This is a genomic window from Agrobacterium pusense (genome assembly GCF_900102105.1).
Lineage (GTDB): Bacteria > Pseudomonadota > Alphaproteobacteria > Rhizobiales > Rhizobiaceae > Agrobacterium > Agrobacterium pusense.
Genome location: NZ_FNBB01000002.1, coordinates 168,788 through 284,130 on the forward strand (window position 1 = coordinate 168,788; position 115,343 = coordinate 284,130).

The 115,343-nt window shown below is 59.4% G+C and carries 99 protein-coding genes, 1 tRNA gene and 1 other RNA gene (1 of these 101 cut by a window edge); 57 read left to right on the top strand and 44 right to left on the bottom strand.

Features of this window, described 5'->3' with window-relative positions:
• Nucleotides 1-261: the 5' end (the start) of an EAL domain-containing protein gene (locus tag BLU28_RS05430; RefSeq protein ID WP_022556666.1), read on the bottom strand. 663 nt of this gene lie to the left of the window's left edge; only the first 261 of its 924 coding nucleotides appear in the window; its start codon is at nt 259-261; its stop codon lies beyond the left edge, outside the window.
• Nucleotides 262-473: 212 nt separating this feature from the next.
• On the opposite strand from BLU28_RS05430, the gene BLU28_RS05435 reads away from it, so the two are divergent.
• Entirely contained in the window at nt 474-1,676 is a 1,203-nt protein-coding gene (locus BLU28_RS05435; RefSeq protein WP_004442922.1) for a pyridoxal phosphate-dependent aminotransferase, read from the top strand.
• Between the two features lie 59 nt (nt 1,677-1,735).
• Here the strand turns inward: BLU28_RS05435 and BLU28_RS05440 are convergent, their stop codons facing one another.
• On the bottom strand, nt 1,736-2,842 hold the full coding sequence (locus tag BLU28_RS05440; RefSeq protein WP_077987404.1) for a calcium:cation antiporter: 1,107 nt from the start codon (nt 2,840-2,842) through the stop codon (nt 1,736-1,738).
• Nucleotides 2,843-3,037: 195 nt separating this feature from the next.
• On the opposite strand from BLU28_RS05440, the gene BLU28_RS05450 reads away from it, so the two are divergent.
• Nucleotides 3,038-3,304 carry a DUF2188 domain-containing protein gene (locus BLU28_RS05450; RefSeq protein ID WP_004442919.1) on the top strand — a complete coding sequence of 89 codons (267 nt, stop codon included), beginning with the start codon at nt 3,038-3,040 and terminating at the stop codon, nt 3,302-3,304.
• 102 nt (nt 3,305-3,406) lie between these two features.
• Here BLU28_RS05450 and BLU28_RS05455 read toward each other — a convergent pair whose 3' ends face one another.
• The gene (locus BLU28_RS05455) at nt 3,407-4,351 is read right to left on the bottom strand and encodes a LysR family transcriptional regulator (protein WP_006699631.1); all 945 of its coding nucleotides are present in this window, start codon (nt 4,349-4,351) and stop codon (nt 3,407-3,409) included.
• An 89-nt stretch (nt 4,352-4,440) separates the two neighbouring features.
• Here BLU28_RS05455 and BLU28_RS05460 point away from each other — a divergent pair, with 89 nt between their 5' ends.
• Complete coding sequence (locus BLU28_RS05460; protein ID WP_077987406.1) at nt 4,441-5,478, top strand: NAD-dependent epimerase/dehydratase family protein; 1,038 nt, start codon at nt 4,441-4,443, stop codon at nt 5,476-5,478.
• Nucleotides 5,478-5,867, top strand: a complete 390-nt coding sequence (locus tag BLU28_RS05465; protein WP_045531999.1) for a DUF6220 domain-containing protein — start codon at nt 5,478-5,480, stop codon at nt 5,865-5,867. Before BLU28_RS05460 ends, BLU28_RS05465 begins: the two co-directional genes overlap by 1 nt.
• Nucleotides 5,868-5,914: 47 nt before the next feature.
• Here the strand turns inward: BLU28_RS05465 and BLU28_RS05470 are convergent, their stop codons facing one another.
• From BLU28_RS05470 to trxB, 4 genes are all read right to left on the bottom strand, one after another.
• On the bottom strand, nt 5,915-7,030 hold the full coding sequence (locus BLU28_RS05470) for an alkene reductase (protein ID WP_022556662.1): 1,116 nt from the start codon (nt 7,028-7,030) through the stop codon (nt 5,915-5,917).
• A gap of 123 nt (nt 7,031-7,153) precedes the next feature.
• Complete coding sequence (locus BLU28_RS05475; RefSeq protein WP_004442911.1) at nt 7,154-7,444, bottom strand: ArsR/SmtB family transcription factor; 291 nt, start codon at nt 7,442-7,444, stop codon at nt 7,154-7,156.
• 597 nt (nt 7,445-8,041) lie between these two features.
• Nucleotides 8,042-8,938, bottom strand: a complete 897-nt coding sequence (locus BLU28_RS05480) for a LysR family transcriptional regulator VtlR (RefSeq protein WP_034498849.1) — start codon at nt 8,936-8,938, stop codon at nt 8,042-8,044.
• Between the two features lie 24 nt (nt 8,939-8,962).
• Nucleotides 8,963-9,937: a thioredoxin-disulfide reductase gene (gene trxB, locus BLU28_RS05485; protein WP_035209282.1), complete on the bottom strand. Its 975-nt coding sequence runs from the start codon at nt 9,935-9,937 to the stop codon at nt 8,963-8,965.
• A gap of 248 nt (nt 9,938-10,185) precedes the next feature.
• Here trxB and BLU28_RS05490 point away from each other — a divergent pair, with 248 nt between their 5' ends.
• Nucleotides 10,186-10,653, top strand: coding sequence for an Lrp/AsnC family transcriptional regulator (locus BLU28_RS05490; protein ID WP_004442906.1), 468 nt, complete (start codon nt 10,186-10,188; stop codon nt 10,651-10,653).
• A 19-nt stretch (nt 10,654-10,672) separates the two neighbouring features.
• On the opposite strand, the gene BLU28_RS05495 is transcribed toward BLU28_RS05490, so the two are convergent.
• Nucleotides 10,673-11,728, bottom strand: a complete 1,056-nt coding sequence (locus tag BLU28_RS05495) for a glycosyltransferase family 4 protein (protein ID WP_077987408.1) — start codon at nt 11,726-11,728, stop codon at nt 10,673-10,675.
• Nucleotides 11,729-11,813: 85 nt separating this feature from the next.
• A complete protein-coding gene (gene greA, locus BLU28_RS05500; RefSeq protein WP_003522847.1) occupies nt 11,814-12,290 on the bottom strand; it encodes a transcription elongation factor GreA in 477 nt (158 codons plus the stop codon).
• 221 nt (nt 12,291-12,511) lie between these two features.
• On the opposite strand from greA, the gene BLU28_RS05505 reads away from it, so the two are divergent.
• The 3 genes from BLU28_RS05505 (at nt 12,512) to BLU28_RS05515 (ending at nt 16,462) form a co-directional block, all read left to right on the top strand.
• A complete protein-coding gene (locus BLU28_RS05505) occupies nt 12,512-13,744 on the top strand; it encodes a putative DNA modification/repair radical SAM protein (protein ID WP_077987409.1) in 1,233 nt (410 codons plus the stop codon).
• The gene (locus BLU28_RS05510) at nt 13,744-15,186 is read left to right on the top strand and encodes a UdgX family uracil-DNA binding protein (protein ID WP_077987410.1); all 1,443 of its coding nucleotides are present in this window, start codon (nt 13,744-13,746) and stop codon (nt 15,184-15,186) included. Before BLU28_RS05505 ends, BLU28_RS05510 begins: the two co-directional genes overlap by 1 nt.
• Nucleotides 15,187-15,322: 136 nt before the next feature.
• The gene (locus BLU28_RS05515; RefSeq protein ID WP_077987411.1) at nt 15,323-16,462 is read left to right on the top strand and encodes a GGDEF domain-containing protein; all 1,140 of its coding nucleotides are present in this window, start codon (nt 15,323-15,325) and stop codon (nt 16,460-16,462) included.
• Between the two features lie 18 nt (nt 16,463-16,480).
• Here the strand turns inward: BLU28_RS05515 and BLU28_RS05520 are convergent, their stop codons facing one another.
• The 3 genes from BLU28_RS05520 to BLU28_RS05530 form a co-directional block, all read right to left on the bottom strand.
• On the bottom strand, nt 16,481-16,684 hold the full coding sequence (locus BLU28_RS05520; RefSeq protein ID WP_004442898.1) for a type II toxin-antitoxin system antitoxin: 204 nt from the start codon (nt 16,682-16,684) through the stop codon (nt 16,481-16,483).
• A 209-nt stretch (nt 16,685-16,893) separates the two neighbouring features.
• Nucleotides 16,894-20,382: a carbamoyl-phosphate synthase large subunit gene (gene carB, locus BLU28_RS05525; RefSeq protein ID WP_035209297.1), complete on the bottom strand. Its 3,489-nt coding sequence runs from the start codon at nt 20,380-20,382 to the stop codon at nt 16,894-16,896.
• Between the two features lie 158 nt (nt 20,383-20,540).
• Nucleotides 20,541-21,407 (bottom strand): LytTR family DNA-binding domain-containing protein, encoded by an 867-nt coding sequence (locus tag BLU28_RS05530; protein ID WP_035209299.1) that lies wholly within the window; start codon nt 21,405-21,407, stop codon nt 20,541-20,543.
• 47 nt (nt 21,408-21,454) lie between these two features.
• On the opposite strand from BLU28_RS05530, the gene BLU28_RS05535 reads away from it, so the two are divergent.
• Complete coding sequence (locus BLU28_RS05535; protein ID WP_077987412.1) at nt 21,455-21,943, top strand: DUF2306 domain-containing protein; 489 nt, start codon at nt 21,455-21,457, stop codon at nt 21,941-21,943.
• A 98-nt stretch (nt 21,944-22,041) separates the two neighbouring features.
• The gene (gene ypfJ, locus BLU28_RS05540) at nt 22,042-22,959 is read left to right on the top strand and encodes a KPN_02809 family neutral zinc metallopeptidase (protein WP_006699644.1); all 918 of its coding nucleotides are present in this window, start codon (nt 22,042-22,044) and stop codon (nt 22,957-22,959) included.
• A gap of 30 nt (nt 22,960-22,989) precedes the next feature.
• Here ypfJ and BLU28_RS05545 read toward each other — a convergent pair whose 3' ends face one another.
• Together BLU28_RS05545 and mcpU are read right to left on the bottom strand one after the other, a co-directional pair.
• Nucleotides 22,990-23,469, bottom strand: coding sequence for a DUF2938 domain-containing protein (locus BLU28_RS05545; protein WP_077987413.1), 480 nt, complete (start codon nt 23,467-23,469; stop codon nt 22,990-22,992).
• Between the two features lie 287 nt (nt 23,470-23,756).
• Nucleotides 23,757-25,847: a methyl-accepting chemotaxis protein McpU gene (mcpU, locus tag BLU28_RS05550; protein WP_077987414.1), complete on the bottom strand. Its 2,091-nt coding sequence runs from the start codon at nt 25,845-25,847 to the stop codon at nt 23,757-23,759.
• A 330-nt stretch (nt 25,848-26,177) separates the two neighbouring features.
• Between mcpU and BLU28_RS05555 the strand changes: the two genes are divergently transcribed.
• Nucleotides 26,178-27,575, top strand: a complete 1,398-nt coding sequence (locus BLU28_RS05555; protein WP_004442888.1) for an MATE family efflux transporter — start codon at nt 26,178-26,180, stop codon at nt 27,573-27,575.
• A 37-nt stretch (nt 27,576-27,612) separates the two neighbouring features.
• On the opposite strand, the gene carA is transcribed toward BLU28_RS05555, so the two are convergent.
• Nucleotides 27,613-28,818, bottom strand: coding sequence for a glutamine-hydrolyzing carbamoyl-phosphate synthase small subunit (carA, locus tag BLU28_RS05560; RefSeq protein WP_045531978.1), 1,206 nt, complete (start codon nt 28,816-28,818; stop codon nt 27,613-27,615).
• A gap of 338 nt (nt 28,819-29,156) precedes the next feature.
• On the opposite strand from carA, the gene BLU28_RS05565 reads away from it, so the two are divergent.
• Nucleotides 29,157-29,606, top strand: coding sequence for a GatB/YqeY domain-containing protein (locus BLU28_RS05565; RefSeq protein ID WP_004442886.1), 450 nt, complete (start codon nt 29,157-29,159; stop codon nt 29,604-29,606).
• Between the two features lie 281 nt (nt 29,607-29,887).
• On the opposite strand, the gene BLU28_RS05570 is transcribed toward BLU28_RS05565, so the two are convergent.
• On the bottom strand, nt 29,888-30,205 hold the full coding sequence (locus tag BLU28_RS05570) for a BrnA antitoxin family protein (RefSeq protein ID WP_223215384.1): 318 nt from the start codon (nt 30,203-30,205) through the stop codon (nt 29,888-29,890).
• On the bottom strand, nt 30,171-30,464 hold the full coding sequence (locus BLU28_RS05575) for a BrnT family toxin (protein WP_077987415.1): 294 nt from the start codon (nt 30,462-30,464) through the stop codon (nt 30,171-30,173). Before BLU28_RS05575 ends, BLU28_RS05570 begins: the two co-directional genes overlap by 35 nt.
• 197 nt (nt 30,465-30,661) lie before the next feature.
• Here BLU28_RS05575 and dnaG point away from each other — a divergent pair, with 197 nt between their 5' ends.
• From dnaG to BLU28_RS05590, 3 genes are all read left to right on the top strand, one after another.
• Complete coding sequence (gene dnaG, locus BLU28_RS05580; protein ID WP_006699649.1) at nt 30,662-32,647, top strand: DNA primase; 1,986 nt, start codon at nt 30,662-30,664, stop codon at nt 32,645-32,647.
• 393 nt (nt 32,648-33,040) lie between these two features.
• A complete protein-coding gene (gene rpoD, locus BLU28_RS05585) occupies nt 33,041-35,095 on the top strand; it encodes an RNA polymerase sigma factor RpoD (protein ID WP_004442883.1) in 2,055 nt (684 codons plus the stop codon).
• A gap of 194 nt (nt 35,096-35,289) precedes the next feature.
• Nucleotides 35,290-36,207, top strand: coding sequence for a DUF930 domain-containing protein (locus BLU28_RS05590; protein ID WP_072494666.1), 918 nt, complete (start codon nt 35,290-35,292; stop codon nt 36,205-36,207).
• A 77-nt stretch (nt 36,208-36,284) separates the two neighbouring features.
• Here the strand turns inward: BLU28_RS05590 and BLU28_RS05595 are convergent, their stop codons facing one another.
• Nucleotides 36,285-38,837 carry an HWE histidine kinase domain-containing protein gene (locus tag BLU28_RS05595; protein WP_077987416.1) on the bottom strand — a complete coding sequence of 851 codons (2,553 nt, stop codon included), beginning with the start codon at nt 38,835-38,837 and terminating at the stop codon, nt 36,285-36,287.
• Nucleotides 38,838-39,090: 253 nt separating this feature from the next.
• Here BLU28_RS05595 and BLU28_RS05600 point away from each other — a divergent pair, with 253 nt between their 5' ends.
• Nucleotides 39,091-39,513, top strand: a complete 423-nt coding sequence (locus BLU28_RS05600; RefSeq protein ID WP_077987417.1) for a secondary thiamine-phosphate synthase enzyme YjbQ — start codon at nt 39,091-39,093, stop codon at nt 39,511-39,513.
• A gap of 149 nt (nt 39,514-39,662) precedes the next feature.
• A complete protein-coding gene (locus BLU28_RS05605; protein ID WP_004442876.1) occupies nt 39,663-39,998 on the top strand; it encodes a hypothetical protein in 336 nt (111 codons plus the stop codon).
• A 156-nt stretch (nt 39,999-40,154) separates the two neighbouring features.
• On the opposite strand, the gene BLU28_RS05610 is transcribed toward BLU28_RS05605, so the two are convergent.
• A complete protein-coding gene (locus tag BLU28_RS05610) occupies nt 40,155-40,898 on the bottom strand; it encodes an SIMPL domain-containing protein (protein ID WP_035209321.1) in 744 nt (247 codons plus the stop codon).
• A gap of 177 nt (nt 40,899-41,075) precedes the next feature.
• On the opposite strand from BLU28_RS05610, the gene BLU28_RS05615 reads away from it, so the two are divergent.
• A tRNA-Ile gene (locus BLU28_RS05615) sits at nt 41,076-41,151 on the top strand.
• A gap of 177 nt (nt 41,152-41,328) precedes the next feature.
• Here BLU28_RS05615 and BLU28_RS05620 read toward each other — a convergent pair.
• Nucleotides 41,329-41,694, bottom strand: coding sequence for a hypothetical protein (locus tag BLU28_RS05620; RefSeq protein ID WP_035209323.1), 366 nt, complete (start codon nt 41,692-41,694; stop codon nt 41,329-41,331).
• Nucleotides 41,695-41,904: 210 nt separating this feature from the next.
• Complete coding sequence (locus BLU28_RS05625) at nt 41,905-42,537, bottom strand: outer membrane protein (RefSeq protein WP_022556638.1); 633 nt, start codon at nt 42,535-42,537, stop codon at nt 41,905-41,907.
• 435 nt (nt 42,538-42,972) lie between these two features.
• Here BLU28_RS05625 and BLU28_RS05630 point away from each other — a divergent pair, with 435 nt between their 5' ends.
• Nucleotides 42,973-43,425, top strand: coding sequence for a hypothetical protein (locus tag BLU28_RS05630; RefSeq protein WP_004442872.1), 453 nt, complete (start codon nt 42,973-42,975; stop codon nt 43,423-43,425).
• Between the two features lie 199 nt (nt 43,426-43,624).
• Nucleotides 43,625-44,185 (top strand): dual specificity protein phosphatase family protein, encoded by a 561-nt coding sequence (locus BLU28_RS05635; protein WP_034498853.1) that lies wholly within the window; start codon nt 43,625-43,627, stop codon nt 44,183-44,185.
• Nucleotides 44,186-44,315: 130 nt separating this feature from the next.
• Here the strand turns inward: BLU28_RS05635 and BLU28_RS05640 are convergent, their stop codons facing one another.
• A complete protein-coding gene (locus tag BLU28_RS05640; protein WP_168247040.1) occupies nt 44,316-45,575 on the bottom strand; it encodes an AGE family epimerase/isomerase in 1,260 nt (419 codons plus the stop codon).
• 179 nt (nt 45,576-45,754) lie between these two features.
• On the opposite strand from BLU28_RS05640, the gene metH reads away from it, so the two are divergent.
• Nucleotides 45,755-49,528: a methionine synthase gene (metH, locus tag BLU28_RS05645; RefSeq protein ID WP_077987419.1), complete on the top strand. Its 3,774-nt coding sequence runs from the start codon at nt 45,755-45,757 to the stop codon at nt 49,526-49,528.
• Between the two features lie 69 nt (nt 49,529-49,597).
• Here metH and BLU28_RS05650 read toward each other — a convergent pair whose 3' ends face one another.
• The 8 genes from BLU28_RS05650 to BLU28_RS05690 all read right to left on the bottom strand — a co-directional run bounded on the left by BLU28_RS05650 (nt 49,598) and on the right by BLU28_RS05690 (nt 58,090).
• Nucleotides 49,598-50,929 (bottom strand): MFS transporter, encoded by a 1,332-nt coding sequence (locus BLU28_RS05650; protein ID WP_077987420.1) that lies wholly within the window; start codon nt 50,927-50,929, stop codon nt 49,598-49,600.
• Nucleotides 50,930-51,006: 77 nt separating this feature from the next.
• Nucleotides 51,007-51,783: an AAA family ATPase gene (locus BLU28_RS05655; protein WP_077987421.1), complete on the bottom strand. Its 777-nt coding sequence runs from the start codon at nt 51,781-51,783 to the stop codon at nt 51,007-51,009.
• A 59-nt stretch (nt 51,784-51,842) separates the two neighbouring features.
• Nucleotides 51,843-52,886, bottom strand: coding sequence for a zinc-dependent alcohol dehydrogenase family protein (locus BLU28_RS05660; RefSeq protein ID WP_077987422.1), 1,044 nt, complete (start codon nt 52,884-52,886; stop codon nt 51,843-51,845).
• A gap of 95 nt (nt 52,887-52,981) precedes the next feature.
• The gene (locus BLU28_RS05665; RefSeq protein WP_077987423.1) at nt 52,982-54,040 is read right to left on the bottom strand and encodes an ABC transporter ATP-binding protein; all 1,059 of its coding nucleotides are present in this window, start codon (nt 54,038-54,040) and stop codon (nt 52,982-52,984) included.
• A gap of 12 nt (nt 54,041-54,052) precedes the next feature.
• Nucleotides 54,053-54,835, bottom strand: a complete 783-nt coding sequence (locus tag BLU28_RS05670; RefSeq protein ID WP_004442862.1) for an ABC transporter permease — start codon at nt 54,833-54,835, stop codon at nt 54,053-54,055.
• The gene (locus BLU28_RS05675; protein WP_077987424.1) at nt 54,832-55,716 is read right to left on the bottom strand and encodes an ABC transporter permease; all 885 of its coding nucleotides are present in this window, start codon (nt 55,714-55,716) and stop codon (nt 54,832-54,834) included. Before BLU28_RS05675 ends, BLU28_RS05670 begins: the two co-directional genes overlap by 4 nt.
• A gap of 100 nt (nt 55,717-55,816) precedes the next feature.
• Nucleotides 55,817-56,923 carry an ABC transporter substrate-binding protein gene (locus BLU28_RS05680; protein ID WP_006697730.1) on the bottom strand — a complete coding sequence of 369 codons (1,107 nt, stop codon included), beginning with the start codon at nt 56,921-56,923 and terminating at the stop codon, nt 55,817-55,819.
• A 288-nt stretch (nt 56,924-57,211) separates the two neighbouring features.
• On the bottom strand, nt 57,212-58,090 hold the full coding sequence (locus tag BLU28_RS05690) for a MurR/RpiR family transcriptional regulator (RefSeq protein WP_004442858.1): 879 nt from the start codon (nt 58,088-58,090) through the stop codon (nt 57,212-57,214).
• A 174-nt stretch (nt 58,091-58,264) separates the two neighbouring features.
• Here BLU28_RS05690 and BLU28_RS05695 point away from each other — a divergent pair, with 174 nt between their 5' ends.
• The 8 genes from BLU28_RS05695 (at nt 58,265) to BLU28_RS05735 (ending at nt 67,763) form a co-directional block, all read left to right on the top strand.
• On the top strand, nt 58,265-59,038 hold the full coding sequence (locus tag BLU28_RS05695) for an N-formylglutamate amidohydrolase (RefSeq protein ID WP_077987425.1): 774 nt from the start codon (nt 58,265-58,267) through the stop codon (nt 59,036-59,038).
• Between the two features lie 213 nt (nt 59,039-59,251).
• Nucleotides 59,252-60,766 (top strand): amino acid permease, encoded by a 1,515-nt coding sequence (locus tag BLU28_RS05700; RefSeq protein ID WP_022556629.1) that lies wholly within the window; start codon nt 59,252-59,254, stop codon nt 60,764-60,766.
• A 64-nt stretch (nt 60,767-60,830) separates the two neighbouring features.
• The gene (locus tag BLU28_RS05705) at nt 60,831-62,198 is read left to right on the top strand and encodes a glutamine synthetase family protein (RefSeq protein ID WP_077987426.1); all 1,368 of its coding nucleotides are present in this window, start codon (nt 60,831-60,833) and stop codon (nt 62,196-62,198) included.
• Nucleotides 62,199-62,216: 18 nt separating this feature from the next.
• The gene (locus BLU28_RS05710) at nt 62,217-63,605 is read left to right on the top strand and encodes an aldehyde dehydrogenase family protein (protein WP_077987427.1); all 1,389 of its coding nucleotides are present in this window, start codon (nt 62,217-62,219) and stop codon (nt 63,603-63,605) included.
• Complete coding sequence (locus tag BLU28_RS05715) at nt 63,602-64,747, top strand: iron-containing alcohol dehydrogenase (protein ID WP_022556626.1); 1,146 nt, start codon at nt 63,602-63,604, stop codon at nt 64,745-64,747. The genes BLU28_RS05710 and BLU28_RS05715 overlap by 4 nt, the downstream gene beginning before the upstream one ends.
• 254 nt (nt 64,748-65,001) lie before the next feature.
• The gene (locus BLU28_RS05725) at nt 65,002-65,718 is read left to right on the top strand and encodes a ParA family protein (RefSeq protein WP_004442847.1); all 717 of its coding nucleotides are present in this window, start codon (nt 65,002-65,004) and stop codon (nt 65,716-65,718) included.
• Nucleotides 65,719-65,887: 169 nt separating this feature from the next.
• Nucleotides 65,888-66,511 carry a TetR/AcrR family transcriptional regulator gene (locus BLU28_RS05730; protein WP_210184473.1) on the top strand — a complete coding sequence of 208 codons (624 nt, stop codon included), beginning with the start codon at nt 65,888-65,890 and terminating at the stop codon, nt 66,509-66,511.
• A gap of 46 nt (nt 66,512-66,557) precedes the next feature.
• Nucleotides 66,558-67,763 carry an MFS transporter gene (locus BLU28_RS05735; RefSeq protein WP_175477669.1) on the top strand — a complete coding sequence of 402 codons (1,206 nt, stop codon included), beginning with the start codon at nt 66,558-66,560 and terminating at the stop codon, nt 67,761-67,763.
• A gap of 58 nt (nt 67,764-67,821) precedes the next feature.
• Here the strand turns inward: BLU28_RS05735 and BLU28_RS05740 are convergent, their stop codons facing one another.
• The gene (locus BLU28_RS05740; protein ID WP_006697737.1) at nt 67,822-69,207 is read right to left on the bottom strand and encodes a L,D-transpeptidase family protein; all 1,386 of its coding nucleotides are present in this window, start codon (nt 69,205-69,207) and stop codon (nt 67,822-67,824) included.
• Nucleotides 69,208-69,362: 155 nt separating this feature from the next.
• Here BLU28_RS05740 and BLU28_RS05745 point away from each other — a divergent pair, with 155 nt between their 5' ends.
• From BLU28_RS05745 to BLU28_RS05755, 3 genes are all read left to right on the top strand, one after another.
• A complete protein-coding gene (locus BLU28_RS05745) occupies nt 69,363-70,196 on the top strand; it encodes an aldose 1-epimerase family protein (protein WP_077987432.1) in 834 nt (277 codons plus the stop codon).
• A 218-nt stretch (nt 70,197-70,414) separates the two neighbouring features.
• Entirely contained in the window at nt 70,415-70,753 is a 339-nt protein-coding gene (locus tag BLU28_RS05750; RefSeq protein WP_003522797.1) for a protein tyrosine phosphatase family protein, read from the top strand.
• Nucleotides 70,754-70,803: 50 nt separating this feature from the next.
• Nucleotides 70,804-71,145: a RidA family protein gene (locus BLU28_RS05755; protein WP_004442838.1), complete on the top strand. Its 342-nt coding sequence runs from the start codon at nt 70,804-70,806 to the stop codon at nt 71,143-71,145.
• Between the two features lie 269 nt (nt 71,146-71,414).
• On the opposite strand, the gene BLU28_RS05760 is transcribed toward BLU28_RS05755, so the two are convergent.
• The 4 genes from BLU28_RS05760 to BLU28_RS05775 form a co-directional block, all read right to left on the bottom strand.
• On the bottom strand, nt 71,415-72,179 hold the full coding sequence (locus BLU28_RS05760; protein WP_022556621.1) for a HugZ family pyridoxamine 5'-phosphate oxidase: 765 nt from the start codon (nt 72,177-72,179) through the stop codon (nt 71,415-71,417).
• Nucleotides 72,180-72,246: 67 nt separating this feature from the next.
• Nucleotides 72,247-73,914 (bottom strand): thiamine pyrophosphate-binding protein, encoded by a 1,668-nt coding sequence (locus tag BLU28_RS05765; protein WP_168247041.1) that lies wholly within the window; start codon nt 73,912-73,914, stop codon nt 72,247-72,249.
• Entirely contained in the window at nt 73,911-75,113 is a 1,203-nt protein-coding gene (gene caiB / locus BLU28_RS05770) for a succinate--glutarate CoA-transferase (protein ID WP_072494648.1), read from the bottom strand. Before caiB ends, BLU28_RS05765 begins: the two co-directional genes overlap by 4 nt.
• A gap of 167 nt (nt 75,114-75,280) precedes the next feature.
• Nucleotides 75,281-76,261 carry an alpha/beta fold hydrolase gene (locus BLU28_RS05775; protein WP_077987433.1) on the bottom strand — a complete coding sequence of 327 codons (981 nt, stop codon included), beginning with the start codon at nt 76,259-76,261 and terminating at the stop codon, nt 75,281-75,283.
• A gap of 147 nt (nt 76,262-76,408) precedes the next feature.
• Between BLU28_RS05775 and ettA the strand changes: the two genes are divergently transcribed.
• The 3 genes from ettA to metF all read left to right on the top strand — a co-directional run bounded on the left by ettA (nt 76,409) and on the right by metF (nt 80,127).
• Nucleotides 76,409-78,058: an energy-dependent translational throttle protein EttA gene (gene ettA / locus BLU28_RS05780; protein WP_004442830.1), complete on the top strand. Its 1,650-nt coding sequence runs from the start codon at nt 76,409-76,411 to the stop codon at nt 78,056-78,058.
• A gap of 160 nt (nt 78,059-78,218) precedes the next feature.
• Complete coding sequence (locus BLU28_RS05785) at nt 78,219-79,232, top strand: ArsR/SmtB family transcription factor (RefSeq protein WP_004442828.1); 1,014 nt, start codon at nt 78,219-78,221, stop codon at nt 79,230-79,232.
• A gap of 1 nt (nt 79,233) precedes the next feature.
• Nucleotides 79,234-80,127: a methylenetetrahydrofolate reductase [NAD(P)H] gene (gene metF, locus BLU28_RS05790; protein ID WP_037089864.1), complete on the top strand. Its 894-nt coding sequence runs from the start codon at nt 79,234-79,236 to the stop codon at nt 80,125-80,127.
• 465 nt (nt 80,128-80,592) lie between these two features.
• Here the strand turns inward: metF and BLU28_RS05795 are convergent, their stop codons facing one another.
• From BLU28_RS05795 to BLU28_RS05825, 7 genes are all read right to left on the bottom strand, one after another.
• Nucleotides 80,593-81,819: a lytic murein transglycosylase gene (locus tag BLU28_RS05795; protein ID WP_077987434.1), complete on the bottom strand. Its 1,227-nt coding sequence runs from the start codon at nt 81,817-81,819 to the stop codon at nt 80,593-80,595.
• 122 nt (nt 81,820-81,941) lie between these two features.
• Nucleotides 81,942-82,721, bottom strand: a complete 780-nt coding sequence (locus tag BLU28_RS05800) for a glycoside hydrolase family 25 protein (RefSeq protein WP_004442823.1) — start codon at nt 82,719-82,721, stop codon at nt 81,942-81,944.
• A gap of 231 nt (nt 82,722-82,952) precedes the next feature.
• Complete coding sequence (locus BLU28_RS05805) at nt 82,953-83,672, bottom strand: class I SAM-dependent methyltransferase (RefSeq protein WP_006697744.1); 720 nt, start codon at nt 83,670-83,672, stop codon at nt 82,953-82,955.
• Nucleotides 83,669-84,919, bottom strand: coding sequence for a BtaA family protein (locus tag BLU28_RS05810; RefSeq protein ID WP_077987436.1), 1,251 nt, complete (start codon nt 84,917-84,919; stop codon nt 83,669-83,671). The genes BLU28_RS05805 and BLU28_RS05810 overlap by 4 nt, the downstream gene beginning before the upstream one ends.
• A gap of 331 nt (nt 84,920-85,250) precedes the next feature.
• Nucleotides 85,251-86,330 (bottom strand): lytic transglycosylase domain-containing protein, encoded by a 1,080-nt coding sequence (locus BLU28_RS05815; protein WP_077987494.1) that lies wholly within the window; start codon nt 86,328-86,330, stop codon nt 85,251-85,253.
• A 123-nt stretch (nt 86,331-86,453) separates the two neighbouring features.
• Nucleotides 86,454-87,089, bottom strand: coding sequence for a LysE family translocator (locus BLU28_RS05820; protein ID WP_022556608.1), 636 nt, complete (start codon nt 87,087-87,089; stop codon nt 86,454-86,456).
• A gap of 52 nt (nt 87,090-87,141) precedes the next feature.
• The gene (locus BLU28_RS05825) at nt 87,142-88,353 is read right to left on the bottom strand and encodes a pyrophosphate--fructose-6-phosphate 1-phosphotransferase (protein WP_004442813.1); all 1,212 of its coding nucleotides are present in this window, start codon (nt 88,351-88,353) and stop codon (nt 87,142-87,144) included.
• 328 nt (nt 88,354-88,681) lie between these two features.
• Between BLU28_RS05825 and BLU28_RS05830 the strand changes: the two genes are divergently transcribed.
• The 18 genes from BLU28_RS05830 (at nt 88,682) to murB (ending at nt 108,325) form a co-directional block, all read left to right on the top strand.
• Entirely contained in the window at nt 88,682-89,422 is a 741-nt protein-coding gene (locus BLU28_RS05830; RefSeq protein WP_034498855.1) for a J domain-containing protein, read from the top strand.
• Entirely contained in the window at nt 89,419-90,198 is a 780-nt protein-coding gene (locus BLU28_RS05835) for an N-acetylmuramoyl-L-alanine amidase (protein ID WP_077987437.1), read from the top strand. Before BLU28_RS05830 ends, BLU28_RS05835 begins: the two co-directional genes overlap by 4 nt.
• Before the next feature lie 248 nt (nt 90,199-90,446).
• A complete protein-coding gene (locus tag BLU28_RS05840) occupies nt 90,447-90,986 on the top strand; it encodes a lytic transglycosylase domain-containing protein (RefSeq protein ID WP_004442810.1) in 540 nt (179 codons plus the stop codon).
• A gap of 88 nt (nt 90,987-91,074) precedes the next feature.
• Nucleotides 91,075-92,262, top strand: coding sequence for an FAD-dependent oxidoreductase (locus tag BLU28_RS05845; RefSeq protein ID WP_077987438.1), 1,188 nt, complete (start codon nt 91,075-91,077; stop codon nt 92,260-92,262).
• Nucleotides 92,263-92,322: 60 nt separating this feature from the next.
• Complete coding sequence (locus BLU28_RS05850; RefSeq protein WP_077987439.1) at nt 92,323-93,513, top strand: NAD(P)/FAD-dependent oxidoreductase; 1,191 nt, start codon at nt 92,323-92,325, stop codon at nt 93,511-93,513.
• A gap of 56 nt (nt 93,514-93,569) precedes the next feature.
• Nucleotides 93,570-93,971: RNase P RNA component class A (gene rnpB / locus BLU28_RS05855), an RNA gene on the top strand.
• Nucleotides 93,972-94,372: 401 nt separating this feature from the next.
• Nucleotides 94,373-94,813, top strand: a complete 441-nt coding sequence (gene mraZ, locus BLU28_RS05860) for a division/cell wall cluster transcriptional repressor MraZ (protein WP_035209666.1) — start codon at nt 94,373-94,375, stop codon at nt 94,811-94,813.
• Between the two features lie 14 nt (nt 94,814-94,827).
• On the top strand, nt 94,828-95,853 hold the full coding sequence (rsmH, locus tag BLU28_RS05865; protein WP_035209668.1) for a 16S rRNA (cytosine(1402)-N(4))-methyltransferase RsmH: 1,026 nt from the start codon (nt 94,828-94,830) through the stop codon (nt 95,851-95,853).
• 1 nt (nt 95,854) lies between these two features.
• A complete protein-coding gene (gene ftsL, locus BLU28_RS05870) occupies nt 95,855-96,412 on the top strand; it encodes a cell division protein FtsL (RefSeq protein ID WP_004442805.1) in 558 nt (185 codons plus the stop codon).
• On the top strand, nt 96,412-98,154 hold the full coding sequence (locus BLU28_RS05875; RefSeq protein ID WP_004442804.1) for a peptidoglycan D,D-transpeptidase FtsI family protein: 1,743 nt from the start codon (nt 96,412-96,414) through the stop codon (nt 98,152-98,154). The genes ftsL and BLU28_RS05875 overlap by 1 nt, the downstream gene beginning before the upstream one ends.
• A gap of 57 nt (nt 98,155-98,211) precedes the next feature.
• The gene (locus BLU28_RS05880) at nt 98,212-99,681 is read left to right on the top strand and encodes a UDP-N-acetylmuramoyl-L-alanyl-D-glutamate--2,6-diaminopimelate ligase (RefSeq protein ID WP_004442802.1); all 1,470 of its coding nucleotides are present in this window, start codon (nt 98,212-98,214) and stop codon (nt 99,679-99,681) included.
• Complete coding sequence (locus BLU28_RS05885; protein ID WP_004442800.1) at nt 99,678-101,111, top strand: UDP-N-acetylmuramoylalanyl-D-glutamyl-2,6-diaminopimelate--D-alanyl-D-alanine ligase; 1,434 nt, start codon at nt 99,678-99,680, stop codon at nt 101,109-101,111. The genes BLU28_RS05880 and BLU28_RS05885 overlap by 4 nt, the downstream gene beginning before the upstream one ends.
• Before the next feature lie 23 nt (nt 101,112-101,134).
• The gene (gene mraY, locus BLU28_RS05890) at nt 101,135-102,235 is read left to right on the top strand and encodes a phospho-N-acetylmuramoyl-pentapeptide-transferase (RefSeq protein ID WP_003522196.1); all 1,101 of its coding nucleotides are present in this window, start codon (nt 101,135-101,137) and stop codon (nt 102,233-102,235) included.
• A 3-nt stretch (nt 102,236-102,238) separates the two neighbouring features.
• Nucleotides 102,239-103,648, top strand: a complete 1,410-nt coding sequence (gene murD / locus BLU28_RS05895; protein WP_004442796.1) for a UDP-N-acetylmuramoyl-L-alanine--D-glutamate ligase — start codon at nt 102,239-102,241, stop codon at nt 103,646-103,648.
• Between the two features lie 5 nt (nt 103,649-103,653).
• Nucleotides 103,654-104,808, top strand: coding sequence for a putative lipid II flippase FtsW (gene ftsW / locus BLU28_RS05900; protein ID WP_004442795.1), 1,155 nt, complete (start codon nt 103,654-103,656; stop codon nt 104,806-104,808).
• Nucleotides 104,809-104,814: 6 nt separating this feature from the next.
• Complete coding sequence (gene murG / locus BLU28_RS05905) at nt 104,815-105,951, top strand: undecaprenyldiphospho-muramoylpentapeptide beta-N-acetylglucosaminyltransferase (protein ID WP_004442793.1); 1,137 nt, start codon at nt 104,815-104,817, stop codon at nt 105,949-105,951.
• On the top strand, nt 105,948-107,363 hold the full coding sequence (gene murC / locus BLU28_RS05910) for a UDP-N-acetylmuramate--L-alanine ligase (protein WP_004442790.1): 1,416 nt from the start codon (nt 105,948-105,950) through the stop codon (nt 107,361-107,363). Before murG ends, murC begins: the two co-directional genes overlap by 4 nt.
• Nucleotides 107,360-108,325: a UDP-N-acetylmuramate dehydrogenase gene (murB, locus tag BLU28_RS05915; RefSeq protein WP_004442789.1), complete on the top strand. Its 966-nt coding sequence runs from the start codon at nt 107,360-107,362 to the stop codon at nt 108,323-108,325. The genes murC and murB overlap by 4 nt, the downstream gene beginning before the upstream one ends.
• An 89-nt stretch (nt 108,326-108,414) precedes the next feature.
• Here murB and BLU28_RS05920 read toward each other — a convergent pair whose 3' ends face one another.
• Both BLU28_RS05920 and BLU28_RS26765 read right to left on the bottom strand, forming a co-directional pair.
• Nucleotides 108,415-109,719: an MFS transporter gene (locus tag BLU28_RS05920; protein WP_004442787.1), complete on the bottom strand. Its 1,305-nt coding sequence runs from the start codon at nt 109,717-109,719 to the stop codon at nt 108,415-108,417.
• Nucleotides 109,720-109,894: 175 nt separating this feature from the next.
• Nucleotides 109,895-110,023, bottom strand: a complete 129-nt coding sequence (locus BLU28_RS26765) for a hypothetical protein (RefSeq protein ID WP_267889667.1) — start codon at nt 110,021-110,023, stop codon at nt 109,895-109,897.
• Nucleotides 110,024-110,259: 236 nt separating this feature from the next.
• Between BLU28_RS26765 and BLU28_RS05925 the strand changes: the two genes are divergently transcribed.
• The 4 genes from BLU28_RS05925 to ftsZ all read left to right on the top strand — a co-directional run bounded on the left by BLU28_RS05925 (nt 110,260) and on the right by ftsZ (nt 115,280).
• The gene (locus BLU28_RS05925; RefSeq protein WP_004442785.1) at nt 110,260-111,186 is read left to right on the top strand and encodes a D-alanine--D-alanine ligase; all 927 of its coding nucleotides are present in this window, start codon (nt 110,260-110,262) and stop codon (nt 111,184-111,186) included.
• Entirely contained in the window at nt 111,174-112,106 is a 933-nt protein-coding gene (locus tag BLU28_RS05930; RefSeq protein ID WP_022556596.1) for a cell division protein FtsQ/DivIB, read from the top strand. The genes BLU28_RS05925 and BLU28_RS05930 overlap by 13 nt, the downstream gene beginning before the upstream one ends.
• On the top strand, nt 112,103-113,434 hold the full coding sequence (gene ftsA / locus BLU28_RS05935) for a cell division protein FtsA (protein ID WP_004442783.1): 1,332 nt from the start codon (nt 112,103-112,105) through the stop codon (nt 113,432-113,434). Before BLU28_RS05930 ends, ftsA begins: the two co-directional genes overlap by 4 nt.
• A 91-nt stretch (nt 113,435-113,525) precedes the next feature.
• Entirely contained in the window at nt 113,526-115,280 is a 1,755-nt protein-coding gene (gene ftsZ / locus BLU28_RS05940; RefSeq protein WP_004442782.1) for a cell division protein FtsZ, read from the top strand.
• The last annotated feature ends 63 nt before the right edge of the window (nt 115,281-115,343 follow it).

The window sequence follows — 115,343 nt, forward strand, 5'->3', positions numbered from 1 at the left end:
AATGTGGATGGTGCGCAGGATGCTGTCGATATTTTCGATGTCTTCGGGTGCCACCAGCGAGAAAAATTCACCTGGTGTTACCGGTTCCCCGTTGCGGTGGGGGCGCACAAGACCTTCGAAGGAATCGATGTCCAGCGGGCCGCTTGATGTGCGACGGAATATGGGCTGCAGGGCGGACTTGAGGTTGAAGCTGTTATAGGCGGTGGACCATGTGCCATCGGCCTCGCGGACAAGACTGGAAAAGATGCTTTTGGGCGCCATTTTTCAACCAGCTATAGAGAGACACGACCCCTAGGCTCGCGAATGTAGCTCAACAAGCGTTACTTCCGGGTTAAGGAAGGCTTAAATTGTACCCCACGGCGGATAGGCTGGCTTTTGGCCTTGAAACTAGGCCCGTCTTTCGACATAGAAATTGCCGCAGCAGACGAGATTTCCAAGCTCTGCGATGTCAACCCCAATAGGACCGATTAAAAATGGCCTTCCTTGCCGACATTCTCTCCCGCGTAAAGCCATCCGCCACCATCGCCGTTAGCCAGAAAGCCCGCGAGCTTAAAGCGCAGGGCCGCGATGTGATTAGCCTTGGCGCCGGCGAGCCGGATTTCGATACGCCCGACAATATCAAGGAAGCGGCCATTGATGCGATTAAACGCGGTGAAACGAAATACACGCCTGTTTCCGGCATTCCGGAACTGCGCAAGGCGATTGCCGACAAGTTCAAGCGTGAAAACGGCCTCGACTACAAGCCGGAGCAGACGATTGTCGGCACCGGCGGCAAGCAGATCCTGTTCAACGCTTTCATGGCGACGCTGAACCCCGGTGATGAAGTCGTTATCCCGGCGCCGTACTGGGTCAGCTATCCCGAAATGGTCTCGATCTGCGGCGGCACGCCGGTATTCGTCGACGCGACGCTGGAAGACAATTTCAAGCTGAAGCCGGAAGCGCTGGAAAAGGCGATCACGCCGAAGACCAAGTGGTTCGTGTTCAACTCGCCGTCGAACCCGTCGGGCGCGGCCTATTCGCACGACGAGTTGAAGGCGCTGACCGATGTGCTCGTCAAGCACCCGCATGTATGGATCCTCACGGATGACATGTATGAGCACCTGACCTATGGCGACTTTAAATTCGTCACGCCGGTGGAAGTAGAGCCTTCGCTCTATGACCGCACGCTGACGATGAACGGCGTTTCCAAGGCCTATGCCATGACCGGCTGGCGTATCGGTTACGCTGCCGGCCCGCTGCCGCTCATCAAGGCCATGGACATGATCCAGGGCCAGCAGACCTCGGGCGCGAGCTCCATCGCACAATGGGCCGCGGTCGAAGCCTTGAATGGCACGCAGGATTTCATTCCGGCGAACAAGAAAATCTTCGAAGGCCGCCGTGACCTGGTCGTCTCCATGCTCAACCAGGCCAAGGGCATCAGCTGCCCGGCTCCGGAAGGTGCGTTCTACGTTTACCCGTCCTGCGCCGGCCTGATCGGCAAGACCGCGCCGTCGGGCAAGGTCATCGAGACGGATACGGATTTCGTCTCCGAGCTTCTTGAAGCCGAAGGCGTTGCCGTTGTGCAGGGCTCGGCCTTCGGTCTCGGCCCGAACTTCCGCATTTCCTATGCCACCTCGGAAGAGTTGCTGGAAGAGGCCTGCAAGCGCATCCAGCGCTTCTGCGCCGATTGCCGCTGATCGGTTTGTAACCTCGATTGAAGAAGCCCGGCAGCGATGCCGGGCTTTTTTCGTTTCGGTCAGAGCCCCAGGAACAGCAGCATGATGAAGGTGGCGAAGAGAATGAAATGCGTCATTCCTTCAATCGCGTTGGTTTCACCGTCATTGAGGTTGATGGCGGCGGCGATGAGCGTGATGAAGACCATGACGGTCTGAACGGGCGTCATCGCCATGATGAAGGGCTGGCCGGTATAGAGCGCGATACCCTCCATCACGGGCACGGTCAGGATAACCGTCGAGAGCGATGCGCCCATGGCGATATTGACCACGGCCTGCATACGATTGCGCAGGGCGGACCTGAGCGCGGTGAGGATTTCCGGCGATGCCGAGATCGTCGCCACCACCACGGCCATCAGCGCTGGTGGTGCGCTGGTGCCTTCAAGGCTTTCGCCCAGGAAGGCGGACATGAATTCCGCCAGTACGCCGATCAGAACCACGCCGGCGATGATGAGGCCGATGGAGAGTGGTACGTTGCCTTCATCGTCCTCTTCCGCATGGCTGCCGGATGGCTGGCCGGCCGGATGTGGCTTTCGAGGGTAAGTGTAGCTGAAAAAATAGCTGTGCGGGCCCACCTGCATTTTGAGGAACAGCGCATAAAGCGCAATCATCGCCACGATTGTGAACACCGAGTAGATGTGCCAGCTCTGTTCAGGAATGAACTCAGGCACTATCATCGATATGCCCATGGCTGTCAGGATCATCACGCCATAGGTCTTGCCGGAATCATCGTTATACGGCTGTTCTCCGTGGCGAAGGCCTCCAAGAAGCGCGGCGAGACCAAGAATGCCGTTGATGTCGATCATCACGGCGGAATAGATCGTATCCCGCACCAGCGTGGGTGAACTGGATTCGCTCATGATGATGGCAAGGATCAGCACTTCCACCGCAACGGCCGACAGCGTCAGGATCATGGTGCCGTAGGGGTCGCCCACCTTGGCGGCCAGGATTTCGGCGTGATGGGCAACCCGCATCGAGACGAGAACAATGAGCCCGATCAGCACGACGGCAGCGATGATCGTCGCCGTCTTTCCCGCTTCGAAGATTGCATGTTCGGCCAGATAGGCGACGATTGCCGCCGGTATCGCCAGAAGCAGCATACGCTCCTGTTTCAGAATAGAACCCGCCATTGACTTCCCTTCCCCCGGATCGGCTTAGGCTGTGACGTATCGTCCCTCAGATCAAGCAGGATTTGCGCTTGAGTGCTTTTGGTAGGATAGTGATGTCGCAGGACATGCTGCTCATGCCGCGGTGTCCCCATCGGGTGCAATGCTTGAAGCGCGGTTGTGGTTGCCATGTCGCCTACCGAAACAGGAGGAACATGCATGACCAAAGTGGTGTATGAAATCGTCGAACATGACGGGGGCTTCGCCTACCGCATGAACGGCGCTTATTCCGAAACATTTCCTACCTATGCGGATGCCGTCGAGGCTGCGCGCATCGTCGCTGCCGAACAGCAGGTGGGTGGCGATGACGAGGAAATCAGCTATCAGGATGAGAGCGGCCACTGGCATGAAGAATACAGCCAGGGCGGCGACCGCCCGGAAGCCGAGGTGGTGGACAAGACAACGCAGCAGGCCGAACCATTCTGACGGGCGATCCGTGGATTTTAAGCAAACCAGGATCGCTTTTCCGTTCCGCCGGTCCCTTCCAGTTGGGGATCGCGGGCTGCCTCGTATCGACGCGGCACTGCCTTAGCGCCGTTTCGGTGGCGCGCCCGGATCGGTTTCCTTGAGATGACCCTTGAGGCCTTCGACCAGGGCGCTGAAGACGGCGCGGCATCGCGGTGAGGTCTTGAGGTTTTCGTGCATCGCGACCCAGGTATGGAGCGGGATGTCGATGTTCGGCAGAACCTGAACCAGTCGCGGGTCTTTGCGGGCCAAGCCAATCTGACAGACGCCGATGCCCGCGCTGGCGCGGATCATGGCAAGTTGTGCAAGGTTGCTGTCGGCGCGTATTTCGAAGGAAATTTCCTCAACATCGGGGATGTCAGGATCGAGCGAACGCATCCGCTGGATGGCCGCCCGGATGAACGGCGTCTTGCGGTCAAAACCAACCATCCGGTGGTGGTTCAGGTCTTCCATGCTCTTTGGCGTTCCGGCTTTTGCCAGATAGTCGCGCGTCGCATGAAATCCAAGACGGAAATTGCCGATGTAACGCATGACGATCGCGTCCTGCAGCGGCTCGGTCATGCGAATGGCAATATCCGCCTCGCGTCTTAGAAGGTCTTCCAGCGTATCTGATAATGACAGCTCGATTTCAAGCCGCGGGTGAACCTCCTGCATGGCCGTGATAATCGGCGGCAACATTTCGACTCCGATGATGTCAGATGCGCTGATGCGCACCGTGCCTTCGATCTTGCCGACTTCGCCGGAGGCCGCGCGCATGAGGGCGGCGGTCGTCGCCGCCAGATTTTCCGCATAGGGGCGGAGCGCAAGGGCTGCTTCCGTCGGCATCAAGCCGTGCGGCGAGCGGATGAACAGAGGAAAGCCGACGGCCTCTTCCAGCGCGCCGATATGACGTCCCGCCGTCGGCTGGGTGATGCCAAGCTCGCGGGCGGCGGCGGACAGCGAACCGTCGCTCAGCACGCTAAGGAAGGTGCGATAAAAATCCCAGCTGACGTCGCGGTTCTTGCTCATAAAATTTTGTATAGCCGATCCACTGATTTCGATAATTTCGTATATCGTGAAACGCGACGATACTCCATCCCAGAACAAGGAGTACGGCGATGATATATGAAAACAACGCAAATTCAGCAGAGAATGATCGGCCACTGGCGCTGGTTCTGGGCGTTAATGGGGGTGTCGGCGGCCAGGTCTCCCGTATGCTGCAGCAACGGGGATGGCGCGTGAGGGCGATGACGCGGCGGAAGGCGGCTTCCCACATCACTGGCGATGTCGAGTTCGTGGTGGGTGACGCCATGAGCGGACAGGACGTCTTGAAGGCGGCACAAGGTGTTCGGCTGATCGTCCATGCGGTTAATCCTCCCGGATACCGCGATTGGGAGAAGCAGGTATTGCCGATGCTGGACAACACGATCGCGGCTGCTGAAAGCTGTGGGGCGAGGATTATTTTCCCGGGGACCATCTATAATTTCGGCTCTGACGCCTTTCCGCTGCTGAGCGAGGAGAGCCCGCAAAAGCCCTTTACCCGCAAGGGCGCATTGCGTGTGGAGATGGAGCGGCGGCTTAAATTGGCTTCAATGCGCGGCGTGCCGGTGCTGATCGTCCGGGCGGGCGACTTCTTTGGGCCAGATGCGAGAAACAACTGGTTTTCGCAGATGCTGGTGCGACCCGGCAGGCCGGTTCGCAGCGTGCAGAACCCTTCTGCCCGCCATGCAGGACACCAATGGGCTTATCTGCCTGACGTGGCGGAAACCATTGGCCGACTGCTCGACCGTGCAGACGAGCTTCCGGCCTTTGCCGTCTATCACATGGAAGGTTTCTGGGATTTCGACGGGCTGCAACTGATTGAAGCGATCGAGCGGGTTGTGGGCCATCCGGTCAAGCGGCGACGTTTATCCTGGACAGGCATCAAAATGGTTGCGCCGTTCGTTCCGCTGTTCCGCGAAGTGCTGGAAATGCAATATCTCTGGCAGATGCCGATCAGGATGAGCAATCGTAAGCTGACAGATTTCCTTGGAAGCGAGCCGAAGACACCTATCGACATTGCGGTGGCGACCACGTTGGCGGGTCTCGGCTGCCTTGACGAGAGGCCGCAGCTGTCGAACCTTGCGCATCCGGCCGACGCCGAAGGCAGGGCGTGATGGGCGCGGTTGCGAACGGAATGTCGACCAGGCGTCGCGCCTTTGCCGTGATTTCGGCAAGCGTGCCCGTGCTGATCTTCGCTCAGGTGCTGCTGGCCGGGCTGTCGATCTATTACGATGGATCGCTGCTGTCGCTGCACAAGGGGCTCGGCCTTCTGATCGCCGTTCCGATCCTGTCGCTGGCGGTCCTCGCTTTGCGATACGAGGACCTGCGGCCCAATCTTGGCCGTTCGCTGGTGCTGCTTGCTATCTATTGTCTGCAGGTGGCGCTGATGAGCATCGGTCGGGAAACGGGCAATGGGCTGTTGCAGGCGCTGCATCTGCCCAATGCCTTCGTAATGGGCGCCTTTTCCGATTTTGCCGCGCGGCAGGCGAGAAGCGCGCAATGAACGAAAACGCCGCATCGCTTTTGAACGATGCGGCGTCTTGTTCATTGCTATTGGGCGAGGGCCGGATAGTCGGTGTAACCTTCGGCGCCGCCGCCATAGAAGGTCGGCTGGTTCGGTTCGTTCAGCGGCGCGTCGTTTTTCAGGCGGCGCACCAGATCAGGATTCGCGATGAAGGCCTTGCCGAAAGCAACGGCATCAACCTTGCCACTTTCCACGGCTTCGATGGCGCTCTGCCTATCGTAACCATTGTTGGCGATCCACAGGCCCTTGCCGCCGGCATTACGATAAGCCGCCTTGAAGGACGCGTAATCGAAAGGCTTGTCGCCCTGCTTGAAATCGCGTGGACCGCCCGTCGCACCTTCTACGACATGGATGAAGGCGAGATTGCGCTTGCCCAGCTGCTCAACCACGTAATTATAGAGCGGTTGCGGATCAGCCTCGAAAATATCGTTGGCAGGGGTAACTGGCGAGAGGCGGATGCCGGTGCGGCCGGCGCCGATCTCTTCCGCCACCGCGTCGACGACTTCCAGCAGGAAGCGAGCGCGGTTTTCGATGGAGCCTCCGTAATCATCCGTGCGCTGGTTGGTGCTGGATTTCAGGAACTGCTCGATTAGGTAACCGTTGGCGGCATGGATTTCGACGCCGTCGAAACCGGCCTCCAGTGCCGCGCGCGCGCCGCTGCGGTAATCCTCGAGGATGAGGCCGATATCGTCGATGGTGAGGGCACGGGGCTCGGAGGTTTCGGCAAAGGCACCGGTGCCGTCATCATTGATGATATAGGTCTTCGATTTGGCGGTGATGGCCGAGGGGGCGACGGGCTGGCCACCATGCGGCTGCAGCGAGGTGTGGGAAATTCGGCCCACGTGCCAGATTTGGGCAACGATCTTGCCGCCCGCCGAATGAACGCCGTCAGTGATCTTTTTCCAGCCTTCAATCGCTTCCCGCTTATAAAGACCGGGAACATCGGCGTAACCCTGGCCCTGCTGGGAAATGGGCGTGCCTTCAGTGACGATCAGGCCGGCTGTCGCCCGCTGCTCGTAATAGGTGGCGTTGAGATTGTTGGGAATGGCGCCCGGGGAGCGATTGCGGGTGAGAGGGGCCATGACGATGCGGTTGGCGAGTTCGATATCGCCGGCCTGTGCCGGTTCGAAAAGACTGGTCATGCGACTTCACTTTCTGGTCGGTTGGCGAAATTGCGCGGCAGGCGCGCTATCCTGATATGGGTGCCGGTGCGAAACCGTGTCGCGGTTCCCGTCCGGCACCCCGGGGCTCAAAGCTTGGGAGGCTCAGAGATTGGTTTGCAGATAATTGCGGAAAGCATCGATGGTTTCCTCGTTGCGCTCAAAAAACACCCATTGCCCCACCTTCTTCGACCTTATCAGGCCCGCCGCCTGCAGTACCGCAAGATGCGAGGAGACGGTGGATTGCGACAGGCCGCTGATCTGAAACTGGTTGGCGCAAACACCCATGCTGAGCGGATGCTCCTGACAGAAGTGACTTTCCGGAGACTTCAGCCATTCCAGAAATTTCAGCCGTGCGGGGTGCGAAAGGGCCTTGAGGACTTCCTCCGGGTTCATTGGGGTTTCTTCAATATCTGACATACCCGATATTTATATCGATCATTATCGATATACAAGTCACGTCTCTGTGAGGACTGCACGGGCGCGGTGGCATCGGCAAAAAAAAAGGCCGCTGGATATTTCCGCGGCCTGATAAGTTTGAAGGTCAAAACCTCCAGAGGGGAACAGCTGTCGCGTGCCTGAGCGAGCGTGACAGCCAACCAAGATATGGTGGGAGCGACAATGCAAAACAAGGTTGCATCATCCGATATTTCGCCAATTTGGAGAAAATTCTTGCGGGTAAAAAAAGAGGGCCGCCGGATGTATCCAGGGCCCTTTAAGTGTGAAGGTCAAAAACCTCCAGAGGGGAACAGCTGATGCGGTGGAACTGGGAGGAAAAGCCACCGTGTGCATCAGCTGAGAGCGATATGGTGCTTTTTTGTGCACGAAACAATTCTTTTTTGTGCAGGTCAGGCATGCGTCGGGTGCAGGCCTCGATATTTCAGGTATATTTTATGTGCAAAGCTGGCGAAGGGCGACTGGTCGCCCTTCCATGAATTCCCCTGTATCTCCTTGAAAAATAACGTCTATTTCAGCCGTTCGGCTATTTAAACGTCAGAAATTCCAGTTGCGCGCCTTGGCGACGATAAAATCGCGGAAGGCCTTCAGCTTTGCAGCATTTTTCATCTCGTCCGGATAGCAGAAATAGGTGTCGAATGACGGAATGTCGGCCGCGAGCGATAACTGGATGAGGCCGGGGTCCCGGCCGACAATGTAATCCGGCAAGCAGGCGATACCTATTCCCAGCAGGCAGGCGCGCTTGATCGAGGTCTGGCTGTTGATCTGCAGATGGGGGGTGCGGGTATTGTCGGAAGACCGCCCGGCATTTTCGAGCCAGTTGACATCTAGCAGGTAGTTCGGCGCGGGTTCGCCAAACGAGATGATGCGATGGTTGTCCAGATCCTCAACCGACTGGGGCTCGCCATGGCGATTGATGTAAGACGGCGCGGCATAGACGTGCATGTGCACCGTGAAGAGCTTGCGCTGGATGAGGTCCGATTGCTGGGGCTGGCGCAGGCGAATGGCGCAATCTGCGTGGCGCATATTCACATCCAGCTCCTCATTGTCGAGGATGAGCTGGATCGACATTTCCGGATAGAGCTGCAGGAATTCCTGCACCTTGTCCGTCAGCCAGCCCTGACCGAGGCCCACCGTCGTCGTGACGCGGAGCTTGCCGCTCGGCTTTTCAGTCGTTTCGGTGAGCTGCATCTTCACCGTTTCGAGCTTCAGCAGCACATCGTGAGCGGTGCGATAGAGCAGTTCGCCCTGTTCGGTAAGAATCAGGCCGCGGGCGTGGCGATGAAACAGCTTGACGCCGACATCCTGCTCCAGCGCGCTGACCTGGCGGCTGATGGCCGACTGGGACAAATGCAGCTTGTCGGCAGCATGGGTGAAAGACCCTGCTTCGGCTGCGGCATGAAATATGCGCAGTTTATCCCAGTCCAATGGCATTGCCATGCCTATCCTGCCTTTCAGTTATTCCGCTGCGACAGCAAGCGGTTGATGCGCGGTGAGATAACGTTCCGCTTCCAGCGCGGCCATGCAGCCCATGCCGGCGGCGGTGATTGCCTGACGGTAGATGTCGTCGGTGACGTCGCCGGCCGCGAAAATGCCTTCCACGTCGGTGGCGGTGGAATCGGGAGCGGTCCACATATAACCGTTGTCCTTCAGCTTCACCTTGCCCTTGAAGAGCTCCACGGCAGGCGCGTGGCCGATGGCGACGAAGACGCCGTCAATGGGCCTTTCGCTGATCGCGCCGGTTTTGGTGTCGCGCAGCTTGACGCCGGAAACGGAGGGCGGCATCGGCGGTTTTGCTGGCGCGCCGGTAATTTCGGCAACTTCCGTGTTCCAGAGGATATTGACGTTGTCCTTGGCAAAGAGCCGTTCCTGAAGGATTTTTTCCGAACGGAAGCTGTCGCGTCTGTGCACGACCGTTACCGACTTGGCGATATGGGCGAGATAAAGCGCCTCTTCCACGGCGGAATTGCCGCCGCCCACCACGATCACATCCTTATTGCGATAGAAGAAACCATCGCAGGTGGCGCAGGCGGAAACGCCGAAGCCCTGGAAATGTTGCTCGCTCTCGATGCCGAGCCACTTGGCCTTGGCGCCGGTGGCGATGATCAGCGTGTCGGCGGTCCATACCTGGCCAGAATCGGTCTTCACGACGAACGGGCGAACGCTGGTTTCAACTTCGGTCACCAGGTCACTGACGATTTCCGCGCCGACATGCGTCGCCTGCTTCAGCATCTGGTCCATCAGCCACGGGCCCTGGATAGGGTCTGCAAAGCCCGGGTAATTCTCGACATCGGTGGTGATCATCAGCTGACCGCCCTGTTCCATGCCGGCGATCAGCACCGGCTTCAGCATTGCGCGCGCCGCGTAGATCGCCGCCGTGTAGCCTGCGGGACCGGAGCCGATGATCAATACCTTGGTATGGCGGGCAGACATGGGAAATTTCCTTCTCAATAGCAGGGTCTTCAGCGAGGCCTTCCAGCCGCGGCAGGGCGGACGGGCCATAACCCCTTCGTTGGCGGGTATTTAAGGTTGTCTAGTGCCTTTATTCAAGGGCAGCCTTGCGTTACCAACAAGGCAGTTGTGGATGCACGCGCAATTTTGTGACCGGCTGGCGGCATATTGTTGCGAATCCCGCGCCGAATAGTACAAGGAAGTTCTCCAGCTTAACGAGGTACTCCTCCGTGACCAGCGTCGAACTCGATGCCATCGATCTGAAAATCCTGCGCGAATTGCAGCGCGACGGGCGCATGACCAATGTGGAACTGGCCGAAAGGGTCGGTATCTCGGCTCCTCCGTGCCTGAGGCGCGTCCGCAAGCTCGAGGAGGCGGGGGTAATCGAGGGTTATCACGCCATGTTGAACGCGCCGAAGCTCGGTTTTGATCTCGTCGCCTTCTGCATGATCGGTCTCAAGCGCCAGTCGGACAGCAATCTGAAGGCCTTTGCCGCGGCGACGGCCGGGTGGCCTCTCGTGCGCCAGGCCTGGATGGTATCCGGCGAAAGCGACTTCCTGTTACATTGCGTCGCAAGAAACCTGACGGAATTTCAGGACTTCGTGATCGAGGTTCTGACTGCGGATGAGAATGTCGATACGGTGCGCACCATGCTGACCATCCGTCAGGTCAAGCGCGTCGGTCTCGTGGAAATCTGATTTTCCGGTTTGCGACGCATTACCCCCGCCGCAACGCCTCATAGACTTCGCCAAGACTGGCCGCTTCTTTTTCCAGCGGAAAAGTGCTGCGCACATGCGCAAGTCCGGTACTCGCGTGGACTTTGGCCATGGCGGGATCGGCGAGATAGGTCTTTATCGCATCCCTCAGTGATGCATAGTCCCCCGCTTCAACAACCGCCCCGGTCTCGCCCTTGACGATCATTTCCTCGTAGGCACCGGCATTGCTGGCGACGACGGCCGTTTCCGAGGCCATTGCTTCAAGCGGAGTCAGCCCGAAGCCCTCGTTGCGCGAAGGCGCGACATAGAGCGTCAGCCGCCTGTACCACGGCTTGATGTCATCAACTTCACCCTGAAACACGATACGATCTGCGAGGCCGGCGGCCCTGACATCTGCTTCAAGGGTTTCGGCAAAAGCCTTGTGTTCCGCCGTCACGCGGCCTGAAACCACAGCTGTCCATTGCGGATAGGCGGGCAGAAGTTCGATCATGGCACGCACGAAAAGATCGGTGCCCTTCTGGTGGCGGACCCGCCCGAAGCAGCCGATCAGATATTGTCCCGGCAAGCCGGTCGCGGCTATCGTGTCCTCAGGACCGGTTGCCGGATGGAAAAGTTCGGTATCCACGCCATGCATGACAACGCGATGGGGCACTTCAAGAAATGAGCCCGAGCGGATGTTGGTGGCCACCACGGCATCCATCCTGGAGATCAGGAAACGGGTGTAGGCGGAATGCCGCCTCTGCGCGGCCGAGGTGAAGAGAAGCTTCACCCTCATGCGCAGCACATCACGCATGAAAATTCCCGGCAACATTTCGAGGTTGCGGCGGGCATGCCAGATGCGCGGACCGCCAAACGGGCCGCCTTGCCAGAGCCGCCACAGGTCGCGGAAACGCACATGCGGCAGATGCGGCGGCAGGCCGGGGCCGATGGTGGCGACCTTCTGTCCCATCCGGTTCTGCACCGGTATCAGCTGAACGATTGTGGAGGTGACGCCGGAGAGCCTGCGTTTGAAATTCGGCGCAAGCACCTGCACATCTTTCAGTCTGACGTGGGACAAGATGGGCTTCCGTCTTTGCGGCTGGTTCAGGGGAGCAACAGGTCAAAAGCAATGCGCCCGCTGGGGGGCGCATTGCATGGGGCAATCAGCCCCACTGAACCGCGAGGATCTCGTAACCCTTGGCGCCGCCAGGCGCGTTGACTTCGATGCTGTCGCCAACTTCCTTGCCGATCAGGGCGCGGGCAATCGGCGAAGAGATGGAAATACGGCCGGCCTTTACGTCGGCTTCCTGGTCGCCGACGATCTGATAGGTCTTTTCCTCATCGCTGTCTTCGTCAACCAGCTTCACGGTGGCGCCGAACTTGATCTTCGAACCCGACATCTTGGAAAGGTCGATGACTTCAGCGCGCGCCGTCAGATCTTCGAGTTCCGTGATGCGGCCCTCGTTATGGCTCTGCGCTTCCTTGGCAGCATGGTACTCGGCGTTTTCCGAAAGGTCGCCATGGGCGCGCGCTTCCGCAATCGCCTCGATGATGCGGGGGCGTTCCTCCTGCTGGCGCCAGCGAAGCTCCTCCTGAAGCTTGACGAATCCACCCTGGGTCATCGGTACTTTTTCTACCATTTTTTTATCCTTCGCATTCCGGTCGCTTTACCTGCAGACACAAAAAGAAACAGGTTCCGGAGGGGAACTCCGGAACCATGCCAAAATCATAACTGAGCGGACTATATCAGAAGACGACAGCGAAATGCCAGCAAATTTGAGGCATCAATATTTCTTCGTCTTTCCAATGACTTGAACATCCTGATTGACAATCTTCAAGAGAACATATAGTGAACATTATTATGAAGAAGTCAATCAGGCAACGGCTGGCCATTCTCTCTGACGCCGCGAAATACGACGCCTCCTGCGCATCGAGCGGGACGGCGAAACGGAACTCCGCAGCCTCTGGCGGATTGGGCTCGACAGAAGGGTCTGGCATCTGTCATGCCTATGCGCCGGATGGGCGCTGCATATCGCTCCTGAAAATCCTGCTCACCAATTTCTGTATCTATGATTGCGCCTATTGCATCAACCGTTCTTCCAGCAATGTGGAACGGGCGCGGTTTACCGCAGAAGAGGTGGTGTGGCTGACGCTCGAATTTTACCGGCGCAACTATATCGAAGGGTTGTTCTTGTCCTCGGGTATCATCCGTTCCTCTGATCACACGATGGAGGAGATGGTGCGTGTGGCGCGTGAACTGCGGGTCACCCATTGCTTTCGTGGTTACATCCACCTCAAATCCATTCCGGAAGCGTCTCCGAAATTGATCGAGGAGGCGGGGCTTTATGCGGATCGGTTGTCGATCAACATCGAGTTGCCCACCGATAGCGGCATCGGCCGTTTTGCGCCGGAAAAGCAGCCCGCCAATATTCGCCGCTCTATGGCCGATATTCGCCTGAAGATCGAGGAGGCGGGCGAGCCTACCGTCAGAACGCGAAAAACCAAGCGTTTTGCGCCCGCCGGACAGAGCACGCAGATGATCGTGGGCGCCGACGGCGCCGATGACAGCACCATTCTTTCCACCAGCGCGCGGCTCTATGGAAGCTATGGTCTGCGGCGCGTCTATTATTCGGCGTTCAGCCCAATTCCGGATTCGTCGAAGAACCTGCCACTCATCAAGCCGCCGCTGATGCGCGAACACCGCCTCTATCAGGCGGACTGGCTTTATCGTTTTTACGGTTTCGATATCGGCGAGATAACCGCTATCGGCGGAAACGGCATGCTGGATCTTGACATCGACCCGAAGCTTGCCTGGGCATTGAAGCATCGCGATCAGTTTCCGGTAAACGTCAATGCGGCGGATCGCGAAATGTTGCTGCGTGTACCCGGTTTCGGCACCAAGACGGTTGCCTCGATTCTCTCGTCGCGGAAGTTCCGAAGCCTGCGGCTGGAAGATATCGCCCGCTTCGGCGTATCTCTCAAAAAGGTGAAGGCCTTTATCGTCGCGGAGGGATGGACACCGGGCAAGCTGATCGAACGGCCGGATCTGCGCGCGATGTTTGCGCCGCAGCCTGAACAATTGTCGCTGTTGTGATGTATGGCCCGGTGCTGGAGGGGCGGGGGGATTTCACCGAGTGGCGCGATGCTGCGCGCGCGGCGCTTGCGGCCAATATACCGCCGGAGAAGATCGACTGGCGGCTGCAGGATGACGGGTTTGGGCTTCTCGACTTTTCCGGTGCGCCATTGCCAACGGAGGGCGGCGCCCCGGTTCCCGTACCTGCCGCATTTGTCGCACTGGCGCAGGCCGTCATCTGCCACAGCGATCCCGGCCGTTTCGCGCTGCTCTACAGGCTATTGTGGCGGCTGAAACGGGATCGGGCCCTGCTGCAGTTCAAGTCCGATCCGGATGTTTCCGATGTGCGGCTGCTCGAAAAGTCTGTCCGTCGCGATTATCACAAGATGACGGCCTTCGTGCGTTTCAAGGAGCTGCCATTGCCCCAAGGGCAGGGCGGGCGACGGCGGTTCGTGGCGTGGTTCGAACCGGACCACTTCATCATCGAACGTACGGCTCCGTTTTTTCAACGTCGCTTCACCGACATGGACTGGTTGATTGTCTCGCCGAAGGGCAGCGCCCGATGGGACGGAAACCTGCTGCAGACATCACGGGAGGCTGCCGCCAAGCCTGATCTCAAGGATGAAACGGACGATCTCTGGCGGACCTATTACGCCAATATTTTCAACCCGGCCCGCTTGAAGATCAAGGCCATGACAGCGGAGATGCCGAAGAAATACTGGAAGAATCTGCCGGAAGCCGAGCTCATCCCTGACCTGATTCTGGGCGCGGAGGCGCGGGTGCTGGAGATGGCGGCGAAGGAGGCGAGCCAACCGAAGCCGTTTCACCATCGCCTCCAGGCAGCGGCTTCCGCACGGGAAGAGCAGTCAACTTTGCCGGATGGCACGCTTGCTTCGCTGGCGCATGAAGCGCTCCACTGCACACGGTGTGCCCTGCATTGCAAGGCGACGCAGACCGTTTTGGGTGACGGGCCGGAAAACGCGAAGATCATGGTCGTCGGCGAGCAGCCGGGCGATCACGAGGATCTGGCCGGAAAACCTTTTGTCGGCCCCGCTGGCCAGCTGTTCGACAGGACGCTCAGAGAGATCGGTGTGGACCGCGGCGGGCTTTACGTTACCAATGCCGTGAAACACTTCAAATACGAAACGCGCGGCAAACGGCGCATCCACCAGCGGCCGAATGCGGGGGAAGTGGAGCAATGCCGCTGGTGGCTCAACCAGGAAATCGCGCTTGTTCAGCCGAAGCTGATCGTTGCGATGGGTGCAACGGCGCTATATGCGCTGACCGGCGGCAAAGAAAAGGTCTCGGAGATTCGCGGCCGTCCCCTGCCAATGCAAGAAGGGCGGACGCTTTTTGTCACCGTGCACCCATCCTACCTGCTTCGCCTCCCTGATGAGCAGGCTAAAGAGATGGAAATCAAGAAATTCAAACAGGACATGCTTTATGTAAGAAATTTTGAATAGTCTTTTCTAAGTATATATTTTATCGATTATCAACTTGGCGTTGTTATGCTTTACGCATCGTTAGTTTTTCGTTTTAATTGAAATTTATTCGAGTCATTTTATATGTCTCATCAAAATATTTATAGACGGGCGTATTATGCTTGGTGAACTTGACCTTGCAACAGTCATACTAATGCAAAAATGCTCCTACATCGTGGGGCTAATGAGTTTTATTTATTTGATGCTGACCAATCGCGGCCTGCGCGGTCCTGTCACTCTTGCCGCGGGCTTTGCGGCAATGGCCGCCGGCTCAACGCTTGCCGGATATGGCGAGTGGAAGATATTGTCGCCGGCCTTGTGGCGGTTGGGCAGTATCGTATTCGGTATTGCAGGTTATGCGCTTATCTGGCTTGGTCTGAAAACGTTGAGCGACGGCCGTTTTGTATCGCAGAAAACTCTGCTTGGGACTTGTCTTGTCGTGGTTCTCGGGATTGTCATCGCGTATGAGGTGGCGGAGAACAATGCGTTGCGCGCTGCGCTGTTCAATGGCTGTGCGGCGCTTGCCTATCTCGGCGCGGCCGCGGTGCTGTTTAGCGGCTGGCGCAAGGAGCCGCTTCTTTCCCGCATCGCGCTGGGCGCGATCACCACCGTCTCGGGGCTGATTTCACTTCTGGTGGTAAAGGGGGTGCTTTCACCCTCTCTCGCCTCCATCAACATCGTCAATGCGTTCTTCCTCATCATTATGCTCAACTTTGCGATTGCCCTGTTCGTGATGGTGCTGGTGGCCGAACGCTCGGAGCGGAAACTGTTGATCCTTGCCAATACGGATCCGCTGACAGGCGTGAAGAACAGGCGCTTCTTCTTCCAGACGATGCCCACAAGGCCTGATCCCACCGATGCGACAATGCTGCTCGATATCGATCACTTTAAATCGATCAACGACCGCTTCGGCCATTCCGTCGGTGACAGCGTCCTGCAGGAAGTGGCAAAGCGGATCGGCGGCAGTATTCGCAGTGGCGACGTGCTGGCCCGTTATGGCGGCGAGGAATTCATCATCTTCCTGCCCGGCGCAGGAAGCCAAAAGGCGTCAATGATAGGCGAGCGCATTCGCAACGCGGTTGCTTTGAAAGAGGTGGACTGCGGCGGGCTGCGTGTCGGTGTGACAATCAGCATCGGCATTGCGACAAGCGGCGAGATAGACTGTGATCTCCAGACGCTGGCCGACATGGCCGACCGCGCGCTTTACCGCGCCAAGAGCGAAGGCCGCAACTGCGTACGGGAAGCACTGGCGGCTTAAAGCCTGCCGTTTCAGATGCTATTCGCTCTCGTTCGATTTGTGGCCCAGGTCATGGCCTACCTCTCGCTCACGCTGCCTGAGGGCTTCTTTCAGAAGAATTTCGATCTGCGCGTTAATGCTGCGCAGCTCGTCGCTCGCAGTCTGGCGGACAGCGTTCAAAATCACCGGTTCGATGCGCAGTGGGAAAGCTACACGCATCGGGCCGGGCGGTCGTCCAGTCATGCTTTTACTCCAGATGCGGGTTCAGGAACTGGGTGATCGGCGATGGCGGAGAATTCTCGGGACAGGGAAAAATCGTCATCGGCCTGCGGGTGGAAATGATGTTTTTTTGATACCGGCGTTGGATTGCAGGTGTATTACGCAATGAGAAACGCCGCCAACCTGGTGGTTCGCGGCGTTCATTCAGTTCGTCAGGCTTTCTTGCTGATCTCTTAGTTGAAGTAGCTCTGCAGCGGCTTCACTTCCAGATTGCCGGCCTTCAGCGCCTTGATGGCGAGGGCGGCTGCTTCGGCACCTGCCATCGTCGTGTAATAGGGCACCTTCTGCATCAACGTTGCGCGGCGCAGCGACTTCGAGTCGGAAATCGCCTTGTTGCTGTCGGTGGTGTTGATGACGAGCTGGACCTGACGGTTGCGGATTGCGTCCTCGATATGCGGACGGCCTTCCTGCACCTTGTTGATCTTTTCGGCGTTGATGCCTTTTTCGGCAAGGAAACGCTGGGTGCCGCCGGTGGCCAGCACTCTGAAGCCGCTTTCCACGAGAATGCGGATGGCGGGCAGAACGCCTTCCTTGTCCTCATCACGGACCGAGACGAAGACCGCGCCGGAGCGCGGCAGGTCGACACCGGCGCCGAGCTGGCTCTTGGCGAAGGCGAGCGCGAAATCAGTGTCGAGGCCGATGACTTCGCCGGTCGAGCGCATTTCCGGTCCGAGCAGAATGTCGACGCCGGGGAAGCGCGCGAAGGGGAAGACGGCTTCCTTGACGGCAATGTGCGTGAGGTTACGCGGATCAGGCTTCTCGCCGTAAGCGGCAATCGCCGGATCGAGCTTCTCGCCGGCCATGACGCGGGCGGCGATCTTGGCGATCGGCGCGCCGATGGTCTTGGCGACGAAAGGCACGGTACGCGAGGCGCGCGGGTTGACTTCGAGAACGTAGATCGTGCCGTCCTTGATGGCGTATTGAACGTTCATCAGGCCGCCGACCTTGAGCGCCTTGGCAAGCGCCGTCGTCTGGCGCTCCAGTTCGTCGAGCGTTTCCTTGCTGAGCGAACGCGAAGGCAGCGAGCAGGCCGAGTCGCCCGAGTGGATGCCAGCCTCTTCTATGTGCTCCATGATGCCGGATACGAAGACGTTTTCGCCATCGCACAGCGCGTCGACGTCCACTTCAACGGCGTTGGTCAGGTAGCTGTCGAACAGAAGCGGGTTCTTGCCGAGCAGGGTGTTGATCTGGCCGGTCTTGTCGTTCGGGTAACGCTGCTTGATGTCCTCGGGTACGAGACCCGGAACCGTGTCGAGCAGGTAGGTCTGGAGCTGGCCTTCCGAATGGATGATCTGCATGGCGCGGCCACCCAGAACGTAGGACGGGCGAACCACCAGCGGGAAGCCGATTTCAGAAGCGACAAGGCGGGCCTGCTCGACCGAATAGGCGATGCCATTGTTCGGTTGGGCCAGATCGAGCTTCATCAAGAGCTTCTGGAAGCGGTCGCGGTCTTCGGCAAGGTCGATCATGTCAGGCGCGGTGCCGAGGATCGGGATACCGTTCTTTTCCAGCGCTTCTGCAAGCTTCAGCGGCGTCTGGCCACCGAACTGCACGATGACGCCAACGAGTTCACCCTTTTCCTGTTCGGCGCGCATGATCTCGATCACGTCTTCGGCCGTCAGCGGCTCGAAATAGAGGCGGTCGGAAGTGTCGTAGTCGGTGGACACCGTTTCCGGATTGCAGTTGATCATGATCGCTTCAAAGCCGGCATCCTTCAGCGCGAAGGCGGCGTGGCAGCAGCAATAATCGAACTCGATGCCCTGGCCGATACGGTTCGGGCCGCCGCCGAGGATGACGACCTTCTTGCGGTCGGAGACCTGCGCTTCAGAGCGGGCGGCGCCGACGAAGGGCATTTCATAGGTCGAATACATGTAGGCAGTCGGCGAGGCGAATTCGGCGGCGCAGGTGTCGATGCGCTTGAAGACCGGGCGGACGTTCAGGCTGTTGCGCAGTTCGGCCACTTCCTTCGGACGCTTGGAGGTCAGGCTGGCGAGGCGGGCATCGGAGAAGCCCATGGCCTTCAGCATGCGCAGGTTTTCGGCGTCCTGTGGCAGGCCGTGCTCGCGGATGCGGGCTTCCGTATCGACGATGGCCTTGAACTGGGCGATGAACCAGGGGTCGATCTTCGAGTTCTCGTGGACTTCCTCTTCGGTCATGCCCATGCGCAGCGCCTGGGCGACCATGCGCAGGCGATCCGGCGTCGGCGTGCCGATAGCGGCGCGGATCGCGTTCTTGGAGCCTTCGCCCTCTTCGTAACCGGGAATTTCGATTTCATCGAGACCGGTGAGGCCGGTTTCGAGACCGCGCAGCGCCTTCTGCAGGGATTCCGCAAAGGTACGGCCGATGGCCATGACTTCACCGACCGACTTCATCGCGGTGGTGAGGATCGGCGACGCGCCCGGGAACTTCTCGAAGGCAAAACGCGGGATCTTGGTGACGACGTAGTCAATCGAGGGTTCGAACGATGCTGGGGTGGCGCCGCCGGTGATGTCGTTTTCGAGTTCGTCCAGAGTATAGCCGATGGCGAGCTTCGCGGCGATCTTGGCGATCGGGAAGCCGGTTGCCTTGGAAGCCAGCGCAGAGGAGCGCGACACGCGCGGGTTCATTTCGATGACGACGAGGCGGCCGTCCTTCGGGTTGACGGCGAACTGCACGTTGGAGCCGCCGGTCTCGACGCCGATCTCACGCAGCACCGCAATCGAGGCGTTGCGCATGATCTGGTATTCCTTGTCGGTCAGCGTCAACGCTGGCGCGACAGTGATGGAGTCACCGGTGTGGACGCCCATCGGATCGATGTTTTCGATGGAGCAGATGATGATGCAATTGTCCGCGGTGTCGCGGACGACTTCCATCTCATACTCCTTCCAGCCCAGAACCGATTCTTCGACCAGAACTTCCGTCGTCGGCGAGGCGTCGAGGCCGCCGGAGACGATGTCGAAGAATTCCGAGCGGTTATAGGCAATGCCGCCGCCCGTGCCGCCCAGCGTAAACGACGGGCGGATGATGGCGGGCAGGCCGACATGATCGATGGCCTGGGCGGCAATGGCCATGGCGTGGGCCATGTAACGCTGCTTGCGGTCGGTTTCGCCGAGGTTCCACTGGTTTTCGAGGTCGTCCAGCGCCTTGTCGAGTTCGGGGCCGGAGAGCTTGCCCTTCAGTTCCGCCCGCGCAGCTTCATGCTTCTTGCGGTCGGCATCCTTGATTTCAGTGGCGTTGGCGAGCATCGAGCGCGGGGTTTCAAGGCCGATGCGGGCCATGGCTTCGCGGAAGAGGGCCCGGTCTTCGGCCATGTCGATGGCTTCGGGCTTCGCGCCGATCATTTCGACATTGTAGCGGTCGAGAACGCCCATGCGCTTGAGAGAAAGCGCGGTGTTGAGCGCGGTCTGGCCGCCCATGGTCGGCAGCAGCGCGTCGGGACGCTCCTTTGCAATGATCTTGGCCACGACCTCAGGGGTGATCGGCTCGACGTAGGTGGCGTCCGCGAGACCTGGATCGGTCATGATCGTCGCCGGGTTGGAGTTGACCAGAATGACCCGGTAACCTTCTTCCTTCAGCGCCTTACAGGCCTGCGTGCCGGAGTAATCGAATTCACATGCCTGACCGATAACGATCGGTCCCGCGCCGATGATGAGGATGGACTTGATATCTTGGCGCTTCGGCATGGGCTCTCTCGTTCCGCTTTTCGGTTGCGCAAAACACCGGCCAGGGTGGAAGATCACCGGCCGGGGAGCGCAATTCTAATGTTTTCAGGCTAGAAGCGGCTTATAGGCAAATGTTTTTGAGAACGGAACCCCATAAATTCCGGAATCGACAGAAACTCTTAACGGGCAGGGGCAAGCGCGGCAAAACGGGCCTGTACCGCCGCGGTGTAAGAGCGGCTGACGGGGATCTCCGTGCCATCTTTTGTAATGATGTGCAGACGGCCTGTCTGCTTGCGCAGGGAAATAAAGTCGGCATCGGCAATCCAGTGGGAACGATGCACCTGCAGACCCGCCGTATGGCCGAGTTCTTTCAGCGCATCGGCAAAACGCAGCAGAACCAGCTGCTGCCCGCGCGTGGTGACGATTTGCGTGTAATGATCCTGAACCGATAGTCGCAACAATTCTCCGCGTTTTTGGGGCGGCAATCGTTCCAGCAAGGGGATGATGCCTTTGACCTCCCGATCTGCATTTGCATCTGTGCCCGTTTCAGCCTCCGCCGCTTTTTCGAAGGACTGGCAGGTTGTGAGGTAACTCAACAGGCAAAAGATCGCGCAGAGGGGGAGGGATGAGAGGCTGCTTTTCAAAGCCGGTGTTAAGCCCATCTCCTTGCCGTAGAAAATCTGATTGGTGATGGTGAGCAGCAGCCCGATCGGGAGTGCCGCGGTAAGCGAGCCGATCATCATGCGTGCCAGCATGTTGTCGATGTGGCCTGATAGGATCGTTTTGGCGATGATGGAAAAGGATATGGCAAATATCCAGGCGCCGGCCTGAATGATTGTCCAGTAAAGCAACCGGTCGGCGAAGCTCATGGTTTCGCTCGTTCCGAAGGGCCCGGTCACGATGAAGATCGCCAGTACCGCGAGGAATGTCAGCCACAGCCTGCGCGATTGCAGAACGGCGTGCATTTCACGAAGCGTGGATTGCAGATACGGGTGATCCACGAAGTTTTCCTGCTGATGGCGCCAATCCGTTTTTCCTGTCCGCATGTTTCGCCGAAATTGCCGGTGATTTCAACCGAGCCGAAACAGCAACCATGTCATTCCAGCCTCTGTTAGACGCACCGCTTGCCGTGCAATTCCATGTCGCCACCGTCATGCCCGCAGCCATTCTCGGGGCCTTCATCTTCCTGCGTCCCAAGGGAACCGCCATCCACCGGCTGCTCGGCAAGATCTGGGTGATGCTGATGGTTTCGACTTCCGTTTCGACCTTCTTCATCCATGAATTGAGCATGTTTTACGGTTTCAGCCCGATCCATCTCCTCTCCGCTTTCACGATATATGGCTGTCTGCAATCGATCTACTTCGCCCGGCGTGGCGATATCAGACGCCATATGCGGATTATGCAGAGCGTTTATCTGGGCGGCATCGTGATTGCGGGAGGTTTCACCTTCGTTCCCGGACGCCTTATGAATAAGGTTGCTTTCGGTGGCGGCGGAGCGGGATTTGTGGCCGTTTCCTCCGGCGCTCTGGTCTTTGCCTTCCTGTTTCTGACCGTGCTGAAACAAAGACGCAGAGCCGCATGAAAGACTCCGCTGACCGCCTCTGCTTTCTTCCGGAACAAGATGTATTATAGTGCCGTTATAAGGCAGCTTGTTGAGGCGATAGTCGCCGGGAGAATAGCATGGAATGGAGAGGGCGCCGCCAGTCGGACAATATTGAGGATCGGCGCGGCATGTCGGCGGGGCCGAGTGATCCTTTTTCCCGGGGCGGGATGCGCGTGCCAATCGGGCGTCGCGGCGGCGGTATCGGGATTGGCGGTCTTCTGGTCATTCTGTTGATCAGCTGGGTGCTCGGCATCAACCCGCTAACGCTGCTGACCGGCGGCGATCTGACGATGGATGGCGGCGGTACGACGCAATCGGGGACCCAGCAGTCCGGCACGCGACCACAGGGGCAATCGTCCGACGAGACGACCGCCTTCGTCCGCACCGTTCTTGCCGAGACCGAGGATACGTGGAGCGGCATTTTCCAGTCGGCAGGCGAAACCTATCAGAAGCCGACGCTGGTTCTGTTCTCCGGGCAGGTGTCTTCCGCCTGCGGTTATGCTTCCGCTGCCAGCGGTCCGTTCTATTGCCCGGGCGACCGTAAGGTCTATCTCGATACCAGCTTCTTCAAGGAACTGGACCAGCGTTTCGGCGCGGCTGGCGATTTCGCACAGGCTTACGTGATTGCGCATGAGGTCGGCCACCACATCCAGAACCTGACCGGCGTTCTGCCTGAGTTCAACCGCCGCCGTCAGTCGATGAGCCAGACGGACGCCAACAAGATGTCGGTGCGTGTGGAGCTTCAGGCGGATTGTTATGCGGGCATCTGGGGCAAGTTTACCGAACAGAAGGGCATTCTTGAGACCGGCGACCTTGAGGAAGCCCTGAACGCCGCCCACCAGATCGGCGACGATACGCTGCAGAAGCAGACTCAAGGCTATGTGGTGCCCGATAGCTTCAACCACGGCACCTCGGCGCAGCGCATGGAATGGTTTAAGCGCGGCTTCCAGAGCGGCCGGGTCGAGGACTGCGATACTTTCTCGGCGAATATCTGAGGAGAGGGGGCTTTTCAGCCCCCTTTTCGTTTAGCGCATCAAGAGCGCCACGACATACATGCCGAGGGCGAAGATGGTATGGGCCACGAGGTTGAGGACGCGAACCTTCGTTGGGTTCGGTGTCTTCGATGCGGCCCAGCCAATGCCGAGACCCGGCTGCAGCAGGAACCAGCCTGCGCCCACCGTTATGATGCCGACGACCCACGGCGCTATGAAGGACGGGTTTGCAAACCAGGTGGCCGGGACCACCAGGGCAAGAATGACACCATAGAGAATCCCGACGGCGTAATGCGAAATCCAGCCGAGCGCCAGTTCATGCTCGTAGGGTTCAGCCGTGGCGATGCTGTCGTGAAATATCCTGCCTTTCGGCACATGCCAGAACCAGCGGCCGACCGGCGCCCAGTTCGGGGCGGACTGGCCGAAGAACCGGTGCAGTATGATTGCCCATATGTCCATAAACACGGTGCCGCCAATGCCCATGGCAATGCCGCGCCAAATCAGTTCCAGCATGAATCCCTCCGCATGATCATGATCGATCAAGCTCTAGCGGATCGTGTGAATGGCGGGAACCGACTATTAGGAGGGTGGACAAAAAAATGGCCGGATCGCTCCGGCCATGAGGTGAGAAAGGCGTAAGATTTCACCTCCGTCATGCTCGGGCGTGTCCCGAGCATCTGCGACGTATGTTTTACACGAGACGTGGTTGGATCCTCGGGACAAGCCCGAGGATGACGTCGAGCGTGGTGATGGTTGGCCATGATCCGGTGCTATAATGATCGGCCAATATCCATTCTCCCTTAAGCAGCCCGCCCATATTCCGCCTGCCGCCGCGTAGCCGTGGCGAGCTGGAACTGCGCTAGCAACTCATTCAGCGCCGCCGCTTCCGAGGCGAGGCCATGACTTGCTGCCGTCTGCTCCTCGACCATGGCGGCATTCTGCTGCGTGCCCTGATCGATGGTGTTGATGGCGGTGTTGATTTCCTGGAGGCCGGTCGACTGTTCGCGCGATGCGGTGACGATCGCGTCGATGTGGCGGTTGATCTCCTGCACTTCGCGGACGATGGTTTCCAGCGCCTTGCCGGCATTGCCGACGAGTTCGACGCCGGACTGCACCTGCGAGGTGGAGGCGTTGATCAGCGTCTTGATCTCCTTTGCCGCATTGGCGGAACGCTGGGCAAGTTCGCGCACTTCCTGGGCGACGACAGCAAAACCCTTGCCGGCCTCGCCGGCGCGGGCGGCTTCAACACCGGCATTCAGTGCGAGCAGGTTGGTCTGGAAGGCGATCTCGTCGATCACGCCGATGATGTTGCTGATCTCGGACGATGATTTTTCGATGCCTTCCATGGCGCGCACGGCATCTTCGACGATGACGCCGGACTGTTCGGCATTGCCGCGGGCGCGGTCGACCAGGCGGCCGACTTCTTCCGCACGGCGGGCGGAATCCTTGACAGTCGTGGTGATTTCCTCAAGCGCCGCCGCCGTTTCTTCGACGGAGGCAGCCTGCTGTTCGGTGCGTCGCGCCAGATCGTCGGCTGACTGGCGAATTTCGCCGGCACCGGCATCGATCGCAAGCGCGTTCTGTCCGACGGTGCTGAGCGCAGCATTCAGCTTCGCAACGGAATTGTTGAAGTCGTCGCGCAGGCGATCGATGCGGGAGACAAACGGCGTATCGATACGATAATTGAGATCGCCGTTGGAGAGATGAGCAAGACCCTTTGCCAGTGAATCGACTGCAAACTGAATATCGGCCGCGTCTTTTGCTGCCAGTCTTTCCCGCTCGTTACGCTCCTGTTCGGAAAGTGTGCGGTTCTGTTCGGCGTCCCCTTCGAGTCGCAGGCGTTCCATGGCGTTCGAGCGGAACACGGCAACGGCCGCGGCCATGGAGCCGATCTGATCGGTGCGTTCCTGGCCAGGAATGGCGACCTCGAGATTGCCGGCAGCCAGGCCTTCCATGGCGGAGGTCATCTGCGTCACCGGGCGAACGATGAAGCGGGAGAGCACGGTCGCCAGCAGGCCGATCATGATCGTAGCGGCGAGAATGGTGGCGATGGTGGCGGCCATGCGGAACTGCCCGATGGCGCCATAGGCAACATCGGAATCAACAACAAAGCCAAGATACCAGTCGACCGAAGGCAGGCCGGCAACGGGAATGAAACTGGTGATTTTGCCCTTGCCGTCGATTTCCGTCTGGGAAATTGCAGAAGAAATCACCGGCGTATCGACTTTGAAGAGATCGGTCAGCGGCTTGTCGACGAATTTTGCATCGGGATGGATGAGAATCTTGCCATCCTTGCTGACCAGGAAGGCGTAACCGTCCTTGCCGGCATCCACTGACGTGATCATCTTGACCAGGGAGTCGAGCGAGAAGTCGCTGCCGGTCACACCAGCAAGCTTGCCGTCGACGGAGACCGGAATGGCAGCCGTGATGATGAGGCCGCCGGTGGAGGCGTCGTTATAAGGCTCGGTCAGCACCGTCTTGCCGGCTTTCACCGCATCCAGGTACCACGGGCGCTTGCGCGGGTCGTAGCCTTCCGGCAGCGGTGTCTTCGGGAAGGTGGTGAAGGTGCCGGTTTCCGCATTGCCAAAATAGGTGGACATGAATTGCGCGGTCAGCACCTCATTCTCCAGAAACTGCAGCTTCGCACCGTCCTCGGGAAGCTTGGCAAGCGTCTTTGCCACGGTTTCCGTCAGCATGATGCGGCCATTCAGCCAATTCGCGATGCTCTGGGCGGCCTGCTTGCCGGAAGAATCGATATTTTCCGCCACCGCTTCGGTGGTGACCCGATGCTGAAGGCTGTCGATATAATACGAAAAGCCCGCAAAGGCGGCGACGACAAGAGATGACGCGGCAACCAGAATGCGCGTCATAAGATTGGTTTTCTTTGGCAAGCTACAGATCCTTGAAGCCCGATGCACCGATAAGGTCATCTTGAACAATGGTTGGGGAAACATGCCTCGAAGGCGGGAATATTCTGCGTCATGCAGCTTATGATTTTAGAAGAACTATTCGATGTTCTAATGGATAAAGGCGAATGGTAAAATTCGACTAAACTTGTGTTTGGCGAGGGCTCGTATTGCGAATTTGTCGAGCCTTTTCAGAACTGCGTAATTTTTAACCATGCACTGCTGCCGGTTGCATGCAGACAGCGATTATTTTATTCATCCTCGTGCTGCCGTTGCGCAAATCGCGGGCAACGGCCAATGTTCGGGTGAATTACAATGTCTTCGTCGGTTGTTGCAGGAACCGTTCCTTCCGGATCGGGGTCGTGGTTTTCTCATTTCAAGGCTACGCTTGTTCTCGGGATTCCGCTTATCGGCGCGCAGCTCGCGCAGCTTGGCATCCATACCACCGATATGGTGATCGTCGGTCAGCTGGGTGCAGAGAAGCTGGCGGCCATGGTGCTGGCCGGGCAGTTTTTCTTTGTCGTCTTCATTTTCGGCTCGGGCTTCTCCGTTGCCGTCGTACCCATGGTGGCCCAGGCTTACGGGCAGGGTGATGCAACGTCTGCGCGCCGCTCTTTGCGCATGGGCATGTGGGTGGCCATTGCCTATTGGCTGCTGGCGCTGCCGATCTTCATGAATGCAGAGCGCATTCTGGTTGCGCTTGGGCAGAATGCCAACGTAGCGGCACTGACCGGCCATTATCTCGCCATCGCCAAGTTCGGCCTTCTGCCGGCGCTGCTGTTTTATGTGCTGCGTGGCCTTGTCAGCGCCATCGGCCGCGCAGGCATCATTCTGTATGCCACCATCATCATGCTGGTGATGAATGGTATACTCGCCTATGCTCTTGTCTTCGGACATTTCGGGCTGCCGGCCATGGGCATGAATGGCGCGGCCGTGGTTGCGGTCATCGTCAACGCCTTCAGCTTCATCTTCATCGTGGCGTATGTGCAGACGCGCGAGGAAACGAAGAAATACGAGCTGTTCGTGCGCTTCTGGCGGCCGGACTGGCATGCGCTTTTTGAAGTGCTGCGTCTTGGCCTGCCGATCAGCATCACCATTCTTGCCGAGGTGACCCTGTTTGCTGCCGCCTCGATCCTGATGGGGCAGATCGGCACGGTACAGCTCGCGGCGCACGGCATTGCCCTGCAGCTCGCTTCCATCGCCTTCATGATCCCGCTCGGCCTTTCGCAGGCAGCGACCGTTCGCGTCGGCGTGGCGCGGGGCCAGGGGGACTTCAAGAACCTCATCCGCGCTTCGATCATGATTTACGCCATCGCCTGTGGCATCGCCCTGTGCGGTGGCATCCTGTTTGCGGCGGTGCCGGAATTTCTGGCGAAGTGGTTCCTTGATCCCAAACTTCCGGAAGCTGCGGAAGTGCTCGCTTATGCGAGCAGCCTGGTGGTGATTGCCGGCATCTTCCAGCTTGTCGATGGCATTCAGGCCGTCACGGCAGGCCTGCTGCGCGGGTTGAAGGATGCGCGTATACCGGCGATGCTGGCGCTGATCTCCTATTGGCCGATTGGGCTGGCGCTTGCCTGGACCATGGCTTTTCCGCTCGGTTTCGGCGGGCGCGGTGTCTGGTTCGGCTTTGTGATCGGTCTTTCGACAGCCGCCGTTCTTCTCACCATCCGCTTCGTGCTGCTTGTGAAGCGTGAAATGAAAACGGCCCGCTGAGAAGCGGGCCGCATGTAACGTCCGGATTGGAAAAGTATCAGCGCTCGGCGAGCGCTGCCTCGCCCTTCTTTTCACGCAGCAGATTGACGAAGCGGCGGAAGAGATAGTGGCTGTCCTGCGGGCCCGGCGATGCTTCCGGGTGGTGCTGGACGGAGAACACCGGCTTGCCGGTGATGCGCAGGCCGCAATTGGTACCGTCGAACAGCGAGATATGGGTCTCTTCGACGCCCTCGGGCAGCGACTTGGTATCCACCGCAAAGCCGTGGTTCATCGAGACGATTTCCACCTTGCCGGTCGTGAAGTCCTTGACCGGATGGTTGGCGCCATGGTGGCCCTGATGCATCTTTTCGGTCTTTGCGCCAACCGCAAGGCCGAGCATCTGGTGGCCGAGGCAGATGCCGAAGATCGGCAGGTCGGTCTTGATGAGGTTCTGGATAACGGGAACGGCATATTCGCCCGTCGCGGCCGGGTCTCCGGGGCCGTTTGACAGGAACACGCCATCCGGCTTCAGCGCCATGATGTCTTCAGCCGAAGTCTGGGCCGGAACGACCGTGACCTTGCAATCGAGACCGGCAAACAGACGCAGGATGTTGCGCTTGACGCCAAAATCGACGCAGACGACGTGATACTTGGCATCGGCTTCGCCGAGCGTGCCGTAACCCTTGTTCCAGACCCACGGCGTTTCCGCCCAGGTGGAAGACTGGCCGGAGGTGGCTTCTATGGCGAGGTCGAGGCCGACGAGGCCGCTCCATGCCTTGGCTTCCGCCTTCAGGGCTTCGATATCGAAGACGCCGTTCGGATCATGGGCGATAACCGCGTTCGGGGCACCGTTTTCGCGGATCCATGCCGTCAGGGCGCGGGTGTCTATGCCGCAGAGGCCGATGACGCCGCGGGCCTTCAGCCAGGCATCCAGATGCTTGACCGCGCGGAAGTTCGAGGGGTCGGTGATGTCGGCCTTGAAGATGACGCCGACGGCGCCGCGACGGGCGGCGGGCGTCAGGTCTTCGATATCTTCTTCATTGGTGCCGACATTGCCGATATGTGGGAAGGTGAAGGTAACGATCTGGCCGAGATAGGAGGGGTCGGTCAGGATTTCCTCGTAACCCGTCAGCGCCGTGTTGAAGCAGACCTCGGCCTGAACCTTACCGGTTGCGCCGATGCCCGTTCCTTCAATCACTGTGCCATCGGCAAGAACAAGCATTGCGGTCGGTTTGCGGGTAGTCCAGGGCGCTGTCTCGGTCATCTCGTTCCGTTTCTGCCGCTTCGCACCCCGCCTCTTGAAAGGCAGGGGGGAAGGGGCCATTTTTGTCGCAGGCTTCGTGACATAAAGGGGCGCGCGATAAAGCTCGCGTTCCGACCCTTCGTTAAAATCTCGTGCAGGTGCCGGAAAATAACGAAAGCAGCCCAAGCGGTCAACCGCAGGGCCAAGATTTACGTGGAATTAAACCGCCGTATTTTCAAGGTCTTATGCATTTGATTTGCTTGAGCGTGTCGGCTCGTTTATGTCGTTTCGCAAAATGAGGTGGAAAGTTTCCGTATCGAGAAGCTGCGGAAAGCGCTTTCCCAAGGAGAAGAAAAATGATGCGCGACACGTTCGCAAACGCTTTGAAGGACGCATTGAAGGCCCGTGATGCACGCCGCACCTCGACCGTGCGTCTCATCCAGACGGCCATCAAGGATCGCGATATCGCCAACCGCGGCGTGGGCAAGGACCCCGTCAGCGATGAAGATATCATGCAGATTCTGACCAAGATGGTGAAGCAGCGGGAAGAATCCGCCAGCATCTATGAAGGTGCGGGCCGTCCCGAACTTGCCGCTCAGGAGCGCGAAGAAATCGTCATCATCAAGGAATTCATGCCGGAAGAAATTCCGGCCGAGAAGGTGCGCGAACTTTGCCAGGCCGTCATCGCCGAAACCGGTGCTTCCGGCCTGCGTGACATGGGCAAATGCATGAATGCGCTGAAGGAACGTTATCCCGGTCAGATCGACTTTGCGAAGGCCTCCGGCGTCGTGAAGGATTTGCTGAAGTAAATTCGGCAATGCCAAAAAGGTAAAGGCAGGGCAGATGTGGGCTGCCCTGCCTTTTTCTGTCGACGAAACGGCATTCCGGCGGATCAGAATGCTCTCGAGCGCAGGCTTTTTCGGGGGACGTGCCTGCGGGGCGTCGGCAGATTGCTGCGATTTTGTTGCTTTGACTGTGGCTATGTTTTTACATCGCGCGGACGGACTGCTCAAATTACAAAAACATAATTTTTAGTGATGATGCAGTGCCACAAATTTGCCTGAAGCAGGCGCAAAGGGCTGTGCCGCCGTTAGCGTTGCCGCTTTTTTTGTTCGTGCACATAGTGGCGCAGGACGGCATTCATGCGGGTCTGATAACCCTTCCCCGTAGCCTTGAAGAAATCCACGACATCCTGATCGACACGAATGGAAATCGACTGCTTGGGAGTGGGGAAAACCACTTCGGCCTTCGACCAGTCGATATCTTCAAAGCCGGTCCAATCGGGATCATCGCGCGTGGCGCGGTCGATATCCGCATCGGTCAGGGCGTCGACGCGCGCCCAATCGGTCGCGCTCTTCTCGCCGCGCGCGCGTTTAGCGCGAATTTCTTCCAGGGTAGTTCGCGTCATAGAGTTGTTGCTCATTTTTTCGCGCCGCGCGCGCCGATATGATCCGGCATGTCTCGCCCCGCATCGCATAAACGACAGCTATCAGGCGCCCCGTGAACGGACAAATAGCGCTTATGCGAACCTCTCTATTTTGGTCAGAAGATACTTCGATATGAGGCTCGAACAATGCCTCGACTGCGTCCTCGAAATCGATGCCATGCTTCTGAATGTCAATTTGCCGCTTATTCTCATCCCATTCAAATGAGATGAAATCCTCCATCACGATTTCCATGGGCTACCTAGCACTGATGTCAGCTGATAGGCACTCATGCGTCGAGTATGTATATGCACTCGTATATTCTTCTGTATATACACCATGTCAATGCCGCCTGTGAATAGTGGGTATTGTTTATCTCTTCATTTTGTATTGCGGCTCTTATGCGCTTATATGAAAGACTGGCCTCGAACAGGTAACCCATGCGCTTTTCCAACTCTTTCCTTGATGAGATACGCGACCGCGTGAACATCTCCGATGTGATCGGCAGACGCGTGTCCTGGGACAAGAAGAAGACCAATGCGCCGCGGGGGGATTATTGGGCCTGCTGCCCGTTCCATGGCGAAAAAAGCCCGAGCTTTCACTGTGAGGACCGCAAAGGGCGGTATCATTGCTTTGGTTGCGGCGTTTCCGGCGATCATTTCCGCTTTCTGACCGAGCTTGAGGGCTTAAGTTTCCCGGAAGCCGTGCAGCAGATCGCCGATATGGCCGGCATTTCCATGCCGCAGCCCGATCCGCAGGCGGAGAAGCGGGAGCGTGAGCGCACCTCTCTGCAGGATGTCATGGAAATGGCGACGCTGTTCTTTCAGGATCAGCTGCAGACGGCGCTCGGCGCTCGGGCTCGGGCTTATCTGCGCGATCGCGGGTTGACCGGGCGTACCATCGAGACCTTCCGGCTGGGTTATGCGCCTGACAGTCGCAACGCGCTGAAGGAGCATCTGGCAAGCAAGGGTGTGTCGAAGGAGCAGATGGAAGCCTGCGGGCTGGTGGTCCATGAAAACGTGCCGGTCTCCTATGACCGTTTTCGCGACCGCATCATGTTTCCGATCCTGTCCTCGCGGGAAAAGGTGATTGCCTTCGGCGGCCGCGCCATGGCTTCGGATGCGGTGGCGAAATATCTCAATTCCAACGAGACCGAGCTCTTTCACAAGGGCAATGTTCTCTATAATTTCGCCCGTGCACGTCGGGCCTCACAGGCGGCGGGCGGCACGGTCATTGCAGTCGAAGGGTATATGGATGTCATCGCGCTTTATCAGGCGGGCGTCGAAAATGCCGTCGCACCGCTCGGCACTGCCTTGACCGAAAGCCAGCTCGATCTGCTCTGGAAGATGTCGCCGCAGCCGATCCTCTGCTTCGATGGCGACGGCGCCGGCATTCGCGCCGCCAACCGTGCCGCTGATCTCGCCTTGCCACATATCAAGCCGGATCGCTCCGTCAGCTTCGCGCTTCTGCCCGACGGCAAGGATCCGGATGATCTCGTGCGTCTGGAGGGTAGGGCGCCTTTCGACCGCGTTCTTTCCGAGGCAAAGCCGCTGGCCGCGATGATCTGGAGCCGCGAGACCTCAGGCGTTACTTTCGATACGCCAGAAAAGCGTGCCCAGCTTGAGAGTCGCCTGCGGCAGATCGTGGCCGTTATTGGTGACGAGACGGTGCGGCGCTTCTATCAACAGGACATGCGTGACAGGCTGAATGCCTTCTTCCAGCCGCGCTTTCAGGCAGGTGGGCAGCAAGGTGGCAATTTCCGCCGCAATGGCGCACAGGCGCCGGGGCGTGGCTTTCAGCGCAACGCACCGGGCCGGGGTGGGGCTATGGCGGCACCTGCCAGCAGTATTTCGGAACGGTTGGCGCAATCCGGCCTCGTCAGGGGTTATCAGACCAAGCCGTCGCTTCGGGAGAGCGTTCTGGCCATCACCATCGTCAACCATCCCGAACTGCTTCTCGAGGAATATGACGAGATCGCCGCGATCGACTATGAGAACCGTGACCTGCAACGCCTGTGGTCTACGGTTCTGACCTACGCGGCCGAAAATGCGGCTGCGATATCGCGGGCGGGGCTGATCGAGCGCCTGTCGCAGCAGGGCTTTGACGTGCTGCTGAAAACCATGGATCAGCAGGTGCGCAATGCTCGTCTGTGGACGGCGACCGGCGAGGCGGCGATGGAGGATGCACGGGAAGGTTACGTGCAGGCGCTTTCCCTGCACAAAAGGACAAAGTCGCTCCTCTGGCAGAAAAAGGAGCTGGAGCGCGAAATTGCCGAGGCGACGGATGATGAGCGCGGCACGCTTCTGGTGCGCGCGCTTGCCGAGGTTCAGCTGGAGATCGGCCGAATGGAAAATCAGGAGGCCATCATCGATGGTTTCGGGGTCATGTCCGGCCGGGTGAAGGGACCTGCCGTCGGTCATGGATGATGGTCGCGGCAAGAATTGAAAGGTGTGTGGGGTTGCCTTTTGCGGCAGGCGTCCTAAATAGGGGATAGTCTGGTGATAATTCGCAAAATGCGGCTCTTTTTAAGAATTTCCGTGGCTGTCTCGCCTTCAAAGGCTTGACGGGGCGGGAAATAGCGGGAATCACCAATTCAGGAAAAGTAAGGTGGAATGAGCCTTGGCGGATAGAAATTGCATGAGCAAGCATTTCCGGGTGCACTGTCCTTGCATTCTGCCTGAGGCTGCCGTGGTTAATCGGCAATTAAAGATCACTCCGTTAGGTGTCTGACAGTGATTCGCGGCAATGCGCCGGATGCTCAAGGGGCGGACGGCGATGCGGCGGAACAGGTGTTAGCGTCAGGGAAAGCGACGAGATAGATGGCAACCAAAGTCAAAGAAAACGAAGAAGCAGAAAACGAACGCGACGGTGCGACGGACGGCCCGCTTCTCGACCTTTCGGATGACGCGGTCAAGAAAATGATCAAGGCCGCCAAGAAGCGCGGCTATGTGACGATGGACGAACTGAATTCCGTCCTGCCGTCCGAAGAGGTGACCTCCGAGCAGATCGAAGACACGATGGCGATGCTGTCCGACATGGGCATCAACGTGATCGAGGACGAGGATGCCGAGGAAGCCGCCGGTGGCGATGACGACGGCGATTCCGACGGTGACGATTCCGAGGGTGGCGAACTTGCGCCTTCCAGCGGCACCGCGCTTGCGACCGCCAAGAAGAAAGAACCAACCGACCGCACCGACGACCCCGTGCGCATGTATCTGCGCGAGATGGGTTCTGTCGAGCTTCTGTCGCGCGAAGGCGAAATCGCCATCGCCAAGCGCATCGAGGCTGGCCGCGAGACGATGATTTCGGGCCTGTGCGAAAGCCCGCTGACGTTCCAGGCGCTTATCATCTGGCGCGACGAACTCAACGAAGGCACCACGCTGCTGCGCGAGATCATTGATCTCGAAACGACCTATTCCGGCCCGGAAGCCAAGGCTGCGCCGCAGTTCCAGAGCCCGGAAAAGATCGAGGCCGACCGCAAGGCCGCCGAAGAAAAGGAAAAGACCCGCAAGCTGCGTGCTCCGACCGGTGACGAGGATGTCACCGATGTTGGTGGTGACGGCCTGCCGCCGGAAGAGGAAGAAGAGGACGACGACGAGTCCAATCTTTCCCTTGCCGCGATGGAAGCCGAACTGCGTCCGCAGGTCATGGAAACGCTCGACACCATTGCCGACACCTACAAGAAGCTGCGCAAGCTTCAGGATCAGCAGGTGGAAGCGCGTCTGGCCTGCACCGGTACGCTCTCTTCCGGCCAGGAGCGCCGTTACAAGGAATTGAAGGATCAGCTGATCACGGCCGTGAAGTCGCTTTCGCTGAACCAGAACCGCATCGACAGCCTTGTCGAGCAGCTCTACGACATTTCCAAGCGTCTGATGCAGAACGAAGGCCGGCTGCTGCGCCTTGCCGAATCCTATGGCGTCAAGCGCGACAGCTTCCTCGAGCAGTATCACGGTGCGGAACTCGATCCGAACTGGATGAAGTCGATCGCCAATCTGGCCGCCCGCGGCTGGAAGGAATTCGCGCGCGAAGAAAGCAACACGATCCGGGAAATCCGCCAGGAGATCCAGAACCTCTCCACGGAAACCGGCATTTCCATCGCCGAATTCCGTCGCATCGTTTCGATGGTGCAGAAGGGTGAGCGCGAAGCGCGCATCGCCAAGAAGGAGATGGTCGAGGCCAACCTGCGTCTCGTGATCTCGATTGCGAAGAAGTATACGAACCGTGGTCTGCAGTTCCTCGATCTCATTCAGGAAGGCAATATCGGCCTGATGAAGGCGGTGGACAAGTTTGAATACCGTCGCGGTTACAAGTTCTCGACCTATGCGACATGGTGGATCAGACAGGCGATCACCCGCTCGATTGCTGATCAGGCCCGCACGATCCGTATTCCGGTGCACATGATCGAAACGATCAACAAGATCGTTCGTACCTCGCGCCAGATGCTGCACGAGATTGGCCGCGAGCCGACCCCGGAAGAACTAGCCGAAAAGCTGGCCATGCCGCTGGAAAAGGTGCGCAAGGTTCTGAAGATCGCCAAGGAGCCGATCTCGCTCGAAACCCCCGTGGGTGACGAAGAGGATTCGCATCTCGGTGACTTCATCGAGGACAAGAACGCGCTGCTGCCGATCGACGCCGCCATTCAGGCGAACCTGCGTGAAACGACCACCCGCGTATTGGCCTCGCTGACACCGCGTGAGGAACGTGTTCTGCGCATGCGCTTCGGCATCGGCATGAACACTGACCATACGCTGGAAGAGGTCGGCCAGCAGTTCTCGGTTACGCGCGAACGTATTCGCCAGATCGAGGCGAAGGCGCTGCGCAAGCTGAAGCACCCAAGCCGCTCGAGAAAGCTCCGCAGCTTCCTCGACAGCTAAGCTTTTGCTTCCTTTAAAATTGAACCCGGTCAGTCAGCTCTGGCCGGGTTTTTTGTTTTCCGCACTGGCGAACTCTGCGACAAGCCTTATGTGTGAGGCAGGCGATCCGCTTCCGCTGGATATGTCCGGGTTCGATTTGGTTCGGTAAGATGCAACAGGTTTCGGCAGGCAGGTGGCGGTGGAAGGGATGGGCTATGCCCGTCTCCGTTCTTCTGCATCTTGTCGTCGTGGCGATTTTCCTTTTCGAATTGCCGGAGCGTGTAGCCGAGCCGCAGGAACCGGAAAGCATCAGCGTCGATCTGGTGCCACCGCCTGAGGAAAAAAAGGCAGAAGAGGCCCCGCCGCCCGGTGAGGAGAAGGCGAAAGAGGAAAAACCGCAACCTCCGCCACCACCTCCCGCGCCACCGGCTGAAGAAGCGAAACCGGTGCCGCAACCGCAGGCGACGTTGCCTTCCATCGCCATGCGGCCGGAAGAGGCGCAGGCAGACCCTGAGGACAAGGCCGGCAAGACTGAAGAAGCGGAAAAGACACAGCCATCGGCAGAACCGCCGCGCGAGCCCGAGAAAGCGGCCGAGGAAAAGCCTGCGCCCGCCGCCGCCAACAGCGACCTCAAAGCTTCCGCCGAGCAGGGAGAGATCGCGGTTGCGCCGATGAAAGAAGAAACGTCACCGGAGCAGCCGCCAGTACCGCAACCAAAGCCGCCTGAGGAAAAGCCTTCTGAGGCAAGGGAAAACAAGCCCGCGAAACTTCCTGCGGCTAAGAGTTTGCTTTCATCGGCTCTACTGACACCGGCGCAGAGACGGCAGATGTTTGGCGATCTACCGCCGCGGCGTCGTATCGTGCAGCTTTGCCAAGCGGAAGCACTGGCCCAAATAAGACAGGTTTACGCTGATACCCGCGGCATGTATGGCTTTTCCGACACGGGCGGACGTATATCGGGCAATGTTCTTGACGCTACTGGCGGCGCATTCAACGTCGGCGACGTCTGGCGCGATGTCACGTTTCAATGCGAGGTGGATGTCGATAACTATGCAGTGACGGCCTTCAGAATTAAGATGGGGGACGTCATCACGCCAGCTGAAGCAAGGAAACGGGGTTTCACCGGTCGGTAGCAGATCGGTCGCCGAATTAAAAATGATCCGCCCCCAAACGCACGGAAACCTCTCGGTTGACGTTTGTCACTTGTCGCTCAAACGCGCTCCGTATCGCCCACCAAAACCCCAATCCCGGCCATCAGCGCGTCCTCATCATAGGGCTTCCTGATAACCGGAACAGCGCCGAATTCATCCGGCACCATGCTGCCATCGGCGTAGCCGGTAGCGAACATGAACGGGATGCCACGGCGGTGAAGTTCCCGGGCGACGGGAATGGAGGTGTCCGAACCGAGATTGATGTCGAGAATTGCCACGTCAGGCACATAGCTTTTCAGCTTTTCAATTGCCATCGCAGACGAAGTCGCCGTTTCGATGGTTTTGATGCCGTTATCCTCGAGCATGTTTTCGACATCCATGGCGATCAGCATCTGATCTTCGACGAGTAATATTTTCAACGGCTCCTCCCGGTTATAGCGGCTGGATTGCCGCGCGGGCTCATTTTCTGTGGGTACTTCGACACTTTCGGTGGCTGACGAGACATGACGGAAGGGCAGCATAATTTCTGCCTCCAATCCATCGGGCAAATAGCGCAACGTACTGCGTCCGCCGAGATCGTAAGGAATGCTGCGGCTGATAAGCGCCGTGCCGAAGCCGGCGCGGGATGGCGTCGGCAGTTTGGTGGTCAGCACTTCCCGCCACTCGATTTCGCAATCGCGGTTTTCGTTGACCCACCAGCGCACATGCAATTGCCCACCGTTCTGCGAAAGCGCGCCGTATTTGGCGGCGTTCGTCGCCAGTTCGTGCAGAACGAGCGCCATGACGGAGAAGGCGCGCGAATCAAGTGTGACGTGGGGACCTTCGAGTTTCACCGTCGTTTCCGGGGAACGATGCGGCGACAATTCCGCGTCGAGAAGATCGCGCAGCGCGCCGCCGCCTTCGCCTCGGATGATCTGATCATGGGCAAAGGACAAGGCTTGAATACGGCCCTTCAGGGCAGCCACATATTCCTGCAGGGTCTTGCCTTCCTGTGAGGGATTGCCGACCAGCGATTTGATGATGGCGAGAACATTCTTGACGCGGTGGTTGAGCTCCTCGTTCAACATGCGCTGCCGCACTTCGGCGCGTTCCCTTTCGCCGGCCATTAGCTCGCTGTGATGGAAGGCGACCTCGACCAGCGCAATTCTGGCGGCTTCTGCTATTTCCCGGTCATCTTCCGACCAGGGCTGCGCCCTCTGATGCACCGTCTCTTTCCAAATCGCGAAACTCTTGCGTGGTGTGAGACGGTCCCCCATCGGGCCGGTTTCATAAGATTTTTCCGGATTGCCGGCCCAGTTCAGATTTTGCACGATCTCTTTGCGGAAAAACAGGAGATAGTCCTGTTTCACCTGAGAAAGTGGGATGGCGAGCATTCCAGCTGCCGTGTCGGCGTAGATTTCCGCCTCAGGTATCGCCTGCGACAGCGCATGGGTCGCCCAGACCCTGCCTTCCGAAGCCGAGGCGACGAAACGCGCGAGCCTTGGAATGGCGTCATGCGGTGGTGTTGCGCCATGGCCGTGCCAGTTGTTGTCTACCCAGAGACCGACACCATCACACGGCATCAGATCGGCAAAATCCTGAAAACTGTCAATCAGCAGTTCTTCGATATTGGCGTGGTGCGCGGCGAGCCGCAGGAAGCGATCGAGCGCGGCATGGGCATGATTGACGGTGTCCAGCCGACGTTTCTGCTTGAGGACCTGCAAATGCATGGAGAAGAATTCTCCAAACATTTCAGCGGCAATCCTCACCGGCATGGTCAGGACACGCGGGGAATAATGGTGACAGGCGATCAGACCCCAGAGGGCGCCATCGACAATCACCGAAATCGACATGGAAGCGGCGACGCCCATATTGCGAAGATACTCGCAATGGATGGGAGAGACGCTGCGCAGGTGCGCGAAAGAGAGGTCGAGCGGTTCGCCGGAGATATCGAGGGCTGGCAGCACGGGGATTCGTGTGCCGCTGGCATCAGAGATAATGCGGAGCGTGTTCTTGAGATAAAGCGTGCGGGCCTGCTGGGGTATGTCGCTGGCGGGGAAATATTGGCCGAGGAAGCTTTCCAGTTCCGGTTGCTTTGCTTCCGAGACCACCTTGCCGGCTCCATCTTCCTCAAAGCGGTAAATCATTACCCGGTCGTAGCCAAGCGTTGCCTTTACCAGCCTGGTCGTTCTGGAGATGAGGCTTTCCACGCTGTCCGCCTCGCGAATGCGATCCACCATCTTTCGTGCGGTGCCCAGGGGCTGGGTTTCGCTGCGGGACGGTTCGAATTCGATGATCGTGGTGGATTTGTAGCGGTGGAGCGAAATGTCGAAGCTTCGGCCGTCGCCCATTTCCGTTGCGGGCAACATGGCCGGGCGCGTTGTCCTCCCGGTTACAGTCAGCGCGTTGCGGAGATTGTGTACGAGGTCCTTGCCCAGAACCTCTTCGGCGGTCCGGCCATTGATATCGCCTTCCACACCCAGAATGTCGCAGCAATTTGCCGAATGCCGCAGCACCATGCGCAAAGCGTTATCGCAGGCGATGAGACAGCCATGGGGTTGAATATAGCCGGGGATATGGATGGGCTCGCGGTCGCAATTGGTCAGATCGACACGATAGTCAGTGGGTGCCATGAGAAAGTCTTTCGCACCCTGTGTCAGTCCTGCGCTGCAAATGCCGTGTTTGTCTATGGAAGGGATAGCCTGGATAATTCATTATTATATTGCCAACCCTTCCCCGTTTTATGCAACTGCAGTGGCGGTTTTCCGTTCTGCTGTCATGGGCTGTTATCGCCCTGTCGTCTTATACTTATCGCCATCGGATAGAATTTGACATGGTGCAACGTTCGCAGCGCCGATTTTGTTCCCGACTATTTGAAAGAAAAACGTGCCGCAGAAGAAAATAATCATCTCTACCCACGGGCAGGGCCTTTACGAGTTTACCTCTGAAGCAAAAGGCTTCGTAAATCAGGCCGGCGTAACGGAAGGCTTGCTGACAGTCTTTGTCCGGCACACGTCCTGTTCCCTGCTCATCCAGGAAAATGCCGATCCCGAAGTCCGGCGCGATCTCACGGAGTTTTTCTCCCGTCTCGTCCCGCCTTCTAGCGATCCTTCCATGCGGTGGGTTGTCCACACCCTGGAGGGGCCCGACGACATGCCCGCCCACATCAAATCGGCGCTCACAATGGTTTCCATCGGCGTTCCCATCACGGATGGCAGGCTCGTGCTTGGCACCTGGCAGGGCCTTTATCTCTTCGAACATCGCGATCAGTCGCATCGGCGCGAAGTCGTGCTGCATATCTCGCCGTGATGTGCGGATCCTGATCGGGGTGTGCGCGTTAACCACCCTGAACGCCTGCTGAACATTCGGTTCTGCTGATATTCAGATGGGCGAGTCTAGGGTCTCGTCAATCGCCGGGGAAGTTCCCCCGACGTCAAAGAAACAAACGGAGTGAGTTCATGTTCAGCACCTTCGCAAAAGCCGGCCTGGCTGCCCTCATCGCCCTTGGTGGTATTTCCGTCACCGCTCCAGCTGCTTCGGCCGGCTCGGATGTACAGTTCCGAGTTCAGGTTCAGGATGGTTATGGTCATCGTCCCGGCTGGGGCCGCCCGGATCGCCCGCGCCGTGGCTGCTCGCCCTGGCTTGCGGAAGAAAAGGCAAGCCGCATGGGTCTTCGTCGCGCGCGTGTTGTTGATGTATCTCCGCGCCGCGTCGTTGTTGCAGGTTTTGACCGCCACGGTCGTGACCGCATCGTATTCGCCAATGAGCGCGGCTGCCCGGTGATCCGCCGCTAAAGGCAGCGATCCTGATCGATCTGCCGGCATCCCCGTCCCGGCAGATGGACAAAACGCCCCTCGCTTCCTGAACGGTAGCGAGGGGCGTTTCATTTTATCTGTGCTACGGCGGAGGTCGAGCCGATGCGGGGCGGCCCAAAAGCCGCCCCTTGCCGATTACTGCTCGAGCGCGAAGGTGACGTTGACCACAACGCTGTAGCTGTTTTCACCAGAGGCAATCGGGACACTGTCCGCTTCCTTCGCCATGGAGGCGCGCATCATGGCCTGCGGCACCGGCATCGGGCGCTGCGAGTTTTCGGTGATCTGGATAACACGGCCGAGCTTTACGCCAGCAGCTTCCGTCAGGGTCTTGGCCTTGGAAAGAGCGTCTGCCACGGCCTGTTTGCGAGCCTCGGTGACGGTGGCTTCAGGCTTGTCGTTGGTGAAGCTGATGTCTCCACCCTGGTTGATGCCGAGCTTGACGGATGTATCGAGGATCGCGCCGAGCTTCTTCAGGTCCCGCACCCGCACGGTCAGGCCGTTGGATACCTGGTAACCGGTGATTTCGGGAGCGACATAGACGCCGTCCTTTGGCTCATAATGCTTGTAAAGCGGCTGCACCGAGAAGTTGCTGGTCTGCAGGTCACGATCCTCGATCGCCGCCTCCTTCAGCGCCTTCAGAACATCGGCCAGCGCCTTTGAATTTTCCGAAAGAGCGGCCGCCGCGGTCTCTGCCTGCTTGACGACGCTGAACGACAGGATTGCCATATCAGGAGCGATGGCCGCCTGGCCTTCGCCGGAAACGCTGATTGTGGCTTCACGCGGGGTGGCGTCCTGCGCGAGCAACTGGCCGGAGAGCGGCATCATGGCTGCTGCTGTCATTGCGCTAAGTGCAAAAAGGCGGGCCGATTTTGTCTTCATGGTGTTTCCTCGTTGATTGAGTCCCTTGAACGGGTATTGCCTTAGATTGTGTAGCTAATACGGCGGCACTGTTTGCGAAAGCATCAATGGCTTGTCGGGCTGTAAAAATTGCGTTAGAGCGTGACCACCGGATTCGAACCATTGCGAAACCGGTGTTTCGGATAGCGTTTTCCGAAGGGGCCTGTAGCTCAATGGTTAGAGCCGGCGGCTCATAACCGCTTGGTTGGGAGTTCGAGTCTCTCCAGGCCCACCATTTTTCTTTTTTAATCAGATGGTTGTTGATTTTCTGTGCTGATCGCAGGGGTGCTGTCGCGCCTCACGCAGTGTCGGTGAGAGCGCGTGGTGGGGATGAAAATCGTGTCCCGCAATCTCATTCGCTGAAAGCAGCCCGGCTTGCCATTTGAAGCAAACCGGGCCGCAGGATCGGACATCAGTTGCAGACCCGCATGCTTTCGGTGTGCCAGCCGCCGTCATAGGAATTCGGAACCCGCCGGTCTTCAAACCAGCAGCGCGGCGGCGGCGGTGGCGGTTCGTAATAACGGGGGCCGCTATTACTGGCGATGGCGCCACCGATCAGGCCACCGATGACGCCTGCGGCGAGGCCTCCGGCAATGGCTGCGCCATCATTGTGGCGACGGTGTTCGCGATAGGGCGGTGGCGGCGGGCCGCCACGGTCGTAACCCCGATCGTAACGCGGACGGTAGGGATAGTCCTGCGCGCTGGCGCTGCCATAGGATGCGAAGATGCTGCCAGTGGCAACAAGCGCGGCAATCGTGGAAAGAATTATCTTTTTCATCGGGCTACTCCATAAGCCTGCTTCGGGAGATAGAGGCTCATTATGCCCGCATGATGGCACGGAACTGCTGAACGGCTTGTGAATGTTTCATTTTTACGGAGTTCATATTGTTCCGTTTTTTCGCAGAGCGGATCGTAGCCTGCGCTGGACTTCTGCAACGAAAAAAGCCCGGCGGATGGCCGGGCTTCAGTCAACGAAACTCGATTGTGATCAGAACTTCACGCCGAGGCCCACCTTGACGGTGTGCTGGTCAAGGTCGGTATTGATGCCAAATATGTCCTTGTCGCCGTAATCGTTGTAACGATATTCCAGCCTGCCGAAGACATTGTCGGTGAAGGCGTAATCCAGACCTGCGCCAACGGTGTAGCCGTTGAAGGTGGCGCTGTCCTTGCCGGCGCCGGGGGTGTCTATGAAGCCGCGTGTGGCGGTCCAGCCGGCGGTGCCATAAAGCAGGGCGCGATCGAAGGCATAACCAACGCGGCCACGAACGGACCCTTGCCAGTCGGTGCCAATGTTCACACCCGCATAATCATTGTCATTCCAGTTATAGTCGACGTCACCCTCGATGCCGAGAACGAAATTATTGTCGAACTGGTAATTGTAACCCGCGAAGGCGCCGAGAATGCCGCCATCGAAATTATCCGAGCCTATGGGGGCACCGGCCGAAAAATCGCCATTTGCCCAGCCCGCGCCACCTTGAATACCAAGATAAGGACCAGACCAGGTGAAGACCGGCAACGTTTCCTGTGCAACCGGAGGCGCCGGTGTTTCGTAGACGGCATCCGCGGCCATTGCGGTGCTGGCCGAAAGGGCCAGGAGCGACGTTACGATCAGCGTTTTCATCGTTTTCTCCCTGAGCTGACTGATATGTAGCATAGTTTAGTAACTTTTAATATGGGGTGGCTTTCGGCGGTGCCAAGGGGCGGCTTGTCGTCCCTGCCGGCTGGCCTACTTACCTCCATGCCGCGGCGTTTCGTTATGTCCCGCCATGCTGTTCTGATGCTGCGAACGTCTTCGGCGGCGTTTGGTTCCCTTCGCCGTTCTTTCTGGGACGGCAATGCCAGCGCTATCTGTCACGCTTGGTTGTCTTGACACCGGGGGGAGCACCCATAGAGTTGTGGCTGACGGCTGCGATGCCGGTGCTTCGCGCCATATGCTAGAGGCTTGAGCCGCCGTCGAGATAATACCCCAACGACCGCCTCGCGCGGCCGTTTGTGGCTGGAAGGGCATGGGAGGGCAGAAACGTATGGAGATTTATTTTAGCGGAGGAGGGGCGACGTGATTGTCGGAGCCGTTCTCAGCGCCATTCTTCTCCTCACCCTTATTGCATTTCCGCGGCATCTCAAACCAGTGGTCATCTGCCTGCTCCTGATATGGGCCGGCACGGCTGCCTTTGTCATTTACGACTGGCGTCGCAGCAGCCAGCGGTTGGAGCATATCGTCGCGACTGCCGGGTTCGAGGCCGCCTGTCCGGACCCTGCACTGCCCATTCGCGTCAGCTTCCGCAATGATAACAATGTCGCGGTGCAGCGTCTGACCTACACGCTGGAGGGCTTCGAACCGGCCTTTCGAGCTTCCGTATCGTTCGATCCCTATCAGGTCAGCGAAAGGCGGATCGAAGCCGGGGAAACCTTCGCCGCCTGCCGGACATTTCGCCTGCGCAACAACGAGCGGGTGGAACCGCAAAGGCTGGAGTGGCGGGTTACCGTCATTTCCGCCGAGTTTGATTGAAGAGATCACACCGGTGCCGGCAATCACGGTATTTTGAGAATTTATGCCTCGGTCCAAAGGCCCTGTATTGCAACCGCTCCATGGGCCTGCCGTGCCCCGGCTGCTTGCGAAGCGCACGGGCCGCGACGGGGCGTGACTTGTTTTCGCCGGTTTGCGGTGTCATCTGCCACACATTCGATTGATGTCGCGGGTTGATGTTTTGCGTATTTTTCTGAAGTTTTTGAAGATCACGGCCATTGGCCTCGTTGCCCTCCCGGTTTTGGCCGGCGCACATATGGGCATCGGCCAGCTGACGGGGAATTTTCACGAGGTCATTCCCGGCGAGCTTTATCGTTCGGCTCAGCCGAGTGGCAAGGACATCGCCGCTTACGCCAAGGCCTATGGCATCAAGACCATCATCAACCTGCGCGATGAAAAGCGTGAAGCCTGGTATGATACCGAAAGCAAGGCCGCGAAAAACAACGGCATCCGGCTGGTCGACTATCCGCTGAGCTCAAGCGAGAAAGTCTCGGTGGAAGATTCAGAAACGCTGGCGGCGGTGCTGCGCAACGCGGAAAAGCCTGTTCTCATCCATTGCGAACATGGGGCGAACCGCACCGGGCTTGCCTCTGCGATCTATGTTGCCGCCGTGGCAGGCAAGAGCGAGGCGGCCGCCGAGTTTCAACTTTCGCCCTATTACGGCCATGTGCCGATCCCTGGCATCGGGCGTTATGAAATGTATCAGTCCTGGGATGACTTCGAGGAAACAATCGGGTTTTGACTGTTGCTTTATCCTCGGCCCAATGCCGGGGATTTAACCGCGTTGCGTCCGGCCTATAGGCTGCAGATGCCCGGGACAAGCCCGAGCATGACAGTGGAGAAGTCTTCGAACGCCGTTGCGAACAACGCGCTTAATAAACCCCGCCGCTTTCCCCGATCACCCTTGTCAGGCTGCCCGTAGCCGGGAAAAGCGGGATGAGGCAGGCCTGGAGGGCGTGGTATATATCACCCTTGCCGGGGAACAGCGTGTGAGCGGGAACCAGATTTTCCGTCAGTTCCTCATGCCAGCCGCCATTTTCATGGTCGATGAAGCTGTTGGCGATGGTGCTCCAGATGCGGCGGTAGCTGTCTTCATAGAAAGGGTCCGCCGGCAGGTTCTCGTTGAGGAAATGGGCCGCACCCGCCGCTTCGCACATGGGCCACCAGAGCTTTGCCCGCTTGTCGGGATTGTCGTTCCAGTCGAGCGTATAAAAGAAGCCGCCCTTTTCCCGATCCCAGCCAAGCGCCATGGACTGCACGAACAGCGATTTGGCGGCCACCGGCATCCAGTCGTGGCGGCGATCACCCAACACCCAAAGCTGGAGTAGGAGGCGCGCCCATTCCAGCCAATGGCCGGGGGTGGAGCCGGAGGGACGGAACATCTCGTTGCCGCGATAGTCCTTGTCGAGTGTCCAGTTGTCGTCGAAATGCTCCGGAACCCGGAAATCCAGTTCACCGGCGCGACGGCGGATGAGAAGATCGGCGATGCGTTCGGCCTTGCCGAGGTAGTTTTTGTCGCCGGTCACCTCATAGGCGGCCATCAACGCTTCGGTCAGATGCATATTGGAATTCTGGCCGCGATAATTATCGATGGGCGACCAGTCGCGGTTGAATTCCTCGGCGATCGCGCCGTGTTTTTCTTCCCAGAAGCGGGTTTCCAGCACTTCGGTAATATCGGCCAGCATCTGGTCGGCGAGCGGGTGGCCGACGGTCTTGGCGGAGGAGGCGGCCAGAAGCACGAAGGCATGGCCGTAACCCTGCTTGGTGGCGTCCACGGGGCCGGCATCGTTAACCTGCCAGAAATAACCGCCATGCTCGCTGTCGCGATGCCTGTTCCAGAGATAGGTCATGCCGTGGTCGACAATATCGCCACAGCCCGGACGGCCGAGCAGATGGCCGATGGAGAAGCAATGCACCATGCGCGCGGAGGCATGGATGCCGCGCACGGGATCGTTTGCCTGCAACGGCGCGCCCTTGACATCGAGATCGAAGAAGCCGCCGGCAGGATTGAGCGCCCGGTACTGGAAGAAGTCGAAAAGCCCCTCGGCCTGTTTTACCAGCCACTGGCGGTGCCAGGGCAGGGTATTCCAGTTTCGGCTGTTGTGATCGTCCTCAGACATCGCGTCCTCCATGCGGTTTGCTGCTTCGGCTTATATCCTTGCCGTATAAACCTGTCATCTGTCAGCGATATTTCGTAACGTGACGCAACGACGCAAAGCCATGCCTGTCCCTTGAAGATATATTGACATAAACATATCTTTATGTGACTTGACGACTTGCGATCTTGCAAATCGAAATGAGGAGTGTGCCCGTGTTTGACGATCTGTTTGGCCCTGAGGGGGCAAAGCGCGACGGCGCGGAAATTTTCAAGGCGCTGCGCGAAGCCGCCAGCGAGCGCATCCTCATTCTCGACGGCGCCATGGGCACGCAGATTCAGGGTCTCGGTTTTGACGAAGATCATTTTCGTGGTGACCGCTTCATCGGCTGCGCCTGTCACCAGAAAGGCAATAACGACCTTCTGATTCTGACCCAGCCGGACGCTATCGAAGACATCCACTATCGCTACGCCATGGCGGGTGCGGATATTCTCGAAACCAACACGTTTTCCTCGACCCGCATCGCGCAGGCCGATTACGAGATGGAAAATGCCGTCTACGACCTCAACCGCGAGGGTGCGCAGATCGTCCGCCGCGCCGCCCAGCGCGCCGAGCGGGAAGATGGCCGCCGCCGTTTCGTGGCCGGCGCCATCGGCCCCACCAACCGTACGGCCTCGATTTCGCCAGATGTCAACAATCCCGGTTACCGCGCCGTCAGCTTTGACGATCTGCGTATCGCCTATGGCGAGCAGATCGACGGCCTGATCGATGGCGGCGCCGATATCATCCTCATCGAGACGATCTTCGATACGCTGAATGCAAAGGCGGCGATCTTCGCCTGCGAGGAGCGTTTCGAGGCCAAGGGCATCCGCCTGCCGGTCATGATCTCGGGCACGATCACAGACCTATCCGGCCGCACGCTTTCCGGCCAGACGCCGTCTGCCTTCTGGAATTCGGTGCGCCACGCCAACCCCTTTACCATCGGCCTTAACTGCGCACTCGGTGCGGATGCCATGCGTCCGCATCTGCAGGAATTGTCCGATGTCGCCGATACCTTCGTCTGTGCCTATCCGAATGCAGGCCTGCCGAACGAGTTCGGGCAATATGACGAAACGCCTGAGATGATGGCGCGTCAGGTGCAGGGTTTCGCCCGCGACGGCCTCGTGAACATCGTTGGCGGTTGCTGCGGCTCGACGCCGGAGCATATCCGGGCGATTGCCGAGGCGGTCAAGGATTACAAGCCGCGCCCGATCCCCGAGCATAAGCCCTTCATGTCGCTTTCGGGCCTTGAGCCCTTCGTGCTGACCAAGGATATTCCTTTCGTCAACGTCGGCGAGCGCACCAACGTCACCGGCTCGGCCAAGTTCCGCAAGCTAATCACCGCCGGTGATTACACGGCGGCGCTGGCCGTTGCCCGCGATCAGGTGGAAAACGGCGCGCAGATCATCGACATCAACATGGATGAAGGCCTGATCGATTCCGAAAAGGCGATGGTGGAGTTTTTGAACCTCATCGCTGCCGAGCCCGACATCGCCCGCGTGCCTGTCATGATCGACTCGTCGAAGTTCGAGATCATCGAGGCCGGTCTGAAATGCGTTCAGGGCAAGTCGATCGTCAACTCGATTTCGCTGAAGGAAGGCGAGGAGAAGTTTCTCCAGCAGGCGCGGCTCGTCCACAATTACGGCGCGGCAGTCGTTGTCATGGCCTTTGACGAGGTGGGGCAGGCGGATACCTATCAGCGCAAGGTGGAAATCTGCGCGCGGGCCTACAAGCTGCTGACCGAAAAGGCCGGGCTGGCGCCTGAGGACATCATCTTCGATCCGAACGTCTTTGCTGTCGCGACCGGTATCGAGGAGCACAATAATTACGGCGTTGATTTCATCGAGGCCACCAAGACCATCCGCGAAACCATGCCGCTTACGCATATTTCCGGTGGCGTTTCCAACCTTTCCTTCTCCTTCCGCGGCAATGAACCGGTGCGCGAGGCGATGCATGCCGTGTTCCTGTATCACGCCATCCAGGTTGGCATGGATATGGGCATCGTCAACGCCGGTCAGCTTGCGGTTTATGACAATATCGACCCGGAGCTTCGCGAGGCCTGCGAGGACGTGGTGCTGAACCGCCGCGATGACGCGACCGAACGCCTGCTGGAGGTCGCGGAGCGTTTCCGGGGCACGGGCGCCAAGGATACCAAGGTTCAGGATCTTTCCTGGCGTGAGCTGCCCGTCGAGAAAAGGCTGGAGCACGCGCTGGTCAACGGCATCACCGACTATATCGAGGCCGATACGGAAGAGGCGCGCCAGAAGGCGGAGCGTCCGCTGCACGTCATCGAAGGGCCGCTGATGGCCGGCATGAACGTGGTGGGCGACCTCTTCGGTTCGGGCAAGATGTTCCTGCCGCAGGTGGTGAAATCCGCTCGCGTGATGAAGCAGGCTGTGGCGGTGCTTCTTCCTTACATGGAAGAAGAAAAGCGCCTGAACGGCGGCGAAGAGAAGAAGGCGGCCGGCAAAGTGCTGATGGCGACCGTCAAGGGCGATGTGCACGATATCGGCAAGAACATCGTCGGCGTCGTGCTCGCCTGCAACAATTACGAGATCATCGATCTCGGCGTCATGGTGCCGACGACGAAAATCCTCGAAACGGCAATCGCCGAAAAGGTGGATGTGATCGGCCTTTCCGGCCTCATTACGCCGTCGCTGGACGAGATGGTGCATGTGGCCGCAGAAATGGAACGGCAGGGTTTCGACATCCCGCTGCTAATCGGTGGCGCCACGACGAGCCGTGTGCATACGGCGGTAAAAATTCATCCGCGGTATGAGCAGGGGCAGGCGATCTATGTGACCGACGCCTCGCGCGCCGTGGGCGTCGTGTCGGCGCTTCTCTCCGCCGAGCAGAAGCCGGCTTATATCGACGGTATTCGCAGCGAATATGCCAAGGTGGCAGAGGCTCACGCCCGCAACGAGCGTGAGAAGCAGCGCCTGCCGCTTTCCCGCGCCCGCGAGAATGCGCACAAGATTGACTGGTCGAGCTATAGCGCCGTCAAGCCACAATTCTTCGGCACAAAGGTATTCGAGACCTATGATCTGGAAGAGCTTTCTCGCTATATCGACTGGACGCCGTTTTTCCAGACCTGGGAATTGAAGGGCCGCTTCCCCGCGATTCTCGATGACGAGAAGCAGGGCGAGGCGGCGCGTCAGCTCTATAGCGATGCGCAGGCGATGCTGAAGAAGATCATTGAGGAGAACTGGTTCCGGCCGCGCGCGGTGATCGGCTTCTGGCCGGCTAATGCGGTGGGCGACGATATCAGGCTATTTACCGATGAGAGCCGCAATGAAGAGCTGGCGACCTTCTTCACGCTGCGCCAGCAGCTTTCCAAGCGAGACGGACGTCCCAATGTGGCGCTGTCCGATTTCGTCGCGCCTGTCGATAGCGGTGTTGCCGATTATGTCGGCGGCTTCGTGGTAACGGCGGGTATCGAGGAAGTGGCGATTGCCGAGCGTTTCGAGCGGGCGAATGACGATTATTCGTCCATCCTCGTCAAGGCGCTGGCCGACCGTTTCGCGGAGGCCTTCGCCGAGCGCATGCATGAGCGGGTGCGTAAGGAGTTCTGGGGTTATGCACCGGATGAGGCTTTTTCCGGCGATGAGCTGATTGGCGAGGCCTATGCCGGTATCCGCCCGGCACCTGGCTATCCGGCCCAGCCCGACCACACCGAAAAGAAGACGCTGTTTGCCCTGCTCGACGCCACCAATGCGGCGGGTGTGGAATTGACGGAAAGTTACGCCATGTGGCCGGGCTCTTCCGTCTCCGGCATCTATATCGGCCACCCCGAAAGCTATTATTTCGGCGTTGCCAAGGTGGAGCGTGATCAGGTGCTGGATTATGCGCGCCGCAAGGATATGCCGGTTGAGGAAGTGGAGCGCTGGCTCGGTCCGGTGCTCAACTACGTGCCGACGAACGGCGAGGAGAAAATCGATAGCGCGGCCTGATGGTTCACGCATTGCCGGGACAAATAAAAAGCGCGGGTCTTGCCCGCGCTTTTTTGTTTACTGTGGAACCTACGACCGCAACGCCGCCAGTTCCTCAATGCCGACATGGCTCTCTATCTCGCTGCCGCGCAGATAGAGGTAGAGACCGATCGCGAAGGCGAGGACGGCGATGAAGACCAGATACCAGGCGTGGGCCATGGGGTTGATCGCAAGCGCCGTCGTCACGCCGATCGGCGTCAGCCCGCCGAAGACGGCATAAGAGACGTTGTAGGCGAAGGAGAGGCCGGAAAAACGGACGGATGCCGGAAACGCCCGCACCATGACATAGGGCACCGCACCGGCCATGCCGACCGAAAGGCCCATGACGCCGTAAAGCAAGAACATGGTCTGAAGCGAGGTGCCGGCGTAGCTGTAGAAGGTGAAGGTGGCGATACCGAAGAAGATGCTGGCGCCCATGAAGAAGAGGCCGGAGCCGATACGGTCGATCAGCGCCCCGGCAATGATGACGCCGAAGATCAGGAACAGCGTGCCGAAGCTGGTGCCGGCGAGCGCCTGCGTTGGCGTATAGCCGTAGAGCTTTTGCAGGAAGGTCGCCGTCATCAGCGTGGTGACGACGATTGCCGCTGACAGAACCCAGGTCAGCAGGGCGGAGATGATCACGCCGCGCATATGGTGCTTCAGCACCAGCCCGAGCGGCAGCTTGTCCGTCAGTGACTTCGCCTTCTTCATTTCCATGAAGATTGGCGTCTCTTCCAGCCAGCGGCGCAGATAAACGGCGATGAGGCCGAAAATGCCGCCGAGCAGGAAGGGGATGCGCCAGGCGTAACCGGCCACGTCTTCCGGCGTGAAAAGCGAATTGATGGCAAAGGCGATCAACGAGCCCAGCATGATGCCAAAGGAAAGACCGGAGGTGAGGAAACCACAGGCAAGCCCGACGCGGCGGAAGGGCACGTGTTCGGCAACGAAGGTCCAGGCGCCGGGCACTTCACCGCCGATGGCGGCACCCTGCAGCATGCGCAGGATGATGAGCAGGATGGGAGCGGCCACGCCAATGGTGGCGTAGGTCGGCATCAGTGCCATGCCCAGCGTGGAAAGAGCCATCAAGAGGATTGAGAAAGCGAAGACACGCTTGCGGCCGTAACGGTCGCCATAATGCGCCAGTACGATACCGCCGAGCGGCCGCACCAGATAACCGGCGGCAAAGATGCCGAAGGTCTGGATCATCACCAGCCAATCCGGCATCTCAGGCGGGAAGAACAGATGGCCGATCACGGTCGCGAAAAATACGAAAATGATGAAGTCGTAAAATTCGAGCGCACCGCCCAGGGCCGAAAGGCCGAGCGTTTTGTAATCCTGGCTATTGAGGGGCCGGGCTGCCGCCGGTGTTGTGGTGGGAGACATGAGGCTGCTTCTTTTCTAAATTTCGTATTACTTATGGGAATGCGGCAAGAGCAGCGCGATTTCAAGCCTTATGCTGTTCAATCACTCAGGTATTTCGATGGGCTGTCGAGAAAGCGCCGCAGGAAGATTATGGTCTCCAACTCGTCATAAAGACGTTCGGTGATGCCATCCTCGTCGAAATGATAAATCGTTGCCTCTGGAATGGCCAGAAGGACGGGCGAATGGGTGGCGATGATCAATTGCCCGCCTCGATCGGCCGCATGGCGGATGAGCGCGGCGAGTTCGAGCTGTTTCTGCATTGAAAGCGGGCTTTCCGGTTCGTCCAGAAAATAAAGACCGGCACCGTGCAACCTCTGCTGCATGATGTCCATAAACCCTTCGCCGTGGGAGCGGCGGTCGAGGATATTGTTCCTGACGATCCTGCGAAATGTCTCGGGCGTTTCCTCCGGAAAATTCTCGCCTTTTTTCAGTGCCTTTTCCCGCTCCCAGCGAAAATCGTCCAGCGCTTCTTCATTCTGGCGGCGGATATAACCAAGCACGTCTTCGGCGCGCAGAAACATGCGGATTTTCGGATATTTCTTGCGGGCGAAATAGAACGACTTCGCCACGGTCTCGGCGTGCTGAAGGTAAAGGTCGCCGGTTACCTGACCGTGATTGCCGATGGCATAGGCAGTCATTCCCGCCGCCAGTCCTTCCAGCAGTGTTGATTTGCCCGAACCGTTATTGCCGGCGAAAAAGGTGATCGGCGTCTTGAACTCGAGGCGTTCCAGATGGCGCAGCGCAGGGACGGAGAATGGATAGACGTCGCTTCCGTCGAGGTTCTCTTTTGTGGTTACGCTATCGAGAAACAGCATGTTGGGCTCCTCCTGACGGAAGACACTTAAACGGTGCCCCGTGTCAAAAGCCATTATCCCTATTCGAAACGGTCGATGATGCTGATGCCGCTTTCCCTGAAGCTGTCCATGGCGGGCAAGGCAGCTGCGGCCTCGGTCAGGGAGATGTGGCGGCCGATCAGCTTTTCTGGCGCGAGCCTGCCGCTTTCGATCATAGCCAGCATATCGTCGTAACGCCACGCCTGCATGCCGTGACTGCCGTAGATTTCCAGCTCGTGGGCGATCACCCGGGCCATGGGGATGGCGGGCATGGCGTGGTCTGCCAGCATGAGGCCCACCTGCACGTGACGGCCGCGCCGACGCAGATTGCTGATGGAGTTGCAGCAGGTTTGCGGGTGACCCAGCGCATCGACCGAAACATGTGCACCACCGCCAGTGATCTCGCGCACCGCTTCGGAGACGTCGGCCACGGACCGGCTGTTGATGGTGGCCGTTGCGCCGAGCTGACGGGCCATTTCGAGCTTGTCTTCGGCGATGTCGATGGCGACGACCTTCGCACCGAGGCAGGCGCCGATCATAATGGCAGACAGGCCGACGCCGCCGCAGCCATGCACCGCCAGCCATTCACCGCCCTTCAGGCGTCCCTGATCGGTCACTGCCCGGAAGGAGGTGGCAAACCGGCAGCCGAGGCCGGCCGCCGTTGCGTAGCTCATCGTATCGGGCAGATGCACGAGGTTCTGATCGGCGTAATCGATGGCGACATATTCGGCGAAGGAGCCCCAATGGGTGAAGCCGGGCTGGAACTGCGCCTCGCAGACCTGCTGGTTGCCGGAGCGGCATTCATGGCAATGACCGCAGCCGGAGACGAAGGGCACGGTGACGCGGTCGCCGGTCTTGAAGCGGGTGACGTTTTTGCCGACAGCGGCAATCACCCCGGCGAATTCGTGGCCGGGAACATGCGGCAGGCGAATATCCGGGTCATGTCCCATCCAACCGTGCCAATCGCTTCGGCAAAGGCCGGTGGCCTTTACCTCGATGACCACACCGCCATCTGTCGGTTCCGGATCCGGCAGGGACGCGACAACGGGGGTCTCACCGAATCGTTCGTAATAAAGCGCGCGCATCATGGCCTCACATCGTTGGTATGCAGGTTCGAAGTCATACCTGCTCTACCATCTCCCGCAAATGGGCGAAGCGGTTTTGCGTCTGGAAAAGCGTTTTAGTCCTTGATGAGCATCAGGTCGCCGGCTGCGAATTTCAGCGTGACCTGCTCACCGACGGCGGGCGGTGCTGTGCCGGGATCGTTGAACATGTCGAATGACAGCGTGGATCCGCCGAGATCGAGGCGGGTGCGGATGACCGAGCCGAGGAACTGGCTGGAGGTGACCGTGCCGGAAATGGCGACATCGCCTTTCGCGTCGCTGCCGAGCGAACCCGCTTCAGGGCGCAGGGCAAGGGTGATTTTTTCGCCGTTTGCCGCAATGACCGGCTTTTGCAGGGTGATCTGCTGCTCCCCGACCTGGATGGTGTTGGATGAGGAGTCCGCCACGATCGCGTCGATGAGGTTCAGCGTGCCCACGAAGGAAGCGACGAAGCGGGTCGCGGGCGTGTTGTAGATATCGAAGGGCGAGCCGATCTGGTCGGCGCGGCCGGCATTCATGACAACGATGCGGTCGGAAATCGACAGGGCCTCTTCCTGATCGTGGGTCACGAAAATGGTGGTGATGCCGAGTTTCTGCTGAATCTGGCGGATTTCCTCGCGCAGCGAAACACGAATCTTGGCGTCCAGTGCCGAGAGCGGTTCGTCCAGCAAAAGCACTTCCGGCTTCGGCGCGAGCGCACGGGCCAACGCCACGCGTTGCTGTTGGCCACCCGACATCTGGTAGGGATAACGGTCAGCCAGATGCTCCAGGTGGATGAGCTGGAGCATTTCTTTCACGCGCGCGTCGATTTCGGCTTTCGGTTTGCCAGCGACTTTCAGGCCGAAGGCGACGTTTTCATAGACATTCATGTTCGGGAACAGCGCATAAGCCTGGAACACCATGCCAATATTGCGCTGGTTGGGCCGGAGCGTTGTCTGGTCCTTGCCATTGATGACGATCGAGCCTCCGGTCGGGATTTCAAACCCGGCGATCATGCGCAGTACCGTGGTCTTGCCGCAGCCCGATGGCCCGAGGAAGGAGACGAACTCGCCCTTTTCGATGGCCATGTTGAAATCATGTACGACCTGGACGGAGCCGAAGGATTTCTTGATGTTGCTAAGTGTCAAAAAGCTCATGAAATATTGTCCTCAGGCCTTGGGAGGCGCGCCCTTCTGGTAGCGTGAAACGAGTTGGATCAGACCGAGGCAGCCCCAGGTAATGCCGAAGGAAATCACGGCAAGCGCTGCCGGTTCATAGGCGCGGTTGGCACCCAGCAGCTGCATGTAGGGGCCGAAGGCCGGGCGGTTCAAAAGGGCTGCCATGGTGAACTCACCGATGACGATGGCAAAGGTCAGGAAGGCGCCCGACAGCACGGCGACCAGAACATTGGGCAGGATGATGCGCGAGAGGATGGTCGTCCAGCCCGCGCCGAGGCTCTGCGCCGCTTCCGTCAGTGTCGCCACGTCGATGGTTCTGAGGCCGGTATCGACGGCGCGGTACATATAGGGCAGGGCCAGCGTGGCATAACCGAACATCAGAAGCAGGTTGGTGCCGAAGCTCGTGCCGGTCAGCGGCAGCCAGCTGGAGGTGTTGTAAAGCCTGATATAACCGAAGACGATGACGATGGCCGGGATGACCAGCGGCAGAAGCGTGATGAATTCGATATAGGGGCGCAGGCCCGGCAGTTTCAGCCGCACCCAATAGGCTGTCGGCACCACCAACAGGACGCCGAAAATGATGGTGAACAGCGCCATGACGACGGAATAGCTGAAGGTTTCCTGGAAGCGCGGGTCGCCCAGCACCTTGGCATAAGCGTCGAAAGAATATTCGCCGCGCCGCATTTTCAGCGAGAAATTGGTCATGCCGATCAGCGGCAGGGCGAAATAGAGCAGGCCGAAAATCAGCGCGCCCCAGGCGAAGAAACGCTTCATTTCAGCCACCTTTCGCTGCGGGCGCGCAGCCAGATATACAGTGCATTGGCAATGCCTGTCACGACGATCATGCCGAAGGCGAGCGCGTAACCGAGATGCGGATTGCCGAGAACGTCGCCGCGAATCTGCGCGAAGAGCAGGATCGGTACGATGTTGAGCGAGGAGCCGGTGAGCGCAATTGCGGTGGCCACTGCGCCGAAGGCATTGGCAAACAGCAGCGACATGGTGCCGAGCAGCGACGGCAGCAAGATCGGAAAGGCCACCATGCGCCAATATTGAAAGCCGGTGGCTCCGAGAATTTCCGCCGCTTCGCGCCATTCGCGCTTCAGGCCGTCAAGCGCGGGCGTGACGATGAGGATCATCAGCGGAATCTGGAAGAACAGATAGGTGACGGTGAGACCCCAGAAGGACAGGATGTTGAAGCCGAGCATCCTGAGATCGATGCCGACCTGCGTCTTCAGGAAGACGGTCAGGAGGCCGACCGGGCCAAGCGTGGCGATGAAGGCGAAGGCAAGCGGTACCCCGGCGAATTGCGAGGCGACGCCTGAAAAGGTGAGAAGCGGTCCGCGGATACGCTGCGGCAGACCACCGAGCACTACGGCCGCGGCGACGGCAAAGCCGATCAGGCAGCCGAGCGCTGCAGAAGCGAGGCTGATCTTTATCGAGATCCAGTAGGCCGAAAGGATGGATGCGGTAAAAAGCCCTGCAATATTTTCAAGCGTGAAAGTTCCGTCTGTCCGCTGGAACGCGCCAACGACGATCTTCATCGTCGGCATAATCAGAAACAGCAGCACAAAAACGGCAAAAGGTACGACGCCTATCCAATGCAGCGGCAGCTTTCTGCGCGCGTCGGATGGTCCGCCGGTGTTGGTTGATGGCATCCTTGTCCCCAAACGCCGTTTTCAAACGGTCTGTCTATAAAGGTCTATATTATAAAAGAAGCACCCCGGCTTTGATCGGCCGGGGTGCGTTTTCAACAATTTACTTCACGTTCGCGCCGACAACGCTATCCCAGCCGCCCGTGACGGCCGCCTTGTTGGCATCGACTTCCTCGAGCGTCGGGAAGATCGCCTTTTCATAGGCTGCTGCCGGCGGCAGGCTGTCGATCAGGTCCTGCGGAACCTTGCCGGCCTTGACCATGGCGTTGAAGCGGATCGGGTGGCAATAACCCTTCAGCCAGCCGAGCTGACCGTCGTCGGAGTAGAGGTGCTCCATCCACAGCTTGGCAGCATTCGGATGCGGGGCGTAAGCGGAAATGCCCTGCACGTAAACACCGGCGAGAACGCCCTTCTCGGGAACGACGACTTCCGTCGGCGGGTTGTCGTTCAGCGTCTTCTTCCAGGACAGCGCATTATAGTCCCAGGCAACGATAATCGGCGTGGCACCCTGTGCAAGTGTACCAGCCTTGCCAATAGTCGGCAGGAAGTTGCCAGCCTTGTTGAGGTCGGCGAAATATTTCAGGCCCGCTTCACCGGCTTCCTTGCCGGATTTTGCTCCGGTTGAAAGACCGGCGGCGAGAACACCGAGGATCGCCTGGTTGGAGGCGCGCGGGTCACCCGCAAGCGCGACCTGACCGGAATAGTCAGCCTTCAGAAGGTCTGCCCAGTCCTTCGGCGTTTCCTTGACAAGATCCTTGTTCACGAAGAAGGACATCACGCCGTAATAGTCGCCGTACCAGTAACCTTCGGGATCCTTGACGTTGTCAGGAATTTCGTCCCAGGTGGAGACCTTGTAGGGCTGCAGCAGGCCTTCGGCCTTCATCTGCGGGCCGAAAGCAAGACCGACGTCAATGACGTCAGGCGCCTGCGGGCCCTTATTGTCCTTGTTTGCCTTGACTGCTTCGACTTCGTCGGCGGAGCCGGCGTCGGGGTTCAGTTCATTGACGGTGATTTCCGGATATTTCGCCTTGAAGGCGGCGATCACGTCGCCGTAACCACACCAGTCGTGCGGCAGGGCGATGGTGGTCAGCATGCCTTCCTTCTTGGCGGCGGCGATCAGTTCGGCGCTCGGCTCAGCGGCGGCAATAGCGGTGGAGGCGATGACCAGTGCGGTGGTTGTAGCAAGCAGTCGGCGGCAGTGAGAGATCACTTTTTTCTCCTCTTCGTGTTCTCATATTGCGGACGCTGATACGGATTCTCGATGAAGCTAATGTGACGGCTGGATGGCAATTCATTTATCCGGATTCCGCCACTTTAAACCCATTTTCCGCCATTATCGGGCTTTTTGCCAGCAATTGCGGGAGTTGACCGTTTTTGTCCGTTAGACCAGATGCGTTCCCCAGCTTGGTTTTTCCCCTGCTTTATCGTGCTGGTAGCGATCGCAGGTATCCAATCAGCGTGCGGCATCGGCGTCAAGTCGTATGCCGGCTACGCATATTCACGTTCTATCAGGACGTCGGAACAGGCGTGTCTGTTCAAACAGGCCCTCCAGTGCGTTCATGCGTTCCTTGGTTTCGTCCCACGTGCCGCTCTGCACCGCTTCGATCAGCGCCTCGACGACAAAAAGCGTAACGACAGACGAATCCCACGCGGACGGGGCCTCTATTTTGACCCGGAAAATATGCAGCGCATGACGCGCCACCGGCGATGTCCACTGGTCGGTAAAGAGGATGATCTGCACTCCATTTGCCTTGGCCACCTCTGCCAGCGTCGTCATATCGTGCTCGTAACGGCGGATGTCGAAAATGACGAGCACATCGCCGGCGCTCATATTCAGCATATATTGCGGCCAGGCGCTGGAGTTGGACGACATCAGCGTTGTCTTCGGCCGTATCACCTGCATGTGGGTGAAGAAATATTCGGCAATCGCACCGGTGATGCGCCCGCCGACGAAGTAGATGCTGCGCTTGCGGTCGGAAAGCAGCGCGGCGGCATTGTCGAAGACGGCGGTATCGAGATCCCCAAGCGTATCGCGCAGATTGCCGGTAATGGCGTCGGCGAAACGGTTGAGAATGTGCAGGCCCGGCGCATTGGTTGCCCAGCGGTCATGTTTGGCCACCGGACCGGAGATCGTCGCTTCCAGCTCCTGGTGCAGATGCGCCTGAAATTCGGGGTAGCCCTTATAGCCGAGCTTCTGCACCATCCGCGCCACTGTCGGGGTGGAAACACCGGCATTTTCGGCAATCGTGGTGATGCTGCCGAGGCCGGACACCGGATAATTGCCGAGCAGGCTTTCTGCCAGCCGTTTTTCGGAACGTGTCAGCGCGTCGTAATGGGCATGGATGACGTCCGACACGGTGGCCGCGGTGTTGCGCAAATCTTTCCCCTTCCGGTCTTTCTGCCGGTGTGTGCGCTAAAATAAACATCTCTGCCCGTGATTGAGTCAATGGAAAAATGAAGAGAAAATTTCAAAATTCCATTTGACACCCGCCATAATGTGAAGAATTCTTTTCGCCGTTAGGGAAGACGGTTTTCCGGGTGGGGTACGTGCATGACGGTGCGTTCGCGGTTTTTCACAGAAGCGGAAGGGCAGGCCGTTGGCATCGAGAATGCCGGTGCGGCGGGCGATGTCCTGCTCGTCTGCGAACATGCTTCGGCCACCGTTCCGCAAAGATTCGGCACGCTCGGCCTGTCGCCCGAGGTTCTTTCAAGTCATGTGGCATGGGACCCCGGCGCTCTGGCTGTTGCCCGTCTGCTTTCGGAGAAGCTCGACGCGACGCTCATTTATCAGAGGTTTTCCCGCCTGGTCTATGATTGCAACAGGCCCCCCGAATCGCCGTCCGCCATGCCGGTAAAAAGCGAAGTATATGATATTCCAGGCAATTTCGACCTCACCGAAGCGGAGCGGTTTGCCCGAACGTCAGCGCTGTATGTGCCGTTTCACGACCGGGTGAGTGAGATCATCGCCGAGCGGCAGGCGAAGGGCCGCAAGGTGGTGGTGGTGACCATCCACAGTTTCACGCCGGTTTATCACGGCCGGTTCCGCGAGGTTGAGATCGGCATCCTGCATGATACCGACAGCCGTCTCGCTGACGCCATGCTGACAGGCGCCGAAGGGGCCTCGCTCACGGTCAATCGCAACGATCCTTATGGCCCGGAAGATGGCGTGACGCATACGTTGCGACTCCATGCGCTGCCGGACGGGCTTTTGAACGTCATGATCGAGATCCGCAACGATCTGATCGCCGATGAAGGAGAGCAGGCGAACATCTCCGCATTTCTACACGAGCTTATGGGGAAGGCACTCGCATCGATCGACGAGTGAGGGAGCAAGGGCCGGCCGATGGTGAACACACCGGGGTCAGGCATCGAAGGGAGACTGCCGCCATCCGGTCAAAGAAGCCGGAAAACGAAGCGGTACGGGAACAGCAGATGCGTGCGGCGCGATCCGGGAGTTTCCTGATGGCGCCGAAGACTGGGGCACAATCGGCCAATAACGGCTGACTGGCTTGTTTTTTTCTTATCAGGAGAGAAGGGCATGGACAGTTCATCGTCAGGCGTCAGCTACAAGAAAGCTGATGCATCCTATTTCGAAAAACGCGGACTATCCCGTTATGCGGGCGTGTGGTCGCTCTGGTCGCTTGGCGTCGGCGCGGTCATATCAGGGCATTTTTCCGGATGGAATTTCGGTTTCTCCACCGGCGGCTGGGGCGGCATGCTGGTGGCGGGCATCATCATCGCCATCATGTATCTAGGGCTGACATTCTCGATCGCCGAAATGAGCCCGGCGCTGCCCCACACGGGTGCGGCCTATTCCTTCGCTCGCACGGCCATGGGCCCATGGGGCGGCTTCATCACCGGCCTTTGCGAGAATGTTGAATACGTGCTGACGCCGGCGGTCGTCGTCACCTTCATCACAGCCTATGTGAACTCGATTCTCGGCCTCGATCCGGCCTATTCACCCTTCGTGTGGATAGCGTTTTACGCTATATTCCTTGCGCTCAACGTCTTCGGGCTCGAGCTTTCATTCAAGGTGACGCTCGTCATCACGCTGATTTCGCTAGCCGTTCTGGTGTTCTTCTGGATCAGTGCCATTCCCAATATCGATTTTTCGCGTTTTGCGCTCAACATCGGCGTCGGACCTGATGGCAAGGCGGTGGAACTGCCGGAGGGCGGTGGCTCGTTCTTCCCGTTCGGTTTTTCGGGCGTTCTCGCCACGCTGCCTTTCGCGGTCTGGCTGTTCCTCGCCATCGAGCAGCTGCCGCTCGCGGCTGAGGAATCCGTCGATCCGAAACGCGACATGCCGAAGGGTATCATCCTTGGCATGGTCACGCTGATGGTTTCGGCCTTCATGATTGTGCTGCTCAACCCGTCGCTGCCGGGCGTCGGCGCCTTCCATCTCAGCTCCTCGCTTGAGCCGCTGCTTGATGGCTTCAAGGCGATCTATGGCGATGGCGGTGTCGTGCTGCTTGGTCTCGTGGCGCTCACGGGCCTGATCGCAAGTTTTCATACGATCCTCTATGCGCAGGGTCGCCAGATCTATTCGCTGTCGCGTGCGGGTTATTTCCCGACCGTGCTGTCGATCACCCACTCGAAATACCGCACGCCATACGTGGCCAACATCACCGGCGCGATCGTCGGCCTTGCGGTCATGCTGGTCATCTGGTTCGCGCTGGGTGCGGAACAGGGCGGCAGCATCATCGGCAGCGTGCTTTTGAACATGGCCGTGTTCGGCGCGATGTTCTCCTACATCATGCAGGCGATTTCCTTCATCCTGCTCCGCAAGAACCTGCCGCATATCGAGCGGCCGTTCCGTTCGCCCTTCGGCATTCCAGGTGCGGTGCTGACTGTCATCATCGCCATCGTCACGCTGCTTTACCAGATCCAGGATCCGAACTTCACAAAGGGCGTGCTCTGGGTCGCCGTCTGGTTTGCGGTCGCCATCGCCTATTTCGCTTTCATCGGCCGTCATCGCCTCATCCTCTCGCCGGAAGAGGAATTCGCGCTGGAGCACAAGCAGGCTGCCATGGCAGCGGCGGCTGCAAAGGCCTGATGCTTAAACAAACGGGCGGCCGCAACCCGGCCGCCCGGTCACGACAATAAAGGGAACGGATAAAATGACGAGCTACACATTTGACGCGCTTAAAATGGATGTCGCCGAAGGGCGCATCGACACGGTTCTGGCCTGCCTTGTCGACATGCAGGGGCGTCTGATGGGCAAACGGTTCCAGGCTGAATTCTTCGTCGAAAGCGCCTTTGAGGAAACCCATAGCTGCAACTATGTGCTTGCCACCGACATGGAGATGGAGACCGTTCCCGGTTACAAATCCTCCAGCTGGGAGAAGGGTTACGGCGATTATGTCCTGAAGCCCGATCTTTCGACGCTGCGCCGTGTGCCGTGGCTGGAAGGCACGGCGCTGGTGCTGTGCGACGTGCTCGATCATCACACTCACGAAGAGGTTCCGCATTCGCCGCGCGCACTTCTCAAGAAGCAGGTGGCTCGGCTGGAGGCCATGGGGCTGAAGGCCTATATGGCGACCGAACTTGAATTCTTCCTCTTCGACCAGACTTTCGACGCGGCGCGCGCCAGCGGTTACAAGGGGCTGAACCTCGCCAGCGGCTATAATGAAGATTACCATATCTTCCAGACGACCAAGGAGGAAGATGTGATGCGGGCGCTGCGCAAGGGCCTGCAGGGGGCCGGTATTCCGGTTGAAAATTCCAAGGGCGAAGCGTCCGCGGGGCAGGCGGAGATCAATGTTCGTTATGCCGATGCGCTGACCATGGCAGACAGGCACGCGATCATCAAGAACGCCACCAAGGAGATCGCGTGGTCCAAAGGCAAGGCCGTGACGTTCCTCGCCAAGTGGAACTACAATGCCGCCGGCAGTTCCTCACATATTCACCAGTCGCTGTGGAGCCTTGACGGGAAGACGCCCGCGTTCCTGGACAAAGATGCGGAGCACGGCATGTCGCAATTGATGCGGCATTATGTTGCCGGGCTGCTGGCCCACGCCAGTGAAATTACTTATTTCCTCGCCCCGTACATCAATTCCTACAAGCGTTTCATGGTGGGTACCTTCGCGCCCACAAAAGCGATCTGGAGCCTCGACAACCGCACGGCGGGATATCGCCTCTGCGGAGCCGATACCAAGGGCATCCGCATCGAATGCCGCGTGGGCGGCTCCGATCTCAACCCCTATCTCGCCATGGCCGCCCTGCTTGCAGCAGGCATTGACGGCATCGAAAATAAACTTGAACTTGAGCCCGAATTTATCGGCGATGCCTATGGCGGCAAGGACGTGCGCGAGATACCCAAGACATTGCGTGACGCCACCGCGTTTCTGGACGGATCGAAAATGCTGCGCAGCGCCTTTGGCGACGATGTGATCGATCATTACGTCCGCGCCGGGGCGTGGGAACAGGAAGAATACGACCGCCGCGTGACCGACTGGGAAGTGGCACGCGGTTTCGAACGAGCCTAATCATTACGGGAAAACATCATGACCATGATCCAGAATATCTCGCCCATCGACGGCTCGATTTATGCCGAGCGGGAGGCGATGTCGCTGGAGGCGGCACGGGCCGCCGTTTCAAAGGCGCGCAAGGCGCAGAAGGACTGGGCTCGACGCCCGCTTGAGGACCGCGTTCAGCTGGTTCTGAAAGGTGTCGCACGCCTCAACGAGATGGTGGATGAGGTCGTGCCGGAACTTGCCCATATGATGGGCCGTCCGGTGCGCTATGGCGGCGAGTTCAAGGGGTTTAACGAACGCTCCAACTATGTCGCCTCCATTGCAGCCGATGCGTTGGCGCCGCTCGTCATCGAGGAAAGCGGCAATTTCGAACGCCGCATCGAGCGTGAGGCGCATGGCGTGGTCTTCGTCATAGCGCCCTGGAACTATCCTTACATGACGGCGATCAACACCGTCGCGCCGGCTTTGATGGCCGGCAATACGGTCGTCATCAAACATGCGGCGCAGACGCTGCTGGTGGGCGAGCGCATGGTGCGGGCTTTTGTCGAGGCCGGTGTGCCTGACGATGTTTTCATCAATGTCTTCCTCGACCACGGCACGACCTCGGCGCTCATTTCCGACGGCCTTTTCAACTTCGTCAACTTCACCGGTTCGGTGGAAGGCGGCCGCGCGATCGAGCGCGCCGCTGCCGGCACCTTCACCGGTCTCGGGCTTGAACTCGGCGGCAAGGATCCCGGTTACGTCATGGAAGATGCCGATCTCGATGCCGCCGTCGATACGCTGATGGATGGCGCCACCTATAATTCCGGGCAATGCTGCTGCGGCATCGAGCGCATCTACGTCAACGAAAACCTCTATGACGCCTTTGTCGAGAAGTCGGTCGCGTGGGTGTCAAACTACAAGCTCGGCAATCCGCTGGAGCAGGAAACCACGCTCGGGCCGATGGCCAACAAGCGTTTTGCCAAGGTGGTTCGTGCGCAGATTACCGATGCCGTCTCGAAGGGGGCCAAAGCACTGGTCGATCCGAAGCTGTTCCCTGCCGATGATGGTGAGAGCGCCTATGTCGCGCCGCAAGTCCTCGTCAATGTCGATCATTCGATGGAGTTCATGACCGAAGAAACCTTCGGCCCGGCGGTGGGCATCATGAAGGTGAAGAACGACGACGAAGCCATCGCCCTGATGAATGACAGCAAATACGGGCTGACCGCCTCACTCTGGACACAGGATGCCGCCCGCGCCGGGCGCATCGGTCGCGAAATCGAAACCGGCACCGTGTTCATGAACCGCGCGGACTATCTCGACCCGGCGCTTTGCTGGACCGGTGTGAAGGAAACGGGCCGTGGCGGTTCGCTCTCCGTCCTCGGTTTCCAGAACCTGACCCGTCCGAAATCCTACCATCTGAAGAAAGTCACGAAATGAATATCGTCGCCAACTGGAGCTATCCCACCGCCGTCAAGCTTGGCCGTGGCCGGATCAAGGAACTGGCGGAAGCCTGCAAGACGCTTGGTATCAAGAAGCCGCTTCTCGTTACGGATCGCGGCCTTGCCAATATGGCGATCACCGCGCATGCGCTGGATGTGCTGGAAGAGGCGGGTCTCGGCCGGGCGATCTTCGCCGAGGTCGATCCGAACCCGAACGAAATCAACATGGAAGCGGGTGTGAAGGTCTATCGCGATGGCGGCCATGACGGCGTCGTCGCTTTCGGCGGCGGCTCGGGCCTCGATCTTGGCAAGACCATCGCCTTCATGGCCGGGCAGACCCGCCCGGTCTGGGATTTCGAGGATATTGGCGACTGGTGGACACGGGCGGACGCTTCCAAGATCGCGCCTATCGTTGCCGTTCCGACGACGGCCGGCACCGGTTCGGAAGTCGGTCGCGCCAGCGTCATCACCAATTCGCAGACGCATGTGAAGAAGATCATCTTCCATCCGAAGCTCTTGCCCGGTGTCGTCATATGCGATCCGGAACTGACGGTTGGCATGCCGAAGGTCATCACGGCTGGCACGGGCATGGATGCTTTCGCCCATTGCCTGGAGGCCTATTCCTCGCCCTTTTATCATCCCATGAGCGCCGGTGTGGCGCTGGAGGGTCTGCGTCTCGTCAAGGAATTCCTGCCGCGCGCCTATAAGGACGGCACGGATATCGAAGCGCGCACCAACATGATGGCGGCGGCGGCCATGGGGGCGGTTGCCTTCCAGAAGGGCCTCGGCGCCATCCATTCGCTCTCGCATCCGATCGGAGCTGTCTACAACACCCATCACGGCATGACCAATGCCGTCGTCATGCCGGCGGTGCTGCGCTTCAACCGTCCTGCCATCGAGGACAAGATTGCCCGCGCCGCTGCCTATCTTGGCATTTCCGGCGGTTTCGACGGCTTTTATGACTATGTGCTGGAGCTTCGCAAAGAACTCGGCGTGCCTGAGAACCTCACCGCCATGGGCATCAAGCCGGATCGTATTGACGAACTTGCGGCGGAAGCGATCAAGGATCCGAGCTGCGGCGGCAATCCGGTGCCGATGACGCTTGAGAATACCAAGGCACTTTTTGAGGCTTGCTTTTAAGGAGTTACCTTTGATCGCCAGGTTTGTGAGAGGCTGAGAGGGTGCCGCTTGTTTCTTCTCCCCGGCGGGGAGAAGAAACCTGCGGCGACGCTGTACCCCGCATCGGTGCCGAGCGACCATCGCGGGCTTTTCTCATAGCACTTCGTCTCGGCGTTAGCGTTTTATTAACCCTGTTCGTTAAGATTATGGAAAGCACCATGAAGTGCGTCGGTGCGTGAATGAGCATGAAACGGCTCTGACAAACAGGGGGTATCATGTCAGTCATCACTTTCGCCAATACCAAGGGCGGCGCCGGAAAAACCACGGCCGTGCTGCTTCTGGCGACCGAACTCGCCCGTAGCGGCCATCGGGTGACGGTTCTGGATGCCGATCCGCAATTGTGGATTTCCCGCTGGTACGAACTCTCGGGCATGGTAGAAAACCTGTCAGTGATTTCGCATGTGACGATGGCTTCGCTTGAAGGCCACATTCGCGAAAACCGGGCCAATACAGACTGTTTCATCATTGACCTGCCCGGCGCAAAAACGCCGCTTTTGACCATGGCGCTCGGTATTTCCGATCATGTTCTGATCCCGGTACAGGGATCGGCCATGGATGCGCGTGGCGCTGCCGAAGTTCTCGATCACATCGAATTCCTGAACCGCAAGATGGGTAAGGCGATCGCCCATTCCATCGTGCTGACACGGGTCAACGCCATGGTGGCAACGCGTTCGCTGTTGCTCGTCAAGATGCTGCTGGCGGAAAAGAACGTCTCCGTGCTCAACACGGCGATTGTCGAGCGGGCGGCCTATCGCGATATTTTCGACTATGGCGGCACGCTTCTCTGTCTGGATGGCAAGAAGGTTAGCAATATCGACAAGGCGGTAGAAAATGCGGCGGCCTTTGCCGAGGAAGTCATCAACCTCCTGCCGAAAAGACTTCCCAGGCGCGTTGCGCACCTGGCACGTCTCGTGACACGCAGGGCTGCCTGACCTCGCGTTGCGAATCCCGCCCGGTTGCGGCGACGGTGCGACGGTTTGGTGAAATGGGTTCCCCACCAAAATGCGGAGAAGAGGCGGCCTTTACGAGGCGCTCCCACGTCCTCTTCATGGCGCGAAATTTTTGCTTGATTTGGAAACGATTGTTTCCTATATTCCGCTCATGAGCAATTTCAGCCAGCCCCGTTCCCCGGAACAGCGCCATCGCGGCCGCCCGCGCGAGTTCGATCTTGAACGCGCGCTCGATGGCGCGATCAAGGTATTCTCGCGGCGCGGTTATCACGCCACCTCGGTAGGCGATCTTACCGATGCGATGGAGCTGGCCCAGGGTAGCCTCTACAAGGCCTTCAAGGATAAGAAAGCCGTCTTCATCGCGACGATGGAGCGCTACAGGATCATACAGACCGAGCGTTTTGAGGCAGCTGTGGCCGGTTTCGACACCGGTTATGAGCGGCTGAGAGCGGGGCTGATGTTTTACGCCGAACGATCCTACGGCGGTGTCGGCTCCGACGGATGTCTGGTGGTTGGTGCTGCTGCGGATTTGGCGGCACTGGACGACGACATCGCCGTTGTGGTCGAGAGGGCCGTGAAGGCGAGGGAGCGGATCGTCGCCCGCCTCGTTGCCGAAGGGCAGAAGGATGGTTCCGTGCGGTCCAAGGCCGATCCCGATGATCTTGCGCGGGCGATGCTGTGCATGATGTACGGTATGCGCGTGGTGGGAAAGACAGGGCGGAGCCTTAAAGACATGGTGGCCGTGGTGGATATTGCCATGAAGCTTGCCGAGTAATTTTGTGAGTATTTAGGAAACGATTGTTTCCATATTGGAGAAAATGATGACGACGCGTGTGATTGATGGGGATGATATTCAGGCACCATCCATTTCCCCGGCTTTGACTTTCCTGCTGGCGACAGCCTGCGGATTGATCGCGGCCAATCTTTATTATGGTCAGCCGCTTGCCGGCATCATCGGTGCGGAGCTTGGTCTTTCCGCTGGCGCGACGGGGCTGATCGTGACCCTGACACAGATTGGTTACGGTATCGGTCTGCTGTTTGTCGTGCCGCTCGGCGATCTCGTGGAAAACCGCAAGCTGGTCGTCGGCTCCGTCTCCATGGCGGTGCTTTCCCTTGCCGCCGCAGCATTCGCGCCACATGCGACGCCGTTTCTGATCGCAGCCTTCCTGGTAGGGGTCAGTTCGGTGGCGGTGCAGGTCATCGTTCCCTATGCGGCCCATATGGCGCCGCACGCCATTCGCGGGCGGGTGGTCGGCAATGTCATGAGTGGGTTGATGGCCGGCATCATGCTGGCGCGGCCGGTTTCCAGCCTTCTGTCGGAAATTGTCTCCTGGCGCGGTGTGTTTCTGACGTCTGCGGCCGTCATGGCGCTTCTTGCCGTGGTGCTTTTCCGGCTCCTGCCGACCCGTGTGCCTGAAGCGCGGCTGAGCTATGGCGCCTTGATGGCTTCGATGGGCCGGCTGGCGCTTCACACGCCGGTCCTGCGGCGGCGGGCGATCTATCATGCGTTTCTCTTCGCGGCCTTCAGCCTGTTCTGGACCACGACGCCTCTTTATCTGAGTGGGCCGCATTTCAATCTCAGCCAGGGTGAGATCGCACTCTTCGCACTGGCTGGTGCGGCCGGCACCGTCGCCGCCCCGATTGCCGGGCGGATGGCCGATCGCGGATGGACGCGGGCGGCGACATTCTTTGCACTGCTGGCGGTAGCACTCTCTTTCGCCGTCACGCATCTTGCGCCCGAGGGATCGCATCTGGCGCTCGCCATTCTTGTCATTGCCGCAATCGTTCTGGATTTCGGTGTCACCACCAATCTGGTGCTCGGGCAGCGGGCGATCTTCACGCTGGGGGCGGAATTCCGCAGCCGCCTGAACGGCATCTATATGGCGACATTTTTCATGGGGGGTGCAATTGGTTCCGCCGTTGGCGGCTGGGCCTATGCGGTTGGCGAATGGCAAGCCGCCTCCTGGATCGGCTTTGCTCTTCCGATAGCCGCGCTGCTATATTTCCTGACGGAAAAGCGCGACTGAAACGTCATAACTAAAAAAGCCCGGACCACCGGGCTTTTTCTTTTTCTTTCCAGTCGATTTATTCCGCGAATTCGACCACCACACCGGGACGGACCATTTTCGCCAGTTCGGTGGCATCCCAGTTGGTCAGGCGAATACAGCCATGGCTGTTCGTCTTGCCGATCTTCGAGGGTTCCGGCGTGCCGTGAATGCCGTAGGTCGGCTTCGACAGGGCGATCCAGACCGTGCCGACAGGACCGTTCGGGCCCGGCGGGATCTGCAGGATCTTGTCGTTCTGACCCTGCTTGAAGTTGATCTTGGGATTATAGGTGTAGCCCGGATTGAGCGCGATACGCTCTACCGTGTGGGTGCCGCTTGGCGAGGGGGTGTCCGTGGAGCCGATCGTGGCGGGATAGGCGGCAATCAGATTGCCGTCCTGGCCATAGGCGAAGACCTGCTTGATACCCTTGTGCGCAACGATGCGGGCGACCTGCCCCTTCTTCGCCTCGCCGGGATTGACGACCTTGATGATGGTGCCGGGCACGGAGAAATCGACGCCGGGGTTCAGCTCTTTCAGATAGTTCTCATCCATGTGGAAGCGTTCGGCCAGCGCTTCCGAGGTCGACGTAAAGGAGAGGGCAGGCAGCTGCGATTTCTCGGCATAGTCGTCCGGGATGGAGGCCACGTAGGGGCCGGCGGCATCGGCGGCGGTGATCGTGTAATCCACAATCGGCATGCCGCCCGAGGCGCGCAGGCGTTCCAGAATGTCTTCTGAGTTGTTCGGGTCGAGCTTTTCGCCCGTCATGTCCTGCCAGGCGGCTATGGCCTTGTTGACATTGTCGCCCATCTTCCCGTCGATCACGCCGGGGGAGATGCCCTCGCGGTCGAGGAAGGTCTGGAGCGCGACGATTTCCTGGCGGGAACGGTTGACCGGCGTCGTTACCGGCGTATGCCGCTCGATCAGGTGGTCCGGTTGCGGAACGGCGGCCGTGGTGCTTTCTTCCGGCATCGGCTGGCCGAGCGGGCCGCTTTCCACCGCGCCGGGGGCTGGCACGGAACCGGTGTAGAGATTCTCATCGGAGCCGTCGCCGCGATATTCACGATAATCGCGCACGTTGCCGTTGTCCTGATAACCGTAGTCGCGCGGCGGCTCACGATACTGGCCGCCGGGGGCGGGTGGATAATAGGTGGTGTCGCGCTGGCGTACCTGCTGCCGCTGCTGGTAGCCGGAGGGCATTTCGGTGGCCAGCAGGTTGCCGTACTGGTCGTAGAACACGGTACGGCCCATCGCGTCACGGCTGATGACGATGTCGCCACGTTCCGGCATGAAATCGAGAACGCGGCCATCCGGCGTAACCAGCATGGTCTGTTCGCCATAACGCTGCTGCGCGCCAGCCTGTAGCGGAGCGAAAATCGACGCCACGGCGATCGTCAGGCCCAGAGCTGCGTTAAGAAACTGTTTCACGATTCTGCTATCCCTTGCTTCGTCACCGATAAACACACCGTAATCTTGACCCTATTGTGAAAAAGGTGAATTCGCGGTTAATGCAATCTTAATTTCCGTCACGGTTAGTAGCGTTTCCGTGAACCATGCGTTTTTACTGCCACAGGGAGGTTGTCTTGCGTTCGTTTCAGGCTGGCAGATCGCCACGCATTTTCCTCGATGAGACCTCCGTTTTCGATATCGGCGCCTGCGTCGTCGATGGCATAGACATCGCGCCCGGCCGCGCCATTCCCGATGATGGCGATGCGCGTATCGACCACTCGCTTGAAGGCTTTCTTTTTACCTGTGGTCCCGATCATATCCGTCATCCCGAACCGATTGATGGTGACCGCGAGGGGCGTCGATATCCCTTGCATGGCTCCTTCTCCTCGCATCCCGCAGCGATCACCGCGTTCGATCTTCTCGAGTCCAATGCACTGGCGCGCGTCGAGGTTCCCGTCAAGCTTGCTGATGGCGGCACGGCGCTGCTGGAACGGACATGGAAGATCGATGGCGAAAGCGGCGAGGTCAGCCTCGATGACAGGATCGTCAATACGTCCGGGCGGCCGATCCCAGTATTCCTGATGTACCATATGAATGTCGGCGCGCGCCTGTTTGACGATGCGGTGCGGCTTGAAGGCGCAATGCTGGATGGCGGCGGCCATGGCTGGCGTTTTGGCGAGGAGCCGGGCAGTGTTTTCTGTGTCTCGGCCGGCAAGACTGAATGGGCGGAATTGAAACTCGGCCCGATTGCGGCCATTGGCGGGAAGACGCTCACCGTGCGTTTTCGCACGGAGACGCTGCCTTATCTGCAGATGTGGCGCAACCAGCAGGCACCGGCGAACGTGCTCGGCATCGAGCCGGTTTCGCATCGCTGGGTGGGGCGTAGCGAGCTTGAGGCAGCCGGTGAGTTCAATATTCTTCAGCCGGGCGAAAGCCGTTCCTTCGGTCTGCGCTTTTCCATCCTCTGAGCCGTACCGAATGAAGACCGCGCGTCATTGACGCATGGGATTTGACCGCTTACATCGGATGCGGATTTCTAGATCGTTTTGGCTTTTCTTCGAATCGCCAAAACGATCTAGCTCTTTGATTTTACGCGTTGTCCGGACGTAAAAGCGTTTCCGCTTTTACTGGAAACGCTCTAAGGATGACGTCCAGCGGCGCGGACGCCGGTTTCAGGAGGCATGACATGGATATCAGGCGCATAGACGACGAATATTCGGTAACTGGACAGATCAGCGTCGCCGATCTGGATGAGATCAAGGCACTCGGCTTCAAGTCGATCGTCTGCCATCGCCCGGACGGCGAAGAAGACGGTCAGCCGCTTTTTGCCGATATTGCCGAGCGTGCAGAGCAGCTTGGCCTGACGATCATGCATGTGCCGGTCGGCCGCTACGGCGTCGACGCCGATGCCGTTGCCGGCATGGTGGATGCGCTCGATGAATTGCAGCGCCCGATGCTCGGCTATTGCCGTTCCGGCGCGCGCTCCACGGCGATCTACGAAAAGACCCATCACCTGCGCGGCTGATTTTTCGCGCGTCATTCTATTTTTCAAGTGCCAATCAACAGGAGTTTTCCATGACCATCAAGCGTATCGAGCCGGGCAAGCGCATGAGCGGCGCCGTCGTTCACGGCAACACCGTTTATCTGGCCGGCCAGGTTGGCGAAGGTACGAGCGTGACGGAACAGAGCAAGTCGGCTCTCGCTGAAGTCGACCGCCTGCTGGCCGCTGCCGGTTCCGACAAGTCGAAGATCCTGCAAACCATCATCTACCTCTCCGACATGTCTACCTTCGGCGAAATGAACGCTGTCTGGGAAGGCTGGATCGACCCGGCAAACCCGCCGGCCCGCGCCACCAGCGAAGCCGCGCTGGCAACGCCGGATTACAAGGTTGAATTCATCGTCACCGCTGCTCTCTGAGCATCAGTCTGATCTTTAAGAAAAGGCCGGGTCGCGGAATGCGGACCGGCCTTTTTGATGGGATGGGGTCAAAAACTCTCCCCGTCATGCCGGGCTTGACCCGGCATCCAGCCACGGCGCGTCTGCGCCGCGAAAAGAGTCTCTCGCGATCAAGGACTTGATCGCGCTGGACCCCGGATCTAGTCCGGGGTGACGGCGCGGCGCGGCGACATGGCCACAAAATGCCAAGTAGAAGCAATTTTCATGTTTTTTTGAATCGCTTGCGTCCGTCACCTCACCGGCGAAGCAAGCGCCTTCTCAAACTGCTTCAACGTCGTCACCCGCTCCGTAAACCAAAGCCGGGCCAGATCGCTGGCCGAGGCGAAATCGATACCATCCGGATCGATGGAGGTGATCGTCCATCGGCCAGCCTTTGCGCCAGCTAGAACGGCGAGCCGAGCTGCTTCGCCCTTGATGGCGTTAAGGCGGGTCGCTTCGCTTTCCGCCGCCGCCATCAGTTCTTCTGCGCCTGACAGATCGGTGCGCAGATCGGCGGGGATGATATTGCTGGCGTTGCGGGCCGGGCCGCCATTAATCTGCACGCCTTCCGTCCGCAGCCGGTAAAGCCTTGTGTCGGGAAGGGAGAGATAAAGTTTCGCTTTGGGGTAGCGGGCAATGTAGCGCGCGATGGCGATCGGCACTTCATCCGGGCTGATTTGTTCCGCCCTGCCCACCAGTGTCAGGCGCGGCAGCGTCAGCGCGTCACCCTTGCCGAAAGGGGCGAGTGTCAGCGAGATACGAGAATCGCTTTCCATGTTGCGGGCGTGCAGCGTCAGCCCGGCCGCGAAGAAGAACGGCGTGCCATCCGGCTCGATGCCGATATTGGTCGCGGTTGTATAGGGATAACCGCTGACGGGATCGAGCGTCGCAAGTGCTGCCGTGCGGGACGTGTGCAGCACATCGCGGGCCACGCGCACTGCCTCGAAAGGCGCGCCGGCCGAGGGCTCGATCTTCGCGCCGCGTGGGGTGATGACGGGAGGGGCTGTATCCGGCATGGCGTTTCCTAAGCTGTGAGTCACAGTCAGGATTTACACCATGCCGAAGCCATGTCCATGCGCGATATCAGCTTCGGGTTCTGATCTGCGTCAGGGTACGCGTCGGCGTGATCGCTTCCGGATCCAGCTTCACCTCGATGATCGCCGGTTTGCCGCTTGCCCGTGCCCGTTCGAAGGCGGCGGCGAAGTCTTGCGTTCTTTCCACCGTTTCGCCGTGTCCGCCATAGGCTTTGGCAAAGGCGTTGAAATCCGGATTGACGAGATCGGTGCCGCTGACACGACCGGGATATTCCCGCTCCTGATGCATGCGGATCGTGCCATAGGTGCCGTTATTGACCAGCAGGGTGATGATTGGCAGCCCGTAACGCACGGCGGTGATGAATTCCTGCCCGTGCATCATGAAGCAACCGTCACCGGCAAAGCAGATCACCTCGCGCTCCGGGAACAGGTGCTTGGCGGCCACCGCCGCCGGCAGGCCGTAACCCATGGAGCCTGATGTCGGGGCCGATTGCGTGTTGAAACGGCGGAAGCGGTGGAAGCGGTGCAGCCAGGTGGCGTAATTGCCGGCGCCATTGGTGAAGATGGCGTCTTCAGCAACGTTCGCCTCGATCCAGTCCATGATCGGACCCATCTGCACGGCGCCGGGGCCTGTCTGCGGCGGCGTTGACCATTTGAGATAAGCCTCATGCATTGAGGCCGTGCGACCGGCCCAGGCGGCATTGCCGGCAAGATCGATGGAGGCAAGGGCGGCAACGAAATCGTTCGGGGCGGCGCAGATAGCGAGGTCCGGCCGATAGACGCGGCCGAGTTCTTCCGCCTCCGGATAGATATGGATGAGCTTCTGCGACGGGTAGGGAATATCGAGCAGCGTATAACCGGAGGAGGGCATTTCGGAGAGGCGGCCACCGAGCAGCACCACGAGGTCGGCTTCCTTGATTTCCCCGGCCAGTGCCGGGTTGATGCCGATGCCGACATCGCCTGCGTAGGAGGGGCTCAGATGATCAAACAGCATCTGGCGGCGGAATGAACAGCCCACGGGAAGTTTGTGCTTTTCCGCAAAAGCCTTGAAGCCCGTCACGCTTTCCTCGGACCAGCGGGTGCCGCCGGCGATGAAGACCGGGCGTTTTGCCTCGCCCAGCATTTTGGCGAAGGCGGCCATTTGCGACAGGCCTGGATGTGCCTCGACGGGCGTATAGGGCTTTGCCTCGGGAGCTTCGACCTCTTCCACCAGCATGTCTTCGGGCAGCGTCAGCACCACGGGGCCGGGGCGGCCGGAAGTGGCGACGGCAAAAGCGCGGGTAACGAATTCAGGGATGCGGCGGGCATCATCGATCTCGCCCACCCATTTTGCGAATTCGGTAAAGGCGCGGCGATATTCCACTTCCTGAAAGGCCTCGCGCTCGCGGGCATCCCGCTGCACCTGACCGATGAACAGGATCATCGGAATGGAATCCTGCCTTGCAATGTGCAGGCCGGCCGAGGCATTTGTGGCACCGGGGCCACGGGTCACCATGCAGATGCCAGGCTCGCCCGTCAGCCGCCCCCAGGTATCGGCCATCATGGCTGCGCCGCCTTCCTGACGGCAGACCACGGTTTCGATGCCGCTTTCATAAAGCGCATCCAGAACGGCCAGATAGCTTTCGCCTGGAACGCAGGAAACGCGGGAGACACCATTGGCCTTCAGCGCTTCGACGATCAATTGCCCGCCTGTTCTTTTCATTCCGGCTGCAGTCATGGCGTCGTGGTCCTTTCGATGTTTTCCAGTTCGGCCAGCACCTGCGCCTGATGTTCGCCGAGCTTAGGGCTCGGGTGTTCATAACGCAGCGGCGTCTGAGACATGATAATGGGTGTGCGGACACCGGGGATGACAGTGCCGTCTTCCGCCTCCAGATCGATACGGAGGCCGCGTGCCTTCACCTGCGGATCCGCGAACATTTCCTCGATGGAATTGATCGGTCCGGCGGGGACGGCGTTCTTCTCGCAGGCGGTCAGAAGATCGCGCTTCTGCCATTTCAGCGTCTCCGTGGAAACGATCTGCCGCACCTCGACCTTATGCGCCACGCGGGCCTTGTTTGTCGCGTATCGCTCGTCATCGGCGATCGCGCCGATGCCGAGGATATTGCAGAGGCGGCGGAACTGACCGTCATTGCCGACCGCGAGGATCAGGAAGCCGTCGGCCGTTGGCACCACCTCATAGGGGGAGATATTTGGGTGGGCGTTGCCGAGCCGGACGGGAGGCCTGCCGGAGATCAGGTAATTCATGTTCTGGTTGGCGAGAACGGCCGATTGCACATCGAGAAGCGCCATGTCGATATGCTGGCCTTCGCCAGATCGAATGGCGTGGATCAGGGCCGCCTGAATGGCCGATACGGAATAGATGCCGGTGAAGATATCGGCAACCGCCACGCCTGCCTTCATCGGCTGTCCGTCGGCTTCGCCCGTAATCGACATGAAGCCGGACATGCCCTGCACGATATAATCGTATCCGGCGAGATCGGCATAGGGCCCGGTCTGGCCGAAGCCGGTGATGGAGCAATAGATCAGCTTCGGATTGAGGGCCCTGAGGCTTTCGTAATCGAGGCCATATTTTGCAAGTCCGCCGCGCTTGAAATTCTCGATGACGACATCGGCGGTGCGCACCAGCCGGCGCACCAGTTCGCAGCCCTCGGGTGTTTTGAGATCGGCGACGATGGAGCGTTTGCCGCGATTGGTGGCGTGGTAATAGGCGGCGGAGAGGTTTTCTCCGTCATCGCTCTCAACGAAGGGCGGTCCCCATGCGCGTGTATCATCGCCGCCTTCGGGGTTTTCGACCTTGATAACGTCTGCGCCCATATCGGCCAGCATCTGCCCCGCCCAGGGACCGGCGAGAACACGCGCCAATTCGATGACGCGGATGCCCGATAGCGGCGGTTTCCTGTTCGGCTTGTCGGTCATCTATCCCCCGGTACTTGGTGTCTGCCGGTTTATAGACCGCTGCTTGCCGCGTCGCATGTGATTTTATCTCATGGACTTATTCCGTTTTGGAACGGCACTAAACTGGGGCTGATACGGCAGCTTCGACATTCGGTATTTTGAGAGTCCCCTAATTCCGTCATTCCGGCTCAAGGCCGGAATGACGGGGAGGGCGTTTTACTGTCATCCACGACGCGGCCGCACCAGGCGGCGAAATCCGCTACGACGGGCTGCCAGCCGATTTCGTTCAGGGTTTCGTGCCGCATGCCCTTGTAAATCGTGTGCTCGACATGGCTGAAGCCCGCCTCCCGGAAACGTTCGGCAAGCCACACGATCTCCCTGCCGTCGTTGGTCGCGGCGTCCTCATCACCGCTCACCAGCAAAAGCGGCAAAGCCTTCGGCAGACGCTCGATAAGTTTCGGGCCGCGATAGGAGAGTGCAAAGACATCCTGCCAGAGGGAAACGCTCGCCTCGAACTGGCAGAGCGGGTCTTCCACATAGGCGTCCACCGCCGCCTTGTCGTGGCTCAGCCAGTCCGCATGGGTGCGCTTTTCCGGCATTTTCGCGTTCCAGGCGCGGAAGGTGGCTTTCGGCAGGATGGCGCTCGGCACATCCGAGCCTTTCAGCATTTTTTCCAGCCGCAACACAATCTGCGCGAGACGGCCCATAAGACCGGGATTGAGATTGGAATTCCAGATCGACAGACCATCGAAGGCGTCGGGGTAACTGACAGCGGTATTGAGCGCCACGAGGCCCCCCATGGAGTGGCCGAACAGGATCACCGGCAGGCCGGGATGCCGCTCGCCGGCCAGCCGGCGCATCGCCATGACGTCGGCCACGACCTTGTCCGCGCCATCCTTCCAGGCAAAACGGCCAAGAGGCGCATCCGCTGCTTTCGTGCGACCGTGGCCGCGATGGTCGTGGGCATAGACCTCGAAACCCTGCTGCGACATGACGTCGGCAAAACGGCGGTAACGGCCGGCATGTTCCACAAGGCCGTGGCAGATCATCAGCACGCCGCGGGCGGGAGCAAGGGCGGAAGGTTGATGACGGAAGGCGATGGATGCGCCAGAAGGGGCTTCTAGCCTCTCAATCCGGCTGAATGCGAAGTTATCGGTCGTCTCATTCATCGTCGCACCCGTCGTCTCATCGCGCAGCGTGTCATAATCATGGGGTCATAATCGTGCCAGAGGTTGCCCCAAGGTCCTATTTACCCTACATAGCGGCAAATTTCCCGATACGTACTCTTAAAAATCCGATGTGGAGCATTCGCTACAATGGCACGTCAATTCATCTATCACATGGCTGGGCTGAACAAGTCCTATGGCGCGAAGAAGGTTCTGGAGAATGTGCATCTCTCCTTCTACCCTGACGCCAAGATCGGTATCCTCGGCCCGAACGGCGCGGGTAAGTCGACCGTTCTCAAGATCATGGCCGGCCTTGACAAGGAATATACCGGTGAGGCGTGGCTCGCCGAAGGTGCGACGCTCGGTTATCTCGAGCAGGAGCCGAAGCTCGACGAAAACAAGACCGTGATGCAAAACGTCATGGAAGGCGTGGCGAGCAAGACGGCGATCGTTGACCGCTACAACGAGCTGATGATGAACTATTCCGACGAAACGGCGGAAGAGGGCGCGAAGCTTCAGGACATCATCGACAGCCAGAACCTGTGGGACCTCGAAAATCAGGTCGAAATGGCCATGGACGCCCTGCGCTGCCCGCCCGGCGATTCGCCGGTGACCGGCCTTTCGGGTGGTGAGCGCCGCCGCGTGGCACTGTGCCGTTTGCTGTTGTCGCAGCCGGACCTGCTGCTGCTCGACGAACCGACCAACCATCTGGATGCCGAAACCATCGCCTGGCTCGAAAAGCACCTGCGCGACTATCCGGGCGCCGTGATGATGATTACCCACGACCGCTACTTCCTCGACAACGTGACGGGCTGGATTCTCGAGCTCGATCGTGGTCGCGGCATTCCTTACGAGGGCAATTACTCCGCTTATCTGCAGGCGAAGGCCAAGCGCATGCAGCAGGAAGCCCGCGAAGATGCTTCGCGTCAGAAGGCCATCAGCCGCGAACAGGAATGGATCGCCTCCAGCCCCAAGGCCCGCCAGACGAAGTCCAAGGCGCGTATCAAGGCCTATGACGAGCTGGTGGAAGCAGCGGAAAACCGCCGTCCCGGCGATGCGCAGATCGTCATTCCGGTCGCCGAGCGTCTGGGCCGCGTCGTCATCGAGGCTGAGAACCTCACCAAATCCTATGGCGACCGCGTGCTGATCGAGAACCTGTCCTTCAAGCTGCCCCCCGGCGGTATTGTGGGCGTCATCGGCCCGAACGGCGCCGGTAAGACGACGTTGTTCAAAATGATCACCGGTCAGGAAAAGCCTGATAGCGGCTCGGTGACTGTTGGTGACACCGTTCAGCTCGGTTACGTCGACCAGAGCCGTGACGCGCTGGCGGGTGACAAGACCGTGTGGGAAGAAATCTCCGGCGGCAACGACATCATCAAGCTCGGCAAGTTCGAAGTGAACTCGCGCGCCTATTGCGGCGCCTTCAACTTCAAGGGCGGCGATCAGCAGCAGAAGGTCGGCAACCTCTCGGGTGGTCAGCGCAACCGCGTGCACCTTGCCAAGATGCTGAAGGCGGGCGGCAACGTACTGCTGCTCGACGAACCGACCAACGACCTTGATACGGAAACGCTGGCGGCGCTCGAAGAAGCGCTGGAAGCCTTCGCCGGTTGCGCCGTTATCATCAGCCACGACCGCATGTTCCTGGACCGCCTCGCGACCCACATTCTCGCTTTCGAGGGTGACAGCCACGTGGAATGGTTCGAAGGCAACTTTGAAGACTACGAAAAGGACAAGGTCCGTCGCCTCGGCCCGGAAAGCATCAAGCCCGGCCGCGTGAGCTACAAGCGTCTGACACGCTGATCCGTTTGTCATAACTTCAAAAAAGGCCCGCCGCAAAGCGGGCCTTTTTCCGTGTAATAAGTGGAGATGATCGTCTCGCGCGGCACTTTGCGCTTGCATCTCGCGCCACATCGACATAAAGATATCTTTATATCTTGATTAGCTTGCGAGGCGCGGCAGAGTGGCGTTCGGTCTGGACAAATTGGTGGATCTCCTGAAGGCGGCGGGTGAGCCGACGCGCTTCCGGTTGCTGGCGCTTCTTTCGGCCGGCGATCTGACGGTGACCGACCTTACGGAAATCCTTGGCCAGTCGCAGCCGCGTATCTCCCGTCACCTCAAGCTTTTGACGGAAGAGGGGCTGATCGAGCGTTATCAGGAAGGTGCGTGGGCCTATTTTCGCTTGCGGCAGGATGGCGAGCCTGCGGGTGTCGTTCGGCAGTTGCTTGCAGCGGCCTCGCCTTCCGACGCGGTTCTTCAGCGTGACAGTGAGCGACTGGCCGCCGTCAAGCGGGTGAGGGCGGAGCGGGCGCAGGATTATTTCAGCCGTAATGCGTCCGCCTGGGACGAACTGCGTCGCCTGCATGTCAGCGACGAAGCCGTGGAAGGCGCGCTGCTGAAGCTGGTGGGCACCACGCCCGTCGATTCGCTGCTCGATCTCGGTACGGGCACCGGCCGTATCCTGCAGCTTCTGAGCGGCATTTATCGCCGTGCCATCGGCGTGGATGCGAGCCGCGACATGCTTTCGGTGGCACGCGCCAATCTGGACAAGGCGGGCGTGGTGAACGCCTCCGTGCGCCATGGCGATATTCTCAATCTGCCGCTTGAGGGACAGGATTTCGATTTGATCGTCATCCATCAGGTGCTGCATTTTCTCGACCAGCCGGAGATCGCCCTTTCGGAAGCCGCGCGTATGCTGCGTCCGGGCGGTCGGTTGATCGTCATCGATCTTGCGCCGCATTCCTTTGAATATCTGCGCGACGAACACGCGCATGTGCGGCTAGGCTTCTCGCACCCGCTGATGGAAGAGTGGATGAAGAAGGCTGGGCTTTCTCTGGAGCGTGCCGTCGATCTGCATTCTGAAAAGGCGTCCGACGAAGCTCTGGACGTCACGATCTGGGTTGCCCGCGACCAGCGGCTGCTGATGGCAGACGATGTGGCGCAAGAGGCGGTTTTACTTCGCTCCGGGAGGGCATGATATGTTGAGGTCGGAAACCGCACGCCGTGATGGCGACATCCGGTTGTCTTTCGAATTTTTCCCGCCCAAGAACGCCGAGATGGAAACCCAGCTCTGGGAAACGGTTGCCGAGCTCAAGAAGTGGAACCCGGATTTCGTCTCCGTCACCTACGGTGCCGGTGGTTCCACCAAGGCGCCGACGCTGGACGCGGTGCGCCGGATGATCGGTGACAGCCACCTGGCGACGGCCGCACATCTGACCTGCGTGGACGCGAGCCGCGATGAGGTGCACCAGGTCGTCGACGAGTTCCGTAATGCGGGCGTTCGTCATTTCGTGGCGCTGCGCGGTGATCCCTCCACTGGTATCGGCACGGCTTACCAGCCGCATCCGCAGGGTTACGAGAACGCCGCAGCGCTGGTAAAGGGTCTCAAGGAGCTGGGCGACTTTGAGATTTCGGTCTCCGCCTATCCTGAAAAGCATCCGGAAAGCGCAAGTGAAGCTGTTGATATCGACATGCTGAAGCGCAAGGCGGATAATGGCGCTACCCGGGCGCTGACGCAGTTCTTCTTCGATAATGACGTGTTCGAACGTTACATGGAACGGGTTACGGCGGCGGGGATCACCATTCCGGTGGTTCCGGGCATCATGCCGATCCAGAATCTCACCCAGCTCAAGCGTTTCGCCGGACGCTGCGGCACAAGCATTCCTGCGTTTCTGGATGAGCGTTTTGAAGGCTATGACGAGGATCTGGAGGGCCGCGCCCGCGTGGCTGCAGAGGTTGCGGCCGAGCAGATCGCCGATCTCCAGCGGCGCGGCGTCAGTGAGTTCCACCTCTATACCATGAACCGCGCGCCGCTGGTTGATGCCGTGCTTGAAAATCTGGGCCTGGAGCGTCTGCGTCGCAGCGCCGCGTGATTTCAGCCAGGCTATTTTCGGACAGAAAAAAGCGCAGGTCCCTCGGGGCCTGCGCTTTTTAAATTCGTGTCATCTACGGTTCTTCACTGCGTTTGGTCTTCACGTCTCGTCAGATGAAAAGCATCATCGCTACGAACAAAAACGCCAAACCGACTGCCAAGGCATTGAGAGATTTTGTAAGTCCCATGGGTGCCTCCTCTTGTTGACAGCTTCGATAATATGACCGTTTTGTGGCAGTTGAAAAGCGGTTTTTGTGATGCGGTGCAGCACGTCTTTCAGGGTCTCAAAAAAGGGATTTCCGTAATTATTTGAAAATGAATGGTTATTTTCTTATCACGCAGTGCTTCATATGTTTAAAAAAAGTAAATGACCGGGGTTTTATCCCCAGTCATCCGGTCGAGATTAGCGATTTCCGCCTTGATTCCGGCCGACAGATTAAGGGCCGGAGAGCAGCGTTAAGACAGGTTAAAGCGCCTGTAGAAGAGCTGCCGTAGGCCAGCCGTCCGCCGGCATGCCGAGGCGCTGCTGTTCCTTCTGGATGGCGACGCGGGTGCCAGAACCGAGAATTCCATCCACCTTGCCAACATTGTGGCCGCGTGCTTCGAGCTTGGTCTGAAGCTGCTTCATGGTGGCGTCATCAAAGCCGGGATCTGGGTTGCCCTTGTCATAGACCGGGCCGCCCATCAGGCGGGTAGCGAAATAGGCAGCCGAGGTCGTGTAGATGAACGACTGGTTCCATTCCAGATAGATGTTGAAGTTCGGATAGGTGAGGAAAGTCGGACCCTTGCGGCCCTGCGGCATGATGAGTGCGGCGGGAAGGGAGGCGAAGTTCTTGTTGCCATCGCGCGGGGTGACGCCAAGCGCAAACCATTCGCCGGCGGTCAGCGGGCCGCCAAGGCCGGATTTTTCCCAGGGCAGGTTCTCGGGCAGGGAAACTTCCTGAATCCAGGGTTCGCCCTTTTTGAAGCCGAGGTGCTGGATGAATTTTGCAGCCGTTAGAATGGCATCGGGCGCACTGCTCTTGACGTTGATGTGGCCGTCACCATCACCATCGACGCCGAAGGCGATGATATCCTTCGGCAGCATCTGTACCTGGCCGATTTCGCCGGCCCATGCGCCCGTATTGGTGGCAGGATCGAGATCGCCATGCTGAACCATTTCGATCAGCGCGAGCAGCTGCGGACGGAAGAGCTCCGGGCGGCGGCAATCATGCGACAGGGTTACCAGCGCGTTGCGGGTGTTGAAATCGCCCTGAACGGCGCCAAAATCGGTCTCCATGGCCCAGAAGGCGGTAATGACGCCAGCGGGCACGCCGAACTCGTTTTCGGCGCGGGCGAAGGTGGAGGAGAGCTCCTGCAGCTTCCTGCGGCCGATATCAAGGCGGGCCTGGCTGACGGTGCGCTGCGAGAATTCGAGGAAGGTCTGGCGGAAAACGCCCTGCGCGCGGTCACGCGATAGCACCTTCTGGTCGATCTGTGCGCCCGCCAATGCCTTCTGGATCGCATCTGCCGGAATGCCCTTGGCAAGCGCATCGGCCTTGACGCCTTCAAGAAACGTACCGAGATCACCACCGCAGGCGACCTGCTTGGGATCGTCAGGCGATGCAACCGGTGGCGTGGCGAGGGCTGCGCTGGAAGACAAAAGAGACAGAGCGGCGGCAAAGATGATGCTGCGCGACCGGAACGTGGGCATGGGAATTTCCTCGATAGGTTGTTAGCCCGCTTTACCCATATGTTTGCGACAAAAAAACGGATCGGGCGATCTGACGTGGTTGAACAACGCCGAATTTTGGAAAGTGTTGCTTCTTGGCCGTTCTATTTGGCCGAAGCGATCCATTTCCGCCAGTTTTTCTCGCTTCCGGCAAAGACATTGATGTCGGTCGGGCCATTCACGCCGGGTACGACGCCTGTTGCGGTATATTGCCAGAAGGCCCATTGCCGGTCTTCATAGATCTTCGTCGGATGCGCGGCGACGGACCGCACCCAGAAATGATAGTCCTTGAACTGGCCGACGAGATTGTCGCGGTGGAAATCAACCGAGGTATAGATAATCGGACGTTTGCCGTAATGGGCTTCGATGCGGTCGAGGAAGCGCTGCATTTCGGCGCGTACGATGCCGGGAGCCGGGCGCGTCTTGCAGGTGGGGGAGGCAGGGTTCCACTCCACGTCGAGAACCGGTGGCAAAGTAACGGCGTCCTTCGGCACGTTGCGAATGAACCAGTCGGCCTGCGCGTCTGCCGTCGAGCAGAAATAATAGAAGTGGTAAGGCGCATGCAGAATATTCGCGGCTGCGGCGCTGCGCCAATGGTCGCCGAATTTCGGATCGATTCGATCCGACCCCTCCGTTGCCTTGATGAAGACGAATGACACGCCCGACTTGCGCACGGTCTGCCAGTCGACATCGCCATTCCATTTGGACACGTCGATGCCGTGCACCTCATGGCGGTGCGGGTTGTTGACGCCGAAATCCTGCGGGTCGGTATCGGAAAATTTTGGCTTGGATACGGACGCGGTTTCGAGCAGATCGTAACTCGTGGAGGTGCAGCCGCCGATCAATAGCAAAGCCGACAATAGTGCCGATAAACGCAGCCGCATTGGAACCCTGATGAAAATATTGCCCCTATACGGCCGCCAAAACGGCGCGCCGTATCTCCCGATTTACGCATAACATGGTAAACAAACTGATATGGCAAGTGGCAACGTGCTTTTTGCACCCGACAGTCGCTGGATTTGAAGCGATTTGCGCATTCATCGCCGAATAAGGCGCTGCAGGAGCCTTGACGGTGACGCCTCTCGGCGCGCGCGGGGTCCCTATGCCTTCTGCAATCAGGCGTCGGCCAGGATGCGGTGGATTTTCGGTTGCTGCGCTTCAATGACCGGAAGGGTAATGACAGCCCGCCAGGCGTAACCACGGGCGATTTCCTCAAATTCGAGGTTGCCATCAAAACGGCCTGCCATATTGGCCAGAACATAGCGAAGATTCGCGCGGGGCGTGACATGGAAGCGCGTGAGCCAGCCGTGCAGGAGCGTGCGGAACCACTTCGGCAGCTGTTCCTGCTGGCCGAAATCGACAATATGCAGCGCGCCACCGGGTTTCAGCGCCTTGAGCGCCTGTTCCACTGCCTTTTCCCAGTCCGGTATCATCGACAGCGCATACGGAATCATGACCCGGTCGAACCCGTCGGGCTGACCGAACTCGGAGGGGCGGAAAGCGGTGGCGTCGGCCACGCGCAAAATCGGGCGTTCCGCCCTGCCGGCGAAATTCTCGGCTGCGGTCAGCAGCATTTCGGCGGAGATGTCGAGGCCAAATAGTTTGGCGTCAGGAAACCTGCGGCCGGCCAGCAGCAGGTTGCGACCGGTGCCGCAGCCGACTTCCAGGAGCGTGCCGCCCTTTGGTACGTTCAGGCCGGAAATGGTCCGGTCGCGGCCAAGAAGGTAATATTTGCGGGTGATATCGTAGATATGCCGCTGGTGGCGATACATGCGGTCCATCAGGCTCGCATGTGCACTATCTGCAAGACTTACATTCTCACCGACGGTTTTCATGCCATAGCCCTCTGGTAAATATGGAAACCGCCATAAATGGCCGAGCGGTCCAAGGCGTTGAGCTCGCTGGAGCGCTCTTCCAGATAGATCCACTGATTGCGGATATCGGGGGAAAGCCGGCCTTCGATCACGCTCTTTTCGGCTGCGGTGCGGAAGATGACGCGGGCGCCCGATGCGGCGGTACGGCTGATCTGCGACCACAATTCGTTGAGCTGCACATCCGTCATCCAGTCCTGCGCGTCCAGGAGGATATAGCGGTCGACGGCGCTTGCCGGCTTTTTGGAGAGAAGCTCGGTGTAGGTGGCGTGATGCACGGCGACGCGCGCCGTATTGTTGCGGATTGTCTCGTAATATTCCGACTTGAGATAGGCGGGCAAAGAGCCTTCATGCGGCTCCGGATAACGGCGTGCAAAGGCCTGCCAGGCAAAATAATTGTCGCTCAGCGGAAAGTTGCAGGCGAGTTTTTCCAGCCGCTGCTTCAGAACCGAGGCAACCGTGCCGTCATCGGAAAGGCTTGCCAGTTCGTCATATTGGCGGGGCGGTATGCCGAGACCGAAGAGGGAGCTTTTGCGTTTCGTCAACCAGCGGACCACCTTCTTGTCGAAGAGCGGCGCGACCTTGCTGTCGAAAAACTGGCGCTGTTCTTCGAGCGTCCGGGCCCTGGCCATTTCGGTGAGCTTCACACCGTGCAGCCTGGCCATGAGATGGCCTGCGCCGATGAAGCGTCCGAGCAGGCCGGTGTGATAGATGTTCCTGTCAAACACCGAAATGCGACGACGGCCGGAAAGCATGCGCTTCGACCAGTAGGCCTTGGTCGTGGCATCGAGATGTTCGGCGATGAAGCGATCGTAACCGTGGCTATTGCTGCGCATATTGGCGCGGCCGAAGTGACGCACCACGTCCTGATGGGCGGGCAGATGGCGGAAGGCGGCGAGCTTCAGCTTGTTCAGCGCAATGTGATGCGGATTGAGGTCAACCACGTCGATGCTGGCCGGGTTGCGCGAGAGATAGGCCAGCATGTTGCAGCCGCCGGAACCGATGGTGACGATACGGTGACCTTCGCCCAGCTCCATCGCCTCCATGTCGATCTCGGGATCTTCCCAGATTTGTGGATAGACGAGGCCGGAGAAGAGAACGCCGAAGAACCGTTCGGAGAGTCCGCTTTTCGAGAGAGCCTTGTGCTGGAGCAATGCGGACTTCAGTTTCGTGTTCTTGCTGAAGCCGGTCTTGGGTGCCGCACTCGTCATTTGTTCACCTCTCAGTCGATTGAGAGGCGTCTACAGCCGTGACGCTACAGTTTGATGACAGGGGCTGTGGGCGAAGGTGGGGAATGATGGAGACGCTGGAAAACCAGACGGCCGGCACTGCGGGACACAAAGAACCGCCCCAGCGACGGATGGGGAGGCAACTCGCGCCGCTACGGATACGTCGCCTCGGGCTCGTCCCGAGGATCTGCACGTCCTGATATTTGCGAGGTTTTCAAATCCTTGGGACAAAACCAGGGATGGCGAATGGAAAATGCTCGACGCTCAAGGAAGGCAAACGGCTGCACCGCGCTCAGAGCGACGCCAAAGGCGATCACTTGCGCAGAACGTGCAGCATGCCCTTGCGTTTTGCATCGTAATAATAACCGCGCGCGTAAAGCCTGACGGCGTTGTCGCGGTCGTTGCCCGCTACCACCCATGCGCCGCGTAAATATTTTACGGCGTATTTGAGATTGGTTTCGGCGTCGAACAGGCCCGAGGCGGGGCCATCGAAGCCCATAGAGCGTGCCGTAGCGTGCCTGATCTGCATCAGGCCGAAGTTACCGCTGTTATAGGCGCCGGGATTATACCGGCTTTCGCGCTGCACCACGCGATGAACCAGATCTTCCGGTACATCATACATGCTGGCGTATTTGGAAATCAGCCCGCTCAGTTTTTCGCGTCCGGCAGGTGGCGTATTAAGCGGCGCAGTCATCGCTTCATTCTGCCGGATGGCGGCAAGGGCGGCGTTGGTCGGCCCGGCGGCATAGGCGAGAACGGTGCTGTCCGGCTTGGGCAGCGGAATGACTTTGCGTTCGGCCGTCAGTTCGGTGCCGATGGAGGGTGAGCCGGGCGGCGGCGGTGCCGGCGGGAAGCTGCCCTTGACGGCAACCACCTGCGGCAGATCGGCCGCGGCATTATGGGAGGCAGGTTTGGCCGCCGCAGCCGCCGTTTCGATGGCTGCCGCCGCGGGAGCGGCGCTTGCCGGTGCGAGTGCTGCGGCCGCGGTGGGTGCAGATGCCGCCACGGCGGCTTGGGCGACCTCGGTCTGCTGCGGCTGCATCTGGGCAGTGATCGCAGCGGCGGCAGCTATTTCGGAAGCCGGCGGCAGCGCCACGCGTCCGCCCTTGACGGCGACGGCTGTGGGAAGTGCTGCTGCCTGAGAAGAGGCCGCGGTTTCGGCGGTCTGAACCGATGCAGCTGTCGGGGTTGCTGCTGCGGCCTCGGTCGCTGCCGGCTGCGCAGATGTCGACGCAGCAGTGGTCGCGGGGTTTATCGTTGCGATTTTAGGGCCGTTCGGCCCGTCCTTCGCGGTATATTCGACGCTGGTGCATGCGCTCAATGCCAGTGCCAGACCCACGGTGGAAGACAGAAGAAGTGTCCTTCTTCCGCGGAATTTGCCCGAATTTCGCATGTTGCCGCCTTCGTTATGCCTGTCTTTCGATACCCCCGCGTCGAGCGAAGCAGGCAGTGTCCCGTCGAGCTTCATTAACCTATTGTAAGGAAAGCGGCAAGCCGGGAGGCGACTTGCAGTGTTTCAGGCCGCGATGCGTCTGTATCCGGCGCTGACCGCGCGGCCGGAAATGAAGTGCGTGCGGTACTTCTGGCGGATTTTCTTGTCGCCAGACATGCGCCGCACCAGTGCCAGAGTCGATTCGGGAAACAGCCCCTGCACGATGAGAATGGCCAGAGCCAGAAGCAGGACTGCGGCCTGCGCCACGGCAAACGTCTCTACCGCATTGCCGGTGGTGGAGATGAATTGCGGCAACAGCGCCAGGAAGAAGGTGAAATAGCGCGGTCTCAGGGCGGCGGTTGCGTAACAATCGCGGAACGTTCCGCTCCCGGACTTGCCAGCCAGATTGTCATTATCGGCATTGGCCGCCTGGGCGGCGGGGGTGGCGAAAGTCCACAGGAAAAACAGCATCAGCCAACCGAGCCCGGCCCATTGCACGATTTCCACGAAAGACTGCGGCATATAGGCAAAGCCGGCCACAGGAATGGCTGAAATCGTCATGGCGGTTACGATACCGAGAGCGCCGCCGCTGACGGAAGCCAAAAGCGTCTTTTTGCCGCGGATGGCGGCATAAGAGGCGACAGAAAATACAAGGGGAGAGGGGAGTGCGAACACCACGGCACATGCTGCGCAAAAAATCAGCCAGGCCTGTCCAGACATTCTCTTCCTCCTTGCCCTCCCTGTCGCCGTCTTATTTTAGCCTACCGTAAAATCAGGCCGCTGTGAACGGCTGACCGACATGTTCCATCACTTCGGTAAACCATTTGGCAGAGAGGTCGAAATGCTTTCCGCCCTTGATACGCGGAAATTCGATGGTCCGCAATTTGCCATTCTGGTCTTCGTCGTGGCCGGTTACACCGGAGACCTTGTTGAGTGCGCTTTCCACGGCGAGATCGACCATGCCCTGGATGAGGCGCAGATCGTCACCATTGGCGGGGGCAGAGCGGGCGAAATAGCCCGATTTCTGCACCATGGAGCGTTCCGCGCCGATGAGGCTGGCAAACTGCTTCTGGAACCAGCCGCCGACATTGATCGTGTCGATCTTCACATGGCCGAAGGCATCGCGCTTTACCGCTTCGCCGGAAGCCTCGCGTTCAGCGACGATGGAATCGAGACCGGCACCTTCGGAGACGAACAGCGTGACGTAGCCGTGTCTGTCCATGATTTCCTTCAGGCGCTCGGCTTCCGCTTCGATGTCGAAGGCCATTTCCGGCAGGTAGATGCCGTCGATGTTCTTCATCTGCGTGTTCATCATCAGGCCTTCGACATATTCGTTGCCGTTGGTCTTCTGGATATAGGCACGGGCGGTGGCCGCCGTCAGCCAGCCGCAATGGCGGCCCATGACTTCGTGGATAACGAAGGTTTTGGGGGCTGCGCTCTGCTCGTTGCTGACATTGTCGAAGAAGGACGCGCCGACTTCGGCGGCCGTCCAGGCGCCAAGCGACTGCTTGATCGGAACCACGTCATTGTCCACCGTCTTCGGCAGACCGACGACGGTGAGGTCGTAGCCGTTGGCGCCGAGATAGGCGGCGAGGTCCGCTGCGGTCGTATTGGTGTCGTCACCGCCGATGGTATGAAGAATGGTGACGCCGTCAGCCGCCAGCCGCTCGGCAGCGACACGAAGCGGATTATCGCCTTCCTTGACGAGGCCGCGCTTGGCGCAATCGGCGGCGTTGGTAAGCTTGACGCGGCTGTTGCCGATCGGCGAGCCGCCGTAACGATGCAGCAGATGCGCCTTTTCCCGCATGTCTTTGCTGATTTCGATGCGATCACCCAGAAGCACGCCCTGATAACCGGAGCGATAAGCGATGATGTCGATCTCAGGCGCTATATCGCTGTATCGTTCGATCAGGCCGCCCACGGCCGAAGAGAGACAGGGCGCAAGGCCACCCGCGGTCAGCATTGCGACTTTCTGTTTGGCCATCATGGCTCTCCTTTTGCGTATACTCAAACACATGTCTGGACATGTCTGGCAAATGGATGCGACAGCCGCGTGTAGGTGTAAAGTGAATTTATCAAGAAAAACGCCGATTTCTCGCGCTTTTTCAGCGGCTTGACCTGACCGGGCAAATATAATCGTTTCAATAGGCCCATTGCGGACACGGGCCCAGTGCCCTGTGGAAAACCCGGAGTTCCGTTCACCCCGCTATCTTGTTCCTGAAGCAAAACTGTCGCAAAGATGAATAAAAGTTAATGCCGCTTACCCGCTGTGGATATTGCATTCGCGGCAATATCCCGTCATGCTTGCGGTCATGATGTTCGATTTCGCCTGTTTGCAAATTTCATCCCTGTGGGAACGGCTGCTCGGCGCAATCGGCGACGCGGCAGGCAACGCGCTTGGTCGCGTGGTGGAAGCCATCCGCACCCTGTTCGAAGGTGATCCGGAAACGCGCCGCAAGGTCTCTTTTTCCGTAGCCATCATCGCGCTTTCCGCCAAGATGGCGAAGGCCGACGGCATCGTCAACGATGCCGAGGTGCGGGCCTTCAGGCAGATTTTCGATTTTCCGGAAGAAGAAGCCAAAAACGTTGCCCGTCTTTATAACCTCGCACGTCAGGACGTTGCGGGTTACGAAGCCTATGCGGAGCGGCTTGCCGGTCTTTGCGGTTCCGGTCACGATAATTGCGAGATGCTGGAAAGCGTCATCGACGGCCTGTTTCATATCGCCAAGGCGGATGGCCTGATCCACGAGCGTGAGCTTGCCTTCCTCGGCCGTATCGCGGAAATCTTCCATATCACCGAAGATCATTTCGAAACGATCATGGCGCGGCATGTGCATATGGATGGGCGCGATCCCTACCGCGTGCTCGGTGTTTCGCCGTCCGACGACTTCCTGGATATCCGCAAGCGTTACCGTTCGCTGGTGGCGGAGCATCATCCCGACAAGCTCATCGCCCGTGGCGTTCCCATGGAATTGCATGCGGCTGCGAATGAGCGTATGGCGGCTCTCAACGCCGCCTATGCGGCCATCGAGAAAGAACGCCGCGTCGCATGAGTGAATGTCTGCCGGATTTTACCCCGGATTTCGGGGGCGCAACTGTTGCGCCTTCGCCTAATCACGGCGAGAGGATCGGCGTGCCCGGTCCCGATATCATTCTTCTTCATTATACCGGCATGACGACAGCCGATGGCGCTCTGTCGTGGCTCTGCAATCCCGAAAGCCAGGTATCGAGCCACTACTTTGTTTTCGAAGACGGGCGCACCGTCCAGCTTGTGCCGGAAACCCGACGTGCATGGCACGCGGGAAAAAGCTCCTGGGCCGGGGACGAGGATATCAACTCCCGATCCATAGGCATCGAAATCGCCAATCAGGGTCATCCCGGCGGGCTGCCGGAATTCCCCATGGAGCAGGTGGAAGCCGTCATCGAATTATGTCGCGATTGCGGCCAGCGGTGGCATATCGCCCCTGAAAGGGTGCTTGCCCACTCGGACGTGGCGCCGATCCGCAAGGTCGATCCGGGCGAAAAATTCCCGTGGGACATCCTGTCGCAGCACGGTGTCGGCCATTGGGTTGAACCCGCGCCAATCCGCGGCGGGCGTTTTTTCCAGCGCGGCGACCATGGCCAGCCCGTCGAAGCGCTGCAGTCGATGCTGTCCATCTATGGTTACGGCGTTGAAATAACGGGCAATTATTGTGAAAAAACCGAGGGCGCCGTGGCGGCGTTCCAGAGGCATTTCCGGCCCGCACTGGTGGATGGCATTGCGGATTTTTCCACCATTGACACCCTGCACCGGCTGATTGCCAGCCTGCCGAAATTTTCGGTCGCCTGAACGCAGATTCTGGAAAACAAATCCCGGTTTGCCGCGCTCCGCAAATCGCTTTTTTTGCGTTGCCACAGTTAATCCGCATTGAGGAAGTTTAAGAACAGCACTGTATGCGGTGACGTTCTTCAGGGGAACCTGCCGTCAATATCAATCAAGGAGACCGGACAGCGGAGAGTCGCGATCGACTTTCCGGGCGTTGACTAATTGTGCCGATTCATTGTTCCGGTCCTCCGATCTGGAGACTTTTTCTACATATGAACAGGGTTGTTGTTGCTGTCGTAGTGGGTATTGCTGTACTCGCTTCGCAGGCGGGGATTGCTTTTGCCAAAGATGAAGACGTGAAGACCAAAACCGTGACGCTGGAGAATTTCTTCCGCAAGCCCGGTTATCCCATGCCAGAAAAGAGCCTGCCTTCTTCGCTCAGGAACGATTATTCCGATCTGATCGTCAAATATGCCAAGCGTTACGGCGTTCCCACCAATCTGGCGCATGCCGTGGTTTCGGTTGAAAGCAAGTTCAACCCCAAGGCTCGTGGCAGCGCCGGCGAAGTCGGGCTGATGCAGATCAAGCCGGCGACGGCGCGGATGATGGGTTATCGCGGCACGACCAAGGCGCTGTACGATCCCGAGACCAACATTCGCTGGGGCATGCAATATCTGGCGACGGCGCATCAGCTGGGCGGCGGTCAGGTTTGCAGCACGATCCTGCGGTACAATGCCGGCCATGGCGCTACCCGCATGAACCCGGTCTCCAAGCGTTATTGCGGCAAGGTGCAGGCGCTGCTGGCCGGCTGAGGCCTCCATCGTCTGAGAAATTGCGAAAAGCGATTCCGCTCCCACCCGTCATGCTGTAGTCAGAAGCAAAGCTGATACGGAGCATGACATGCCTGATTTCAAATATATCGTCGTCGGGGCCGGGATGATGGGAGCGGCTGCGGCGCGGCATCTCTCAGTGCAAACGGATGGCGTGGCGCTGATCGGCCCGGGTGAACCCGCCGATCCCAAGACCCATAAGGGCGTGTTCTCAAGCCATTACGACGAGGCGCGCATCACTCGCGGGTTTGACGGCGATCCCGTCTGGGCGGAACTGGCGCAACGTTCCATCCACCGTTATGCCGAGATCGAGGCTAAGAGCGGCATCCGCTTTTTCACCGAAGCGGGCTGCCTGTTCACCGGCAACGGCAAGGGTCTTGCCGGTGATTATGTCTCGCGCGCCCTTTCCTCGGCCGACCGTCTAGGCCTTGGCATAGAGACGCTGGGCCATGATGTGCTTGCCGACCGGTTTCCGATGTTCTCCCTGCCAGCCGATCAAGGCGGTTATTTCGAGGCGCGGAATGCCGGTCACGTCAATCCACGGGCCCTGGTGAAAGCGCAGTGCGCCATTGCGGAAGCGCAGGGCGCACGGTTGCTGCGCGAGACGGTGACGCATATTCGCGATACCTCCCGTGGCGTTGAGGTTTCGACCCGCGAAGGGGCCATCCACACCGCCGAAAAGGTCATCGTAGCCGCCGGCGGTTTTACCAACATGGCAGAACTTCTTCCATCGCCGGTCGATATGGCGGCAACGGGCCGAACCATCGTGTTTTTCGAGCTGGACGAGGCAAGGCAGGCCCTGTTTGGAGCGATGCCATCCACCATCGTCCTCGCGGAGACCGAGGACGACATCGTCTACATCCTGCCGCCGGTGCGTTATCCCGACGGCAAGGTCTATCTGAAGATCGGCGGCGAGAGCGAGAAGGGCAGGCTGGAAACGCTGGCTGACGCGGTTGGCTGGTTCCATTCGGACGGCACGCCTGAGGAGGTGGAGTTTTTGAAGAAGCGGGCGCTATCACTGATGCCGGAGCTTGCCGGCTGCCCCGTGACCTCCGGCTCCTGTGTCGCCTCCATCACCCGCAGCGGCTATCCCTACATCGGCTATACGCAATCTTCCAACATCGCGGTTCTGACCGGCGGCAATTTCGTTTCCGCCAAATCTTCGGACGAAATCGGACGGCTGGGAGCCGTGCTGCTTTTGAACGGTCAGCTGGCAGAGGATGAGTTCGCCGCCGAAATGGCCCCGGTTTTCGTCTGACATTTTCGGGCGAAGCGGCTAAAAGGTTTCGACGGAAGTGAGCGGGTAAAGAGGGGCGGCATGTCGGGACATTTCAAATATATCGTCGTGGGCCGCGGCATGATGGGCGCCGCCGCCGCCCGCCATCTGGCCGAAACAGTGGATGGCGTCGCGCTGATCGGTCCCGGTGAGCCTGCAGATATAAAATCGCATCAAGGCGTCTTCGCCAGCCATTATGACGAGGCGCGGATTACCCGCACCATCGATGGCGATGCCGACTGGGCGTTGCTCGCCAACCGTTCCATTGCACGTTATGGCGATATTGCCACACGCAGCGGTGTCGAGTTTTACGCGCCGGTCGGCTGCCTGATGGTTGGGCCTGAGCGGGGCGGCGCCAATCCCTTTGTCGATGATGTTCTGAAGGCGGCTGCTCGGCTCGGGGTTTCCACGGAACTCCTGGATGACCAGAGCCTGAAAAGCCGCTTTCCCTATTTCTCCTTTGAACAGAGCTGCGAAGGCGTCTTCGAGAGGGATAATGCCGGTTACGTCAATCCCCGCGCGCTGGTGAAAGCACAGGCCATACTGGCGGAAAAGGCGGGTGTTACGCTGATCGACGATATCGTTGTTTCCACCCGGGAAGAAAGTGGCCGGGCATCGGTTCATACGGCATCAGGTGCGGTTTACACCGCAGACCGGGTGTTGGTGGCGGCTGGCGGCTTCTCGATTACCAAAGATCTGTTGCCCCAGCCGGTAGCGCTGGATGTCTATGCACGCACCGTTGCTTTCTTTGAGATAGATGGGGGTGATCTGGATCAATATGCCGGCATGCCGTCGCTGATCTACGAGCCGCGCGATACGACAAAACATATCTATCTTCTGCCGCCGGTCCGCTATCCCGATGGCAAATTCTACCTGAAGATTGGCGGCGATCCCGATGACAAGCGGCTCGGCAGTGATCCGGAAATCCGGGAATGGTTCCGTTCCGGCGGACGTGAAAGCGTGCGGGATCATCTCGCTGACATCGTCGGAACGCTGGTGCCTGCCATCGATCTCTCGCGTGTCTCGATGGCCGCCTGTGTCGTCTCCAAAACCGGCAGCGGTTATCCCGCCATCGGTTTCACAGCCTCGCCGCGCATCGCCGTTCTGACCGGTGGTAACGGCATGGCGGCCAAGAGCTCCGATGAGATCGGACGGCTTGGCGCGTTGCTGCTACGAGACGGAGAAATCGCCGACGGTGCTTTCTCGACGGATTTCAAACCCGCATTTCTTTAATCTTGGCCGTCGCTTTTCGGTGGCTTTCGCTGCGGAACATGGTTATGCAGCCCATGCCAGTTGGCCGGGCAGCCGCGCTTTACCAATGTCGAAAGACGGTAAGGTGAGGAAAGTCCGGGCTCCACGGAAATACGGTGCCGGATAACGTCCGGCGGGGGCGACCCCAGGGAAAGTGCCACAGAGAGCAAACCGCCATGCATCGCATGGTAAGGGTGAAAGGGTGGGGTAAGAGCCCACCGCGCTTCTGGTAACAGCGGCGGCAAGGTAAACCCCACCGGGAGCAAGACCGAATAGGGATGACACGGGGCGGGCGAAAGCCCGTTCACAGCCGGTTTCCGGGCCCGTCATCCGGGTGGGTTGCGCGAGGCGGCATGCAAATGCCGTCCCAGATGAATGGCTGCCACGTTCCGGGTCAAACCGGGGCCATACAGAACCCGGCTTACAGGCCAACTGGCGAATTTCCTCTTCGGCTTCGAGGGTGGAAATTTTGGCGGGATGAAGACATCCTGTTGTTTCATAAAAGAAAATATATTTTTCCATGATGCATTTTTGCGTCGTGAAGGCGGGTTGCTGCGCGCAAAGTAAACCATTCGTTAAACTTAACGGCTTATGAATTTCCGATGCGAAGGCGGTATCGTGCCGGCTTCATCCCATTGACGCCCATAGTGTCCCATGGTATCCCAAATGCACACCACATTGGGTCGTGTTTTTGACCCGCAATCGCTGAAACGAGTGAGGAGCCTGCAAGGGGCTGCTGCAGGGCACGTCGCCCTGGCGCTTGGCGATGTGTCGTGCGTACCGGTGTCGGCTGCGGGGCGGATGAATCGCTTTGCGGCATGCGGTTTTGGCGAGTTGAGTAATGGACCGCTTTTTATCGAACGTGACGAACAGGATCGACGCCAAGGGGCGCGTTTCGGTTCCGTCTCCGTTTCGTTCGGTGCTGGCCAAGCGCGGCGTTCAGGAGCTTTATTGTCTCCAGGATTTTGCGTTTCCGGCAATCAGTGTCGGCGGTCCGGATCTGCTGGAGCGCTACGAGCGGCAGATTGCGTCCATGGATGCCTTCTCGCCGGAAGCGAACGCAATGTCGCTGCTGGTTCACGGCGGCGGTGTTTTCATGAAGCTCGACCAGGAAGGTCGATTGATGGTGACGGATTTTGTGCGGGAATTCACCGGCATCACTACCGAGGTCACCTTCGTCGGACGAGCGGATCATTTTCAGCTTTGGCAACCGGATGCGTTTTTGGCGGCGCAGGCGGAAGCAAGAGCGGGGCGCGGTTTTTCGGCTGCTCGCCCCGCCTAGGACGGGGACAGTCAATGGCGGCGAATTCTGGCGGACGATCTTCTGATGCCGATGGCGGACCTCAGCGCCATATCCCCGTGCTGATTCGTGAAGTCATCAGCGCGCTTGAACCCGCCCCCGGCAAAATTATTCTGGATGGCACTTTCGGCGCCGGCGGCTATACCCAGGCCATTCTCGATCGCGGCGCAAATGTCATCGCACTAGACCGCGATCCAACGGCGATCTCCGGCGGTCAGGCAATGGTCGCAGCCAATGGCGGCCGGCTTTCGCTCATCCAATCGCAATTTTCCGATCTCGCGAAACATGCGCCCGAGGGCGGCCTTGATGGCGTCGTTCTCGATATCGGCGTATCCTCCATGCAGATCGACGAGGCCGAGCGCGGTTTTTCCTTCCAGAAAAACGGCCCCCTCGACATGCGCATGTCCGCTTCCGGCGTTTCGGCGGCCGATGTCGTCAACCGCGCCAAGGTTGGCGATCTCATCCGCATCTTCGGTTTTCTCGGCGAAGAAAAGCAGCCGGGTCGCATTGCCCGCGCTATCGAGAAGAGGAGGGCGGAAGAGCCTTTCCGCACCACCCGCGATCTGGCGGGCCTGATCGAGATCGTCACGCCACGGAAAGCCAAGGACAAGATTCATCCGGCAACGCGGGTGTTCCAGGCGCTGCGTGTTTTCGTCAATGATGAGCTGGGTGAGCTGGCGCAGGCATTGTTTGCCGCCGAGCAGGTTCTGAAGCCCGGCGGTCGGCTGGTCGTCGTCACCTTCCATTCGCTGGAAGACCGTATCGTCAAGAAATTCTTCTCCGACCGTTCGGGCAAGGCAGCCGGTTCCCGGCATCTGCCGATGGTGGAGGACAAGCCCTCCATTTTCGAGAATATCGGCAAGCCGATGATTGCTGCCAGCGACGAGGAGGCGGAGCTTAATCCGCGGGCCCGTTCGGCCAAGCTCCGCGCGGGCCTGCGCACCACGGCACCGGCGCGCGCTGCGGATTTCTCGATATTCGAGCTTCCCGATCTCGCCAGCCTTGAAAAGATGGGAGGCTGATATGCTGCGCACTTTCGATGTCATCTTGATGGGGGTCATGGTCGCTGCGGCGGTCGTGACCTATTCGATCAAGCACAAGGCCGATCTCAAGCTTGAGGAGGTCCGCAAGCTGGAGGCGGAAATCAAGCTTGAGAAAGATACGATCGATCTCCTGCGCGCTGACTGGGCGCTGCTGACGCAGCCGAACCGTCTGCACCGTCTCGTCAATGCCTATCAAACGGAACTCGGTCTTTCGCCGACACTGCCGACGCAACTGGCGCAGCCGCGCGAGCTGCCGATGCTGCGTTCGCAATTGCCGCAGCCTCCCGAGCCTGAAGGCATGAGCGTCGAGGATGTCATCGCCGCTGCCGTCAATGGCTCCAAACCCGGCGCGACGCTGGGTGGCGCTTCCAAGCCAAAATCACCGCCGGCAGGCCAGATTGCCGTCAACGGCGTGCCGGTGCCTACGCCGCGTGCCCGTGTTTCTCGCCCGGCACCGGCACCCGTGCCCGTTGCCTCCGCCACCGCCGGTGATGAAACCGACATGGACGACACGATAACAGGATCGGTGAACCGCTGATGTCTTTTCTCTCCCGCGCCATGGTTTTGAAGAGCAAGGCTCACTTTTCCGCCAGCACGACCGGCATCCACACCGATCATGCGGCGTTTGAAGGCGCGCGCAAGAAGCGCGCGGCGCAGGCGAAAAGCCGCGTCGGCCTTCTCATTTTTGGTTTTGTCGCCTTTTACGCCGTCGTCGGCGGCCGTCTGGTGCAATATGGCATGGCAGAGCAGGAGACGGTGTCGAGCATCGCGCCGGCCGACAGGCTGATGGCGTCGCGCCCTGATCTTCTCGACCGTAACGGCGAGGTGCTGGCCACCGATATCCGCACCGTCTCGCTGTTTGCCGAGCCCCATCGTATCGTCGATATTGACGAGGCCATCGAAAAGCTGCGCACCGTCCTGCCGGATCTCGACCAGCGCACGACCTATCAGAAGCTCTCCTCCAATTCGCGGTTCCAGTGGCTGCGCCGCCAGTTGACGCCAAAGCAGCAGAGCCAGATTCTCGCGCTCGGCATTCCCGGCATCGGCTTCCGTCCGGAAAAACGCCGCTTCTATCCCGGCGGGCCGACCGCAGCGCATGTCGTCGGTCACGTTAATATCGACAACCGCGGTGTTGCCGGCATGGAGCGTTACGTCGACAGCCAGGGTCTTGCCGATCTCACGGCGCTCGGCATGACGAGCGATCAGCCGCTCGAGCCTGTGAAGCTTTCCATCGACCTGCGCGTGCAGTCCATCGTGCGCGAAGTCGTGACTTCGGCCATCACCAAGTTCCAGGCGATCGGCGCCGGTGCCGTGGTTCTGGATGTGCATACCGGCGAAGTGCTGGCCATGGCCTCGGTGCCGGATTATGATCCGAACAACCCGGCCGAAGGCGCGAAAGAAGGCTGGCTCAACCGCATGTCGAACGGCACGTTCGAAATGGGCTCCACCTTCAAATCCTTCACCATTGCCATGGGTCTTGATTCGGGCCGCGTCCGCCTCGGTGATATGTTCGACGCGCGTTACCCGATCCGCATCGGCGGCTTCACCATCAAGGACTTCCACGGCAAGGGCCGCATGCTCTCGGTGCCGGAAATCTTCCAGTTTTCGTCCAATATCGGTACGGCCAAGATTGCCGATACCGTTGGCACCGAAGGGCACAAGGAATTCCTGACGCGGCTTGGTCTTCTCACCCGCATGCAGACCGAACTGCCTGAAGTAGCGCTGCCTTCGCAGCCGCGTGAGTGGAAGAAGATCAACTCCATCACCATCTCCTTCGGCCATGGCGTTTCAACCACACCGCTGCAGACGGCGGTTGCCGGTGCGGCACTCGTCAATGGCGGCAAACTCATCGAGCCGACCTTCCTGCCGCGCACCCGTGAACAGGCGGATCAGGTGGCAAAGCAGGTGCTGAAACCCGGCGCCAGCAAGGATATGCGCTTCCTCTTCGAATGGAACGGCGTCAACGGTTCAGGCCGAAATGCGCGCGTCGATGGCTTCAACGTCGGCGGCAAGACCGGCACGGCCGATAAGGTCGTCAACGGCCGTTATGTGCACGACAAGAACTTCAACGCCTTCCTGTCGGCTTTCCCGATGGATGATCCGCAATATGTGGTGCTGTCCTTCATCGACGAACCGAAGACCGACAAGGGCAATGGCGCGGCACTCGCCGGCACGTCCGCAGCACCCATGGTGCACGATATCATCAGCCGCACGGCGGCGGTGCTGGGTGTGAAGCCGAAGTTCGGCAAGGATGGCTCGGCCTTGCTCGTGTCTTATTGATTGTTAGCTTATGATGTTCCGGCGATTCGTGCCGGGGGGACAAGACGGAAACAGTCGATGAATTTGCGAGATATATCCGGAAATGCGTTTCCGGAATTGAAAGAATTGCTCCTGTCTGAGATCGGGGCGATCGAAATCGGGGGGATCACCGCAGACAGCCGCAAGGCTGCGCCGGGCAGCCTGTTCGTTGCGGTTTCTGGCACCAAGGCTGATGGTGCGACCTATGTAAAGGATGCGGTTGCCAAGGGTGCCGTTGCCGTTGTTTCCGGGCACGCGGTGGAAGCCGAAGTGCCGGTTCTGGTCGTGACCGACCCACGCCTTTATCTCTCCCTTGCCGCCTCCCGCTTTTACGGAAAACAACCGGAAACCATGGTCGCCGTCACTGGCACCGCGGGAAAGACCTCGGTTGCCTCCTTCGTGCGGCAGATCTGGGCTTTCGCCGGCCATGCCGCAGCCCAGATCGGCACAACCGGTGTCATCGCTCCCGGCCGGGAGGATTATGGCGCGCTGACGACGCCCGATCCGGTGACGCTGCATGCGCTTCTGGCCGAGCTTGCGAGCGAGGGCGTCACCCACGCGGCGATGGAAGCTTCCAGCCACGGTCTCGACCAGCGCCGCCTCGATGGCGTGCGCCTTTCTGCCGCCGGCTTTACCAATCTTGGCCGCGACCATATGGATTACCATCCGACCGTCGAGGATTACATGGCCGCGAAGATGCGGCTTTTCGATACGCTGATGGAAAAAGGCGCTCCCGCCGTGATCTTCGCCGACGATCCTTGGTCGGACAAGGCGGTTCATGCGGCGCGCGAAGCGGGTCTCGATGTCCGCACCGTCGGACGGAACGGGCAATATCTCGCTTTGAAGCGCGTTGAGCATTTCCGCCACAAGCAGATGATCGAAGTGCATCATGACGGCGTCATCCACGAAGTCGATATCCCGCTCGCGGGTGATTTCCAGGTGGCCAATGCGCTTGTTGCCGCCGGTCTTGCCATGTCGACGGGTGTTCCCGCCGCAACGGCGCTCAAGGCGCTCGAAAAGCTTGTCGGCGCTGCCGGCCGTCTCGAATTAGTGGGACAAACGAAAAACGGCGCGCTTGCCTATGTGGATTACGCCCACAAGCCCGATGCGCTGGAAAACGTGCTGACCTCGGTCCGGCCCTTCACCTCCGGCCGCATCATCACCGTTTTCGGCTGCGGCGGCGACCGCGACAAGGGCAAACGCCCGATCATGGGCGAGGTCGCGACCCGTCTTTCCGACATCGTCATCGTCACGGACGACAATCCGCGCTCGGAAGACGCGGCGACGATCCGCTCCGAGGTGATGGCGGCGGCGCCCGACGCTCTGGAAATTGGCGACAGGTCCGAGGCGATCCGCCATGCGGTATCGATGCTGTCGCATGGCGATACGCTGATCGTCGCGGGCAAAGGGCATGAAGAAGGGCAGATCGTTGGCTCCGTGACACTGCCTTTTTCCGATCATGAACAGGTGCGCACTGCACTGGCAGCGCTGGAAGGATCGAAAATTTGAGCTGGTTATGGACAGTCGCCGATATGATCGCCATCACCGCAGGACGCCCGGTGGGCAACCTGCCGACAGGAATCACCGGCATTTCCATCGACAGCCGGACGGTGAAGCCGGGTGAAGCTTTCTTCGCCATCAAGGGTGATCGTGTCGACGGTCACGACTATACGAGTTTCGCGGTTGCCAACGGGGCAGGACTTCTGGTCGTTGCTGAAGCCAAGCTGCCAGCGCTCGGCCGCCTGACGGTGCCGATGATCGTGGTCGAAGATGTTCTTGCAGCCCTTGGCAAGCTTGCCATCGCGGCGCGTCAAAGAACATCGGCGCGCATCATCGCGGTGACGGGCTCGGTCGGCAAGACGACGACGAAGGAAATGCTGCGGCAGGCGCTCGCGCCATCGGGCCGGGTGCATGCGGCGGTGGCTTCCTTCAACAACCATTGGGGTGTGCCGCTGACGCTTGCCCGCATGCCCGCCGATACTGAATTCGGCGTGTTCGAAATCGGCATGAACCATTCCGGCGAAATCCGGCCTTTGGTGAAGATGGTCCGCCCACATGTGGCGATCATCACCACCATCGCGCCTGCCCATCTCGGCAACTTCAACAACATCGAAGAGATCGCCGCCGCCAAGGCGGAGATTTTCGAGGGCGTGGAGCAGGGCGGTTCCGTCATCCTCAATCGTGACAATGCCCAGTTCGAGCAGCTTGAAGAGGCCGCGCAGGAGCAGGGCATCGAACACATCCTGACCTTCGGTCAGCATGCCAAGGCGGATTTCCGCCTCGCGGATTTCGAGAGCACGACGACTGGCTCGACGATCTGGGCGATCCTGAACGGCGAAACCAGCGAGCTGCATCTCAACATTCCGGGCCGGCACATTGCGGACAATGCGATGGCGGTGCTTGGCGCAGTGGCGATCACGGGCGCCAATCTCGACCGTGCTTTCGAAGCGCTGGGATCGCTTGAGGCGGTGAAGGGGCGTGGCCAGCGCCACCATCTGCAGATCAACGGCGGCTCCTTCCTTCTGATCGATGAAAGCTACAACGCCAATCCTGCCTCCATGCGGGCGTCAATCGCGGTGCTGGCGGAAACGCCGACGCAGGGCCATGGCCGTCGCGTTGCCGTTCTCGGCGACATGCTGGAGATGGGCGAATTTTCGGCACAACTGCATGAGGAATTGGCCGGGCCATTGCTTGCGGCGGGTATCGAACATGTGTGGCTGGCAGGCGAGGCGATGGCCGCTTTGCGGGACGCGCTGCCTGACAGCGTCACCGTCATCTGGTTCCCGACGACGGCGGAACTCACCGATTTCGCCCTGCAATGGGTGCAACCGGGAGACGCGCTGATGGTAAAATCGTCACTTGGGCTTGGTTTCGGCAAGATTGTCGCCGCCCTGCTTGACAAGTATCCGGCATTCCCCGAGACGGAACGCCAAGTCTGAAATAGCCTTTTGAAAGGGCAATTATGCTGATCTGGCTCGTCGAACTGTCGGATAAAATTCAAATCTTCAACCTGTTCCGGTACATCACCTTCCGGGCGGGGGCGGCGATGTTCACCTCTGCGTTGATCGTCTTCCTGTTTGGACCGGCCATCATCAATTCGCTGCGCGTGCGCCAGGGCAAAGGCCAGCCGATCCGCGCCGATGGACCGCAGACGCATTTCAAGAAGGCCGGCACCCCGACCATGGGCGGCTTGATGATCCTCGCCGGCATTCTCGGCGGTTCGCTTCTGTGGGGCGACCTGTCGAATGTCTATGTCGTCGCCGTTCTAATGGTGACGCTTGGTTTCGGAGCCATCGGCTTCTACGACGATTATCTGAAAGTGACGAAACAGAGCGACAAGGGTTTTTCCGGCAAGGCTCGTCTCGGCATCGAATTCCTGATCGCGGCGATTGCCGTGTTCTTCATGATGAAGATGGCGCTTGCCTCGGCACCGCATGGCGGCACGCTCGGCAGCTCCATCGCTTTTCCCTTCTTCAAGGAATTTGTGATCAATCTCGGTTATTTCTTCGTGCTGTTCGGTGCTTTCGTCATCGTCGGCGCGGGGAATGCGGTGAACCTGACCGACGGTCTCGACGGGCTCGCCATCGTGCCGGTCATGATCGCGGCCGCCACTTTCGGTGTGATCGCCTATCTCGCCGGTAACGCCGTTTTTGCCAATTACCTGCAGATCAATTTCGTGCCCGGCACGGGTGAACTCGCCGTTATTGTCGGCGCCGTCATCGGTGCCGGCCTCGGTTTTCTGTGGTTTAATGCGCCGCCCGCCGCCATCTTCATGGGCGATACGGGTTCGCTCGCGCTGGGTGGCCTGATCGGCTCCATCGCAGTCGCCACCAAGCACGAGATCGTCATGGTCATCGTCGGCGGTCTCTTCGTCATGGAAACCCTGTCGGTCATCATCCAGGTCTTCTGGTTCAAGCGCACCGGCAGGCGCGTCTTCCTGATGGCGCCGATCCATCACCATTTCGAGAAAAAGGGCTGGACGGAAAGCCAGGTGGTCATCCGTTTCTGGATCATTTCCGTTGGCCTCGCGCTGCTTGGCCTCGCTACCCTGAAGCTGAGGTGAGCGATGATCCCGGTCACGTCGTTCAAGGGTAAGAAAGTCGTTCTTTTCGGGCTCGGCGGTTCGGGTCTTGTCACGGCCCGGGCGCTGGTCGCCGGCGGTGCCGACGTCGTGGCTTTCGATGATAATCCCGACAGTGTCGCAAAGGCCGAGGCCGAGGGCATCAAGACGGCGGATCTTCGGACGATTGACTGGTCGAGTTTCTCCTCCTTCGTGCTGGCACCGGGCGTGCCGCTGACGCATCCGAAGCCGCACTGGTCCGTCGATCTGGCGAAAGCCTCCGGCGTCGAGATCATCGGCGATATCGAGCTCTTTGTCCGAGAACGTCGTGCCCACGCGCCGGATTGCCCCTTCATTGCGATTACCGGGACCAACGGCAAGTCGACCACCACGGCGCTGATCGCACATATTCTGAAATCGGCTGGTCGCGATACGCAGCTTGGCGGCAATATCGGTACGGCGGTACTGAGCCTCGATCCGCCTAAGGCGCAGCGCTTCTACGTTGTTGAGTGCTCGTCCTACCAGATTGACCTGGCACCCACGATCAATCCGACTGCCGGCATTCTTCTCAACCTCACTCCCGATCATCTCGACCGGCATGGCACGATGCAGCACTATGCCGACGTCAAGGAACGGCTTGTTGCCGGCAGCGGCACGGCGATTGTCGGTGTCGACGACAGCTACTCGACGCTGATTGCCGATCGCGTTGAGCGTGCCGGCGTCAGGGTTGAGCGCATTTCCAAGCGCAATGTCGTTTCCGAAGGTCTTTATGCCGAGGGCAGCCGCATCCTGCGGGCGCATGGGGGAACTTCGTCGCTACTTGTCGATCTCGATGGTATCCAGACGCTTCGCGGCAGCCACAATGCGCAAAATGCGGCGGCGGCAATTGCGGCCTGCCTTGCAGTCGGTGTTTCCGAGGATGAAGTTCGTGCAGGTCTCAAATCCTTCCCTGGCCTCAAGCATCGCATGCAGCCGGTTGGCCGACGCGGCAATGTCACCTTCGTCAATGACAGCAAGGCCACCAATGCCGATGCGGCGGCACCTGCGCTTTCGAGCTTTGACCGCATTTACTGGATTGCCGGCGGTCTGCCGAAGGCCGGCGGGATTGCCAGCCTTTCACCGCTTTTCCCGCGCATTGCAAAAGCCTATCTGATCGGCGAGGCGGCGGCGGAATTTGCAGCGACGCTCGGTGAAGCGGTGCCCTACGAAATATCCGGCACCCTGGACAAGGCCGTGCAGCATGCGGCGGCGGATGCGGAAAAAGACGCGACGCCCGGCAATATCGTGATGTTGTCCCCGGCTTGCGCAAGTTTCGATCAATATAAGAACTTTGAAGTCAGAGGTGATTCGTTTGTCGCGCAGGTCGCGGCGCTCGATGGCATGACGATGCTCGTTCACTCTGGAAAAGGGGGCTGAAGGCCATGGTAAGCCGAGTTGATCGCGGTCCGGTCGCGGAATGGTTCTGGACCATCGACCGTTTCTTTCTGGCGGCATTCATCGCGCTGATGGGCATCGGCCTGATGCTGTCCTTCGCGGCGTCGCCGGCCGTTGCCGAGCGTATCGGCCTCAACAGCTTCTTTTTCGTTGAGCGTCAGGCCATGTTCATGGTGCCATCGCTGGCGATCATGGTCGGCTTGTCCTTCCTGTCGCCGCGCCAGGTGCGCCGCGTGGCGGTCATCATGCTGATCGCCTCGCTGCTGATGATGATCTTTGCACTGTTCTTCGGCATCGAGGTGAAGGGCGCGCGGCGGTGGATTTCCATCGGCACTTTCTCGATCCAGCCGTCGGAATTCATGAAGCCGGCTTTCGTCATCGTCTGCGCATGGCTTTTTGCAGAGCGGGCGCGCCATCCGGAAATTCCGGGCAATCTCTTTGCGATCATCACCTTCGGAATCGTGGCCGCACTTCTCATCGCCCAGCCTGACTTCGGCCAGACGATCCTGACCTCCGTTGTCTGGGGCGGCATGTTCTTCATGGCGGGTGTGCCGTGGTTCTGGATCATCATGCTCGGTGGTCTCGGCGTCGGCGGCATCATCTCCGCCTATCTCATGCTGCCGCACGTGGCCGGCCGTATCGACCGTTTCTGGACGGGTGAGGGCGACACGTTCCAGGTGGACACAGCGCGTGAAGCGATCATTCGTGGCGACTGGTTCGGTCGCGGACCGGGTGAGGGTATCGTCAAGCGCATCATTCCCGATAGCCATACCGACTTCATCTTCTCGGTTGCGGCGGAAGAATTCGGCATCGTTTTCTGCATGTTTCTTGTTGCCATCTTCGCCTTCATCGTGCTGCGCGGCCTGTCGCACGCCTTCAAGGAAAAGGATGATTTCTGCCGCTTCGCCGTGGCTGGCCTTGTGCTGCAGATCGGCATGCAGTCGATGATCAATATCGGCGTCAATCTGGAACTGATGCCTGCCAAGGGCATGACCTTGCCGCTGATTTCCTATGGTGGTTCGTCAATGATGGCGATATGCGTGACCGCCGGTTTCCTTCTGGCATTGACACGCCACAGACCCGAAAAGCGGGCGCAGGAGCGGAGTTTCTTCCGCGTTGGTTCCGGCGTTCCCGCGGAGTAAACGATCATGAGCAAGGGTATTGTTCTTCTTGCCGCCGGTGGAACCGGCGGCCATGTGTTTCCGGCAGAAGCGCTGGCGCATACGCTGAAGGCACGCGGTTATCAGGTGCATCTCGTCACCGACAGCCGCGCCGAGCGTTATGCGGGCAAGTTTCCGGCAGATGAAATTCATGTGGTTCCGTCTGCCACCATCGGCTCCAAAAACCCAATTTCCGTGGCGGGTTCGCTCTGGAAGCTCTGGGTTGGCCTGCGCGCGGCGCGTCGGCTGGTCGCAAAACTGAAGCCGGTCGCGGTTGTCGGTTTCGGCGGCTATCCCACCGTACCTCCGCTGCTGGCCTCCACCGGGCTTGGAGTGCCGTCGATCATTCACGAACAGAACGCCGTGATGGGCCGCGCCAACAAGGCACTTGCCGGACGCGTAAAGGCAATTGCCGGCGGCTTCCTGCCGCCCGCCAATGGTCAATATTCCGACAAGACCGTCGCGACCGGCAATCCGGTGCGCCCAGCGGTGCTGGCCGCCTCTGAAATACCCTACACCGCCTCGCAGACAGGCGAGCCTTTCCAGCTCGTTGTCTTTGGCGGCAGCCAGGGCGCGCAGTTTTTCTCGAGCGCGGTACCCGCCGCAATCTGCCTCCTGAAAGACGAGCAGCGCAAGCGCATCGTCGTCACCCAGCAGGCGCGGCCGGAAGACAAGGACAGCGTCATCGCCTCCTACCAGAAGCTCGGCGTGAAGGCGGATGTTTCGCCCTTCTTCGGCGATATGGCGTCGCGTATCGGCGAGGCCGATCTGGTCATCAGCCGCTCGGGCGCTTCGACGGTATCGGAGCTTTCGGTGATCGGCCGTCCGTCGATCCTCGTGCCTTATCCGCATGCGCTGGATCATGATCAGGCGGCGAACGCGGCTGCGCTTTCGGCGGCGGGTGGGGCAAGCGTCATCAAGCAGGCGGAGCTCTCGCCGCAGAAGCTCTCTGGCCTGCTGTCCTCGGCGCTTGCCGAACCCGAGCGGCTTTCCGCAACGGCGGCGGCGGCGAAGGCAACCGGCAAACCGCACGCGGCGGATGTGCTGGCCGATCTGGTGGAGGCGATTGCCTCCGGCCGGTCCGTACAGGAATTCAAGAAGAATATTGAAGGAGTTGGGGCATGAAGATGCCGAAAGCCATAGGCCTTGTGCATTTCATCGGCATAGGCGGGATCGGCATGAGCGGCATTGCCGAAGTGCTTCACAATCTCGGCCACCGGGTGCAGGGATCGGACCAGGCCGACAGCGCCAATGTGCAGCGTCTGCGTGACAAGGGCATCGAGGTTTTTGTGGGCCACACGGCTGACAATATCGGCGATGCAGAGGTCGTCGTCGTTTCGACCGCGATCAAGAAGAACAATCCGGAGCTCGTCGCCGCGCGGGAAAAGCACCTGCCGATCGTGCGCCGCGCGGAAATGCTGGCCGAGCTGATGCGCTTCCGTAACGCCATCGCCATCGGCGGCACGCACGGCAAAACGACGACGACCTCCATGGTCGCCACGCTCCTGGAAGCCGGCAATCTCGACCCGACCGTCATCAATGGCGGCATCATCAATGCCTATGGCACCAATGCCCGCATGGGTGAGGGTGAGTGGATGGTGGTGGAGGCCGACGAGTCCGACGGCACTTTCCTGAAGCTGCCGGCTGACGTCGCCGTCATCACCAATATCGATCCGGAACATCTCGACCATTACGGCAATTTCGACGCCGTACGCGCCGCATTCCGTCAGTTCGTCGAGAACGTGCCTTTCTATGGTTTCGGCGTCATGTGCCTCGATCATCCCGAAGTGCAGGCATTGGTTGGCCGCATCGAAGACCGCAAGGTCATCACATATGGCGAGAACCCGCAGGCCGACGTGCGGTTTTCGAATGTCCGCATCGACGGTACGCGCTCGGTCTTCGACGTGGAAATCCGCCGTCGCCGCACCGGCAAGATTTTCTCTTTCAAGGACCTCGTCCTGCCGATGCCCGGCCGCCATAACGTTTCGAATGCGACAGCGGCAATCGCGGTTGCCAATCGTCTCGGCATCTCGGAAGCCGACATCAAGAAGGGGCTTGCCTCCTTCGGTGGTGTCAAGCGACGTTTCACGCTGACGGGCGAAGCCAACGGGGTGCAGGTTTTTGACGATTACGGTCACCACCCGGTCGAGATCAAGGCCGTGCTGAAGGCGGCGCGGGAAGCCTGCAAGGGCCGCATCATCGCCGTGCACCAGCCCCACCGCTACAGCCGTCTTTCGAGCCTGTTTGATGATTTCGCGCATTGTTTCAACGATGCCGATACGATTCTTCTTGCTCCGGTTTATGCAGCGGGCGAAGATCCCATCGAAGGCGCAAGCTCCGAAGCGCTGGTTTCGGCCATCAAGGCCGCTGGCCACCGTGACGCGCGTTTCCTCGAAAAGCGGGAGGACCTTGCGTCACAGGTCGCAGCCATTGCGAATCCGGGTGATTTCGTGGTTCTCTTGGGGGCTGGGAATATCACGCAATGGGCAGCGTCGCTGCCTTCGGAATTGAAGAGCATATCAGGAAAGTCTGAATGAGACAGGTCGATGGGGTTAAATTGCTGGGGAGGCTCGGCGACGGGGTAAAGGAATTGCGGGGACGTCTGACACCGGATGCGCCTATGGACCGCGTGACGTGGTTCAGAGCCGGCGGTCTTGCGGAGGTGATGTTCCAGCCGCACGATACGGATGATCTGATTGCCTTCCTGAAAATTCTGCCGGAAGATGTGCCGCTGACCGTGGTTGGCGTCGGCTCGAACCTTCTGGTGCGTGACGGCGGTATTCCGGGCGTGGTCGTGCGCCTGTCCGCCAAGGGCTTCGGTCAGGTGGAGCTTGCCGGTGAAAACCGCATCAAGGCGGGCGCGATCTGCCCGGACAAGCATATTGCAGCCATGGCCATGGATAATGGCATTGGCGGCTTCCACTTCTATTACGGTATTCCGGGCTCCATCGGCGGAGCGCTGCGCATGAATGCGGGCGCAAACGGCGGCGAGACGCGTGAACGTGTCGTGGAAGTCTATGCGGTCGACCGTCAGGGCAACCAGCATGTGCTTTCCAATGCCGATATGGGCTACAGCTATCGCCATTCCGGCGCCGACGCAGGCCTGATCTTCACCGGTGCGCTCTTCGAGGGCTATCCCGAGGACAAGGCGAAAATCCGCGCCGATATGGATGCGGTGCGTCATCACCGCGAAACCGTGCAGCCGATCCGCGAACAGACCGGCGGCTCGACCTTCAAGAACCCCGAAGGTCATTCCGCATGGGAGCTTATCGATGAGGCGGGCGGTCGTGGTCTTGTGATCGGCGGCGCGCAGATGTCATCACTGCATTGCAATTTCATGATCAATACCGGCCATGCGACCGGTTACGATCTGGAATATCTAGGCGAGACCATCCGCAAGCGCGTGTTTGACAAATCGGGCATCCGGCTGGAATGGGAAATCAAGCGCCTGGGGTTGTTCATGCCCGGTCGTGAAGTGGAGCCTTTTCTGGGGGCTTGATGCGAGTCGGCCTTGCTAAGATGTAAACACATTAAAGCCCGCGAAACTCTCGTTTCGCGGGCTTTTTGTTACTGTCGGTATCTATGGACTCAGACTTCGTCCTTGCGGGACAGAAGAATGCAGGCGAGCGTGATGAGCGCGGATACGCAGAGGTAATAGCCGACATAGCCCATGCCGTAGTTCACCTGCAGCCATGTGGCGATGTAAGGCGCCAGCGACGCGCCGAAGATGCCGGCCATGTTGAAGGTGATGGAAGAGCCGGTATAGCGGACGCGGGTCGGGAAGGGGGCGGCGAGCGCCGTTCCGATCAGGCCGTAAGTCATGCCCATCAGCATCATCGCCAGAGCCGCGAAGACGAAGATCGAGCCTTCGCTGCCGGTCATCAGGCCGGGCAGCAGGAAGGAGAACAGGCCGATCAGCACTGTCGTCAGGATCAGAATTTCGCGGCGACCGAATTTTTCCGCAAGCTTGCCGGCAATCGGAATGAAGATACCGAAAACGACGGAGCCGAGGATCTGAACTTCCAGCGCGTCGAGGAAAGGAATTTTCAGGACCTTGACGTTGTAGGAGAGCAGATAGGCCGTGCCGATGTAGAAGAGCACGAAGGTGGCGAGCGCCACAAAGGTGCCGAGCACGAGGCTGCGCTTGTGGTTGCGGAACAGTTCCGCAACCGGCACGGCCACACGTTCCTCCTTTTCGATGGCCTTCTGGAAGTCGGGCGTTTCGGTGATCGACAGGCGAACCCACATGCCGACCGCGATCAGGATGATCGAGGCGACGAAGGGAATGCGCCAGCCCCAGCTGAGAAGCGCTTCCTGCGACATGAAGTGCAGCAGGATCCAGAACACGCCTGACGAGAGGAACAGGCCGACGGGTGCGCCAAGCTGCGGGAACATGCCGTACCAGCTGCGCTTGCCGGGAGGGGCGTTTTCCGTCGCGAGCAGGACGGCACCGCCCCATTCGCCACCGAGACCGAAGCCCTGGCCGAAGCGGCAAAGTGCGAGCAGCAGCGGCGCCAGAACGCCGGCCGTCTCATAGGACGGCAGCAGGCCGATCACGACCGTCGAGACACCCATGGTCAGCAGCGCCGCGACAAGCGTCGTCTTGCGGCCAACGCGGTCCCCATAGTGGCCGAAGACCACGGCGCCGAGGGGGCGGGCGAAAAAGGCGATGGAGAAAGTTGCGAAAGACGCCAGAAGCGCCGTCATCGGATCATTGTTCGGGAAGAACAATGTCGGGAACACGAGCACTGCGGCCGTGGCGTAAACGTAGAAATCGAAAAACTCGATGGTCGTACCGACCAGACTGGCAGTGAGAACTCGTGCAGGCGAATTTGTCTTTACAGCGTTCGAATTGTCAGCGGTCGGCGATACCGGAGATATCGCGTCGGTCATGGTATTGGTTCCATTTTGGATGATTGCAATGTCATGCCTTGGGAGGCGACATCTGCGTTAACGCAATTTTTGTTCTTATGGAATGCTAAAAAAGAAATAATGCAGATAATGTGATCCATCAGGGCGACACGTGTGGTCACGGCCTCGGAGAACGTTCGTCGATTGAGAGACTGATTCAGGCTGCGGTTTTAAAACCCTGAAACGGCAGATAATTTGCCTGGGGAATAATCCCGTCTGTTAACGTTTCGGCCTTGCCTTTGTCGCGCGGCAGCAGACGCGCCGGCGTCGTTTTATTTCCGATCATTGAAAACCTGCATGTTGCATTCCGCGCAACTCTCTGATTCCAAGGAGGGAATTCGGATCAATGCTGATTCTTTAACAAACTCGGCATGTTGGGCGCGGCGGTTAACGAAAGTAAACGATTCATTAACCTTAATGGCGTTTAACTGGTCTCAAGGGTCATGTGCCAGAATCACCGTTCGTGAAATCCGGTCGGTTCGGAGCGTGGTCCGTAACGGAGAGTTGGTGTCAGAGGTATCGATGAGCGGCAAGCACGTAGCTGTTCTTATGGGTGGATTTTCGTCGGAGCGGCCGGTCAGCCTGTCGTCGGGCAACGCTTGCGCGCAGGCTCTGGAAGACGAGGGCTACAAGGTCACCCGTGTCGATGTCGGCCGCGATGTCGCCGCCGTGCTTGATGCGCTGCGCCCGGACGTCGCTTTCAACGCGCTGCATGGGCCCTTCGGCGAAGACGGCACCATTCAGGGCATCCTCGAATATCTCGCCATTCCCTATACCCATTCCGGCGTGCTCGCCTCGGCGCTTGCCATGGACAAGGCGCAGGCCAAGAAGGTTGCTGCTGCTGCCGGCATTCCTGTCGCCGCCGAGCGAGTCATGAACCGCTTCGATTTCACCAGCGAACATCCGCTGGCGCCGCCTTATGTGGTGAAGCCGGTGCGCGAAGGCTCGAGCTTCGGCGTCGTTATCGTCAAGGAAGACCAGTCGCACCCGCCGCAGATACTCACGTCCTCTGAATGGAAATACGGCGACCATGTCATGGTCGAGCGTTATATCCATGGCCGCGAACTGACCTGCGGGGTGCTCGACGGCGAGGCGCTGGGCGTCACCGAAGTGGTGCCGCTCGGTCACAATTTCTATGATTACGATGCGAAATACGCTGCTGGTGGCTCGAAACATGTCATTCCCGCAGAAATTTCACCGAAAATTTACCAAAAAATTCAAACACTGGCGGTTATGGCGCATCGGGCGATCGGGTGCCGTGGCGTAAGCCGTTCAGACTTTCGTTACGACGACCGTTTCTCAGAAGATGGCGAAGTTATCTGGCTTGAAGTGAATACGCAGCCGGGCATGACGCCGACCTCCCTGGTGCCTGAAATGGCGGCCCATGCTGGCCGCTCCTTTGGTAACCTTGTCAGCTGGATGGTGGAGGACGCTTCGTGTTTGCGGTGATCGGCAAAAAGTCGACGGCAAAAAAGCGCGAGCAATTCGCGGCGGCGGCCAGTGCCGACGATCGCATGGTGTTGCCGCGTCCGCTGCGTCGCGTCGTGCGTTTCGGCGTCAGCCTTGCGACCGGACGTATCCACATTCCCGCCCATACCGGTACGATTGCGGCCGTCGCCTTTTATGCGGCGACCGGGCTTTATGGCATGTCACTCGGCGGCCATACGAATATCGTCACGCAGGCAACGACCTCCGCGGCCGGTTTCGCCGTTGAGGACGTGAAGGTCTCCGGCAACCTGCAGACCTCCGAAATCGATGTCTTCCAGCTTCTCGGTCTCGATGGCAGCACGTCCCTGATCGCGCTCGACATCGACGCCGCGCGCCGCAAGCTGGTGCAGCTTCCCTGGGTTGAGGATGTCGATATCCGCAAGATCTATCCGAAGACGGTCGAGGTTCGTCTGAAGGAGCGTGAGGCTTTTGGCATCTGGCAGCACGGCTCGGAGCTGTCGCTGATCGAAAAGAGCGGCAGTGTCATCGCGCCGCTGCGTGACAACAAGTTTGCCTCGCTGCCGCTTTTCGTCGGCCGCGACGCGGAAACCGGTGCTGCCGGTTTCGTCGAGCAGCTGGCTGACTGGCCGGAAATCCGCAGCCGCGTCCGAGCCTACGTGCGTATCGCCGGCCGCCGCTGGGACCTGCATCTCGACAACGGCATCGTCGTCAAGCTGCCAGAAGAAAACCTGCCGCAGGCGCTGCAATTGCTCGCGCGGCTCGATCTGGAAGAGAAAGTTCTGTCGCGCGATGTCGCTGCCGTGGACCTGCGCCTGTCCGACCGTACAACGATCCAGCTGACCGAAGGTGCCGCCGAACGCCGCCAGGCTGCCGTCGATGCGCGCACCAAGGCTCTCAAGAAAGCGGAGAAGAACACATGAGCTTTTTCGGTTCTTCCCATTTCGGTCTGCCTCGTCTGAAGCCGCTTTCTTCCAAGCGCAGCCACATCGTTTCGGTGCTCGACATCGGCTCGACCAAGGTCGTGTGCATGATCGGCCGGCTGACGCCCCGTCAGGAAAGCGAAATCCTGCCTGGCCGCACCCACAAGGTCGAAATCATCGGCATCGGCCACCAGCGTTCGCGCGGCGTGAAGTCAGGCGTGATTGCCGACCTCGACGCGCTGGAAGGCGTCATCCGTCTTTCAGTCGATGCGGCTGAGCGCATGGCGGGCCTGACCGTCGACAGCCTGATCGTCAATGTTTCCGCCGGCCGCCTGGCGAGCGATATCTACACCGCGAGCATCGATCTCGGCGGCCAGGAAGTGGAAGCAAGCGATCTGCGCAAGGTTCTGGTGGCGGCAAGCCAGCAGTCCATGCGTCAGGACCGGGCGATCCTGCATTCGCTGCCGACGGGCTATTCGCTGGATGGCGAGCGCGGTATCCGCGATCCGCTGTCGATGTACGGCGATCTTCTCGGCGTTGACATGCATGTGGTGACTGTCGAACGCACGGCGCTGAAGAACCTCGAACTTTGCGTCAACCGCGCGCATCTGTCCGTCGAGGGCATGGTTGCGACGCCCTATGCTAGCGGTCTAGCAGCACTGGTGGACGATGAAGTCGAACTCGGCTGCGCCGCCATCGACATGGGCGGCGGCACGACGACGATCTCGGTTTTTGCCGAGGGCCGGCTCATCCATACGGACGCGATCGGCCTTGGCGGCCATCACGTTACGACAGATCTTGCACGAGGCCTCTCGACACGAATCGAAGATGCGGAGAGACTGAAGGTGGTGCATGGTTCGGCTTTGCTGAATGGCGCGGATGAGCGCGACATGATTTCGATCCCGCCGATTGGCGAAGATGATCGCGATCAACCATCGCAAGTTTCAAGAGCATTGGTTACCCGCATCGTGCGGGCACGTATCGAAGAGACGCTGGAATTGATCCGTGATCGTATCCAGAAGTCCGGCTTCAGCCCCATCGTCGGCAAGCGCGTCGTCCTGACCGGCGGCGCGAGCCAGCTGACGGGGCTGCCGGAAACGGCGCGGCGCATTCTTGCCCGCAACGTTCGCATCGGCCGCCCCATGGGCGTGGCCGGTCTTCCGGTCGCGGCAAAGGGCCCGGCGTTTTCAACCGCCTGCGGACTGATGATCTATCCGCAGGTGGCGGACATCGAAATTCATGCGGCGCAAGGCGGAATGTTCTCGCCGTTTGGTAACGGTAGCGGCCGGATAGCCCGGGTGGGGCAGTGGCTGAAAGAGAGTTTTTGAGTAGCCTCGGGGCGCAAGCCGGAGGTTTCAGAGTTGAGTTTCAAGAATCGGCCAGCGGGGCGATGCGGCCAGAGAAAGAAGGAATGTTAAAATGACGATACAGCTGCAGAAGCCTGATATCACAGAGCTGAAGCCACGCATCACCGTCTTCGGTGTCGGTGGCGGTGGTGGTAACGCTGTCAACAACATGATCACGGCTGGCCTCCAGGGCGTCGACTTCGTTGTCGCCAACACGGATGCCCAGGCGTTGACCATGACGAAGGCAGATCGGGTCATTCAGCTCGGCGTCAACGTCACTGAAGGTCTCGGCGCCGGTTCCCAGCCGGAAGTCGGGCGCGCTGCCGCTGAAGAATGCATCGACGAGATCATCGATCACCTTAACGGCACGCATATGTGCTTCGTCACCGCCGGCATGGGCGGCGGCACCGGCACCGGTGCTGCTCCTGTTGTCGCGCAGGCTGCGCGCAACAAGGGCATCCTGACGGTTGGCGTCGTCACCAAGCCTTTCCACTTCGAAGGCGGCCGCCGCATGCGTCTTGCCGAACAGGGCATCGAGGAACTGCAGAAGTCCGTCGATACGCTGATCGTCATTCCGAACCAGAACCTCTTCCGTATTGCCAATGACAAGACGACCTTTGCGGACGCCTTCGCCATGGCCGACCAGGTTCTCTATTCCGGCGTTGCCTGCATTACCGACCTGATGGTGAAGGAAGGTCTCATCAACCTCGACTTCGCCGACGTCCGTTCGGTCATGCGCGAAATGGGCCGCGCGATGATGGGCACCGGCGAGGCTTCCGGTCCGGGCCGCGCAATGCAGGCCGCGGAAGCGGCGATCGCCAACCCGCTGCTCGACGAAACCTCGATGAAGGGTGCACAGGGCCTCTTGATCTCCATCACCGGCGGTCGCGACCTCACCCTCTTCGAAGTCGACGAAGCTGCGACCCGTATTCGCGAAGAAGTTGATCCGGATGCGAACATCATCCTCGGCGCAACCTTCGATGAAGCGCTTGAAGGCCTCATCCGCGTCTCCGTCGTTGCAACCGGCATTGACCGCGTTGCAGGCGTCGGCGAGCAGAACGTTGCCGAAATGCGCGCCGCAGCCGCCGCTGCAAAGCCGCTTATCCGTCCTTCCGCGGCCGTTGCTCCCGCTCCGGCCGCAGTACAGCCTGCCGCAGTTTCGCAGGCACCGAAGGCCGTAGACCCGATCGCCCAGACCATCCGTTCGGCTGAGGCCGAAATGGAACGTGAACTCGGTTTTGCCGCACATCAGCAGCCGGCCCAGGACTTCCGTCCGCAGAGCAAGCTGTTCGCATCCTCTCCGGCTGAAGCACCGGCGGCACTTCGTCCGGCCCAGCCGGTTCAGCAGGCCGCTCCGGCTCCGGTTGCTCCGGCACCGGTCTATCACGCTCCGGAACAGCATGCTGCTCCGGCACCGCGCATGCAGCAGCCGCAGGCTCCCGTCTATCAGGAACCTGCACCGGTTGCCCGCCAGCCTGAGCCGGTTCGCATGCCGAAGGTCGAAGACTTCCCGCCGGTCGTGAAGGCCGAGCTGGACCACCGCACCCATGCCGCTCCTGCTGCCCAGGAAGAGCGTGGCCCGATGGGTCTTCTGAAGCGCATCACCAACTCGCTTGGTCGCCGCGAAGAAGAAGAAGTTCCTTCCGACATGATGGATGCGCCGAGCATGGCGCCGCAGCGCCGCGCACCGCTTTCGCCGGAAGCAAGCCTCTACGCACCGCGTCGCGGCCAGCTCGACGATCACGGCCGTGCAACGCCTGCATCGTCCAGCCACCACGATGATGACCAGCTGGAAATCCCGGCCTTCCTGCGCCGCCAGTCCAACTGAGGGCGATTCCATTAGCCTCTCGAAACGCCCGGATCCGACGATCCGGGCGTTTTGTTTATTTTA

Coding starts and splice junctions, on each gene's coding strand:
- BLU28_RS05850 (WP_077987439.1), top strand. CDS start 92,323: ATGTCGGGACATTTCAAATATATCGTCGTGGGCCGCGGCATGATGGGC.
- BLU28_RS05520 (WP_004442898.1), bottom strand. CDS start 16,684: ATGACTGGACGACCGCCCGGCCCGATGCGTGTAGCTTTCCCACTGCGC.
- BLU28_RS05675 (WP_077987424.1), bottom strand. CDS start 55,716: ATGCCATCAACCAACACCGGCGGACCATCCGACGCGCGCAGAAAGCTG.
- BLU28_RS05830 (WP_034498855.1), top strand. CDS start 88,682: ATGATGTTCGATTTCGCCTGTTTGCAAATTTCATCCCTGTGGGAACGG.
- BLU28_RS26765 (WP_267889667.1), bottom strand. CDS start 110,023: ATGATCGGAAATAAAACGACGCCGGCGCGTCTGCTGCCGCGCGACAAA.
- BLU28_RS05510 (WP_077987410.1), top strand. CDS start 13,744: ATGTATGGCCCGGTGCTGGAGGGGCGGGGGGATTTCACCGAGTGGCGC.
- BLU28_RS05575 (WP_077987415.1), bottom strand. CDS start 30,464: ATGGAGGATTTCATCTCATTTGAATGGGATGAGAATAAGCGGCAAATT.
- BLU28_RS05795 (WP_077987434.1), bottom strand. CDS start 81,819: ATGCCCACGTTCCGGTCGCGCAGCATCATCTTTGCCGCCGCTCTGTCT.
- murG (WP_004442793.1), top strand. CDS start 104,815: ATGAGCAAGGGTATTGTTCTTCTTGCCGCCGGTGGAACCGGCGGCCAT.
- BLU28_RS05710 (WP_077987427.1), top strand. CDS start 62,217: ATGACCATGATCCAGAATATCTCGCCCATCGACGGCTCGATTTATGCC.
- BLU28_RS05505 (WP_077987409.1), top strand. CDS start 12,512: ATGAAGAAGTCAATCAGGCAACGGCTGGCCATTCTCTCTGACGCCGCG.
- BLU28_RS05465 (WP_045531999.1), top strand. CDS start 5,478: ATGGGCGCGGTTGCGAACGGAATGTCGACCAGGCGTCGCGCCTTTGCC.
- BLU28_RS05835 (WP_077987437.1), top strand. CDS start 89,419: ATGAGTGAATGTCTGCCGGATTTTACCCCGGATTTCGGGGGCGCAACT.
- BLU28_RS05455 (WP_006699631.1), bottom strand. CDS start 4,351: ATGAGCAAGAACCGCGACGTCAGCTGGGATTTTTATCGCACCTTCCTT.
- BLU28_RS05705 (WP_077987426.1), top strand. CDS start 60,831: ATGACGAGCTACACATTTGACGCGCTTAAAATGGATGTCGCCGAAGGG.
- mraY (WP_003522196.1), top strand. CDS start 101,135: ATGCTGATCTGGCTCGTCGAACTGTCGGATAAAATTCAAATCTTCAAC.
- BLU28_RS05840 (WP_004442810.1), top strand. CDS start 90,447: ATGAACAGGGTTGTTGTTGCTGTCGTAGTGGGTATTGCTGTACTCGCT.
- ftsL (WP_004442805.1), top strand. CDS start 95,855: ATGCTGCGCACTTTCGATGTCATCTTGATGGGGGTCATGGTCGCTGCG.
- carB (WP_035209297.1), bottom strand. CDS start 20,382: ATGCCGAAGCGCCAAGATATCAAGTCCATCCTCATCATCGGCGCGGGA.
- ftsZ (WP_004442782.1), top strand. CDS start 113,526: ATGACGATACAGCTGCAGAAGCCTGATATCACAGAGCTGAAGCCACGC.
- murC (WP_004442790.1), top strand. CDS start 105,948: ATGAAGATGCCGAAAGCCATAGGCCTTGTGCATTTCATCGGCATAGGC.
- dnaG (WP_006699649.1), top strand. CDS start 30,662: ATGCGCTTTTCCAACTCTTTCCTTGATGAGATACGCGACCGCGTGAAC.
- BLU28_RS05475 (WP_004442911.1), bottom strand. CDS start 7,444: ATGAACCCGGAGGAAGTCCTCAAGGCCCTTTCGCACCCCGCACGGCTG.
- trxB (WP_035209282.1), bottom strand. CDS start 9,937: ATGTCTGCCCGCCATACCAAGGTATTGATCATCGGCTCCGGTCCCGCA.
- BLU28_RS05440 (WP_077987404.1), bottom strand. CDS start 2,842: ATGGCGGGTTCTATTCTGAAACAGGAGCGTATGCTGCTTCTGGCGATA.
- BLU28_RS05920 (WP_004442787.1), bottom strand. CDS start 109,719: ATGACCGACGCGATATCTCCGGTATCGCCGACCGCTGACAATTCGAAC.
- ftsW (WP_004442795.1), top strand. CDS start 103,654: ATGGTAAGCCGAGTTGATCGCGGTCCGGTCGCGGAATGGTTCTGGACC.
- BLU28_RS05545 (WP_077987413.1), bottom strand. CDS start 23,469: ATGCTGGAACTGATTTGGCGCGGCATTGCCATGGGCATTGGCGGCACC.
- BLU28_RS05765 (WP_168247041.1), bottom strand. CDS start 73,914: ATGACTGCAGCCGGAATGAAAAGAACAGGCGGGCAATTGATCGTCGAA.
- BLU28_RS05480 (WP_034498849.1), bottom strand. CDS start 8,938: ATGCCATTGGACTGGGATAAACTGCGCATATTTCATGCCGCAGCCGAA.
- BLU28_RS05655 (WP_077987421.1), bottom strand. CDS start 51,783: ATGCTGTTTCTCGATAGCGTAACCACAAAAGAGAACCTCGACGGAAGC.
- BLU28_RS05725 (WP_004442847.1), top strand. CDS start 65,002: ATGTCAGTCATCACTTTCGCCAATACCAAGGGCGGCGCCGGAAAAACC.
- BLU28_RS05880 (WP_004442802.1), top strand. CDS start 98,212: ATGAATTTGCGAGATATATCCGGAAATGCGTTTCCGGAATTGAAAGAA.
- BLU28_RS05640 (WP_168247040.1), bottom strand. CDS start 45,575: ATGGAGGACGCGATGTCTGAGGACGATCACAACAGCCGAAACTGGAAT.
- BLU28_RS05555 (WP_004442888.1), top strand. CDS start 26,178: ATGTCTTCGTCGGTTGTTGCAGGAACCGTTCCTTCCGGATCGGGGTCG.
- BLU28_RS05515 (WP_077987411.1), top strand. CDS start 15,323: ATGCTTGGTGAACTTGACCTTGCAACAGTCATACTAATGCAAAAATGC.
- BLU28_RS05800 (WP_004442823.1), bottom strand. CDS start 82,721: ATGCGGCTGCGTTTATCGGCACTATTGTCGGCTTTGCTATTGATCGGC.
- ftsA (WP_004442783.1), top strand. CDS start 112,103: ATGAGCTTTTTCGGTTCTTCCCATTTCGGTCTGCCTCGTCTGAAGCCG.
- BLU28_RS05775 (WP_077987433.1), bottom strand. CDS start 76,261: ATGAATGAGACGACCGATAACTTCGCATTCAGCCGGATTGAGAGGCTA.
- BLU28_RS05535 (WP_077987412.1), top strand. CDS start 21,455: ATGTCATTCCAGCCTCTGTTAGACGCACCGCTTGCCGTGCAATTCCAT.
- rpoD (WP_004442883.1), top strand. CDS start 33,041: ATGGCAACCAAAGTCAAAGAAAACGAAGAAGCAGAAAACGAACGCGAC.
- BLU28_RS05650 (WP_077987420.1), bottom strand. CDS start 50,929: ATGTCTCCCACCACAACACCGGCGGCAGCCCGGCCCCTCAATAGCCAG.
- ypfJ (WP_006699644.1), top strand. CDS start 22,042: ATGGAATGGAGAGGGCGCCGCCAGTCGGACAATATTGAGGATCGGCGC.
- BLU28_RS05820 (WP_022556608.1), bottom strand. CDS start 87,089: ATGTCTGGACAGGCCTGGCTGATTTTTTGCGCAGCATGTGCCGTGGTG.
- BLU28_RS05530 (WP_035209299.1), bottom strand. CDS start 21,407: ATGCGGACAGGAAAAACGGATTGGCGCCATCAGCAGGAAAACTTCGTG.
- BLU28_RS05625 (WP_022556638.1), bottom strand. CDS start 42,537: ATGAAAACGCTGATCGTAACGTCGCTCCTGGCCCTTTCGGCCAGCACC.
- BLU28_RS05715 (WP_022556626.1), top strand. CDS start 63,602: ATGAATATCGTCGCCAACTGGAGCTATCCCACCGCCGTCAAGCTTGGC.
- BLU28_RS05845 (WP_077987438.1), top strand. CDS start 91,075: ATGCCTGATTTCAAATATATCGTCGTCGGGGCCGGGATGATGGGAGCG.
- BLU28_RS05810 (WP_077987436.1), bottom strand. CDS start 84,919: ATGACGAGTGCGGCACCCAAGACCGGCTTCAGCAAGAACACGAAACTG.
- caiB (WP_072494648.1), bottom strand. CDS start 75,113: ATGACCGACAAGCCGAACAGGAAACCGCCGCTATCGGGCATCCGCGTC.
- murD (WP_004442796.1), top strand. CDS start 102,239: ATGATCCCGGTCACGTCGTTCAAGGGTAAGAAAGTCGTTCTTTTCGGG.
- BLU28_RS05805 (WP_006697744.1), bottom strand. CDS start 83,672: ATGAAAACCGTCGGTGAGAATGTAAGTCTTGCAGATAGTGCACATGCG.
- BLU28_RS05670 (WP_004442862.1), bottom strand. CDS start 54,835: ATGAAGCGTTTCTTCGCCTGGGGCGCGCTGATTTTCGGCCTGCTCTAT.
- BLU28_RS05925 (WP_004442785.1), top strand. CDS start 110,260: ATGAGCGGCAAGCACGTAGCTGTTCTTATGGGTGGATTTTCGTCGGAG.
- greA (WP_003522847.1), bottom strand. CDS start 12,290: ATGGTAGAAAAAGTACCGATGACCCAGGGTGGATTCGTCAAGCTTCAG.
- BLU28_RS05660 (WP_077987422.1), bottom strand. CDS start 52,886: ATGCGCGCGCTTTATTACGAACGATTCGGTGAGACCCCCGTTGTCGCG.
- BLU28_RS05735 (WP_175477669.1), top strand. CDS start 66,558: ATGACGACGCGTGTGATTGATGGGGATGATATTCAGGCACCATCCATT.
- BLU28_RS05610 (WP_035209321.1), bottom strand. CDS start 40,898: ATGAAGACAAAATCGGCCCGCCTTTTTGCACTTAGCGCAATGACAGCA.
- BLU28_RS05760 (WP_022556621.1), bottom strand. CDS start 72,179: ATGCCGGATACAGCCCCTCCCGTCATCACCCCACGCGGCGCGAAGATC.
- BLU28_RS05470 (WP_022556662.1), bottom strand. CDS start 7,030: ATGACCAGTCTTTTCGAACCGGCACAGGCCGGCGATATCGAACTCGCC.
- mraZ (WP_035209666.1), top strand. CDS start 94,373: ATGGACCGCTTTTTATCGAACGTGACGAACAGGATCGACGCCAAGGGG.
- BLU28_RS05590 (WP_072494666.1), top strand. CDS start 35,290: ATGCCCGTCTCCGTTCTTCTGCATCTTGTCGTCGTGGCGATTTTCCTT.
- BLU28_RS05565 (WP_004442886.1), top strand. CDS start 29,157: ATGCGCGACACGTTCGCAAACGCTTTGAAGGACGCATTGAAGGCCCGT.
- BLU28_RS05875 (WP_004442804.1), top strand. CDS start 96,412: ATGTCTTTTCTCTCCCGCGCCATGGTTTTGAAGAGCAAGGCTCACTTT.
- BLU28_RS05665 (WP_077987423.1), bottom strand. CDS start 54,040: ATGAGCTTTTTGACACTTAGCAACATCAAGAAATCCTTCGGCTCCGTC.
- BLU28_RS05450 (WP_004442919.1), top strand. CDS start 3,038: ATGACCAAAGTGGTGTATGAAATCGTCGAACATGACGGGGGCTTCGCC.
- BLU28_RS05700 (WP_022556629.1), top strand. CDS start 59,252: ATGGACAGTTCATCGTCAGGCGTCAGCTACAAGAAAGCTGATGCATCC.
- carA (WP_045531978.1), bottom strand. CDS start 28,818: ATGACCGAGACAGCGCCCTGGACTACCCGCAAACCGACCGCAATGCTT.
- BLU28_RS05605 (WP_004442876.1), top strand. CDS start 39,663: ATGTTCAGCACCTTCGCAAAAGCCGGCCTGGCTGCCCTCATCGCCCTT.
- BLU28_RS05570 (WP_223215384.1), bottom strand. CDS start 30,205: ATGACGCGAACTACCCTGGAAGAAATTCGCGCTAAACGCGCGCGCGGC.
- BLU28_RS05750 (WP_003522797.1), top strand. CDS start 70,415: ATGGATATCAGGCGCATAGACGACGAATATTCGGTAACTGGACAGATC.
- BLU28_RS05595 (WP_077987416.1), bottom strand. CDS start 38,837: ATGGCACCCACTGACTATCGTGTCGATCTGACCAATTGCGACCGCGAG.
- BLU28_RS05825 (WP_004442813.1), bottom strand. CDS start 88,353: ATGGCCAAACAGAAAGTCGCAATGCTGACCGCGGGTGGCCTTGCGCCC.
- ettA (WP_004442830.1), top strand. CDS start 76,409: ATGGCACGTCAATTCATCTATCACATGGCTGGGCTGAACAAGTCCTAT.
- BLU28_RS05815 (WP_077987494.1), bottom strand. CDS start 86,330: ATGCGAAATTCGGGCAAATTCCGCGGAAGAAGGACACTTCTTCTGTCT.
- BLU28_RS05435 (WP_004442922.1), top strand. CDS start 474: ATGGCCTTCCTTGCCGACATTCTCTCCCGCGTAAAGCCATCCGCCACC.
- BLU28_RS05730 (WP_210184473.1), top strand. CDS start 65,888: ATGAGCAATTTCAGCCAGCCCCGTTCCCCGGAACAGCGCCATCGCGGC.
- rsmH (WP_035209668.1), top strand. CDS start 94,828: ATGGCGGCGAATTCTGGCGGACGATCTTCTGATGCCGATGGCGGACCT.
- murB (WP_004442789.1), top strand. CDS start 107,360: ATGAGACAGGTCGATGGGGTTAAATTGCTGGGGAGGCTCGGCGACGGG.
- BLU28_RS05695 (WP_077987425.1), top strand. CDS start 58,265: ATGACGGTGCGTTCGCGGTTTTTCACAGAAGCGGAAGGGCAGGCCGTT.
- metF (WP_037089864.1), top strand. CDS start 79,234: ATGTTGAGGTCGGAAACCGCACGCCGTGATGGCGACATCCGGTTGTCT.
- BLU28_RS05755 (WP_004442838.1), top strand. CDS start 70,804: ATGACCATCAAGCGTATCGAGCCGGGCAAGCGCATGAGCGGCGCCGTC.
- BLU28_RS05460 (WP_077987406.1), top strand. CDS start 4,441: ATGATATATGAAAACAACGCAAATTCAGCAGAGAATGATCGGCCACTG.
- BLU28_RS05620 (WP_035209323.1), bottom strand. CDS start 41,694: ATGAAAAAGATAATTCTTTCCACGATTGCCGCGCTTGTTGCCACTGGC.